Origin of the sequence: Floridaenema fluviatile BLCC-F154 (genome assembly GCF_041929135.1) — a bacterium.
GTDB classification, from domain to species: domain Bacteria; phylum Cyanobacteriota; class Cyanobacteriia; order Cyanobacteriales; family Aerosakkonemataceae; genus Floridanema; species Floridanema fluviatile.
Genome location: NZ_JBHFNS010000046.1, coordinates 1 through 108,893, shown reverse-complemented (window position 1 = coordinate 108,893; position 108,893 = coordinate 1). Strand labels below are relative to the sequence as shown.

The 108,893-nt window shown below is 40.2% G+C and carries 98 protein-coding genes and 1 pseudogene; 54 read left to right on the top strand and 45 right to left on the bottom strand.

Annotated features, from left to right (window positions below):
* Positions 1-307 precede the first annotated feature (307 nt).
* Complete coding sequence (locus tag ACE1B6_RS11645; RefSeq protein WP_413257392.1) at positions 308-1,393, bottom strand: hypothetical protein; 1,086 nt, start codon at positions 1,391-1,393, stop codon at positions 308-310.
* Positions 1,394-1,785: 392 nt separating this feature from the next.
* Here ACE1B6_RS11645 and ACE1B6_RS11640 point away from each other — a divergent pair, with 392 nt between their 5' ends.
* The 10 genes from ACE1B6_RS11640 to ACE1B6_RS11595 all read left to right on the top strand — a co-directional run bounded on the left by ACE1B6_RS11640 (position 1,786) and on the right by ACE1B6_RS11595 (position 11,437).
* Complete coding sequence (locus ACE1B6_RS11640) at positions 1,786-2,427, top strand: helix-turn-helix transcriptional regulator (RefSeq protein WP_413257391.1); 642 nt, start codon at positions 1,786-1,788, stop codon at positions 2,425-2,427.
* Between the two features lie 100 nt (positions 2,428-2,527).
* On the top strand, positions 2,528-3,514 hold the full coding sequence (cofG, locus tag ACE1B6_RS11635) for a 7,8-didemethyl-8-hydroxy-5-deazariboflavin synthase subunit CofG (protein WP_413257390.1): 987 nt from the start codon (positions 2,528-2,530) through the stop codon (positions 3,512-3,514).
* A 26-nt stretch (positions 3,515-3,540) separates the two neighbouring features.
* Positions 3,541-4,215, top strand: a complete 675-nt coding sequence (locus ACE1B6_RS11630) for a tetratricopeptide repeat protein (protein WP_413257389.1) — start codon at positions 3,541-3,543, stop codon at positions 4,213-4,215.
* Positions 4,216-4,374: 159 nt separating this feature from the next.
* Positions 4,375-4,815, top strand: coding sequence for a tetratricopeptide repeat protein (locus ACE1B6_RS11625; RefSeq protein WP_413257388.1), 441 nt, complete (start codon positions 4,375-4,377; stop codon positions 4,813-4,815).
* 54 nt (positions 4,816-4,869) lie between these two features.
* Complete coding sequence (hflX, locus tag ACE1B6_RS11620; RefSeq protein ID WP_459563016.1) at positions 4,870-6,597, top strand: GTPase HflX; 1,728 nt, start codon at positions 4,870-4,872, stop codon at positions 6,595-6,597.
* 764 nt (positions 6,598-7,361) lie between these two features.
* Entirely contained in the window at positions 7,362-8,210 is an 849-nt protein-coding gene (locus ACE1B6_RS11615) for a cistern family PEP-CTERM protein (protein WP_413257386.1), read from the top strand.
* Between the two features lie 208 nt (positions 8,211-8,418).
* Positions 8,419-8,676, top strand: coding sequence for a glutaredoxin 3 (grxC, locus tag ACE1B6_RS11610; protein WP_413257385.1), 258 nt, complete (start codon positions 8,419-8,421; stop codon positions 8,674-8,676).
* Positions 8,677-8,747: 71 nt separating this feature from the next.
* On the top strand, positions 8,748-9,716 hold the full coding sequence (gene gshB / locus ACE1B6_RS11605; RefSeq protein ID WP_413257396.1) for a glutathione synthase: 969 nt from the start codon (positions 8,748-8,750) through the stop codon (positions 9,714-9,716).
* A gap of 121 nt (positions 9,717-9,837) precedes the next feature.
* Positions 9,838-10,305: a DUF4870 domain-containing protein gene (locus ACE1B6_RS11600; RefSeq protein ID WP_413257384.1), complete on the top strand. Its 468-nt coding sequence runs from the start codon at positions 9,838-9,840 to the stop codon at positions 10,303-10,305.
* A gap of 4 nt (positions 10,306-10,309) precedes the next feature.
* Positions 10,310-11,437: a Gfo/Idh/MocA family protein gene (locus tag ACE1B6_RS11595; RefSeq protein ID WP_459563012.1), complete on the top strand. Its 1,128-nt coding sequence runs from the start codon at positions 10,310-10,312 to the stop codon at positions 11,435-11,437.
* 4 nt (positions 11,438-11,441) lie between these two features.
* Here the strand turns inward: ACE1B6_RS11595 and ACE1B6_RS11590 are convergent, their stop codons facing one another.
* The 3 genes from ACE1B6_RS11590 to serA form a co-directional block, all read right to left on the bottom strand.
* The gene (locus ACE1B6_RS11590) at positions 11,442-11,759 is read right to left on the bottom strand and encodes a hypothetical protein (protein ID WP_413257383.1); all 318 of its coding nucleotides are present in this window, start codon (positions 11,757-11,759) and stop codon (positions 11,442-11,444) included.
* Positions 11,760-12,180: 421 nt separating this feature from the next.
* Positions 12,181-13,077: a 50S ribosomal protein L11 methyltransferase gene (prmA, locus tag ACE1B6_RS11585; protein WP_413257382.1), complete on the bottom strand. Its 897-nt coding sequence runs from the start codon at positions 13,075-13,077 to the stop codon at positions 12,181-12,183.
* A 125-nt stretch (positions 13,078-13,202) separates the two neighbouring features.
* Complete coding sequence (gene serA, locus ACE1B6_RS11580) at positions 13,203-14,783, bottom strand: phosphoglycerate dehydrogenase (RefSeq protein ID WP_413257381.1); 1,581 nt, start codon at positions 14,781-14,783, stop codon at positions 13,203-13,205.
* Between the two features lie 382 nt (positions 14,784-15,165).
* Here serA and ACE1B6_RS11575 point away from each other — a divergent pair, with 382 nt between their 5' ends.
* Genes ACE1B6_RS11575 through ACE1B6_RS11565 form a run of 3 tightly spaced genes read left to right on the top strand, consistent with a single transcriptional unit; the run spans position 15,166 to position 17,020 of the window.
* On the top strand, positions 15,166-15,678 hold the full coding sequence (locus tag ACE1B6_RS11575; RefSeq protein ID WP_413257380.1) for a hypothetical protein: 513 nt from the start codon (positions 15,166-15,168) through the stop codon (positions 15,676-15,678).
* Positions 15,671-16,231, top strand: a complete 561-nt coding sequence (locus ACE1B6_RS11570; protein WP_413257379.1) for a GNAT family N-acetyltransferase — start codon at positions 15,671-15,673, stop codon at positions 16,229-16,231. The genes ACE1B6_RS11575 and ACE1B6_RS11570 overlap by 8 nt, the downstream gene beginning before the upstream one ends.
* 9 nt (positions 16,232-16,240) lie before the next feature.
* The gene (locus ACE1B6_RS11565; RefSeq protein WP_413257378.1) at positions 16,241-17,020 is read left to right on the top strand and encodes a photosystem II S4 domain protein; all 780 of its coding nucleotides are present in this window, start codon (positions 16,241-16,243) and stop codon (positions 17,018-17,020) included.
* 375 nt (positions 17,021-17,395) lie between these two features.
* Here the strand turns inward: ACE1B6_RS11565 and ACE1B6_RS11560 are convergent, their stop codons facing one another.
* Positions 17,396-18,982 (bottom strand): B12-binding domain-containing radical SAM protein, encoded by a 1,587-nt coding sequence (locus ACE1B6_RS11560; protein ID WP_413257377.1) that lies wholly within the window; start codon positions 18,980-18,982, stop codon positions 17,396-17,398.
* A 110-nt stretch (positions 18,983-19,092) separates the two neighbouring features.
* Positions 19,093-19,296 carry an eL43 family ribosomal protein gene (locus tag ACE1B6_RS11555; RefSeq protein ID WP_413257376.1) on the bottom strand — a complete coding sequence of 68 codons (204 nt, stop codon included), beginning with the start codon at positions 19,294-19,296 and terminating at the stop codon, positions 19,093-19,095.
* A 187-nt stretch (positions 19,297-19,483) separates the two neighbouring features.
* Here ACE1B6_RS11555 and ACE1B6_RS11550 point away from each other — a divergent pair, with 187 nt between their 5' ends.
* Positions 19,484-19,726 (top strand): hypothetical protein, encoded by a 243-nt coding sequence (locus ACE1B6_RS11550; RefSeq protein ID WP_413257375.1) that lies wholly within the window; start codon positions 19,484-19,486, stop codon positions 19,724-19,726.
* 90 nt (positions 19,727-19,816) lie between these two features.
* On the opposite strand, the gene cysC is transcribed toward ACE1B6_RS11550, so the two are convergent.
* Entirely contained in the window at positions 19,817-20,347 is a 531-nt protein-coding gene (cysC, locus tag ACE1B6_RS11545) for an adenylyl-sulfate kinase (protein WP_413257374.1), read from the bottom strand.
* A gap of 98 nt (positions 20,348-20,445) precedes the next feature.
* Between cysC and ACE1B6_RS11540 the strand changes: the two genes are divergently transcribed.
* Positions 20,446-21,789 carry a GumC domain-containing protein gene (locus ACE1B6_RS11540; protein WP_413257373.1) on the top strand — a complete coding sequence of 448 codons (1,344 nt, stop codon included), beginning with the start codon at positions 20,446-20,448 and terminating at the stop codon, positions 21,787-21,789.
* Positions 21,790-21,883: 94 nt separating this feature from the next.
* Here ACE1B6_RS11540 and ACE1B6_RS11535 read toward each other — a convergent pair whose 3' ends face one another.
* Together ACE1B6_RS11535 and trpS are read right to left on the bottom strand one after the other, a co-directional pair.
* Entirely contained in the window at positions 21,884-22,798 is a 915-nt protein-coding gene (locus ACE1B6_RS11535) for a methylenetetrahydrofolate reductase (protein ID WP_459563011.1), read from the bottom strand.
* A 205-nt stretch (positions 22,799-23,003) separates the two neighbouring features.
* Entirely contained in the window at positions 23,004-24,011 is a 1,008-nt protein-coding gene (gene trpS / locus ACE1B6_RS11530; protein ID WP_413257372.1) for a tryptophan--tRNA ligase, read from the bottom strand.
* Between the two features lie 390 nt (positions 24,012-24,401).
* On the opposite strand from trpS, the gene ACE1B6_RS11525 reads away from it, so the two are divergent.
* The 5 genes from ACE1B6_RS11525 to ACE1B6_RS11505 all read left to right on the top strand — a co-directional run bounded on the left by ACE1B6_RS11525 (position 24,402) and on the right by ACE1B6_RS11505 (position 27,864).
* Entirely contained in the window at positions 24,402-25,976 is a 1,575-nt protein-coding gene (locus ACE1B6_RS11525) for a B12-binding domain-containing radical SAM protein (RefSeq protein WP_413257371.1), read from the top strand.
* A gap of 433 nt (positions 25,977-26,409) precedes the next feature.
* The gene (locus ACE1B6_RS11520; RefSeq protein ID WP_413257370.1) at positions 26,410-26,793 is read left to right on the top strand and encodes an SH3 domain-containing protein; all 384 of its coding nucleotides are present in this window, start codon (positions 26,410-26,412) and stop codon (positions 26,791-26,793) included.
* Positions 26,794-27,056: 263 nt separating this feature from the next.
* A complete protein-coding gene (locus ACE1B6_RS11515; protein WP_413257369.1) occupies positions 27,057-27,443 on the top strand; it encodes an SH3 domain-containing protein in 387 nt (128 codons plus the stop codon).
* Positions 27,444-27,486: 43 nt separating this feature from the next.
* On the top strand, positions 27,487-27,693 hold the full coding sequence (locus ACE1B6_RS11510) for a DUF6883 domain-containing protein (protein ID WP_413257393.1): 207 nt from the start codon (positions 27,487-27,489) through the stop codon (positions 27,691-27,693).
* A gap of 12 nt (positions 27,694-27,705) precedes the next feature.
* Positions 27,706-27,864, top strand: a complete 159-nt coding sequence (locus ACE1B6_RS11505; protein ID WP_413257368.1) for a hypothetical protein — start codon at positions 27,706-27,708, stop codon at positions 27,862-27,864.
* Here the strand turns inward: ACE1B6_RS11505 and ACE1B6_RS11500 are convergent.
* From ACE1B6_RS11500 to ACE1B6_RS11490, 3 genes are all read right to left on the bottom strand, one after another.
* Positions 27,827-28,183 carry a hypothetical protein gene (locus ACE1B6_RS11500; RefSeq protein WP_413257367.1) on the bottom strand — a complete coding sequence of 119 codons (357 nt, stop codon included), beginning with the start codon at positions 28,181-28,183 and terminating at the stop codon, positions 27,827-27,829. The genes ACE1B6_RS11505 and ACE1B6_RS11500 overlap by 38 nt on opposite strands.
* A 344-nt stretch (positions 28,184-28,527) precedes the next feature.
* On the bottom strand, positions 28,528-28,734 hold the full coding sequence (locus ACE1B6_RS11495) for a hypothetical protein (protein ID WP_413257366.1): 207 nt from the start codon (positions 28,732-28,734) through the stop codon (positions 28,528-28,530).
* Positions 28,735-28,784: 50 nt separating this feature from the next.
* Positions 28,785-32,441, bottom strand: coding sequence for a HEAT repeat domain-containing protein (locus ACE1B6_RS11490; RefSeq protein ID WP_413257365.1), 3,657 nt, complete (start codon positions 32,439-32,441; stop codon positions 28,785-28,787).
* A gap of 290 nt (positions 32,442-32,731) precedes the next feature.
* Between ACE1B6_RS11490 and ACE1B6_RS11485 the strand changes: the two genes are divergently transcribed.
* Positions 32,732-33,022: a hypothetical protein gene (locus ACE1B6_RS11485; protein ID WP_413257364.1), complete on the top strand. Its 291-nt coding sequence runs from the start codon at positions 32,732-32,734 to the stop codon at positions 33,020-33,022.
* Positions 33,023-33,068: 46 nt separating this feature from the next.
* Here the strand turns inward: ACE1B6_RS11485 and ACE1B6_RS11480 are convergent, their stop codons facing one another.
* The 3 genes from ACE1B6_RS11480 to ACE1B6_RS11470 form a co-directional block, all read right to left on the bottom strand.
* A complete protein-coding gene (locus ACE1B6_RS11480) occupies positions 33,069-33,488 on the bottom strand; it encodes a hypothetical protein (RefSeq protein WP_413257363.1) in 420 nt (139 codons plus the stop codon).
* A 163-nt stretch (positions 33,489-33,651) separates the two neighbouring features.
* Positions 33,652-34,137: a BON domain-containing protein gene (locus tag ACE1B6_RS11475; protein WP_413257362.1), complete on the bottom strand. Its 486-nt coding sequence runs from the start codon at positions 34,135-34,137 to the stop codon at positions 33,652-33,654.
* Positions 34,138-34,265: 128 nt separating this feature from the next.
* Positions 34,266-34,964: a DUF1269 domain-containing protein gene (locus ACE1B6_RS11470; RefSeq protein ID WP_413257361.1), complete on the bottom strand. Its 699-nt coding sequence runs from the start codon at positions 34,962-34,964 to the stop codon at positions 34,266-34,268.
* A gap of 340 nt (positions 34,965-35,304) precedes the next feature.
* Between ACE1B6_RS11470 and ACE1B6_RS11465 the strand changes: the two genes are divergently transcribed.
* On the top strand, positions 35,305-36,843 hold the full coding sequence (locus ACE1B6_RS11465; RefSeq protein WP_413257360.1) for a sensor histidine kinase: 1,539 nt from the start codon (positions 35,305-35,307) through the stop codon (positions 36,841-36,843).
* 67 nt (positions 36,844-36,910) lie between these two features.
* Here ACE1B6_RS11465 and ACE1B6_RS11460 read toward each other — a convergent pair whose 3' ends face one another.
* The 7 genes from ACE1B6_RS11460 to ACE1B6_RS11430 all read right to left on the bottom strand — a co-directional run bounded on the left by ACE1B6_RS11460 (position 36,911) and on the right by ACE1B6_RS11430 (position 48,800).
* Positions 36,911-40,165 carry a hybrid sensor histidine kinase/response regulator gene (locus ACE1B6_RS11460; RefSeq protein ID WP_413257359.1) on the bottom strand — a complete coding sequence of 1,085 codons (3,255 nt, stop codon included), beginning with the start codon at positions 40,163-40,165 and terminating at the stop codon, positions 36,911-36,913.
* A 94-nt stretch (positions 40,166-40,259) separates the two neighbouring features.
* Entirely contained in the window at positions 40,260-43,793 is a 3,534-nt protein-coding gene (locus ACE1B6_RS11455; RefSeq protein ID WP_413257358.1) for a GAF domain-containing protein, read from the bottom strand.
* Between the two features lie 280 nt (positions 43,794-44,073).
* Positions 44,074-44,613 carry a chemotaxis protein CheW gene (locus tag ACE1B6_RS11450; protein ID WP_413257357.1) on the bottom strand — a complete coding sequence of 180 codons (540 nt, stop codon included), beginning with the start codon at positions 44,611-44,613 and terminating at the stop codon, positions 44,074-44,076.
* A gap of 57 nt (positions 44,614-44,670) precedes the next feature.
* A complete protein-coding gene (locus tag ACE1B6_RS11445) occupies positions 44,671-45,033 on the bottom strand; it encodes a response regulator transcription factor (protein WP_413257356.1) in 363 nt (120 codons plus the stop codon).
* A gap of 134 nt (positions 45,034-45,167) precedes the next feature.
* Positions 45,168-46,478: a response regulator gene (locus tag ACE1B6_RS11440; RefSeq protein ID WP_413257355.1), complete on the bottom strand. Its 1,311-nt coding sequence runs from the start codon at positions 46,476-46,478 to the stop codon at positions 45,168-45,170.
* Between the two features lie 512 nt (positions 46,479-46,990).
* On the bottom strand, positions 46,991-48,487 hold the full coding sequence (locus ACE1B6_RS11435; RefSeq protein WP_413257354.1) for a UDP-N-acetylmuramoyl-L-alanyl-D-glutamate--2,6-diaminopimelate ligase: 1,497 nt from the start codon (positions 48,485-48,487) through the stop codon (positions 46,991-46,993).
* 31 nt (positions 48,488-48,518) lie between these two features.
* The gene (locus tag ACE1B6_RS11430; protein WP_413257353.1) at positions 48,519-48,800 is read right to left on the bottom strand and encodes a glutaredoxin family protein; all 282 of its coding nucleotides are present in this window, start codon (positions 48,798-48,800) and stop codon (positions 48,519-48,521) included.
* A 220-nt stretch (positions 48,801-49,020) separates the two neighbouring features.
* On the opposite strand from ACE1B6_RS11430, the gene cysH reads away from it, so the two are divergent.
* Positions 49,021-49,755: a phosphoadenosine phosphosulfate reductase gene (gene cysH / locus ACE1B6_RS11425; protein WP_413257352.1), complete on the top strand. Its 735-nt coding sequence runs from the start codon at positions 49,021-49,023 to the stop codon at positions 49,753-49,755.
* A 126-nt stretch (positions 49,756-49,881) separates the two neighbouring features.
* Positions 49,882-51,156, top strand: coding sequence for an exonuclease subunit SbcD (gene sbcD, locus ACE1B6_RS11420; RefSeq protein WP_413257351.1), 1,275 nt, complete (start codon positions 49,882-49,884; stop codon positions 51,154-51,156).
* Positions 51,157-51,392: 236 nt separating this feature from the next.
* Here sbcD and ACE1B6_RS11415 read toward each other — a convergent pair whose 3' ends face one another.
* Together ACE1B6_RS11415 and ACE1B6_RS11410 are read right to left on the bottom strand one after the other, a co-directional pair.
* A complete protein-coding gene (locus ACE1B6_RS11415) occupies positions 51,393-52,556 on the bottom strand; it encodes a precorrin-8X methylmutase (RefSeq protein ID WP_459563015.1) in 1,164 nt (387 codons plus the stop codon).
* 164 nt (positions 52,557-52,720) lie between these two features.
* Entirely contained in the window at positions 52,721-53,446 is a 726-nt protein-coding gene (locus ACE1B6_RS11410; RefSeq protein WP_413257349.1) for a Uma2 family endonuclease, read from the bottom strand.
* 162 nt (positions 53,447-53,608) lie between these two features.
* Here ACE1B6_RS11410 and ACE1B6_RS11405 point away from each other — a divergent pair, with 162 nt between their 5' ends.
* Entirely contained in the window at positions 53,609-55,537 is a 1,929-nt protein-coding gene (locus tag ACE1B6_RS11405) for a heavy metal translocating P-type ATPase (RefSeq protein WP_413257348.1), read from the top strand.
* 218 nt (positions 55,538-55,755) lie between these two features.
* Entirely contained in the window at positions 55,756-56,628 is an 873-nt protein-coding gene (locus tag ACE1B6_RS11400; protein ID WP_413257347.1) for a DNA adenine methylase, read from the top strand.
* Positions 56,629-56,818: 190 nt separating this feature from the next.
* Here the strand turns inward: ACE1B6_RS11400 and ACE1B6_RS11395 are convergent, their stop codons facing one another.
* The 4 genes from ACE1B6_RS11395 to ACE1B6_RS11380 form a co-directional block, all read right to left on the bottom strand.
* On the bottom strand, positions 56,819-58,174 hold the full coding sequence (locus tag ACE1B6_RS11395) for an MATE family efflux transporter (RefSeq protein ID WP_413257346.1): 1,356 nt from the start codon (positions 58,172-58,174) through the stop codon (positions 56,819-56,821).
* A gap of 127 nt (positions 58,175-58,301) precedes the next feature.
* Complete coding sequence (locus tag ACE1B6_RS11390) at positions 58,302-59,132, bottom strand: class I SAM-dependent methyltransferase (protein ID WP_413257345.1); 831 nt, start codon at positions 59,130-59,132, stop codon at positions 58,302-58,304.
* 55 nt (positions 59,133-59,187) lie between these two features.
* Entirely contained in the window at positions 59,188-60,270 is a 1,083-nt protein-coding gene (locus ACE1B6_RS11385) for a peptidoglycan-binding domain-containing protein (RefSeq protein WP_413257344.1), read from the bottom strand.
* 14 nt (positions 60,271-60,284) lie between these two features.
* Positions 60,285-60,557, bottom strand: a complete 273-nt coding sequence (locus ACE1B6_RS11380) for a hypothetical protein (RefSeq protein WP_413257343.1) — start codon at positions 60,555-60,557, stop codon at positions 60,285-60,287.
* A 212-nt stretch (positions 60,558-60,769) separates the two neighbouring features.
* On the opposite strand from ACE1B6_RS11380, the gene thiM reads away from it, so the two are divergent.
* From thiM to ACE1B6_RS11355, 5 genes are all read left to right on the top strand, one after another.
* The gene (thiM, locus tag ACE1B6_RS11375) at positions 60,770-61,576 is read left to right on the top strand and encodes a hydroxyethylthiazole kinase (protein WP_413257342.1); all 807 of its coding nucleotides are present in this window, start codon (positions 60,770-60,772) and stop codon (positions 61,574-61,576) included.
* Between the two features lie 89 nt (positions 61,577-61,665).
* Positions 61,666-63,195, top strand: coding sequence for a gluconokinase (gene gntK / locus ACE1B6_RS11370; protein WP_413257341.1), 1,530 nt, complete (start codon positions 61,666-61,668; stop codon positions 63,193-63,195).
* Positions 63,196-63,359: 164 nt separating this feature from the next.
* Positions 63,360-68,075 (top strand): PAS domain S-box protein, encoded by a 4,716-nt coding sequence (locus ACE1B6_RS11365; protein ID WP_413257340.1) that lies wholly within the window; start codon positions 63,360-63,362, stop codon positions 68,073-68,075.
* Positions 68,076-68,140: 65 nt separating this feature from the next.
* Positions 68,141-68,605: a response regulator gene (locus ACE1B6_RS11360; protein WP_413257339.1), complete on the top strand. Its 465-nt coding sequence runs from the start codon at positions 68,141-68,143 to the stop codon at positions 68,603-68,605.
* A complete protein-coding gene (locus ACE1B6_RS11355; protein WP_413257338.1) occupies positions 68,595-70,352 on the top strand; it encodes a putative bifunctional diguanylate cyclase/phosphodiesterase in 1,758 nt (585 codons plus the stop codon). Before ACE1B6_RS11360 ends, ACE1B6_RS11355 begins: the two co-directional genes overlap by 11 nt.
* A 143-nt stretch (positions 70,353-70,495) precedes the next feature.
* Here ACE1B6_RS11355 and ACE1B6_RS11350 read toward each other — a convergent pair whose 3' ends face one another.
* The gene (locus ACE1B6_RS11350; protein WP_413257337.1) at positions 70,496-71,176 is read right to left on the bottom strand and encodes a hypothetical protein; all 681 of its coding nucleotides are present in this window, start codon (positions 71,174-71,176) and stop codon (positions 70,496-70,498) included.
* 63 nt (positions 71,177-71,239) lie between these two features.
* On the bottom strand, positions 71,240-71,869 hold the full coding sequence (locus ACE1B6_RS11345) for an HPF/RaiA family ribosome-associated protein (RefSeq protein WP_413257336.1): 630 nt from the start codon (positions 71,867-71,869) through the stop codon (positions 71,240-71,242).
* Between the two features lie 412 nt (positions 71,870-72,281).
* Between ACE1B6_RS11345 and ACE1B6_RS11340 the strand changes: the two genes are divergently transcribed.
* Positions 72,282-72,461, top strand: a complete 180-nt coding sequence (locus ACE1B6_RS11340; RefSeq protein ID WP_413257335.1) for a hypothetical protein — start codon at positions 72,282-72,284, stop codon at positions 72,459-72,461.
* A 119-nt stretch (positions 72,462-72,580) separates the two neighbouring features.
* Entirely contained in the window at positions 72,581-73,522 is a 942-nt protein-coding gene (locus ACE1B6_RS11335) for an alpha/beta fold hydrolase (protein WP_413257334.1), read from the top strand.
* Here ACE1B6_RS11335 and ACE1B6_RS11330 read toward each other — a convergent pair.
* Positions 73,435-76,485: a plasmid replication protein, CyRepA1 family gene (locus ACE1B6_RS11330; protein WP_413257333.1), complete on the bottom strand. Its 3,051-nt coding sequence runs from the start codon at positions 76,483-76,485 to the stop codon at positions 73,435-73,437. The genes ACE1B6_RS11335 and ACE1B6_RS11330 overlap by 88 nt on opposite strands.
* Positions 76,486-77,233: 748 nt before the next feature.
* Here ACE1B6_RS11330 and ACE1B6_RS11325 point away from each other — a divergent pair.
* Entirely contained in the window at positions 77,234-77,920 is a 687-nt protein-coding gene (locus ACE1B6_RS11325; RefSeq protein WP_413257332.1) for an SAM-dependent methyltransferase, read from the top strand.
* Positions 77,921-77,924: 4 nt separating this feature from the next.
* Here the strand turns inward: ACE1B6_RS11325 and ACE1B6_RS11320 are convergent, their stop codons facing one another.
* Positions 77,925-78,290: a DUF4864 domain-containing protein gene (locus ACE1B6_RS11320; RefSeq protein ID WP_413257331.1), complete on the bottom strand. Its 366-nt coding sequence runs from the start codon at positions 78,288-78,290 to the stop codon at positions 77,925-77,927.
* Positions 78,291-78,474: 184 nt separating this feature from the next.
* Between ACE1B6_RS11320 and ACE1B6_RS11315 the strand changes: the two genes are divergently transcribed.
* The 4 genes from ACE1B6_RS11315 (at position 78,475) to ACE1B6_RS11300 (ending at position 81,305) form a co-directional block, all read left to right on the top strand.
* On the top strand, positions 78,475-79,116 hold the full coding sequence (locus ACE1B6_RS11315; RefSeq protein WP_413257330.1) for an endonuclease NucS domain-containing protein: 642 nt from the start codon (positions 78,475-78,477) through the stop codon (positions 79,114-79,116).
* Positions 79,117-79,359: 243 nt separating this feature from the next.
* A complete protein-coding gene (locus tag ACE1B6_RS11310; protein WP_413257329.1) occupies positions 79,360-79,485 on the top strand; it encodes a hypothetical protein in 126 nt (41 codons plus the stop codon).
* A gap of 136 nt (positions 79,486-79,621) precedes the next feature.
* A complete protein-coding gene (locus ACE1B6_RS11305) occupies positions 79,622-80,260 on the top strand; it encodes a histidine phosphatase family protein (RefSeq protein ID WP_413257328.1) in 639 nt (212 codons plus the stop codon).
* A 4-nt stretch (positions 80,261-80,264) separates the two neighbouring features.
* Positions 80,265-81,305: a glucokinase gene (locus ACE1B6_RS11300; protein WP_413257327.1), complete on the top strand. Its 1,041-nt coding sequence runs from the start codon at positions 80,265-80,267 to the stop codon at positions 81,303-81,305.
* A gap of 79 nt (positions 81,306-81,384) precedes the next feature.
* On the opposite strand, the gene ACE1B6_RS11295 is transcribed toward ACE1B6_RS11300, so the two are convergent.
* Both ACE1B6_RS11295 and infC read right to left on the bottom strand, forming a co-directional pair.
* Positions 81,385-81,741 (bottom strand): hypothetical protein, encoded by a 357-nt coding sequence (locus ACE1B6_RS11295; protein WP_413257326.1) that lies wholly within the window; start codon positions 81,739-81,741, stop codon positions 81,385-81,387.
* A gap of 419 nt (positions 81,742-82,160) precedes the next feature.
* The gene (gene infC / locus ACE1B6_RS11290; RefSeq protein WP_459563010.1) at positions 82,161-82,799 is read right to left on the bottom strand and encodes a translation initiation factor IF-3; all 639 of its coding nucleotides are present in this window, start codon (positions 82,797-82,799) and stop codon (positions 82,161-82,163) included.
* A 500-nt stretch (positions 82,800-83,299) separates the two neighbouring features.
* Here infC and ACE1B6_RS11285 point away from each other — a divergent pair, with 500 nt between their 5' ends.
* The 4 genes from ACE1B6_RS11285 to ACE1B6_RS11270 all read left to right on the top strand — a co-directional run bounded on the left by ACE1B6_RS11285 (position 83,300) and on the right by ACE1B6_RS11270 (position 87,250).
* Positions 83,300-84,514 (top strand): ABC transporter substrate-binding protein, encoded by a 1,215-nt coding sequence (locus tag ACE1B6_RS11285; RefSeq protein WP_459563014.1) that lies wholly within the window; start codon positions 83,300-83,302, stop codon positions 84,512-84,514.
* 96 nt (positions 84,515-84,610) lie between these two features.
* Positions 84,611-85,450, top strand: coding sequence for a carbohydrate ABC transporter permease (locus ACE1B6_RS11280; RefSeq protein ID WP_413257324.1), 840 nt, complete (start codon positions 84,611-84,613; stop codon positions 85,448-85,450).
* A gap of 13 nt (positions 85,451-85,463) precedes the next feature.
* Positions 85,464-86,288: a carbohydrate ABC transporter permease gene (locus ACE1B6_RS11275; RefSeq protein ID WP_413257323.1), complete on the top strand. Its 825-nt coding sequence runs from the start codon at positions 85,464-85,466 to the stop codon at positions 86,286-86,288.
* Between the two features lie 191 nt (positions 86,289-86,479).
* Complete coding sequence (locus tag ACE1B6_RS11270; protein ID WP_413257322.1) at positions 86,480-87,250, top strand: YebC/PmpR family DNA-binding transcriptional regulator; 771 nt, start codon at positions 86,480-86,482, stop codon at positions 87,248-87,250.
* Positions 87,251-87,289: 39 nt separating this feature from the next.
* Here the strand turns inward: ACE1B6_RS11270 and ACE1B6_RS11265 are convergent, their stop codons facing one another.
* Together ACE1B6_RS11265 and ACE1B6_RS11260 are read right to left on the bottom strand one after the other, a co-directional pair.
* Positions 87,290-87,784: a hypothetical protein gene (locus ACE1B6_RS11265; RefSeq protein ID WP_413257321.1), complete on the bottom strand. Its 495-nt coding sequence runs from the start codon at positions 87,782-87,784 to the stop codon at positions 87,290-87,292.
* 374 nt (positions 87,785-88,158) lie between these two features.
* A complete protein-coding gene (locus ACE1B6_RS11260; RefSeq protein WP_413257320.1) occupies positions 88,159-88,296 on the bottom strand; it encodes a hypothetical protein in 138 nt (45 codons plus the stop codon).
* A gap of 33 nt (positions 88,297-88,329) precedes the next feature.
* Here ACE1B6_RS11260 and ACE1B6_RS11255 point away from each other — a divergent pair, with 33 nt between their 5' ends.
* The 5 genes from ACE1B6_RS11255 (at position 88,330) to ACE1B6_RS11235 (ending at position 92,360) form a co-directional block, all read left to right on the top strand.
* Positions 88,330-89,631, top strand: coding sequence for a S8 family peptidase (locus ACE1B6_RS11255; protein ID WP_413257319.1), 1,302 nt, complete (start codon positions 88,330-88,332; stop codon positions 89,629-89,631).
* 44 nt (positions 89,632-89,675) lie between these two features.
* Positions 89,676-89,915, top strand: coding sequence for a hypothetical protein (locus ACE1B6_RS11250; RefSeq protein ID WP_413257318.1), 240 nt, complete (start codon positions 89,676-89,678; stop codon positions 89,913-89,915).
* A gap of 177 nt (positions 89,916-90,092) precedes the next feature.
* Positions 90,093-90,845, top strand: a complete 753-nt coding sequence (locus tag ACE1B6_RS11245) for a class I SAM-dependent methyltransferase (protein WP_413257317.1) — start codon at positions 90,093-90,095, stop codon at positions 90,843-90,845.
* Entirely contained in the window at positions 90,826-91,059 is a 234-nt protein-coding gene (locus ACE1B6_RS11240) for a PIN domain-containing protein (RefSeq protein WP_413257316.1), read from the top strand. Before ACE1B6_RS11245 ends, ACE1B6_RS11240 begins: the two co-directional genes overlap by 20 nt.
* A gap of 74 nt (positions 91,060-91,133) precedes the next feature.
* On the top strand, positions 91,134-92,360 hold the full coding sequence (locus ACE1B6_RS11235; RefSeq protein WP_413257315.1) for an FAD-dependent hydroxylase: 1,227 nt from the start codon (positions 91,134-91,136) through the stop codon (positions 92,358-92,360).
* Between the two features lie 28 nt (positions 92,361-92,388).
* Here ACE1B6_RS11235 and ACE1B6_RS11230 read toward each other — a convergent pair whose 3' ends face one another.
* Both ACE1B6_RS11230 and ACE1B6_RS11225 read right to left on the bottom strand, forming a co-directional pair.
* Positions 92,389-93,156 (bottom strand): slipin family protein, encoded by a 768-nt coding sequence (locus ACE1B6_RS11230; RefSeq protein WP_459563013.1) that lies wholly within the window; start codon positions 93,154-93,156, stop codon positions 92,389-92,391.
* A 177-nt stretch (positions 93,157-93,333) separates the two neighbouring features.
* Positions 93,334-94,095, bottom strand: coding sequence for a hypothetical protein (locus tag ACE1B6_RS11225; protein ID WP_413257313.1), 762 nt, complete (start codon positions 94,093-94,095; stop codon positions 93,334-93,336).
* A gap of 142 nt (positions 94,096-94,237) precedes the next feature.
* Between ACE1B6_RS11225 and ACE1B6_RS11220 the strand changes: the two are divergent.
* Positions 94,238-95,064, top strand: a pseudogene (locus ACE1B6_RS11220) (RNA-guided endonuclease InsQ/TnpB family protein); the annotation flags it as partial.
* A 118-nt stretch (positions 95,065-95,182) separates the two neighbouring features.
* Here ACE1B6_RS11220 and psbV read toward each other — a convergent pair.
* From psbV to ACE1B6_RS11200, 4 genes are all read right to left on the bottom strand, one after another.
* Entirely contained in the window at positions 95,183-95,674 is a 492-nt protein-coding gene (psbV, locus tag ACE1B6_RS11215; RefSeq protein WP_413257311.1) for a photosystem II cytochrome c-550, read from the bottom strand.
* A 162-nt stretch (positions 95,675-95,836) separates the two neighbouring features.
* Positions 95,837-96,109 carry a hypothetical protein gene (locus ACE1B6_RS11210; RefSeq protein WP_413257310.1) on the bottom strand — a complete coding sequence of 91 codons (273 nt, stop codon included), beginning with the start codon at positions 96,107-96,109 and terminating at the stop codon, positions 95,837-95,839.
* A gap of 327 nt (positions 96,110-96,436) precedes the next feature.
* Positions 96,437-97,219 (bottom strand): hypothetical protein, encoded by a 783-nt coding sequence (locus tag ACE1B6_RS11205; protein WP_413257309.1) that lies wholly within the window; start codon positions 97,217-97,219, stop codon positions 96,437-96,439.
* A gap of 197 nt (positions 97,220-97,416) precedes the next feature.
* The gene (locus tag ACE1B6_RS11200) at positions 97,417-97,851 is read right to left on the bottom strand and encodes a CAAD domain-containing protein (protein WP_413257308.1); all 435 of its coding nucleotides are present in this window, start codon (positions 97,849-97,851) and stop codon (positions 97,417-97,419) included.
* A 247-nt stretch (positions 97,852-98,098) separates the two neighbouring features.
* Between ACE1B6_RS11200 and folK the strand changes: the two genes are divergently transcribed.
* The 3 genes from folK to ACE1B6_RS11185 all read left to right on the top strand — a co-directional run bounded on the left by folK (position 98,099) and on the right by ACE1B6_RS11185 (position 100,790).
* On the top strand, positions 98,099-98,620 hold the full coding sequence (folK, locus tag ACE1B6_RS11195; RefSeq protein ID WP_413257307.1) for a 2-amino-4-hydroxy-6-hydroxymethyldihydropteridine diphosphokinase: 522 nt from the start codon (positions 98,099-98,101) through the stop codon (positions 98,618-98,620).
* Positions 98,621-98,622: 2 nt separating this feature from the next.
* The gene (locus ACE1B6_RS11190) at positions 98,623-99,171 is read left to right on the top strand and encodes an NUDIX hydrolase (RefSeq protein WP_413257306.1); all 549 of its coding nucleotides are present in this window, start codon (positions 98,623-98,625) and stop codon (positions 99,169-99,171) included.
* Positions 99,172-99,359: 188 nt separating this feature from the next.
* Complete coding sequence (locus ACE1B6_RS11185) at positions 99,360-100,790, top strand: cryptochrome/photolyase family protein (protein ID WP_413257305.1); 1,431 nt, start codon at positions 99,360-99,362, stop codon at positions 100,788-100,790.
* 99 nt (positions 100,791-100,889) lie between these two features.
* On the opposite strand, the gene ACE1B6_RS11180 is transcribed toward ACE1B6_RS11185, so the two are convergent.
* A complete protein-coding gene (locus ACE1B6_RS11180; protein ID WP_413257304.1) occupies positions 100,890-101,486 on the bottom strand; it encodes a Uma2 family endonuclease in 597 nt (198 codons plus the stop codon).
* A 137-nt stretch (positions 101,487-101,623) separates the two neighbouring features.
* Here ACE1B6_RS11180 and ACE1B6_RS11175 point away from each other — a divergent pair, with 137 nt between their 5' ends.
* The 3 genes from ACE1B6_RS11175 (at position 101,624) to nblS (ending at position 106,023) form a co-directional block, all read left to right on the top strand.
* A complete protein-coding gene (locus ACE1B6_RS11175; RefSeq protein WP_413257303.1) occupies positions 101,624-102,481 on the top strand; it encodes an Rpn family recombination-promoting nuclease/putative transposase in 858 nt (285 codons plus the stop codon).
* Positions 102,482-102,618: 137 nt separating this feature from the next.
* Positions 102,619-103,923 (top strand): phosphoribosylamine--glycine ligase, encoded by a 1,305-nt coding sequence (gene purD, locus ACE1B6_RS11170; protein WP_413257302.1) that lies wholly within the window; start codon positions 102,619-102,621, stop codon positions 103,921-103,923.
* Positions 103,924-104,028: 105 nt separating this feature from the next.
* Positions 104,029-106,023, top strand: coding sequence for a two-component system sensor histidine kinase NblS (gene nblS / locus ACE1B6_RS11165; protein ID WP_413257301.1), 1,995 nt, complete (start codon positions 104,029-104,031; stop codon positions 106,021-106,023).
* On the opposite strand, the gene ACE1B6_RS11160 is transcribed toward nblS, so the two are convergent.
* Together ACE1B6_RS11160 and ACE1B6_RS11155 are read right to left on the bottom strand one after the other, a co-directional pair.
* Positions 106,020-106,364: a zinc ribbon domain-containing protein gene (locus tag ACE1B6_RS11160; protein ID WP_413257300.1), complete on the bottom strand. Its 345-nt coding sequence runs from the start codon at positions 106,362-106,364 to the stop codon at positions 106,020-106,022. The genes nblS and ACE1B6_RS11160 overlap by 4 nt on opposite strands.
* Before the next feature lie 120 nt (positions 106,365-106,484).
* Positions 106,485-108,893, bottom strand: a 2,409-nt coding sequence (locus ACE1B6_RS11155) for a calcium-binding protein (protein WP_413257299.1), incomplete at its 5' end; no start/stop codon positions are given.

Here is a 108,893-nt window from a genome sequence, read left to right as displayed (position 1 = left end):
AGGCGGTTTTCGGTGGAGGTGATCCAGTTGCAGAACCGTTCCCATACGTTGGCGCTTTCGCGACGTTGAATGGTTGTGGTCATGTTTGGATAATTGCGATGATTTATTTTTCAAGGTTCTGAGCGGTTTGTTTGCCCGCCTAAATATACATTAATAGATTTGTTTCGGTTTGTAAAGTATTTGTTGCGATTAATTTTAATTGTTAAATTTTATAGTAATCATCAAGCCAGCTTATATGAGGCAGAAAGTAAAGAAAGGGAAAGGGTAAAGGTTTCCTTTCCATCCTTGTCCCCTCATCCGGTTGAACTTACTTTTGTCGTGCTGCACTAGGAACAGTTTCCTTTTTCGTGCCTTTTAAGTTAGGCTGAAACTTGAGACTAGAGAGACTTTGGCGCACATTCACAGCCAAAAAGCGATCGACCGGAATATAAATCCGATAAATTGGGCGTTGAGCATCTTGGTAAGTTCTTTGAAATCCCAAAACTCGCCCTAATTCTCCAGAAATCGGATTAATTGCCACACTATATAAATCGCAGAGATTGGGAAAATCAGCTTGCACCTTTACCAAAGTTCTCTGTAAATCTTCCACAAAATTACAGATTGTCTCATACTCCATATAGGGATTATCGATCAGCCAAGCTCTGAGAAAAGCAGAACAGCAATCTTCATCTCCCGGAACAGCCATTTTAAAAGGTTCATTTTGCATATCGGAAGTAAAGAAGCGAGTTTTTCCGGGAGGAAGAAAGAAATTCGCCTCTGATTCCTTGATAGTTGGGTAAATAATTGAAATTCCTACGGGATGCAAATTATCACTCCTTCGCAACACCCGCATTCCGGTAGAATATTGCCTTGCCCAATCCCGTAATGTTTGGGTAATCTGGTGAGGTGTAGCTGTGGCATCTTTTGCCGTTTGTACGTAATAGCGATCGATCAAATTAGCCACCGGAACTGCATCAGTTCTCAAGTTAAAATCATCAATGATTAACTCTACTGATTCTGCTGGCTGTGGTGGATCGAGCAATTCCGACCAAGGGATAATTTGAATGCAAGTAGTGTGACCATCGAATTGTTTTTCAATTAAACCAAGTGCTGCTAATTGATCGATCATCATTCCCGCAGCCCGATCGCCACCCCGGTCTTTTTCACTATAAAATAGTTCCGCTGCCTCCCGGTGAGTACAAGCTACCCATCCTTGCGGCAATTCTAATTTTGTCAAAGGTTGTCCCAAGCGGCGACCTGATTCTTGTAACTGTTTCACCAATAAATAAGCCCACAAGCGAACAAAATACTCAGCCCTTCGCTTAGTAAGTCCACCCCCCCGCTTCACCAACATAGAAACATAACTACGCTGCTGTTCGATCGGAAACCACTTTTCTAGGTATTCTGGGGTCATAATAAGTAAAGTGAATCAGATAATTTTTTACAGAAGCACCCTAAAGGGTGAGGTTTTTCCCGACCACTGGGCCGAAAATTTTTACAGAAGCAACAAGATTGCCTATAAATACCAGGAAACTATATCCCGAAGCAGGGTTATAGTAGCTTCAGTTTTTGCTGTCTTTTTGGCTTTTCCTCAGACCAGTAAAAGCTGATGACTTCTATTTATTAGGTTTTCTGGCTGCCTTTGCCTACAGTTTAACAAAAAAACTTCACCCTACTTCAGCTTAATTCACCTGATTGGAGTTGCTGTGATGTGACTTCTCCAGACTAGTGATCTCCACAGCTTACTCATTGCGTCTTCACTCAACGCAAGGACAGAATGGGCTCAGAGTAAGAGAGAAAGCAATTATGAAAGCTCATTCACTGACTGTTAACCTAGAAACATCTACTGCTGTTCCAGACAAATCAGAAATTAACACTGTCAACAACACATTATTTAATTCTCCTTGGATGGCGTTAGCTGAGTCCTTAAGAGAAGGTATCATGGTAATTTCCCGCCATGTTAAACCTATCTACATGAATCAACAAGCTAAGGAAATTAGTCAAAAATTGTCCGTTGGCGATCGCCATTTAAGCATTTTACCCTTAGAAATTTCCGAAATTTGCTATCGATTAATTAGATATGGTATCGGTAATCAACAATCGATCGTTACCGAATGTGTAACTGCTGAACAACAAACAATTCGCATTCGCGCCAGTTGGGTAAACTTAGGTGCTACTGATGGTAATTTACCTGCTAGTGAAAATCAGCATATTGTGATTTTCTTAGAAGATCGCTGCCAAATTCTGCAAGAAGATTTACAATTTGAGCAACAAAAGTATCAGTTAACCGATCGCGAAATCGAAATCTGGTCGCTGCTACGTCAAGAATACAGCTATCAAGAAATTGCCGAAAAGCTACACATCAGTTTAAACACCGTCAAAACTCATGTCAAAAACATCTATGCCAAAAAACGTTGGCATCAATTAAAAGACAGAGATGAAGAATAAATAAGTGTTTGGCAGTTATGGGAAGGGAAAAATTTTGCCAGTTTCGGGAGTTTAGTTAAAATTAATTAGCTTCCTATAGATCAATTAACAAATCGAATTTATGTCTGCTTCTACTTCCCGCCAAATCACTTACAGTCCTGCTTATACGATCGTCCCTACTTATGAATGTTTTAACCGCTGTACTTATTGTAATTTTCGCACAAATCCGGGTGAAAGTCCTTGGTTAGCTCTCACGGAAGCAGAAAATTTATTAACATCCCTACAAAATACAGGTGTTTGTGAAATTCTCATTCTTAGCGGCGAAGTACATCCCAACTCACCTTTGCGAAAAGCTTGGTTCGATCGCATCTTTGACATCTGTCAACTAGCACTTTCTTTAGGCTTTTTACCTCATACTAACGTTGGGCCATTATCTTTCGCTGAAATGGCACTCTTAAAAAATGTCAATGTTTCAATGGGTTTAATGCTAGAACAATTAACCCCCAGTTTATTAAACACCGTTCACAAAAACGCACCCAGTAAATTACCAGAATTAAGATTAAAACAATTAGAATTTGCCGGAAAGTTTAAAATTCCTTTTACTACTGGTTTGTTGTTGGGTATTGGGGAAAGTTCAGCAGATTGGTGGGAGAGTTTAGAGGCGATCGCCAAACTCCACCAACGTTGGCGACACATTCAAGAAGTAATTCTCCAACCCCACAGTCCCGGTACTCAACAAACTGGACAATTTCCCGCTTTTGATAATCATTTATTACCCGAAATAATCAGTAAAGCTAAAGAAATTTTACCCGCAGAAATCACAATTCAAATTCCTCCCAACTTAGTCCAAGAACCAGAATTATTATTAGCTTGTTTAGATGCAGGTGCGAGAGACTTAGGCGGAATCGGGCCAAAAGATGAAGTAAATCCCGATTATCCTCATCCCCATTATCAGAAATTAACCGAAATATTGCAACCCGCAAATTGGGAATTAGTGCCACGTTTGCCAGTGTATCCGCAGTATGATAAGTGGTTATCTAAGGAATTACGAATTACTGTGAAGCAGTGGCGAAATAGTTTGAAGTTTGCCCGATCAGTTATAATTTGATTAAGGAAGCTAGTCATGGAAAGATTATGACAGAAGGTTTCATAAAGTCAGCCGATTTAGCAGAAGCGATCGCATCGTACAATGAAACTTTGAAAAATAACCCAGATGATGATGTAACCTGGTACGATCGAGCAATGGCGCTACGTGATTTAGGACGCTACGAAGAAGCGATCGCATCCTTCGAGAAAGTTGTGGAACTTCGACCAGAATATGATGCGGCTTGGAATAATTTAGGAGTTGCGTTAACAGATTTAGGAAGATTTACAGAGGCGATCGCATCCTACGATCAAGCTTTGAAAATTGAACCAAATAATGATGCCGTTTGGTACAATCGAGGTTTGGCTTTATTTAATTTAGAACGTTATGAAGAGGCGATTGATTCTTACGATCGAGCTTTAAAATTTAAACCAGACAAAGAAGCAGCTTGGTATAATCGAGGGTTAGCGTTATTTAATTTGGAACTTTATGAAGAAGCGATCGACTCTTACGATCGAGCTTTAATAATTAAACCCGATGATGCCTCATCTTACTACAACAAAGCTCGTTGTTACGCTTTACAAAGTGATGTAATTCGCTCAATAGAAAACCTACAAAAGACAATTGAGCTAAACCCTGAATGGCGAGAACAAGCAAAAACTGACTCGGAATTTGATCGAATTCGCCAGGAAAAGCAATTTCAGTTATTAATTAAAGAATCCTAGCTGAAATTGCCAAAATTACAAAGTTATATTAAGCAATGACGGTAAATAATGATTACAAATACTTAAAAAGGTCGATCGCACCTTGTAATCTCCAATCTTCTATTTGTATAATCAATCCAAGATAAATTCAATACACCAAAATTTTGCTCACAGGTATTTATGACCAGTGAAAACTTTTATAAAGAACAGTTGACAAAGTGCGATCGCTCCTTGCAAACCAACCTAGAAAATAGCCAGCTTTGGTATAACAGAGGAGATGCACTCGCGAACTTAGGTCGCTACCAAGAAGCATTAGCTAGTTTCGACAAAGCCACAGAATTACAACCCCTAAATTGTGCCGCTTGGGTATTTCGGGGAGTCGTGTTAATCCACCTGCATCGTTACGAAGAAGCTCTCAACAGTTGTAACCAAGCATTAGAAATTAAACCCCACGACAGCGAAGCTTGGACATTTCACGGAGCCGCACTATATAATTTAGGTCGCACACAAGAAGCTTACCTGAGTTACGAAAAGGCAATGGGGCGAAAAGAACCATCACCTTGGCGAATTAAGGTATGGCAATTCTTCGGTTTGTTTCAAAAACACAGTTTTCAGTCTTGATTGATTAGAATAGATAAGACCATTTCGCTGCCAGGTTACTGGTAAGGAAGTCCTATAGAAACGATTTACGGAAACCTTCAGGGTCTAAAATCTAGTCAACTTAAGCAGTTAGAACGACTGTATCATCAACGTCTTCCCGGCGATCGGATCACCACGCCTGAATTCGCCCAGCGTTTAGGTGCCATTAGTGCGGAAATTAGTCAACCTGTGTGCGCCTATATTAACCGTCGAGGACAAGTGATTCGCGTTGGCGTGGGAACACCCAGACAAACACAAATTCCGCCATTGGAACTACCCCGCTATGGCGCAGAACGACTCAGTGGTATTCGTTGCATCGCTACGCAACAAAAAACCGATCCACCTAGCGAAGCAGACTTGACAGCAATGGCGATTCAACGCTTAGACGCTTTAGTCAGTCTCACCTTTACCGAAGAAGGATTTGAACGTCGAGGCGGTGGCGCAACTGGGTATGTTCAAGAAACCTATTTAGCCCATCTTATCCCCAACAGTCGGGAAAATACCGATCTGGGCGGTCAATATTTAAATGGACAAGCGGCTTGGACAGTTTCTTCGCCAATGAGTTTAGACTTGTTAAGCAAACAAGACTTTTTGGAATTAGTCGAAAGCTTAGAAGCAGAATTTCAGAGAGAATTTGTTGCTCAACAGGTAGATCTGGATCACGATCGCGTGCTAATAGTAGGTTTGCAGACAGATAACCTCAAAGCACAGGAATTTCAAAACATCCTCGATGAATTGGCAAGGTTAGTCAACACTGCGGGTGGGGAAGTTCTCCAAACTATCAAGCAAAAGCGTTCCCGTTTGCATCCTCAAACTGTTGTCGGAGAAGGTAAAGTCCAAGAAATTGCTCTTACTGCTCAAACATTAGGTGCAAACTTAATTGTATTCGATCGCGACCTCTCCCCCGGACAAGTTCGCAACCTGGAAACTCAAATTGGCGTGCGCGTAGTCGATCGCACTGAAGTAATATTAGATATCTTCGCTCAAAGAGCCCAATCTGGAGCCGGGAAATTACAAGTAGAACTCGCCCAATTAGAATATATGTTGCCTCGACTCACAGGAAGAGGACAAGCAATGTCGCGCTTGGGTGGTGGTATTGGTACTCGTGGTCCAGGGGAAACAAAATTAGAAACCGAACGTCGGGCTATTCAACGGCGCATCGCCCGCTTACAACAAGAAGTTAACCAATTACAAGCACACAGATCTAGACTAAGGCAAAACCGTCAGCATCAAGAAGTTCCCTCAGTAGCTTTAGTTGGTTACACTAACGCTGGTAAATCTACCTTGTTGAATACGCTGACTAATGCCCAAGTTTACACCGCTGACCAACTTTTCGCCACTCTCGATCCTACTACTCGCCGCTTGATGATTCCCAATCCAGAAACAGGGGAACAAATGGCGATCGTCCTCACCGATACAGTAGGATTTATTCACGAACTACCCCCAGCTTTGATGGATGCTTTCCGCGCCACCTTGGAAGAAGTCACCGAAGCAGACGCTTTACTGCATTTAGTAGACCTGTCCCATCCCGCTTGGCAAAGTCAAATTCGTTCCGTAATGGCTATTTTATCAGAAATGCCCATTACTCCCGGCCCTGCCTTAATCGCTTTTAACAAAATTGACCAAGTAGACAGCGACACCCTCGCCTTAGCACAAGAAGAGTTCCCCCAAGCAGTGTTTATTTCTGCTAGCGAACGCTTGGGATTAGAAACATTGCGTCAGCGACTTGCCCAATTAGTTGATTATGCTGTTGTCCATCGTTAGACTTCTTCCATCAATTTAGGATCGAGGGGAAAGGTTAAGGATTGAGGATTTAATGTTCTTTTAACCTACTTTAACTAAAAAAACTTTTGGCTACCAACCTAAGCCGAGACAAATCTGTTTCCTCTTCCCTTTCCCTAGAAAAAGCTAAGTGATTTATCTATCGCATCTTTTAAGTAATAGTAATTAACACCCCGTTCTGATTGCGGGGTTTATTTATATAGCTAAAAATTTCTCTTTTACGCAAGTTTACTTAAAGAAGGTTATTTTCCTAAAAGTAAGCCTTTGGTAATTCTTTACGGACTACTACTAGAAAATTTCTGGTTTTTTGTTTCAGAATGGTCGATCGGACTTTTTGTACAGATAACCCTGCACAAGTCAACCGTAATAACACTGAATTACTTAAGCTTTTTTAATTCTTATGGAAGTAAGTTTGAATTGTGTATTAAGCAAAGTTTCTTAGATAATTGTCGCTATAGAATCAAAACATTGAACGACTGATAATTGATTTCTCAGCTTATATGAAGATATCAAGAAGATCGTTAATTATTGTGGACAAAGCATTTCTGAGTTGTCTAAATTAGATTTGAAAGCAGTAGACTTTATCGGTTAACTGTTAAACAACCAGTAAAAAACTTTTTCCTTAACTCTTAGCTTGGGGTCAATCCCCAAACTAATTACAAAAACTAAACTCGGTCATCAGGCGATCGCATCTATAGCAAAAATTAGTCTCGTAATCAAACTGTTCTAAATTCGGTTAAATGAAAATGTTGAAACACTTCCCAAAACTAGTTGTCACTATATCTGCACTAGCAGCATTTCAAATCCTCTCCCTCAATACCGCCCCCGCTTTAGGTTTTGATTTCATTGACGATGGAGTTGGTATTGATACTGAGGATATTGGTCAAGAGTTCAAAGTACTCTTTGAAGGTAACGTCAGCGAAACAGATGTTTCTGGACTCACATCCGAAGCCATCTTTAAATTTTTAGGGTTTAATGCTCTAGGGTCAAAAACTGAGGCAGCATTTGAAATTACACTGACTAATACCACCTCTGGCGACCTTTTAAGTAGAACTTCCGCATTAGGGTTCGATGTTTTCAACTTTAACGGTACAAGTTTAGGCTCTAAACTTTCCTTACTTGGAATTGGAAATGATACTGGTAACAGTAGCGGCAAGACTCGCACTACAGGGCTTTTTAGCAAGGACAGAAGCGGTTCTTTCCCTAACAAATTTGGTGATGTTGATGTTTGCTTCACCAATGGTAACACCTGTCAAGGTGGCAGTAACGGTGGCGTTGACAATAATCCCAGTACCAGCAATCCTCAAACTAGCAAGTTTACAGCGACCCTGGCAATGGACGGCGAAGTACAAAGAATGGCTTTGAACAACTTTGGAGTTCGTTATCAAAGCATTAATGGTACTTCTGCTGACGGGCAAAATTTCAATGGTGATAGCGGTACAGGTAGAGGAACTGCTGGGCCAAAAACAACTCAACCCCCCTCCGGTGGTGGTGGTCCGAGAAAAATTCCTGAACCTGCCACAACATTGGCTTTGGGTGTAGTTGCTATTAGTGCGCTCAAACTACGTAAGCACAGCAGCTTAGCTCAAGCATAATAAATTTTTAAGATGGTAGCCATCGTAAGAGTTTGACTAAAAGAGACTAATTAGTTTTTGGGTTTCTGGTTGAAGTGGGGCCAAAAATTAGGGTTGGAAGCGTGAGATTGCTTCTAGTCCTAATTTTTTCCTTTTTATATGCAGGGGACTAAATTTACTTGATACGATTAAACTATGATGTAATATTGCTTAACATTTTCAGGATACAATGGCTGCTAACGTAGAAATTTACACTTGGAGTAGTTGTCCCTTCTGCATTCGTGCCAAAAATTTGCTGGACAGAAAGGCAGTTCCGTTTACGGAATACTGTATTGATGGCGATGAAGCAGCACGAAAGGAAATGGCTCAACGTGCTCGCGGACGACGTTCTTTACCGCAAATTTTCATTAATGACCAGCATATTGGCGGTTGTGATGACCTTCATGCCCTAGATAGGCAAGGTAAACTTGACCCACTCCTGGTATAGTTATCAGTCATTGGTCTTGGTTATTAATACCAATGACCAATGACTGATAGCTAATGACTAATCTTAAAACGATGAAATTTGCTTTTATTATTGACCCAATTCAAAAGTTGGACCCTGGACATGATACCAGCGTTGCGTTAATGGAAGCCGCTCAACAGTTGGGTCATGAGGTTTGGATTACCCAAGCGGAAAGTTTAAGTGTGGTTAATGGTCAAGCTTGGGCGGTTTTGCAAAGGGTGCAACTGACTCCGGTACAATTAGTCGATGGACGTTGGTTAATTCCTCAGCCTTGGTTTGAGTTAGGAGAAAGTATTTTTCAAGCTTTGGAAAGTATGGATGCTGTTTTGATGCGAACAGATCCTCCGGTGACGATTCCTTATCTTTATGCTACTTATATTCTTGATTACATTAATCCTGAAAAAACGCTGGTAATTAATTCTCCTCAAGGGATTAGAGCCGCTAATGAAAAAATGTATGCGCTTCAGTTTACTGAGGTGATACCGGAAACAATTGTTACTCCTGATAAATTGGTAATTCGGCAGTTTGTGGAGAGAAAAGGGGCGGCAGTTGTGAAACCTTTGGGAGGTAAAGCGGGGGAAGGAATTTTGTTTTTGGAACCGGGCGATCGCAATTTTAATTCTTTAATCGAACTGAGCACTTTACAAGGTCGCATCCCGATAATGGTACAGGAATATTTACCCGCTGCTAAGGAAGGAGATAAACGAATTATCCTACTTAATGGTGAACCAATTGGGGCGGTAAATCGGGTTCCTACTGGTAAAGAATTTCGCGGTAATATGGCTGTGGGTGGTCAAGCTGTAGTTACGGAAATTACCGATCGGGAACGGGAAATTTGCGCCCAAGTTGCTCCTGTGTTACAAAAAGATGGTTTAATTTTTGTTGGTCTGGATGTGATTGGTGGCTACCTAACCGAAGTGAATGTTACTAGTCCTACAGGTATTCGAGAAATCGATCGCTTAAGCGGTACGCAACTAGGTTATCAAGTAATTCAATGGATAGAACAACACCCAAAAAAGTAATGCTAAAGTTGGCTTAACTAAACGAGTAAAGGCGAAGTATTCGGGCAAAAATTTGCGGTTTTAAATTATAAATTTTCGCCTGAATGCTTCGCCTCTACCCCTAACTCTGGAACTATTAGCCATGACACACAGTAACGAGACTGAAGAAATTCGTACCTGGGGAATGTGGGCTCATCTCTCTTCCCTAGTTTGGATACCTTTAATGTTTGTTGGCTTAAGTTTTCCTGTTCTTAACATTATTGGGCCTTTAATTGTTTGGTTGTACAAGCGAAAAGACCATGAGTTTATTGATGCACAGGGAAAAGAGTCGCTCAATTTTCAGCTTTCTTTCACTCTCTATAATTTTATCCTGGCACTAATTTTAATAGTGGTAGGGGTAATTATTGGATTAACTGTAATTACTGCACCTAATCAACCAACTGATAGTCAAGCTGGGGGTGCTGTGTTTGGTTTAGGTTTGGTAGGTTTCAGTTTTTTACTAGCTGTAATTCTAGCTATTGCTCAATTGATTTTAGTCATTATTGCGGCTCGCAAAGCCAAAAAAGGTGAATTCTACGTCTATCCTTTAACTATTCGTTTCTTAAGATAAGTTCATGTTTGTAGCATCTATGGGAAATTCAAAAGTTGGGGTTGCCGTTATCGGAACTGGATTTGGCGAAAAAGTCCATATTCCCGGATTGCAAGAAAACCCAAATACTGCGGTTGTTGCGGTTTATAATCGCGATTTGGCTAAGGCAAAAACTATCGCCTCTAAATATAATATTCCGCATGGTTGTACTTCGATCGAAGAGATTCTTGCTTTACCAGAAGTACAAGCTGTCAGTATTTCTACGCCACCATTTTTACATTATGAAATGGCGAGTCAGGTGTTGCAAGCGGGGAAACATTTATTATTAGAAAAGCCGACGACTCTGACGGCTATTGAGGCTAGGGAATTATATCACTTGGCGAACGATCGTGGGGCGATCGCCAATATGGATTTTGAATTTCGCTTCGTACCTGCTTGGATGATGCTATCAGAAATGTTGGCGGAAAATTATGTAGGAAACAAGCGATTAATTAAAATAGATTGGTTGGTTTCTAGTCGTGCTGACGCAACGCGCCCTTGGAACTGGTATGCGCGAAAAGATCGAGGTGGTGGCGCTTTAGGGGCGGTAGCTTCCCACGCTTTTGATTATATTAGTTGGTTATTTGGCCCGATTCGCCGTTTATCTGCAAAATTAATTACCACTATACCCGATCGTCCCGACCCCAACACAGGTGAAATGAAACCTGTGGATGCTGATGATACCTGTATGTTGATGCTAGAGTTGGCAGATGGGACACCTTGCCAAGTTTGTATTAGTTCCGTAACTCATCAAGGACGAGGGCATTGGGTGGAAATTTATGGCGATCGCGGTACCCTAGTTTTAGGTAGCGATAACCAAAAAGATTATGTTCACGGTTTTCGTCTCTTAGCCGCACCCGCAGGAAAAAACCTTTCAGAAGTGAAAATTCCTAACAGACTAGTTTTTCCCAAAAATTACACAGATGGCAGAATTGCACCTTTTATCCGAGTTGTTGATAGCTGGGTAAAAGGAATTAATCTCGGCGCAGCGCAGACACCTTCCTTAAAAGAAGGCGTTTATTCTCAATTATTAATGGATTTAACTCACAAATCCAATGATACTGGACTTTGGGTAGATATACCTGATTTACAGACATTTTTGGCTAGTAAATAGAAGATTAACGACGGTGCAAACTTTTGATTTTTAATTCTTCTTCTAGCTTATTGGCTAAGTTGATGAGAAACTTCACATTGTTAATTGTAACTTCCAATCCCTCCTCGCTGACTGGACAACCATAGCGAGGAAAATTTTCATGGGGATGTTGCCAACGTAACCAAAGTTTGCCATTAATCACTTTTGTACTGATTTTCCATCCTTTATAACGGACAGGAATTTGCTCTAGTTGGCTATCCAAAAATTGGGGAATAGGATTTGAAGTATCAATTGATGGTTTTATGGGTTTTGATTGTTTGGAGTCTGTAAAATAGGTAGGCATTTTTGCTGGTTTTGCTTAACTCAACAATTTTAACTATCCTGTAAATCTCCCGGAGGAGTAGTGATGCAGCCTGCCCTTTAAAAGTGATGCTATCAAATGAATTAAGTGAGCGAAAATTCATCTACTCGGTGACTCTCTCACTGACTTTGCTGTGATAAGTATCACAGTTAAATCGATTAAACCTAGTTGATTGCTTCTTAATTATAGACTGGTGATTAGGTACAAAATGTATCCTGATTGCTGATTAATTGTAAATAATAATGTCTTTAATGTATGTACTTTCTTTGAGTTAGTTAGTCTGATAGTAGGAATAAAAAATTACAAGTTAAAAATTTTTATTTGCCAAGATGCTATTGCAATCTTTCAAATATTCTTAAAATTTCTTTATTAATTATAGAGGTATAAAATAATTAATAATTTTTTAGTTGCGGCGAATGTTGAAGCAGCACCATTCTTGTCTGCGCCAGAGGGTAGCGACGATCCAACCTTGTTGTTCTAAAACATCGGCGACAGGTTTGGCTTGTTCTAGGAGAATGCCACTGAGAATGCCCCAGGTGGTAGGTTTAACGATCGCCCCCATTTGCGGCAACAAGTCAATAATTACTTCCGCGAGAATATTACAGACAATACCATCTACCGGACTATCGATTAATTGTTTTAAGCGATCGACACTTCCCTGTTCGACAATTAAACGTTCCGCAGCGACTTGATTAAGCGTGCGGTTGCTGCGAGTAGAACGTACTGCTAGAGGATCGACATCTACAGCGTAAACCTTTTGAGCACCTAGTAACACCGAGCCTACCGAGAGGATACCAGAACCACAGCCGATATCTGCCACAACTAAGCTATTCTCAGTTTCGGGATCGGTTAAGCGCATTTCCAAAGCTTCTAGGCAAAGCTGAGTAGTAGCGTGATTACCCGTACCGAAAGCCACACCGGGATCGAGGCGGAGGACGATGCGATCGGTATCGGTGGGAACTGGTAGCCAAGCGGGGTTAATTAAAAAGCGATCGCCAATTTCCTCCGGTTGCCAATGTGCCTTCCAGCTAGTTGACCAATCTTCCTCATCAATTAAATGCCATTGCATCGCCGGGATTGGGAAACCCAAAATCAGCGCATCTTGGCGTAACCATAAAGAAAGCGCCGCTAAATCCAATAATTCTGCTTGTTCTTGGGGTAAATAACCTCTAACCAAGCAATGATGTCCTTTAATTTCACTAGCACTTCCCCGACAGCCAAAATTTTCTAATCGCCAGAATATTGCTTCTTCTAAAACTGGATCGCAGAAAATTTGTAGTTCCCACCAACTGTTTGCCATGTTTCAAAAATTGCGCGACAGATTAACACCCAGACATGAGGAATAGTTTTGAGTTTTGAGTTTTGAGTTTTGAGTTTTAGTTAATTCAAAACTCAAAACTGCAAACTACAAACTATTCTAAAAATTTACAAAGTTACAGTGTAAGCATCGCGAATTCCGGGAACTTTGAGAATTTCCGCTAACACTCCTTCCGGTAGGGGATCGTCGAGACTCAGCACCATTACCGCATCACCACGGACAATTTTGCGACCTACCTGCATACTGGCAATATTAACATTGAAACTGCCTAGTAAAGAACCGATTTTGCCGATAATTCCCGGCATATCGCGGTGCAGAGTAAATAACATATGGTGAGTGGGCGGCACGTTGATCGGGAATTCATTAATATCGGTAATGTGAATTTCCCCATCACCTAACAAAGCACCTGTAACTGAGTGTTCGCCTAAAGATCCCTTGGCTTCTAAGTGTAAGGAACCAGCATAGTCACGCACTGCATTATCTCGCGTTTCAATAACTCGAATTCCCCGTTCTTTGGCTTCAATACTAGCGTTGACGTAATTGACTCTTTCGCGCAGTGCTTGGTAAAGTAAACCTTTCAAAGCGGCGATAACTATAGGTTTGCTGTCATTACTTGCCAATTCTCCCTGCAAATGAACGTTGAGACTTTCGACTCTTCCGCCTGCAAGTTGGCTGACTAAATTGCCTAAAGTTTCCGCTAGTCGCAGATAAGGCTTGAGTTTTTCCAAAACATCGGGGTACAAACCGGGGATGTTGACGGCGCTGCGGGCGGGTAATCCTAATAATACATCGCGGATTTGTTCGGCTACATCGATCGCCACATTCACCTGTGCTTCAGCGGTAGAAGCGCCCAAGTGCGGAGTCAAAATCACCTCTTTGCCCAGATCGCGTAATGGCGACTCGCCCAGAGGTTCGCTCTCGAATACATCTAAAGCGGCTCCCGCAATTTTACCTTCTTTAACTGCTTCTGCCAAAGCTGCTTCATCAATGATGCCACCTCTAGCGCAGTTGATAATGCGGGCGGTGGGTTTCATTTTGGCGAAAGCTTCAGCATTAATCAAATGGGCAGTTTCGGGAGTTTTGGGGATATGCAGGGTAATATAATCAGCTTCCCGCAATAGCATATCCATATCTACCAAACGACAGCCGATATGTTCAGCCCGTTCTGTAGAAATAAATGGATCGAATGCTAATAGTTTCATTCCCATTGCTTTGGCGACTGCGGCTACGTGAGAGCCTATTTTACCCAAGCCAACAATACCGAGAGTTTTTTTGTAAACTTCTGCGCCAACGAATTTTTTTCGTTCCCATTTGCCACTTTTAACAGAGGTGTTGGCATCGGGGATCAGACGAGAGAGTGATAGCATGAGAGCGATCGCGTGTTCGGCTGCGGCGATCGTATTTCCTTCCGGGGAATTAACTACGACAATACCTTGTCTGGTTGCCGCAGGTACATCTACATTATCAACACCAACCCCGGCGCGACCAATAATTTTTAATTGTTTACCAGCTGAGATCACTTCTTGGGTGACGCGAGTTTCGGAACGGATCATTAGTGCGTCATATTCGGGAATGATCCTCACCAACTCTTCTGCGGGTAGCCCAGTTTTTACATCAACTTGGGCTACTTGGGATAAGATGTCGATGCCAGCTTGGTCTATGGGATCGGATACGAGAACCTTGGACATGAGTAGTAAGTGAGTTTAAAGCGGAATTTCTCTGCCGCCAATCAATATTGATTACAGCAATATTTGCAGTTACCTGTGTAAGAAGGCTCCAAGGCAGAAGGCAGAAGGCAGAAGGAGAAAAGCTTTTTTCACCTTTTTCATCTGCGTAGTCATTGCCTTTTGGACTAGTTTGCCACCTTGAAAAATATCTACAGTAGGTCATTCTAGCGGCAAACGGCATTACCAACTGAGATTCGCTAGAAAGTTTTTAGATGAAGGGAGGTGGGGAGAGTTTTGAGTTTTAAATTCTCCTCTGCCCCTCTGCCCCTCTGCCCCCCTGCTCCCCTGCCCCTCTGCTCCCTTCACTGCTACTCTGTTAAAAGTAACCAGTTTTGTTGAGTCTATGATTTACCTTGTTGCCGTTTTGGGCGATCGTATTCAGGCGGAAGCAGCTTACTCTGCTTTAGAAAAAGAAGGTTTTGCGATGGATAAAGTCACCATCTTGGGCAGGGGGTACAAAAGTGCTGATGAATTTGGTTTAATTGACCCCAATGAAGAAGCTCTGAAACAAACCAAATTTATGGCAATTTGGTTAGTGCCATTTGGTTTTGTTGCTGGTGCTGCTTTTAGCTTAATCACTGGGTTAAATACTTTTGCTTGGGCTGGTGAAGTGGGGAATCATTTAGTTGGCGGGCTTTTAGGGGCTATTGGTGGCGGAATGGGTAGTATTTTGGCTGGTGGAGGTACTGGTTTAATTTTTGGTGGTGGTGATGCTTTACCCTATCGCAATCGTTTGAATGCTGGTAAATATTTAATAGTAGTGAAAGGGTCGGAAACTTTGACTCGCCGAGCTACTAATATTCTCCGTCAGTTTGAACCAGAAAACATACAAGGCTACGCCGATCAAAATGTCTAAAGATCATCCTACCAGGAGTTTGCAAATCGAAACGCCACGCTTAAAGTTAATTCCATGCCCTTTGGATGTGGCGGAAGTGAGTATTTTTAATCCCTCGCTAGTCGGTGAAATTTTGGGGGCGCGGGTACCGGAAGATTGGCAAAAAACGGAGGTGAAAGATTTTTTACCAATGTATGCTCAAATGCTGGTAGACGATCCGACAATGTTGGGTTGGGGTGTTTGGTTGATGATTCAAAGTCAAGAAAATTGTTTAATTGGTGATTTGGGTTTTGGTGGTAAGCCTGATGAGTCGGGAAGTTTAGAAATTGGTTATGAGGTGTTTGCTGCTTATCGAAATCAAGGTTATGGTTTCGAGGCGGTGCAAGCTGTGGTAAATTGGGCTTTTTCTCACCCGGAGTTAAGGAGAATTGTGGCTCATTGTCCGATCGATAATTTAGCTTCAACGCGAATTCTGGAAAAGTTAGGTATGGAGCGATTACACTTGGTAGAAGTTCCCGAACTTCCCAAGACTCAAGTATGGAAATGGCAATTAGTTAATCAAGCTAAAATCTAAAATTGTCAGATGTTACCTAGAGAAGAACTGTTAAAAGGAATAGAAAATCGAGACTGTGCAGCTAGGATAATTGATTTAGCTGAACAGGCGATTAAAACTTGGGAAATTGTTTTTTCTGATTTTCTTTCGCCGCCAGAGTTGGCGGAAAGTCAGCAAATGTTTAGTAAGTTGACGGAGGTGCATTTGTTGGCTTGGGGTGGGTATCCCCAGGCGGAAAGACAGCGGTTGGCGATCGCTCGTTCCGAACTCCCTTTAGACATCTCCCAAGTGGAAATTGCGGCTTTAGAAATTGCTGGTAATTTCTTATTCGATCCCGCAACTCACCGAGATTTTTTAGGTTCTATGTTGGGATGTGGAATTAATCGGGAAAAAACAGGTGATTTAATTGTTTTGGGTGAAAGAGGTGCTCAAGCAATTGTGGTTCCTGAAATGGTGGAATATTTGGAGACGCATTTGGAACAAGTGCGATCGGTTCCTGTGCGAACTCAACGCATTGAAATCAGCGAATTAAAGATTAGAGAACCGAAGAAGAAAGAGTTAACTACGGTAGAAGCTTCTTTGCGGTTAGATGCGATCGCATCTGCTGGTTTTGGAATGTCTCGCAGCAAAATGGTAGATTTAATTGATGGTGGTGATGTGCGAGTAAATTGGAAAGAAATCACCCAAGCAAGTTATCAATTAAAGTCAGGTGATTTAGTCGCAATTCGCGGCAAAGGACGTTTAGAAGTTGGGGAAATCGCCGTAACGAAAAAAGAACGTTACCGCGTACAAATGACTAGGTATATGTAATTTGTCATTTTACATTTGTATCCTCCAAAAATCCTTATCAACGCAACTTGCTAGTTATTAATTCTTTCCTGTTCCCTCCGTAATGTTAATAGTGAAGCTTCCTCTGGTTCCCCCCTTACTAAGGGGGGTTAGGGGGGATCTAACGCTGTGATTACTAGGTTTAGATCCCCCCAACCCCCCTTAATAAGGGGGGCTAAGAAAGAGCCAGATTTAATAAGGGGGGCTAAGAAAGAGCCAGATTTGTAACTAGCAACTTGAGTTAATTAACATCTGTGTTCATCTGTGGTAAAAAACAAATTTTTGCCAGATATCAAAATAATTGCGTTTGATCTGAAGAAAAGACAAAACCCAACCTAAGTAAATCCTGAATCAAAATCAAGACCTAACAAGCATTGGTTCTTTTTCAGGTTTTACAGTAACTTTTAGTGGATCGTAACCTAACTGTTCGCTAATCCTTTCTCTGGCTAAAACTCGGTATTCCCAAAAATGCTCTCCAGCCGCACATAAACCCAAATACATATTTAAAACTTGCGGCTTTATTAAGACAATTGTTAATAGTTGTTGCCAAAACTGTTGGCGAATTTCCGGTCTGCGTATGCCCTGATGCCAGATTACTTGAGAAACTAATCGCAAACCCTTACCCAAGGGAAATTGCATTGTTTGTTTTCGTTCTGCTGGTGAATTAATCTTGAGACATTGCTTAAAGCAGCGTTTCAGATAGTTTTTTGGTTCATACAAATTCCAGAAACCTTCGACATACTCTTTGGCAATTTCAGCGACGGGACGAGTGGGGGTAAAATTCATCAAAGTATTTTGATCTCCCACTTTAGTAATACCAACACCCTCTACTAAACGTTGTTCTTTTTCCAAGCGATGCCATAATTGAGTATTAGGTAAAGCTTGGAGAATGCCTAGCATAGGTTGAGGAATACTGCTTTTTTCTATAAATGCTTGAATTCGCTCACCTGCGCCGGAACGTTCGCCATCAAAACCGAGAATAAATCCTGCATAAATTAGCATACCTGCCTGATTAATTTTGCGACAAGCTTCGATGAGAGGATGACGAGTATTTTGTAGTTTGTGAGTTACTTTCAAACTATCTTGATCTGGGGTTTCAATGCCAAGAAATACGGCATAAAATCCGGCTTGATTCATTAAATCTAACAGTTCATCGTCTTCTGCCAAATTTACAGAAGCTTCAGTCATGAAAGTGAAAGGGTAATTGTGTTGTTTTACCCAAGGAATCAATTCTCTTAAAAAGCGTTTGACGTTACGCTGATTGCCAATAAAGTTGTCATCAACGATGAAGAGTGAACCTCGCCAGCCTAAATCATACAGCTTTTGCAATTCGGCTATTGCTTGACTCGGTTCTTTGGTGCGAGGTTTGCGACCGTAGAGGGTTATGATATCGCAAAACTCGCAGTTGAAGGGACAACCGCGAGAAAACTGAATTGCCATCATGAAGTAGGCATCGCGTTTCAGGAGATCGAAGCGAGGCATGGGACTTTGGGTGACATCCGGTTTTTCCTGGGCGCGAAAAATTCCTTGCTCTTGACCTTGATTAAGTGCTGCGATAAAGTGTGGAACTGTGATTTCTCCTTCATCGAGGATCAGGTAGTGTGCGCCTGAGTCAAGGGCTTCTTGGGGAAGAGATGTGGGATAGGGGCCACCAACTGCGACTTTTTTGCCTAATTTTACGGCTTTTTGAATTAGGGCGTGGAAATCTGGTTTCTGTACCAGCATGGCGGAGAGAATAACTAAGTCACACCATTGCCAATCTGCGTCTGTTTCTGGGTTAACGTTACGATCGCAAAATCTAATTTCCCATTCTTTGGGCAAGAGGGCGGCAACTGTAATGATTCCTAAAGGTGGAATAACTGCTTTAAATCCAGCTATTTCCATGAAGCGATCGTAAGACCAAAAGGATTGGGGAAACTGAGGATAGAGCAATAATGCTTTCATTCTTTAGATCCTTAGTACTGTTTCAGTTCACTCTCTCGATCGACAGATACCAGAAATCGATCGGCTTGAATTAGCTTATCCATCAGCCGAATCTGTCTGTGCAAAAGTTTTTAAATGGGCATTTCTTGATAACAGTGGCTACAACGCCAATAAATACCTCCTATGCGAATATGACGTAGTAAAATGTTTGAGCAACAAAGACAAGTATGGTGCTCGTGCATAGATTGATCGATTGTGGGGATAATACTTCGTAGCTGGCGACCATCGATCAGGTCGCGGGGCAATGCGATCGAAGTTGTTAATAAAGCTAACATCTTAAAAAACCAATATTATCGGGCTTTAAGTATAAGTCCCCTTGACAAGGAATACCTCTATCGATAGAAATAGGGAAATTTTGATTTATGTGTTATGGTAAACAGGAACGTAAATCGCGGGCTTGATAGCAAAAGTACTGCTCAATAGAACTAAGTAAGCCAAGTCCTTGATGAGGTTGAATCGAACTTGAAAATACAAGCGTTGGATATCAAAATGGGCGATCGCATCATTGCTTACTGCAATAACAAGATGCAGATCTGTACAGTGAAACGCATTCTAGATTCCGGTCACACGAATAATATTGCACTATCAGTATTCACCTCCGATCATTATCGCATCTCGGTTTCTCGCACACTCAGGTTTAAACGTGATGCTTTAGTTGATTTGGCTGGTTCACAATTTACTCAAAAAAATGAGCCGATCCCCTAGTTTTTAGCGTAGAAAATTTGTAGAAAAACATTGTTTAATAATGGTAGTAATTAGTGGGAAATCACAAGTAATTACTACAGAATTATCTATTTAATCAAGATATCCAGAAGTTTGTAGTTTTTGCCAAACTTTGGCTACACTTTCGGTTTCTGTTTCTAAATCAGTGCAACATTCTACATCTGGATCGCTTGGTATTTCGTAAGGATCGTCAATTCCAGTAAAGTGTTTGATTTCCCCAGATCTAGCTTTTTTATAAAGTCCTTTAACATCTCTTTGTTCGCAAACTTCCAAAGGTGCGTTAACAAAAACTTCAATAAAATCACCAATTTTTGATTTTACTTCTTGGCGAATTTCCTGATAAGGAGAAATTGCCGAAACTAAAACAATTACACCATTTCTGGTTAACAAATGTGCGACAAAACCAATGCGGCGAATATTTTCGTCTCTGTCTTCTTTGCTAAAACCTAAACCTTTGGTTAAGTTTTGACGCACAATATCACCGTCGAGAACTTCTACTAAGTATTTGCGTTCTCGCAATTCTTGTTCTACCGCCTTGCTGATTGTAGTTTTTCCCGCACCACTTAAACCAGTAAACCATACGGTAACGCCACGCCGCTTCATCTGTGTCTCTCCTCTAAATAAAAGTTCAGCAATTAATTTTACTTGAAATTTTGGCTGAGCTAGGTGGGAATACTAATTTTAGTGGTTAGGTGCTGATTATGTCTCGTTTAAATAATCGTACTTGGAAAATTTTGCATACTGAAGTGGAAAAGTGCGCTGGAAAAGATGCTTTGAGCAAAATAGAACAAAAAATGGTACTGGAAGACTTGGAAAAACTGCGATCGCAAGATGGTACACCCGCATCTGAAGAGGAATTAAGGAAAATAGTCATTATCACTTATCCTCAGTTTAGCCAGAAGTCTTTAAGTGAAGCTGCAAAAGCTAACCGTCCGGGTGGCGTTTGGCGCAAAATTACACTTTTTAGTATACTCACTGTCGGAACAATTGTAGCACTAGCAACAATAGGCACTTTTATCCAGACTCGAACTCCTGAACCAATAGCCCAAAAATCTGAGCAGCCAGGAAAAAATAAAAGGTGGAATTTGCCCAATCCCTTGATAAATTTTATGAGTCAAGAGGAACATTATCGACGGGCAATATCATTAGCAGAACAAGCAGAAAGATTAATTGAACAAGCCACTAGTTCTGCTGATTTAGTATTAGGTGAAGAGAAGTTGAATGAAGCCAATAAACATTTAGCTAAACTGCCTGTTTCCCATTACCGAGATTACCAACCTTATCGAAACTACAAAGGTGAATGGAGATATGAGCAAAGAAAAGTTTACGAAGATCAATTTGCTTCGTTGCGTTCTAAAGTTGAAAGATTAAAAGCACAAATTTTTCAAGAAACACAGGCTCAAGAACAATTAAATCAAACTGAACAAGCAATTAATCAGGCGAAACAACAGTATCAAGAGGGGCAGGCGAAAGATCGATCGACAGTTTTAGCATCTTGGTATTCAGCTTTAAATCAACTAAAACAAATTTCTTCTAATACCTTAGCCGGAAAATTAGCAGATACTAAACTGAGAAATTATGAGCAAGAATATCAACAGTTTTTTGGGATTGAAGCTGCCAAACAATTCGCTTTTGAGGCGGCTAAACTAGGACAGAATCCTCCGCACCCAGTTGAACAATGGCAAAAAGTAGAATCACAATGGGAAGAAGCAATTAATCGACTTGAGCAATTTACTGCTAGATATAGTTCTTCTTTAGAAGCGCAAAAATTATTAGCAACTTATAAATCTAATCTGGCTATTGTGCAAATGCGAAAACAAACAGAGGAAGCTTCTGTAACTGCTTTGCAACAAGCTAAACGAGAGATTGAATATCTACTAGCTAATACTTCTGGAGATAGCGATCGCAATCAAATGATTAGCAAAATTCAAAGTATTATCGATGATTTACAGAAGGTGAAAACTGGAACAACTGCTTACCAAGAAGCACAACAATTGCTTCTATCTGCTCAGAAAAAACTTCAGAAATGGAGTGGAAATTATTAGGGATTGGGAATTGGGGAATAGGAGAAATCAAACCAATTCAAAATCCAAAAAATAGTCTATCTTTCCCAGTCCCCAGTCCCTAATCCCCAGTCCCCTACACCACCGGAGAAATTCCTGCCATATCTAAAATTTCGGGAATTAAATCTTCTCTTTTAATTGCCATCAAATGAACACCATGACAAATGTCTTTTGCCATTTTTACTTGTTCGGCGGCGATTTTCATTCCTTCGCGCAAGGGATCTTTGGCAGCGGCTAGGCGATCGATAATCGATTGCGGAATTTCAATACCCGGTACACAGCGATTTAAAAATTGGGCATTTTTAGCTGATTTAATCAGAAAAATTCCGGCTAAAATCGGCTTATTCGTACTAACTGCGATTTGATTCATAAACTTTTCCAGGCGATCGAAATCCGCAATCAATTGACTTTGGAAAAACTGCGCCCCAGCTTGTACTTTTCGGTCAAAACGTCGTTGTAAACCTGACCAACTATGTGATTGCGGATCGACAGCTGCACCAACAAATAAATCAGTCGCCCCATCAGTTAACGGTTTATCATTCCAATCAAAACCATGATTCATTTTGTCAATTAATTGTAGCAAGCGCACAGATTCTAAATCAAAAACTGCTTTGCAATCGGGATGATCTCCGGCTTTTACAGGATCGCCAGTGAGGGCTAAAATATTGTGAATACCAAGGGCGTTAGCACCCATGAGATCGGCTTGTAATCCGATGCGGTTGCGATCGCGACAAGCAACCTGACATATTGGTTCAATCCCATGTTGCAGCAAAATCACCGAAGCGGCTAAAGGGCACATCCGCAACACCGCCCGACTACCATCCGTAATATTTACCGCATGAACTCGACCTTTCAGGAGTTGCGCCATTTTCAGCATCGAAGTTGCATCACCTCCCTTTGGTGGTGAAACTTCAGCGGTAATCAAAAATTCTCCGCTTTTAACAGCGTGACGAAAGTGATTCAAGGCTTTTGGGTATTGCGTGCTGTGCATAATCAATTCAGTTGTGCGCTAGTGTTTCAGATATAACATTTTCACATTGCTACCTAACAGCCACACTAATTCAAGATAAAAGTCAAGTAATTTGGGTTGTTCGGAGAAGGATCGCAGGTAGAACATCTTGTAGGACAGGCATCTTGCCTGTCACTGATGAAAATGACAGGCAAGATGCCTGTCCTACGAGTACGGGATATGGGAGTTAAAGAGGTTGGGAATAGCCCATTGCGGATTTTACTTCTGCTAGGGTTTGATTGGCGATCGCACCAGCCTTTTCCTTCCCTTCGCGCAACACAGATTCCAGATAACCCTTTTCATTCATCACCGCATAATACTTGTCTTGAATCGGTTTCAGAGCATTAATTGTCGTTTCTGTCAACAAAGGCTTAAACTGACCCCAACCCATATCCGCACATTCTGCAGCCACTTCTTCCTTAGTTTTACCAGAAAGTAGCATATACAAAGTTAACAAATTTCGGCTTTCCGGTCTTTCCGGGTCATCAAAAGACAAACCTCGCACCGGATCGGTTTTACACCGCTTAATTTTCTTTTGAATTTCTTCCGGCGAGTCTAACAAATTAATTCGACTTAATTCCGAAGGATCGGACTTAGACATTTTCTTCGTCCCATCCGTCAAACTCATTACTCTTGCACCTTCCGATCGAATTAAAGGATCGGGCAACTTTAACACCTTTTTCCCATTACCAAACAAATGATTAAACCGCACCGCAATATCACGAGTCAATTCTAAATGCTGCTTTTGGTCTTCACCAACAGGCACTTTATCAGCTTGGTAAAGCAAAATATCCGCTGCCATTAATACCGGATAATCCAACAAACCAGTATTAACATTTTCCCCCTGCTTCACTGCCTTTTCTTTAAACTGAATCATATCTTGCAACCAGTTTAAAGGCGTAATGCAATTTAGCAACCAAGTTAATTCACTGTGGGCGGGAAGATGTGACTGCACAAAAATACTCGAATAATTCAAATCTATGCCGCAAGCAAGATACAAAGCCGCAATTTTATATGTATTCTCTGCCAATGTAGCCGGATCGTGGGGAACCGTAATCGCGTGCAAATCAACTACACAAAAGAAGTTATCGTACTCGCTCTGTCCTTCTACCCAATTGCGAATCGCTCCCAGGTAGTTACCCAGGTGAAGATTGCCAGTTGGTTGAACCCCAGAGAGAACTCGCTGTTTCGCCATAAATTTTTGAGACTGTCTGAAACCTACTTAAAGGTTGCCTAAATAATTCACTTAACTAGTTTTACATTTTTTGATTCTGAAGTTTTCGCCAATTTTCTTAAAGCGTCTGCAAAGAAGTTCACAAAAATTTACTCAAATCCACTTTTCTTTTTGAAGAAATGGGAAGTAAGCTGGAAACCAAGCAATTTTTTGCCGTATTAGGGTGCTTGCACAGTTAAATCTCAAGCTCTCACAGTTTTACAGTCTTTTTTTTCAATTTACTAGTCTTTTATACGGAGCAGGGCAGGGGGACAAGGGGACAAGGGGACAAGGGCACAAGGAGAATCTTTAACTCAAAACTTTTCCCCTTCTGCCTTCTGCCTTTGACAGCAACTTCAAGAGGTTAAAGAGATGAAAGCTTTACTAATTTGGCCCCATTTTCCGAATTCTTTCTGGAGTTACCAAGAAACTTTGCATTTGGCGGGTTTGCGATCGACCAATCCGCCGTTAGGATTGATTACAGTAGCAGCGATGTTGCCGAAAGAGTGGGAAATTCGGTTTAGCGATCGCAACGTGCAACCCGAAACTGAAGCAGACTGGGCATGGTGCGACATTGTAATCATCTCAGCCATGATTGTGCAGAAAGCGGACTTTCGCAACTTAATTCAAAAAGGTATTGCTTTAGGGAAAAAAGTCGCCGTTGGTGGGCCTTTTCCCACTTCCGTACCGGAGTTTGCACTGGAAGCAGGAGCCCACTACCTGATTTTAGATGAAGGTGAATGCACAATTCCCATGTTTTTAGCAGCTTTGGAACGGGGAGACGAACAAGGAATTTTCCGTTCTGGGGAAAAACCAGATGTTACCCAAACTCCGATTCCGCGGTTTGATTTGTTAGATTTGGATGCTTATTTAGCAATCACTGTGCAGTTTTCGCGAGGTTGTCCGTTCCAATGTGAGTTTTGCGACATTATCAATCTGTACGGACGCAAACCGCGCACCAAAACGCCGGAACAAATGTTAGCAGAATTGGAAGTGCTGTATCAAATGGGTTGGTATCGTTATGTATTTATTGTGGATGATAATTTCATCGGCAATAGTCGCAATGCCAAACTATTTTTAAAAGCCTTGATTCCTTGGATGGAGGAAAGAAATTATCCATTTATTCTGTTAACCGAAGCATCTCTAAATTTAGCAGAAGATGATGAGATGATCGAGTTAATGGTGAAAGCTGGGTTTACAATCTTATTTATGGGAATTGAAACCCCGGATACAGAAAGTTTGCTGGGCATCCACAAAAATCAAAATACACGCCATCCTCTGGTTGAATCTTGCCAAAAAATTACTCAAGCCGGACTGCAAATAATGTCCGGTTTTATTATGGGTTTTGATGGCGAACGTCCGGGTGCTGGTAAACGGATTCAAGAGTTTATTACTGCTACGGGTATTCCTCAAGGTCAGTTTAGTTTGCTGCAAGCTTTACAAAATACTCAATTGTGGCAAAGATTGGAAAAAGAAGGTCGTTTGATGAACGGTTTGGGAACGTTTCACCAAGGGGCAATTATGAATTTTGTACCGACAAGACCTGTGGAAGAATTAGTTGAGGAATACATTGATGCGTTTTGGAATATTTACGAACCAATGCCATTTTTAAAACGCACTTTTCGTCATTTTATGATGATGAATGGTTGGCGCGGTAGATTGATGCCGAAGATTACTTCTAAGGAGTTAAGGTTGTTTTCTGCTGTTTGTTGGCGACAGGGTGTTTTGCGTTCGACTCGCTGGCTGTTTTGGGGGCAGTTTTTAGCGATCGCACTTCGCAAACCCCGTCTATTTTATGATTATATGACGGTGTTAGGAGTCGGCGAACACTTTTTTAAATATCGCCATGAAGTCCGAGATCAACTATTAACACAGTTGGCAACAGTGAAACAAGCCAAAGCCAAACACCAGGAGGAAGAGAATTATCAACTCGCATCTGTGCAATAGCTTGAATAAATTTTCAATTCACTATTCAACTAACCCAGTTTCTTTAGGAACTGGGTTTTTTCTGGGCAATTTTTGGTAAATTGATCGACTGGAGGAACAATTTCACCACTCACCCGTCTCTACAAATATATCAGGGTCTTTGACTTATAACATCAACAACTCGATCGCCAGATAATTTATTCTCTGGTGAAGTTTGAACATAGTTAAGAAAACCTAAAAAAGCGTGATTATATAATAGTAAATTACATTTGTCACCCCTTAATTATTGAGTCCATTTAAGTGGACTTGGGTTGTGTTTTGGAAAAAAGATGGTAGGATAAACAAGATCATTTTTCTAAAGCTTTCTAGGCAAAAAATCCGGTTGTTTAAACCTTACCTTTGAATGGGTAACAAGTAGCCTAAATTGCGTTTGTCACTAGAGGAGATTAGAAACATGAATGCTTGGAAAAAGTGTGTAGCTACACTAACTTTAGTTTCTCTTTCTACATTGAGTTCTTTTGGTTTTGGTGTGAAACCTAGCACCGCATCAACTCAATATTTCCCACCTTTGGAAACTACAGAAACATCATTTAATAATGGTGTAATCTATTACGAGGAAGTCGTTGCACGTCGCACAGCTTGTAGTCGAGTTGTTACTAATGGGGGCAGACTTCGCATTCGTCGATCGCCCGGTGGTCGGATCATTGGTCATGCTTACAATGGTGCTTACCTGCGTGTAATTCCTAATAGTTATCGCCGTGGTTGGGTAAGACTTGCTACAGGAGGTTATGTTACCACTAGATACCTCCGTCCTTGCCCCAGATCTGTGACTGGTTAATGCACTTTTGCTTGGCATAATCAGCAAAGATAACTCAGAAAAATGATTAGGAAATGAGGAAGAAGAACAAGTTTACATTTATTTGTTTTTCTTCACTCTTTCTGTTTGAATTTGTTACTTTACTTGTATAGTTATTGACAGATAAAAAAACTAGTTTTAAGGTATTGTGTAAGAAAAATTGACTCTTCTATATATAAATGAAGAATCAAGAAATTTATAGATTCGTTAATCAATAGAATGAGCTTACAAAAGGATTTGCCATTATGGAAATCAAGAAAGTAGGGAAAAAGTCTGCTACTGCGATCGCACTATTAACATTTGCTTTGCTGGGTAGTGCGATCGGATTAACCGCTGATGCTAGTACAAAAACTTCTCGCGTTAGCCAAAGTTCCCAGAAAGTAGCCAGAAAAACTACAAATCACAAACAAGCGACCGCTAAAAGAACTTGCGCCAAAGTAGTTGCCAAAAATACCTCTGGCGAAAATGTTGTTTATAAACTTAACGTGCGATCGCGAATTTACGGCCCTGTGATTGAACAATTAGACGATGATACAACAGTAACAGTTGTCAGGCGTTTTCCTAATGGCTGGGTGCAAATTTCTCAACCAGTTCAAGGTTATGTTTACGGTGAATTTTTGACAGGTTGCTAATGATTATTTGTGATATTTTAAAACAGACTTTATTAATTAGAGTCTGTTTTTTAGACCGGGACTGGAACGTGATTTAAAAAGCTTATTAATAAATGAAGCAACTTTAGATAGACAAACTTCTTTTGGTAATATCTATAAAATTGAAGGTGTATTAGTAGGCCCTAGTGCAGTTAGTATTCAAGTAGCGACTTTCTGGATTGTCGATTCTTTTTCTAATGAGACAAGGTTTGTAACGCTTCTGCCCAATTAAAAGAGGTTAATTATGAATTTTGAAATGTTTTCGGAAGTAATTTTAAAAGAAGATAAAAGTGACACTGAAGCAGAAGCATTGAGTAATCTGAGTGAAGCTTTTTCGCTACATTTTGAGCCACCATTAGCCAATATTATATTCGCTGAAGATACTGATACTTTTCATTTTTAATACAGTCCAGTAACTCTATAAGTTTTTGCAGGCGATATATCTTCTCATTTTTCATTAAAGATTCGCCTAATTGATTCAAAATTTCTTTGGTTTCATTAATAATAGAATCATTGAAAAATTCTATCAGCTTTTTTCGATTATTTTTACCTAGCTTGACTAGCGGCAAAGTCTCTTTTTCTCCATCGATCGCAATTTTCACAGGCTTTTCTTCACCAATTTTGGCAAATTCCGACCGTGCTAACCATTCTAAAAAATTTTCAGCAACTTCCACATGATAAGATGTTTCGCCGTTAGCGGTATAAAAGCTGATATCTAACATAAGTTATATCTCCCTAACTCAATGGTTTATTAAAATCTTCCCTAGAAACATTTTCTGCCCATGCTATACCTGCCTCATCCAATAATTTTTTAGCAGGTTTAGAAATTTTGTCTGTTGTAATAAGCTGTTACGCATTTAAATCACTTATTAACGAGTAGGGTGCGTCAGACGGTAAAGCCTATGTAGAAAGGAAAATATCTAAATCTGACGCACCCTACAAAATGACTTTTAAATGCGTAACAGCTTAACTCCAATGATAGCTTTTTTTGCAATGATTCTTTTGGCATCACCTGAGTCAACATAGCGGGCTTTTATTTCGATATAAAGGTTATCCATTAAAATAATTAGCTGTTGGCTTGTTTTTGAATATTGCGGATAATTTCTTTAACTTTAGCCGCATCGCTTGGGTTGACAATTAATATATCGCCATTAGGATCGGTAAAGTTTGTTTTTTGGCATTGAACGCCTGCTGCCAATAACTCTTGTATTACTAAATTTTTGATATCTCTATGGAGGGTAATTTTCTCTATTATTTTATCTTCGGCACTCATGGGGTCAACTGATTTTTTGGTAATTTTAGCGGTATACTAACATACTATCTCTACTCTTCCATCATTTTCTCTCTCATCCAACCGACAATATCTGCAATTAAATTTGGTTGACTCGGTGAAAATGTTTGCAACCCAATTTCTCCGGTTTCGCACACTACACAAATCGCGCCATCAAATTTGCTCAAAGCTGTCAGAAATGTATCGCTAATTCCTGTGGGTGTGGCTGTGAGTGCTGTGGAATCGTAGCAGATGAAAAACAGGGGAATTTCGCTTATGCGGCGCAGGTAATTCCAATAAAATTTGAGTTTTTGCATTGTTTCTGGATACCCATCCTGCCACTCTGGACAATTTTGATTTAGCATCAGGTCGTAAATTTCTGGGGCGGGGTTTTCGGGGTCGATGATTTGGTGTGTGTCGATGCAAATTAGCTTTACTTTGCTGCATAATTCCGGTTGATTGTTAATAGCTTCGGCAAGGTCTTGGGGTAAGTTTGCTATGTTGAGGTTTGCTGTTGCGGTGTTGGTAAGGGTGTCTTGGTGCCAAGCTTGATAGAAGTCGGGGTAGGGCAGATTTTGGGCGTAGTGCCAGATTAATTCGTAGTAGTCCTTATCAATTTGCTGAGAGTTGTTGAAGTTGGCTTTTAAGGTTGTGATGACGGCAAAGTGTTTGTCTGTATGGATTTTCTTTAAACTTTTTGCCACTTGCTGACGATCGTAAACATTAAGTTGGTCAGATTTGAGCAGTGGCACTAAAGCATCGATCGCTTGAGGATTACCTGGGTCAATGTTCCCTAAGCTTTCTGCCACTTGCCTACGGTTGGAATTATTAAGTTGCTCAGAACTAAGCAGTTGCACCAAAGCCGCGATCGCTTGAGGATTACCTGGGTCAATGTTCCCTAAGCTTTCTGCCACTTGCCTACGGGTGTAATCATTAAGATGGGGAGAACTCAGCAGTTGCACCAAAGCATCGATCGCTTGAGGATTGCCTGGGTCAATGTTCCCTAAGCTTTCTGCCACTTGCCTACGGGTGACATCATCAAGTTGGGGAGAACTAAGCAGTTGCACCAAAGCATCAATCGCTTGAGGATTGCCTGGGTCAATGTTCCCTAAGCTTTCTGCCACTTGCCTACGGTTGGAATTATTAAGTTGCTCAGAACTAAGCAGTTGCACCAAAGCCGCGATCGCTTGAGGATTACCTGGGCCAATATTCCCTAAGCTTTCTGCCACTCGCCTACGGGTGTAATCATTAAGATGGGGAGAACTCAGCAGTTGCACCAAAGCATCGATCGCTTGAGGATTGCCTGGGTCAATGTTCCCTAAGCTTTCTGCCACTTGCCTACGGGTGGAATTATTAAGATGGGGAGAACTCAGCAGTTGCACCAAAGCATCGATCGCTTGAGGATTGCCTTGACCAATTTTCCCTAAGCTTTCTACCAATCGCCTACGGGTGGAATCATCATCAAGAATCCTGATCCTGCTATTAACATTGGGCCAAATATCAAGAATGTCAGAAGTGAGCAGTTGCACCAAAGCGGCGATCGCTTTTGGATTCCCTTCGTCAATTTCCCCTAAACTTTCTGCCACCTGCCTACGGGTGGAATGATCAAGAATATCAGAAGTAAGCAGTTGCACCAAAGCCACGCTCGCTTTTGCGCGGTGCGTCTGCTGTAATACTTCCCTAGCTGCATTGCTAATTACATTGATGGGATATATCCACTGTTGCTTTCTAGTATGTAAATAACCAAATGTACACCTAACGATTTTCCTTATTAGTTTATCTATTTGGTAATAATCCTGAAACTCGGCAATTGCGGCAGCGGCTAAAAATAAGGTTCGCCATTCATAACAACTTAAACATCCATCTTTAAATTTAACCAAAGCATCAATAAATTCCTCTTTCTGCTTTCCTTCTATCTCCCCTCGCCCCAACCACAGCAAAATTACCTCTCGCCACTGCCTCTCAAAAATGCGGTAACTGCAATCAGAAACAGGGGGAATTTGGTGATTCAAGAAAAAGTGCCAATCCCCAATTGCACAAGCAGCAAAATATTCCTGAAACGTCGGATGGAAGAAAGCGTAAACAGGCTTTTTCGTGCGGGTATCCCTGTCAACTAAAACCAACCATCCCAATTCATCAGCTAAATTAAACCACTCCTCCTCCATCTGCTCAATGGCAAAATCTTGCTCAATCCGAAACCGATTAACGCTTTCCATTCCCGCTAAAGCCAACTTTGCCAAAGCTTGTTGAATCTGTTTTTTATCCCTCTGGTTTAATCCTCGCTGTTTCTTCTGGAATTCCTCTTGTTTCCACTCAAAAAAATAAGTGGTAAACTGCTCGTAAAGTGCCGCCTTCGTTTCCGGCAATTCCTGTTCGGGTACGCACCAAGACTGACACAACATCGACAACCGCAGGGGATTGCGTACCAGTTCTTTGATTCGCTCTTTTCCCGGTTCTTTTAACTGTCTTGTTAAGCGTTTTCCCTGTTCTCGCCAAAAAGTTTCATTGCCAGAATTGCGCCGTTTCTCATCCTGACTCGCCTCTTCAAACCACTGGCGAATAAACTCATCCACATCATCCGGTTCAAATTCCAAAGTTTTATAAGTATCAAAATCCGTCAGGGTATTGCTAATCGCCGCATCCCAAACATTCAAACGACAAGTTAGCACCACCCGCGCCTTACCCACCCAGTCTGTCAGTTGTTCCCGAATTCTCGCCAACGCCTCGATAGGGGAAGTCGCCGCCATTTCATCCACCCCATCCAACAGCAACCACACCTTACCCGCTGCGAAAAGTTGCTTGAATGATTTTCTGATTTCTGGGGTGACATTTTCGGCATCAAAATCGATAAATTGCAGTGCTTTTGAAAGCCAATTATTGAGTAAATAATCGGCAATTGTGCTAGAACGTAAATCTGCCAAGCGAATACAAATGGGAAAATCCGGGGAATTTTTCGCCAAACGTTCCGCCAATTCTCCTAACAGCGTAGTTTTCCCCGCACCCGGTTCGCCAATAATCGCAATATGCTTGCCTTTTTCGGTGTGATTTTCGCCAATAACTTTCTGGAAAAAAGCATCATCTTTATAAGTTTGGACGATTTGCAGTTCTGGTTCTTTCTGCTGTGGCGAGTCTTCCCCAGTGGAGTTTCTTCTGGGGTTTGGTGTTTTGGGACGTTCCATTAATCCCAAGGGAACGTAAATTTTTAATTCATATTGTTGTGCGGTTGCTTGGCGGCGGAGGTGTTGGGTTTCTAATACTTTGGTGCAGATTTCGCGCCAGTTTATTTGTGTTGGTGTAGTTGTTGGTGTGGGTGGGTTTAAGTCTTTTGGATCAACTATTTCGGTTATGTCTAAGTTTAAGGCTTCAGCAATTTTGGTGACAGAATATCTATCAACTCCTTTACCATCCACCAAAAACCGTCTAACTGTTTTTATACTTATTTCCGCTTTTTCAGCAATGCTTTCATAAGTCAGGGGTTTGCCGTTAGCATCTTTTAAATTATCTTTCGCTTCGTTGAGTTTTTGAATTCCGTTTGGAGTCGGCGGGATGCCACGAGGTTTGCGGCTTGAATTCATAAATAGAAAATTAATGATATAGGCAATATTAACATTTTTCAGTATCCTCTGATCCGCTTGGGAATTGATGATGTTATTGGTAAATGTCAGACGATGTAGGGGCGAAGCATTTGGGCGATAAGTTCTGCAACTCATAAAAGATTCTTGTATCCAAATGCTTCGCCCTCCCCCACGAATAACCTGTATCTACTATCTTGCGCCAAGGCAGGGCGAAGCATTCGGGATTTAAATATTTTGGTTGAGTATTATAAATTGTCGCCCGAATGCTTCGCCCCTACACAGATTAATTTGCAGCAGTTTTGGGAGACAGTTCAATGAAGGGACAGAAAGGGACAGAAAGGGGAATTTATTATCTGTCTGTTTCTTGTCTGGAAGTTACCTCAAAGATCAGGGTATTTGTAGGTTATTGATGTTCAAGAAAACTTATGTCTACCCAATTATTGAAAGCTATCCTTTCTCAAAATCCAAAAATTCAGCTTTTCATTTTGTTAGCATTGCTCAGTTATTCGCAGTATCAAAGCATCAAGGTTCAGCGAAAAGCCAAATTTACAAAGCGTAAGTTAATTCGGGTGAGTTCGCAGTTAGGTGAGTTTTCAATTGTTAATATTGTAAGTTGGTTCGATCCGGTTTCAGGAATTTGTGTTGGTTTTTGTTTCTTGCTTTGGCATTTTGTGGAAGTTTGGAGGGAAGAGAATACTAATAATCCCGGCGAATAGAATTCGCGGCTACACAAACGAAACCCGCCTGCGCGGGTTTTTAATTTCATTCCCACGCCATCCACCAACCGGAATCAATGATGGTTTCTCCTTGGTAGGTGAAGTAGAGAAAATCGTGTCCGCCTCGCCAATAATAAATCAAATATTCGTAATTTCCTTTTGGTTTATTTTGGCGGGTGTGTTCGATTAGGGCAAAAAAGTTATCGCCTTTGGTGGAAATGCGATCGCCTTTCCCCATCAACTGAATAATCTCCGATTTACTATATCTCCCCGTTCCCAAACAATCACCAAGTTGATTCATTACCTGCTGTTTTCGCCCATTCCATTTGTCTACATCTTCGTTCCACGTACCACCACCAAAATGTCCGGGGATTTTTCGCAAATTTCTATATTCTATCGCTAATGTTTCTACATTACAAGTGTTTTGAAGTGGAGAATCAGCAGCAAATACTAAGGAATTATTCAATAGAAATAATGTGAAAATTAGGAATATTTTACTATGATATTTTTTCATTTTTAAATGAGGCAGTTTCTTGTTATTAGTAGGGAAGCTGCGGCGCTGAAGCGCAACAATGTACCTATTTTAACATTCCCGACTTCTTCAAGAAGTCGGGAATCTGAGGTAATTTTTATTGGGCTTCTTGGTTGTTTGTTTCTGGTTGTGCGGGCGCAACTACTGCTTCGACTTTTACGCTTTTGACACCTTTAATTTCTTGGGCTAAAGGTGCAATTTTCGCTAAATCTTGTTCATTTGGAACTGTTCCGGCTACTGTTACAATGCCTTCTTTGGAATCAACTGTTAATTGTCCTTTGGTAATGTTAGCTTCTAGTTTGCTGCGAACTTCGCTTTCTATATCTGCTTCGGCTCTATCTGTATCTCCTCCAGTGATATTATTCCGCTGTTCGCGCGATCGAATATCCGAGTTTAATTGTGCTCTGCGAGTCTCACTGGTAGCATCACTTTGCGCGTCTTGAATGTTCTCTGCTTCGGGTGCTTGAGTTTGGACTTGATTAGTGCCATTAGGGGCATTTTGAGTTGTCTTTTCATTATCGGCGCAAGCAACGGCACCAAACATTAAAAGTCCTGTTAGTAAAAATGGAGTTAATTTTTTCATTGTTTTCCTTTTCCTAAAAAGGTAGATTTAAAAAAACCATTGGCTAATTGACAAAACCCCTGAAAAAAGTTACTTGATAACTGAGTTGTGAGGAGTTTTGTCTATTTATTTTTGGGTTGAGTGGAAAATTACAGTGCGCGATCGCCAGGATCGACTACATGATTGCGACGATCGATAATCGTTACTAAAGGATTAGAATCATCGATGTATTCCCGATTGACATCCCGATTTAGATCGTCAGAAGTAGAATCATGACGTACATTCCGATCTAAATCGTCAGAATTAGAGTCGTAAATTTCCCATTCTTGAATATTATGACGATGCAAAATTGATTCAGCACGGGTAATTTCATCGATGCTGCCATCAATTATTAACAAGTAATCACCGCGAACTACTCGATCGTGATAAACTCTCGCTCTTTCTTCGGGAATTCCTAACCCAATTAATGCACCCAATAAGCCCCCAGTAGCAGCGCCAATTGCAGTTCCCGAAAGGGTTGTAGCGATCGCAGTTGCCGTAGCACCCGCTAACATTACAGGGCCAATTCCCGGAATTGCTAGTGCGCCAAGGCCCACCAATAAGCCTGTAATGCCACCTAAAGCACCACCTGCGATCGCCCCTTTAGCCGCACCTTCATCAGCTTTGTTATCATTAACATCTTTGACATTAGCACCAGCAATTCGATCGCGATCGTCGTCAACATCTCTGGCAATTACTGACACTTTATCCATTGGAAAACCATGATTTCTCAGTTCTTGAAGTGCTAATTCAAGACTGCGACGATTGGGAAATACACCCATGCCACGTCGATTTTTACCTAAAGCCATTTTTCCCTCCCAAACACTAGCTTTTAGTAGGAACAAAAACTATGATGATTTGTCGTAATTCCTATAATCTTCGTTTTAGTTAAGTTAGTGTTCACTCTTTAGATGTAACTCGTTATCTACCAAGAGAATGGTAATAAGGCTTAGCGGAATTTGCCGGAAAAAAAGGTAATTTTATCGGTAAGAGTCGCTGGAATATATATATTAAAGGTTAAAGTTAACCAGAACAACGGTAATCCATAAACCAGGGTTCGGTTTTACCCCCCTTGATAGATAACATATACTGATAGGCTCATAAGAGAGTCCTGCGGGTTTAGTTGCAAGTCTTGGTGGGTGATTGTCAGTGCAAAAGTGGTTACTGCCAACTTTAAGTGAAATTTTAGCCGAAACGACCGAGAAATCGGCGCTAGATGTTGTATTGTCAAATGATGGGAGAGCGAAAGAGCAGTCCTCCACAAATCAGGCAACCTTGCAACATTTGAAAGCGGAACGAGAGTGGTTTGGGGCGATCGCCGCCTTAGAAAAATTACTGCGTACTCATTGGGTATTTGACGAAAATTCTGTTAATGAAGATCGAGCGTCATCCTTAACTCAAGGATTAATTTTAACTGGCCCTTTGCCAATTTTGAGCGATCCAACACTTTCTCATTATTTTCCTACTTGGATTTTTTCGGCGCAATTAGGAAAACCTTGGGGTTGGATGCCGTTTCAGTTACCTCCGGCAAAAGAAAACCAAACCCAAAATAGCGATCGCAGCAATTCTTTACCTTTATTACCAGGCGATCCTTTAGCTAGCGAACAATTTTGTCTGGTTTTCACTACTAATTTTAGTTTAGTAATGGTTTTGGGGGACGATCGCCAAGGAAATCCCGCTTTCTTATTTTCCTTCGAGCCAGAAGTGGTACAGCAAGCTTGGGATTCTCTCAGATTGCGAATGTTGCTAACTTGTCCTCATCAAATCGGTGAGTTAGATACTTTAGTGCATCGATTTGCACCGATCGCCCCAGATTACCGAACTGTCATGCAATTTAGTCGCTTGTTACTCAAATATTTGCCCGAATCAGAGGAACAGGAACAAAATGACAGCCCAAAAAGCAAAATTCAAAATGCTAAATCTCTTGATTCTTCACTAAATTCTAAAGCGAAAATTCAAAATTTAAATTCTAATGAAGTGGAATTATTGCAAGCATTTGCTCATGAAGTAAAAACTCCTTTAGCAACAATTCGGACTTTCACTAGGTTGTTACTAAGAAGAAAAGATTTAGCTCCAGATATTATTAAAAGATTAGAAGTAATTGACCATGAATGTACTGAACAAATAGAAAGAATGGAATTACTGTTTCAAGCAGCAGAAATGGAAACTGCCGATGCTGCGGAAACACCTGTTTATTTAACTACAACTTCCTTATCTCAAGTTTTCCAAGAAAGTATTCCTCGTTGGCAAAAACAAGCTGTGCGTCGCAGTCAAACTTTAGATGTTTTGTTACCACAGCAAATGCCTACTGTAGTTAGCGATCCGACAATGTTAGAGCGAATTCTTACTAGTTTAATCGATAACTTTACTCGCAGTTTACCCGCAGGTAGTCATATCCAAGTACAGGTAATGCCAGCAGGAAATCAGTTAAAGTTGCAATTATTAACTCATACTAATGGGTTAGATAATAATGGTGATGGTAAAAGTTCAGCTAATCATCATTCTAAGCGGAAATTGATTGGTCAATTGCTCACTTTTCAGCCGGAAACTGGCAGTTTGTGCCTCAGTCATAATGTAACAAAAAGCCTGTTTCAAGCTTTAGGTGGTAAACTCATTGTCCGCGAACGTCCCGAACAAGGTGAAGTATTTACTATCTTTTTACCTACTGGTGAGAGTCAAGTTAAATAATCACCTATCCGTTGTAACGACTTTAGTCGTAGATTGACGGACTGAAGTCCTTACAACGGACGAAAAATTAAGCTAAGGTGGGTACTTTTTCATCGAATAAATCAGCGATCGCTTTTAACATTTCGTTTTCGCGATATGGCTTAGTAAAGTAACCTACTGCACCTAATTCTTTGGCTAACAGGCGGTGTTTTTCTCCAGTACGAGAAGTTAACATAATCACAGGTACTTGAGGTAAAACTGTGTCTTGGCGATAACTGTTTAAAAATTCAAAACCATTCATTGCAGGCATTTCAATATCACAAATTACTAACTGAATGCCTCTATTTTGTTGGATTTGATAAATGGCATCTCGACCGTTTTGTGCTTGGACTACTTGATAGCCTGACCTTTGCAAAGTTAGGGCTAGAGTTTGGCGGACGCTAATCGAATCATCTACTACTAAAATCTTTTTCGGTGTAGTAGCAAGCATCGGTAAAGAGGTGGGAGAGTTGAGTTGTAAACTTAAGAGTTCTGGATCTAATTTGCTGTCGTTAGTTTCCCATTGCCAATCAGAGATTGGGTTTTTTCCTACTGCTTGGTCAAATAATTGACTAACTAAAATAGTCGGATCGATTACTAATGTTAAACGACCATCTGCCAAAGTACTGCCACCATAAACGTAACTGGGAGGTGCGATCGCTTTTCCTAAAGACCGAATTACTAATTCTTGTTCGCCCATAATTTGGTCAATTTCTAACGCCACTATTTTTGTTCCTTGCCATAAATCTACTTGGGAAGTTTGGCGTAGTAATAGTAAGGGAGTTGACGAGAATTTAAATGTTTCTGATTGATTACGATCGATTGCTTCTGGTAATTTGCTTCGATAACTTGGGGTATTTCCCGACATTAATTCCGCCATGTTGTAAATAGGAATTACCGTATTTCTTTGATTAGTTAAATGCAGAACTTTTTGCCCGTTACTATATTGTACTTGTTCAGATTTTGGCAAAATAATTTGCTCGATCGCATCAGAAAGCAAAGCATATACAGTACCCTTAGTTTCGCAAATCATTAATTTTGCCATAGTTAAACTTAAGGGGAACTGCAACAAAAATGTAGTTCCTTTTTGCGGTTCTGAGTTAACTATTACTGAACCAGATAAAACTTCCATTTGGGAACGAACTACATTTAAACCTATTCCTCGTCCTGAAAGGTCGCTAACTTGAGAAGCGGTTGAAAATCCTGGTTCAAATAGTAAGTTTAACAGGATAGCTTCGGAAGCTTTATCTGCTTGTTCAACAGATAAAAGTTGCATTTCTACAGCCCGTCTGCGGATGCGATCTAAATCTAAACCTTGACCATCATCTCTAACTTCAATGACTGTTTTATTCGCCCGATGATAAGCGCAAATTTCAATTTTTCCGGTTTCTGCTTTACCTTGGGATGCGCGAATTTCAGGTAATTCAATGCCATGATCGAAAGCGTTACGAACTAAATGTAATAAGGGGTCGTACAGCTTTTCGGCTAAGGCGCGATCGATTAATACTTCAGTACCGATTAATGTTAATTTAACTCGTTTTTTGTGAGCCGCAGACAACTGTTGCAAAAGCCGAGGAAACCGGCTAAAAATTTCGCCTAATGGCAACATTCGCGCCGTCCGTAAGTCATCTTGGGCATTATTTAAGAGGCGGCGTTGTTTGGCTAAAACTTGGCTGGATTGTTTGGCTAAGTAATCAGTAGATTCGATCGCTTCTTCCAACTGCACCAACTCTTCTAAAGTTGCTTGCAATAATTCATGCAATTCACTATGTTGATCTAACTCCAAAGAATCAAAACTAGAAGACCAATTTTCCACAACTCGCTGACGTTCTTGGACGACTAATAATTGGTCTGACCAATCACGTAATTCGCTAATTGTTTGTTGGTGTCTTCGCAAACGATACCATAATTGCCCGATCGATTCTTGCAATTGTTCGCTAATATTCAATTGTCTATTTTGTCCAATCAACATTTCCCCTGCTAAGTGGCTGAGGCGTTCTAATAATTCTAAATCTACCCGCACCGAGGTATGAGTAGCTTTCGTATTAGCCGCAGTTTGTGGCGATGGTGTAGCAGTTTGAAACTTAACTTTTGTTGGTGGTTGTTCAACTAATTGATCTGGGACAACTTGCGAAATCACCGCTTTTTCTTCGGTAATAATTTTACCATGATCTTCTACTGTTGCGGAAACAGTCAAACTTTCTTCCGAGGTAACTTCCGCCGTTGTTTCCGAAATGTCTATCTTTACTTCTTCTCCAAAAATTGGGCGGTCTTCGGTTTCTATAAAGTTACCAAACACATCATCTAAACTAGGTTCTGCAAGTACTTCTTCAATTTCAATGTCTGATTCTAGATTGGCTTCTACTTCTGTTTCCGTTTCCGGTAATTCAGCAACTATTAATTCAGGATACTGGGTAATTTCATCATTAACTAATTCTGGCGAACTAACGTCTAAATTATCAGCAGGAATCTCTAATAATTCATCTGTGATGATATTTTCTGCATCTAATGTTTCTGGATTTGAGTTGGCTAATTCTTGTAAAGCAGCAGAAGGTTTTCCGCCAGAAGTACGATCGCCTTCCATAACCGCAGACCAACCTTCGCTAAAATCTAATAAAGCTACTTGAGCGATATTTTTAACTTGTTCTGGATGCAATTCTAAAGCAGTTAAAGTAGTTTTGGCGATCGCGCCAAATCCAGGTAAGTTTAAAGATTCCCCTAACCCAATAAAAACTTCTACTTGTTCTCTTAAAACTGTCTCTAACTCTGAGGAATTATCAGAATCGATCGTAATTGCTAAACTTTCTAAACGTTGTTTTACGCCTACCTCAAAAATAGATTTAGTAATATCAAATCCTAACTCTACCGAACTAGGAATTTGCGCTTCTTTACCGAAATAATCGCCTAATTTTTCTTGTAATTTAGCAAAAACAGTTACCGATCTATCTAAAGCTTCTGATTCATTTACATAACCACCTGTAATTTCTGCCATTAAAGGTAAACGTAGACATTCGTATCCTTCATAAAGCAGCATTTCCAGGTCAGGATCGATTTCTATTTCTGGGTTATAAAGTGCCTTAAATACATCCTCTAAATGGTGAGAAATCGTTTTAATTGTCTCTAACCCGACATTCGCAGCCGCACCTTTTAAAGTGTGGGTCGATCGCATCAAACTATGCACTTTCACCAAGCTATAGTCTTCTCTTAGATTTAATAATTCCTGCTCAATATTTTGCAACAACTCTGGTGCTTCAGCGAGAAAATATTGATAGCCTTGTTCGCGAATATCGTTATCACTGTTCATGGCTTTATGGTGATTTGTCAGTTATCAATTATTATTCGTCATTTGGACTTTGTAAGGTGCGTTATTAACGCACCTTACAAACTAAACACTCACATTAATTGAGCTTGAATTTCCCGACATTTGACTGTAAATCTTCAGCCATCGTCAACAATTCTTGGAAAGAAGAAGAAATATGCAAAGAATTTTCCGAGGTTTGGTTAGCAATTCTCGCCACACTAGTCATCGCTTCAGTCACTAACTTCGACTGTTGCGTTTCCTGTTGTGTTGCTTGGGTAATTCCTTGCACCAAATCTTGAATTTGAGCGGTAGCACCGACAATTTTATTCAAGTTTTGTCTGGTTTCATTTACTAAATTAGTACCCTCAACTACCTGTTGAATTCCGGTTTCAATTGCTTGCACAACTTCGCCAGTTTCCTCTTGAATATCCTGTACTAATTGTTCAATTTCTGTGGTTGCAGCAGCGGACTGTCGCGCCAAACTCCGCACTTCATCGGCTACCACAGCAAAGCCTTTACCGTATTCTCCGGCTCTGGTGGCTTCAATTGCCGCATTGAGTGCTAACAAATTAGTTTGAGTTGCCAAATTACCAATTAAATTCACCGCCTTAGAAATCTTTTGCGAAGACTCACTCAAGCGTTTAATTTTCTTACCAGTTTTTGCCACCGTTTCCCGAATTGCCATAATTTCATCAACAGTACGGTTCATCGCCGTATCACCCTGCAAAACAGTTTGGTTAGCTTCTTGTACTGCCACTTCTACTAAAGCTGCATTTTTAGCTACAGCTTGCGTAGAATTGACCATTGCTTGTACTAATTTTAACGCTTCTGACAACTTTTGATACTGTAGTTGTGCTTGTTGAGAAAGTTCCGTAATTGATACTCCACTACTTTGGGAGGTTTGGGCGACTTTTGCGGTAGCTGTTTGTACTTGAGTCAGAATTTTTCGCAGAGCTTGCAAGGTATTATTGTAAGCATCAGCGAGGGTTCCTACTTCATCGGTTGTTACTGGAAGTCTGACAGTTAAATCACCTTTTAATGTTGGTTGAATTGCACCGAGTAACTGAATTGCTCGTTGTTGTAATTGTTCTTTTGCTTCCTTCTCTCTTTTAGCTGCTTGTGCTAATTGTTCTGATTGTTGTCTCACTTGTTCCAAATATTTTGCTTGGCGCAAAGCTACACCCATTTGGATACCAACTTGCGCTACCACATTTACTTCTGCTTCATCCCAGTGACGAACGTCAGAATGTTGATAAGAGGCTAACAAACCCCAAAGATTATCGCCAACAAAAATGGGTACGATAATATAAGCTTTGATTTGCATTTGCTCCAACATTTCAACGTGACATTGAGACAAACCTGCATTGTTAATGTCGTTAGCAATTGAGTGAACATTTTCTACTGCATATTTTTGATTTTGCCGATATCGACCTCCTTGAGTTTCTTGCAAATAACTGTCTTCCCAAACTGTTGTAATATCTGGTCCTACCCATTTAGGCCAACCACTAGCGACTGATTCAGCAACAAATACTCCACTCCAATCTGGACGGAATTGATATACGGAAACTCGTTCTGCTTTGAGTAATTGCCGCATTTCATGAGTAGTAGTTTTGAAGATAGTATTTACGTCTAAAGATAGACGCATTTTGTCAATAACTTTGGTGAGGGTTTTCTCTCTTTCTACTACATGAACCAGTTGTTCTGATTTTGCTTCTAGTTGTTTTAAGCTACTATTTTGGATTAAGGCTAGCCCTAATTGATTGGCAATTTGAGATAGCAAGTTTACTTCGGAATCTTCCCAATGGCGAGAGCTAGAGTTCTGATAGGTACAGAATAATCCCCAGAGTTTGTTCCCGGCAAAAATGGGAATAATTACATAAGCTTTGGCTTCAAATTGCTCCAAAAGTTCGATGTAACATTCAGGAAAATTAGCCTGATAAATGTCGTCTACAACGAAGTTAGATCGATCGTGCTGATGACCGCCTCTAGTAGAATGCAAATAACCTTCGGTAACGCGGAATTTGGCTCCACTCTTTTGTAGTGCGTTGCCATAATCAGTAATGTCGTCAACAAAGTGGTGATCGAATAGTTGTTTATTCAACATGGGAGTCCAATCACTACTAACAGATTCCGTGACAAAAGTACCGCTCCAATCTTCGTTGAAACGATAAACAGCTATGCGATCGGCTTTCAGTAATCGCCGGATTTGTTGAGATGTAGATGTGAAAATGGACTCCATATTTCGCATCTGTTGAACTTGTTCCGCAATTGATTTACCAACTTTTCCAATAATTTGGATAAAGTTCTTTTCCCGTTCAGCTACAATTGCTAATCTCTCGGTTTTTTCATGTAGTTGTTCTAGGTATTCTGCTTGATCTAAAGCGATACCAAATTGGGCGGCGACTCGCTTGACAAATTCAATTTCATAATTTTGCCATTTGTGGGGTTTAGTACATTGGTGAATGCAAAGTAATCCCCAAAGTTCTTCGCCTTTCATTAAAGGAACAATTAAGTTGGCGCGAATTTGGAAATTCAATAATTGTTCAATGTGACATTCTGATAATCCCGAAGTGTAAACATCAGAAACGGCTTGAATTCTACCTTGGCGATATAAAGGTGCGAAATCTTTACCAAAGCGGCTATCAGCAAAGATATTTCCTAATTCGGAAGAGATTCCTTGGCGCAAATCTTCAGCGATAAATTGCCCTTCGTTGAAGTCTTTTCCGGGGATGAATTGGAATACGGAAACGCGATCGGTATTTAGTAATTGTCGCACCTCTCGACAAGTAGCTTTAAATAAAGCATCTAAATTTTGAGATTGGCGAATTCGCAGGAGTACATTATTTAAAACTCGCTCTTGTTCTGGCTGAACTGTTAATTGCCAACGATATTCTGATTGTTGTAGGTGAACTAGAATTTCTGTCCCTACTTGATAAAGAGTTTGGCACTCAGTTTCTTGCCAATGACGATTCTCTTGATGCTGCAATGCTATTAGTAATCCCCAAACTTGTTGCCCAACAATTAAGGGTACTGTTAGGTAAGATTTAATTTGTAATTTTTCCCATTGTTGCTTTTGTTGCGGGGTAAATTCGTCGCTGGATGTGTCACCTGCTAGCAATACTGCTGTAGTAAAATATTCCGCCGATCGATCGGCACCAAAATAATGACTTTCTAATGGTTTTCCTAACAATGGAGTTAATTCTAATTCCATTGCTTCTGCCATAATTACGCCATAATTTTCGCTGTCAAAGCGATAGACGAGTAGGCGATCGCATCCTAAGTTTTCCCGCAGTTCCGTAACCGCAATTTTCAGCTTATTTTCAAAGTCTACACCCTGGCGAATTTGAGAAACAATCTCTAAAATTTTCTCTCTTTCCAGCTTGAATTTTGCTTGCACGCTAGCTTCCCAGCTGACTTTAAATTTCTGATCGACTGTGGCAACTAAACTTTCTAGCTTCTGCATTTTTTCCGTGACTTCTGGAGCATCCCAAAGGGAAGTTTTTTCTATATCGGATTTTAAACTGGTTACAGCTGAAGCTATTATTTTTATAGGTGAACCACCATTGGTTTTGTTGCCATTGGGCGCAGCGTTAATTTGTTGGCTTGGTTTGGGCTGATAATGTGTAGTCATTTTTGCAACTATGGGTAATTGTTAATTGTTAATTAGAAGTCTCTTTTTTGAGTTGGTTAATTCAAAATTGAAATTTCCTATTCTTACTGCATAAGCAGATGAGAAAATGACCCTGATGATTTTAATTACTGCCGAATCTTTATTTCTGATTCTATGGGGTTGACAGTTATTTCTGAAAAACATCAAATAATGATGTCTGAGGAAGGAAATTATTTTCTCTAATTTTATGATTCCCGAAATACAGACAGAAATCAACAAAATCAACAAAACTTTTTCTAACTTATCGATTTAACTGCCACAGCGGAGCTTGAGCGATCGCTTCACCATTAAGCACCATCAACACTTCTTTATCTGCTCCTATTAAGTAGCCCTCTAAATAAGGCAATATTTCTGGAGAAAATAAACCTAAAGAAGGCATATTTACCTGATTTAAGTCGTGCAACTCGATATCATTGATTTGTTGCACAATTAAACCTAAATACTGATCCTCAACTTGAATAGCGATCGCCATTAAATTTTCTAAACCCCCGGTGGCTAAATTGGGAAATCCCATAAATTTACCAATATCAACCATCCACAGCATTTCGCCACGCCAGTTGTAAATTCCTAAGACACAAGCTGGCATTTGGGGAACTGTTAAAATCTCTGCTACTGATACCTGCATCACTTGTTTGATCACATTTAAAGGTAGCAAACCTATACCTTCTTCCCCTAGTTGAAAACGCAAGAATTTTTCCCCTACTGGCGGAGAATTTTTGGTTATATTAGTAGGGGAATTTACGCGAGTCAGGGCGGAAACCTGTTTGGCATTATCTATCATCTTCTTTATTAATTGATTGTTAATTATGTGCTGTAACTTTCCCAAACAAACAAATAACTATTTAATGAACTGCCGAATTGTTCGTACTAGTTCATTAGCTTGTACTGGTTTAGGTAGATAAGCATCTGCACCCAGCATACTGCCCCAGAGCTTATCAACATCTGTGTCTTTGGTTGAGCAGATTACTACAGGAATCTGACTTGTATCTGGATTAGTTTTGATTTCTCGACATAGTTCAAAACCACTTTGACCTGGCAGAATTACATCAAGGATAATTAAATTAGGCTTTTGTAATTCTAGTTTGCTTTGCGCTTCTTCGCTACTTTTAGCAAGCACCACTGAAAAGCCTAATTGTTGCAAATAGCGGCTCATAATTTCCATGTCGGTTGTACTATCTTCAACTAGTAATACAGTACTCATAGATTCCTCTTTGGTGAGAGTAATAATTTGGTTTTAACTTTAGTTGTTGCAGCTGGTTTAATTACCGATCGGCGATCGCTTTTGTAACTAATCCCAACTGCACAAATTCTGCTGTCCTCTAATTGATTAGCAAATCAAGAAGGCTGATAGCCCAAGGATTGATTTGAGCCTTCATTTGGTGAAAAAGATGATGCTGAATTTAGATATTTCTGCAACACAGGTAATACTTTGTTTTCTCCCACTGGCTTAGATAAAAAGTCGGAAGCACCTGCTAGTTTGGCTCGTACCCGATCGACTATTCCATCATTTCCTGTAACAATAATCACTGGAATATTTTTAAAGTTGGAAATCCGCCGAATTTGAGTACAAATTTCGTACCCATTAGCTACTGGCATAACTAAATCTAAAAAGATTAAATCTGGTTTATGTTGCAGCAAAAGTGGTAAAGCTTGAATGGAATCTCTAATACTCACAAAACCATAACCTGCTTTGCTGACTAATCCTTGCATAATTTGACAGTCGATTTCGCTATCCTCTACGTAAGCTACTAATGGTTTATTTAATGATGGAGGTGGCGTTGGCGCAGGTGGCGCAGTTTTCGGTGGTGCAGTTTTCGGTGGTGATGTGGTTTGAATCGCGGTTTGTCCGGGTGGATTAGGTATTGTTACTGTTTCTACCCTCGCTGTTGGCGGTGGGGGTGCAGTTATGGAGAGGGTTGGCTTGGGTGCATCGGGGATTTCTGTTAGTCCAATGACTTTTTTGCGAATATAAGGAACTAGCGATCGCATGACCGTTAATGTATCTTGCTTAATAAAAACTGCCACATCCCTAATTGTGCGTTTACCATTGGCTACCTTGATCAAGGTTTCATAAACTTTCGGCGAAGCTAATTGTTTTAATTCCTCAGCTTGCTTAATTACCGGAGCTAAGTTAGGCGATATATTTGTTAACCCAGCTTTCGTCCAATCTTGCCATAGTTCCAGCGTTTCCCTAAGTGCTTTTTCGGGATTTATTAAAGTAAGAGAGGCATCTAAAACTTCTTGTTGATCGATACTAAAAGCTAAAGGTGCTTTCTCTTCTTGCTGAAGAATATCGAATAATACTTCTGATACAGCACTTTTGATTACCGCTACCGCTTGCTCTCCGGTAATTTTCTGCCGTTTTACCAACACAATTAATACTAAATATTCCCAATATGGAGTGATTTCTCCTTGCCGAAGTCGAATATCATCAGCAGATACTTGGCTTAGATATTGGCTCAAATGCCTGTACCAACGTCTATTGACATGACAGCCCCCGGAAGTCCAAACTAAGCGACCAAGACAAAAGTAAAGACTCCAAGTAGTGATTACTCCCTGGATATCTAGTCTGCCACTAAATTGATTTTGAATCAGATTTGTCAACTGGTCACTTAGTTTATTAGCCGCTACATTGTTGGTAGTCATCCTAGTTCCTTGAGAGCAATATTTAATATAGGTAATCAAAATCTAATTTCTTTTATATAACTTTTTGTGGATGAACTACTGCAAAAATTTATGATTCTTAATAAACAATTAAGCTTGTTAATATAAACTAATTAATATCAATAAATATACATAGAACCACGAGAATTAAGTAAGTATTTACTAACATAAACTACAACAAAGCTTTACAGAAACATTAAATTATTATATGATAAATAATGGTATAATTATTAGATGTAAATAATGTAAATTAACCAGTTAAAATTATTTGGGTAATAAATTAGACGAAAAGTTAGTAAGACTATCAAGCATTACCCAGGCAAATCTGTTGGCTGTTACCTTTTCTCAGTAAAATATCTCGCTTTAGACCGATAGCCGTTAGTAATTCATCAGATATTCAGAAAATAGGAACTATTTTGGGGAATGCGGTCAAAACGCTGTTAATAATGGGGAAAAATTCCCCCTGTCTTGACCACATTTTTCCTGTTGAGAGGTTAGTTATTCAAGCGTTCTGCTAAAGCGGAACGTGCTTGTTCGCGATCGTCAAAGTGAATTTTTTCCGTACCCAAAATTTGATAATCCTCATGACCTTTACCAGCAATTAGCACGCCATCACCAGGTTGAGCTTCTAAAATAGCAGTGCGAATTGCTAAGGCGCGATCGCATAAGACTGCGGGATTTACTGAAGTAGGAATTCCGGCTAAAATATCTTGCAAAATCTTTTCGGGATCTTCAGTCCGGGGATTATCGGAAGTTACGACAATTTTATCAGCTAATTGGGCGGCAATTCCACCCATTTTTGGGCGTTTAGTGCGATCGCGATCGCCCCCACAACCAAAAACGCAAATCATTTTCCCTGGAATAAAAGGTCGAGAAGCCTTCAATAAATTCTCCAAACTATCAGGAGTATGAGCATAATCCACAATCACACTGATATCCTGATTTGGTTGAATTTGTACCCGTTCCATTCTACCTGGAACACCGGAAAACAAAGGCAAAAGCTCAACAATTTTCGCCAGTGACAAACCCAAATGTAACGCCGCACCCACAGCCGCCAACATATTAGATAAATTGTACTGACCTACCAAAGGCAAAGAAAATTCCGTCTCACCAACCGGAGTATGTAAAATCCCCTGCACCCCATCAGGTTGATACTGCAAATTATCCGCCCACAAATCAGCAGTTCGATCTTGAGTGCTGTAACTCCAAACTTTTTCCGAACTCAACTGTGCAATCAGTCTTTTTCCAAAAGGATCGTCAGCATTAATAATTGCCCGACCTTTGAGATAATCAGGACTAAATAACAGCGCCTTTGCTGCAAAATAATCTTCCATATCCTTGTGAAAATCGAGGTGATCCTGAGTCAAATTAGTGAAAACCGCCACCTCAAAAGGACAATTCATCACCCTACCTTGGGCTAAAGCATGGGAACTAACTTCCATTACTGCCATTTTTGAACCAGCGGCTACTGCTGAAGCTAGCTGTTCCTGCAACTCAACAGCAAAAGGAGTAGTATGAATTGCCGTTTGTTCAAAACCTTGCCAACGGGCGTAAAGAGTTCCCATTAAAGCCGTAGAAATTTGGGCTTCTCTTAAGAGAAACTCGATTAAATGAGTCGTAGTAGTTTTGCCATTTGTACCCGTGACACCAACAAGTTGCAGCTTTTGGGCGGGATAATCATAAAAAGCGGCTGCAACTTGGGCGCAAGCTGTGTTCATATCAGTAGCGGGAATAATGCAAGGTTTTTCGCTTACTTCCGCCTTTTTTTGGGCTGCTGTAGGGGAAACCAAAGCGGCGACTGCGCCAGATGCGATCGCACTGGGCCAAAAATCCCCCCCATCAACCCTAGTTCCCGGCATTCCGATAAACAAATCTCCCGGTTTGCAAGCATGGGAATTAGTCGCCAACCCAGTCACCTCCGCATCCAAAGCCGGATGGTTAGGCGACTGCACAATGTTGGGAACGCTTGCCAAAATCTCTCTCAGCTTCATGTCAGGAACTCCTCACAAGGGATATTGGGCATTATTGTGAACCATTATTGCCCAAATACTTCTGTAGCATTTGCTCCAATTGTAAAACTGAGCAACGAGGCGAAGGGCGGGGAAGCGGTTCCTCAACCTCTAGGTTTTCATCTCGCACCCTAAATAAAACCGGGATTTCATATTGAAAAGCCGCAAACCAATCATCGCGAGTGGTAATATCCCGCACCTCTAACTCAAAATCAATTTCTTCCACCTGTTCCAGTTTGTCTTGCAAACCTTCGCACAAGTGACAACCCGGTTTGCTGTACATAATTAATCGCATTTGCCTTATTTTCGGGAATCAAACCACAGCTAAACCTAGCTAAACATAAATGGGAAATCTAAGGAATGGTACAATTCTGTCCCCGACTCGTGTTAGTTTTAAGCATTAATACTTAAAAATCCTTAACTTAAAAATCTCTAATCCCCGATAGGAATATGTGCCTTTATAGGGTAAACTTAACAGTATAAAAGATTAGCCCAAGGAATAGGCAACAGTTATCATGGTTCAAACTCCCGAAACACAGAAAGTCGCAGTTAGCCAACTTAACCTAGACGAACTAAATCAACGCTTTGAAAACGCCCATCCTAGCGAAATTCTCGCTTGGTGCGTCGAAAATATTCCCACTGGTTTCGTTCAAACTAGTGCTTTTAACGTAGATGACTTAGTAATTACCGATATTTTATATCGAGAACTCAAGCCAGCAAATCCAGTACCAGTAATATTTTTGGACACTTTATACCATTTCCCTCAAACATTAGAGCTAGTTAAAAAAGCTACCGAAATTTACCACTTAGATCTCCGTACTTATAAAATCCCCGACATCAACACCCGTGAAGAATTCGCCGCAGCACACGGGGAAGCACTTTGGGATACAGATATTCTAAAATTCCACGAATTGACCAAAATTGAACCTTTACAAAGAGGATTGGCGGAATTAGAAACAGTAGCTTGGATTACTGGTCGCCGTCGTGACCAAGCGCCCACTCGCGCCACTATGCCCATTTTTGAAGAGGATAAAGAAAATCGGATTAAAGTCAATCCTTTAGCGAACTGGACACGCAAGTTAAGCTGGGCTTATGCTGCTGAGCATAAAATGATCTACAATCCTTTGCACGATCAAGGATATCCCAGTATTGGCGACGAACCAATCACAACACCAGTTGCAGAAGGTGAAGACGAACGTGCAGGACGTTGGCGCGGAACTGGTAAAACTGAGTGTGGAATTCACATTTAGTTAGTCATTAAATCTCTGTAAAAAAGAATGTAGGGTGCGTCAGATATTTAAGTTTTTTCTATGATTTTAAGTTAGCTGTCTGACGCACCCTACAATATGACAATTGACCAATGACAAGTGACAAAAATGATTAAAGTTCTGCACTTATCTGACATTCATATTGGAAGCGGGTTTTCTCATGGGAAGATTAATCCAGAGACGGGTTTAAATACAAGGTTGGAAGATTTTGTTAGTACGTTGGAAAAGTGTATTGACAGAGCAATTTCCGAACCCGTCAATTTAGTATTATTTGGTGGGGATGCTTTTCCTGATGCTACGCCGCCACCTTATGTAAAAGAAGCGTTTGCTAGTCAGTTTCGCCGCTTAGTTGATGCTCAAATTCCGACAGTTTTGTTAGTAGGAAATCATGACCAACATTCCCAAGGTCAGGGAGGTGCAAGTTTAGGAATTTATCGGACTTTGGGAGTACCTGGGTTTATTGTTGGAGATACGATAAAGACTCATTGTATTGAAACTGCTAATGGTGCGGTTCAAATTGTTACTTTACCTTGGATTACTCGTTCTGCTTTATTAACTCGACCGGAAACGGAAGGGTTATGTTTAGCTGACGTTAATGAGTTATTGATAAAGAAATTAGAACCTGCTTTAGAGGGGGAAATTAGACGTTTAGAGCCTAATTTACCGACTATTATGTTAGCGCATTTAATGGTCGATCGCGCAAGTTTAGGCGCAGAGAAGTTATTAGCAGTTGGTAAAGGTTTTACAATTCCACTATCTTTTTTAACTCGTCCTTGTTTTGATTATGTTGCGTTAGGTCACGTTCATAAACACCAAAATTTAAACAAGTCTAACGATCCACCTGTGGTTTATCCGGGAAGTATTGAAAGGGTAGATTTTAGCGAGGAAAAGGAAGACAAAGGTTATGTGATGATTCATTTGGAAAAGGGGAATACTGAGTGGGAGTTTTGTCCTTTACCTGTGCGGTCTTTTTGTACGATCGAAGTTGATGTATCGAAAGCTGAAGATCCGCAAGAGGGTATTGTAAAGGCGATCGGCAAAAAGGAAATCAAAGATGCGGTAGTGAGGTTGATTTATAAGTTGCGATCGGAACAATTAGACTTAATTGATACTGCGTCTTTACATCAAGCTTTAACTGAAGCTCATAGTTATACAATTCAAGCAGAATTAGTCAGTCAATTAGCCAAACCTCGTTTACCAGAACTAACTTCTAGTGCTAGTATGACTCCTTTAGAAGCACTAAAAACTTATTTAGATAATCGAGAAGATTTACGAGATCTTGCTACAGAAATGATGGAAGCGGCGCAAAGTTTATTAGGGGAAAATGACGAAGATTGGGAGGTTTCGGGAATAGAAACTGATGGTCAGTTGCGATTGTTGTAGGATTTTACAGAAATTAGGACTTACGCACTCTCAGCCTGAAACCTCGATCCCCCCTAGCCCCCCTTACCAAAGGGGGGAATTTCTCAAGCCCCCTTGGTAAGGGGGTTGGGGGATCTGAGTGCGTAAGTTCTAGAAATATGATTTTTTAAACGCAGATGAAAGCAGATAAACGCAGATGAACGCAGATGTAAGCGTAGCCTTTCTGTAGGGTAATAATCTTCCCCAGTACCCAGTCCCTAGTCCCCAGTCCCCTTTTTTAAATAACAATGACAGTCAGGTTTTGAGAGTAGCGAAGCGACTAAACTATTAAGTGTTGTTGCGGCAAGTAAACCGCCGCCGATCGTACCTTTTATCGTAATATAAGGAATAGCAGATTTCATTAGTTGGCGTTTGGCAGCTGGGGCGTGACTAAATCCGATCGGCATTCCAATAATTAAAGCTGGATTTATTGCGCCTTTGTTCACTGCTTCACTAATTGCTATTAACATGGAAGGAGCATAACCAATTACAATAATGCAACCTTTGGGTAATTGGTTTACTTTTTCTTGTAAGGGATGATTGCGCCAAAATTCTTCTTCTACTTCGGTGGCGTTGTGAATGTGAGGATTATCAATTAGTGTTTCAACTCGACAACTTAAATGAGTTAATCTTGTTCGATCTAATGATGTTGCTACCATTGTTGTATCTGCAACGATCGCACAACCAGTTTTTAATGCTTGACGCGCCGCTGCGATCGCGTTTTGTTCGGGTGATTTACTTAAGCACACAAAGGGAACTAAGCTAACATCTCCACAAGCTAATACTAATTGGGAAAGTAAATCTATTTCTATTTCAGATCGATCGCTCAAATCAGGTAATAATCTTTGTAGTGATTCTTGAAATGCTTCGGGATGAGCGTGAACTTCTGCATCTAAATTATTCCACAGTAATTCTAATCCGCTTAACCCAACTTGCGCTTCTACTTCTAATTGTTTCAGTTGCGATAAAGCTTCTGATTGCACAATTTCACAATCTTGATCTCTTCCGATTAAACCTTCTAATGCTGTCGCTGTTTGTCGCAGTTGAGTAATTTGTTGCATTACTGTGCGATATTGTTGCTGTAACTGCGTCATTAAGGTTTCTTTTTCGGATTCTGGTTCTACTTCTAATAGTTTGTGAATGTGAGATAATTGAAAACCTTGGCGTTTTAATGCCACAATTCTTTTGAGTCTTTGGACATCTTGTTCTGAATATAAACGATAATTGCTGGGCGATCGTACAGGTTGCGGCATTAACCCTAATTGATGATAATGTCGCACCATTCGCGGTGTCACTTCATCGCCAACTAATTGGGTGAGTTCGTGAATTGTGAGATTATTGGGATTGGGAGAATTTTGACTTGTAGGGGCGGGTTTTTCCATTGAGTTAACAACCCCAACAGAATATATAGATAAACCCGCCCTTAGAGAATTTGTCGGGGCGGGTTTTGTTGTTGATTCTTCTGTTTTGCTGACAGGATTTTCTGCTAAACCCGCCCCTACAGAGTTTTCCTCCACCCTAGACTTCTGCTTTTCTGCTTTTCTAATCATAGTTCTGGTTCGATACCTGCTGCTCTTAATTGTGCTGCAAGACGTTCTACTCGTTGGCGTTCTTGTTCGGTGCGTTGGCGTTCTTGTTCTACTATTTCACTACCCCAAAGAAGTAAGTTACCTTGTTCATTCCACCAACGTAACCAAAAGCTATGGCGATTTTCTCGATTTCCTTGCCAAACTCCTAAAAATAGCTGCATTTCTGGTATCCAAAAACGATTTTGTTCATTGGGAGATTGCAACTTATATTTTTTTTCATCGTTCAAACGATAGAGTTCAAGAGTTCCTGCTTGGGGCTCGAAAATGGCATAATTGGGAATTTGCAAAATGCGTTCGTAAAAGAAGAATTTGCCAGGGGGATAGGTTTCTTTAATTGAATATTCTCCGCCTTCGGTGTCTGACAGAAACTCCATTACTATTGTCGGAATTTCTCCTTGAAGTTGGGGGGTGTAACTCCGATTGACTTGTTCGCGGGGAACGGTAATGCGAGAAATGTATGCCCAGTCTGGTGCTTTGACGACAATTTTACCATTGACGGTGGCACAAATTCCGTAGTTGGTAGCGGTAAGGGCGGTGTCTGGTAATCTTCCAGAAAGTTGTAAACTCTCTGTTAGCGCCGCTGCTAGGGAAGGTTGATTGATGTTGTCCACTGGATCGTTTGGCAATATGTAATCATCTGGTAGTTTTTCCCAGAGGATTTGGTAGTTTGTGGTGGTGAGCATGGTTTTTTGCTCGAAAAGTGCGATCGAATATTCACTACTTTATCTTATGAAACCAGAAACCTTGTAGAGACGTTGTATACAACGTCTCTACAATACAGGCAATAGCTTGACTTTAACATTAATGTCAAGGTTTAAGCTAAGGGAGTCGCTTTGTATGTTTTTATGCTTAACTCTCTTAATTTGCCGCAATCTCGTTTTTTGTCATGGAGTCGGGAAAATTCTGATGCAATGGCAGCTATTTTATGTGCAATTTTAGTTAGCTTTGGTTGGTTAGCACTACATCTTAATTGGGTGGGATTGGCGCTTTTGATTTTACCTGCTGCTTATGTGATTGGAGGTTACGAAAGTGCCCGTGAAGGTTTGACTACTTTGTTTGAAGAAAAGGAATTAGATGTAGACCTTTTAATGATTGTGGCAGCTTTGGGGGCAGCTGGTTTGGGATTGTGGCAAAGAGAATATCATTTAATAATTGATGGGGCAATTTTGATTCTGATTTTTGCGATTAGTGGGGCGCTGGAAAGTTACGCAATGCGACGAACGGAACGCAGTATTCGTAGTTTGATGAGTTTAACTTCTGATACTGCTAGGGTATTACAAAAAGGTGGGGAAGTGGAGGTGGCGATCGCTAATTTAGCAATAGGCGATCGAATATTAGTTAAACCTGGTGAATTAATCCCAGTTGATGCGGTAATTATCGAAGGTTACAGCACTATTAATCAAGCTGCAATTACTGGGGAATCTATTCCGGTAGACAAAACGATTGGCGATGAAGTTTTTGCGGGAACTTTAAACGGTAATGGGGCGTTAAAATTGCGCTTAGAACAACCACCTGAAAGTAGTTTAATTCAACGAGTAATTCGTTTGGTAGAACAGGCACAAAATGAAACGCCTCCTTCGCAACAATTTATCGAAAAATTTGAGCGAGGTTATGCTAAAATTGTAGTAATTGTAGGTATTTTGCTGGCAATTTTACCGCCATTTTTGGGAGATTGGAATTGGGAAACTACTATTTATCGAGCATTAATTTTTTTAGTTGTTGCTTCTCCCTGTGCGTTAATGGCGGCGATTATGCCAACTTTACTTTCGGGAATTTCTAATGGTGCAAGACAGGGAATTTTGTTTAAAAATGGAGCGCAGTTAGAGTTAATTGGACGGGTAAAGGCGATCGCTTTCGACAAAACCGGAACTCTCACCACTGGACAACCAGAAGTTTACACTATTATTGCTGCTTCCGGGAAATCAGAAACAGAAGTTTTACAAATAGCGGCGGCGTTAGAGTCATATTCTGAACATCCAATTGGACAAGCAATTTGCCGTTTCGCTGCTGAACAAATGACGATTCCAACTGTTAGCGAAGTTCAAGCACATCCCGGACAAGGAATCAAAGGTCAATTAAATTCTCAATCAATTGTAGTTGGTAATTTAAATTTTGTCCAGTTTTTAATTCCTGAATTACATCCAGAGTTAATTAAGCAAGCAAGAGAGTTTCAACAAACAGGAAAAACTGTAGTTTGGGTAATTTGTGACAATGAAGTTTTAGGATTAATTGTGATTGCAGATCAAGTGAGAGTAAATGCTGTTAGTGCGATCGCATCTCTGAAAAAACTCGGCATCGAACATTTAATTATGCTCACAGGTGACAATAAAGAAACGGCGGAAAGTGTCGCCCAAGCAGTCGGTATTTCCGAAGTCAAAGCTGAGTTATTACCAGAAGATAAACTATATTTAATCCGTCAACTACAAAAGCAATATGGTGCAGTAGCAATGGTAGGTGATGGTATTAACGATGCACCCGCTTTAGCACAAGCAACAGTAGGAATAGCGATGGGTGCAGCAGGTAGCGATGTGGCGCTAGAAACTGCTGATATTGTATTAATGACCGATCGCTTAGAAAAGATTGCCACTGCGGTAGAATTAGGAAGGCGATCGCAAACAGTAGTTAAACAAAACATCATCTTCGCCTTAACTTTCATTGTCCTCTTACTAATAGCTAACTTCGCCGGAAATATCACCTTACCCATAGGTGTAATTGGACATGAAGGATCGACAGTCTTAGTAACATTAAGTGGACTACGATTACTCAGAGGATAGCGCAAAATTTAGGTTTTTTTACCACAGATATCCACAGATAAACACAGATGAACACAGATGTTAGAGCAGTCTTTTGGTGTAAATTTCACCTTTTACCTAAGAGATTTAAAGGATATACTATAAATAAGGTATATCTGGCACAAATCAGTTATTCCATCTGTGTTCATCTGTGTTCATCTGTGTCTCATCTGTGGTTTAATTCCTCAAATTTCGCAACAATGAATCAATCTATAAATTCCCCATTCCGTTATGCAGGCGGCAAATTTTACGCCCGAAATCTCATCTTAAAACACATTCCCCTTCACTCCCATTATGTAGAACCTTTTGCTGGTGGAAGTTCGATATTTTTTGCCAAATCAAAGGTGAAAAACAATTGGCTTAACGATATTGACGAAGCACTAGTAAATACATATTTAATCATTCGCGATCGACCCGAACAATTAATCAATTATTTAGCAGGAGAACAAGCAACAAAAGAAAGACACGCTTATTATAAAAATGAGTTTATCCCGCAAAACAAATTAGAAGCAGCAGCCAGATGGTTTTATCTAAATCGTACCTCATACTCAGGGATAATGAAGCCACAAAACTGTTATTGGGGATATGGTGATAAGTATAGTATGCGCCCGGAAAATTGGCCCAGAAATATTCGCCGCACTTCGGAAAAACTGCAAAATGTTCAGTTAACTTGTTGGGATTTTTCCGAAGTTATTAAAACTGTTCCTGATGATGCTTTTTTGTTTATCGATCCTCCTTATTTTAATGCCGATCAAGATAAATTTTACACTCATTCTTTTTGCCGAAACGATCACTATAGATTATCTGAAATACTGAAGGAACACAAGGATAGAATTAAGTTTCTGATTACTTATGATAATAGCCCGGAAGTTAGAGAATTGTATGAATGGGCGATGGAAATGCACGATCGAGAGTGGAATTACACAATTAATAGAACTGACGATCAGAAAAAGGGTGAGAAAAAAGCCGAGAATTTTAAGGGGGAACGTTATAAGGGGAAGGAGGTGTTTATTTTGAATTATGATTCTACTCTAATTCCCCAAGAACCTATACAATTAAGTTTTATTTTTTGAGTAAGGAAGACCATAATTAGTAGGGTGCGTCAGAAGCTAAAACTCTAATGCTATCAACTAAATTTATGGTCTGACGCACCCTACAACTTCCGCTTTTTACTTGACTTTAATTAGTAGGGTGCGTCAGAAGCTAAAACTCTAATGCTATCAACTGAATTTATGGTCTGACTCACCCTACAACTTCCGCTTTTTACTTGACTTTAACTACACTGAAACGCCAAGTTAAAATAATTGATGCTACTGCTAAACCAAGTGCTAAACCCCACCAAAGTCCTACGCCGCCAAAACCGAGTTTTAAACCTAGTAAATAGCCGCTAGTTAACCCAATACACCAATAGGCGAAAATGCCAATTAACATGGGTATTCTGGTATCTTTTAATCCTCGCAAAGCGCCGACAGCAGTAACTTGAATTCCATCGGCTATTTGAAAGAATGCAGCTACTTTTAACAATGCTTTTGCTTGGTTGACAACCTCGGTATTTGCAGGATTATTAATATCAAGATAAAGGGAAACTATTGTTTCTGGCATTAGCCAAAATAAAATGCCCATAAATGCCATGAATATTCCTCCCAAGCTAATACCAACATACCCGGCTAAACGGGAACCTTTGACATTCTTTTGACCTACTTCTTGTCCGACACGAACAGTAGTAGCAAAGGAAATTCCCAAAGCAACTGTGAAGGTTGTAGCTGCGGTTTGTAAGGCGATTTGATGTGCTGCTAAGGTGGTTGTTCCTAACATTCCCATGATGAATGTTGTCACAGTAAATAATCCTGCTTCTACAGCAGTTAACATACCAATTGGTAATCCTATGTGCAATATTTCGCCAAATACTTGTTTGTTAAATTGGTGAAGTTTGGAAAATACGTTATATTTTTTCAAAGTTGCTTCGCTGTTGATGTAAACGATCAGAGCAATCAACATACTCCAAAAAGATAGCGTACTTCCCCAACCAATTCCCGCTAATCCTAATGCTGGTAATCCTAATTTACCAAACATCAAAACATAGTTTGCAGCGATGTTTAAGAAGGTGCCACAAATTACTATTACCATAATTGGGCGAGGTTGAGAAACGCCAGAAACAAAGTTTCTTAGTACTGCAAAAGCTATAGCTGGTACAACGCCCCAGGCGATCGCTTGCAAATACTTTTCTGTTATTGCTACAGTATTGGCATCTTGTCCAAATAATAGCAAAAGTGATTTTCCATAAAAAACGATTAAACTAATCGGAATTCCGAAAATAATTGCTAACCACAAACCTTGGCGAACTACACATTTCACCATTTGAATTTGATTCGCACCATAAGCTTCTGCTACTAACGGACTAACCGCAGAAACAATTGCGGAACTAACAAGTAGTAAGATGGTAAAAGTAACAGCACCTAAACCACCAGCAGCAATAGTTTGACTTCCTAATAAGCCCATCATTACTGTATCGACAAATGCTGTTAAACTTTGCGCTAACTGTGCTGCTGCTAGAGGAATTCCTAACCGTAGAGTTGCCCTAATTTCTGAAGTAATCGAGAATTTTTGGAGAGTATACATCGTGCATTTTAATTAACTACTACTGCACAAAAAATCAGGGCTTACGCCAAGCCTCTGTCGGGTGTTTAGCGATCGCAGAACGCACTATACCACCATATTTAGATTTGCTGCGTAAGTCCTGCCAATGTTAAGCCGCTAACAATTTTAGTCGCACCACCAATACAGGCGGAATTTCGCTAAAATTACCACCCCAACTCAGTAAATAGTTATTTGGGTAGTCAGCTGGAAATGCAGGTTCCTCTAATCCATCTAACACGAATCCTACTCGAAAAGCTTCACCCAAAAGTAGATTAATTGGTCGATGAAAATAGATATGTGGTTTTGGTTGATTGCGAAGTGCTAATCCGTAAGTAACGGTAGGTTGCAAATATTTTTCTACTTTGATAGAACAGCGAGTTTCAATTTCACCATTGCTTTCTGTTTCTTCTGCAACCATACTAATATGAGGGTTGTTAAAACAAGGGTGCATCACAGAAAAAACAAAGCAACCTTGTGGTTTTAGTAATTTAGTTAGCGCCCGAAATAAAGGTGCAATTTCTGCCATATCCATTAACGTCATTGCCGATATAGCAGCATCAAAACTGTTTTCACCTAATTCTAATAAAGCTGTTTCATTGGTAGCGTCTAGAACTTGATAAGCGATCGCATCTTGTGCTTGAGTTCGCCCAATCGCACAAGCAATTAATTGTTCAGAAAAATCAATTCCTACTACTTTTGCACCTAAACTCGCTAATCGTCGGCTAAATATGCCATTTCCACAACCGATGTCTAAAATGCGATCGCCAACTTTTACTCCCAGCAATCTTTCTGTAGCAGGACGAACTAACAGGCGATGAAAATCATTGCCATCATCCCCCATTTTAGCATCCCAATTTAAAGCATTGCTATTCCAAGAAGCCTGAGTTTCCTGATTCCAATTTTTAGGATAATCAGGATTTCTAGCTTGTTCGTTGTTCATTGTATTAGTCTGGAAATTCCAGAAAATAAGTCATCAATGCCAACTTTAATTCAATTTATTCTAGCCAAGAATCTGCATGGTAATTTTCTAATTCTAAGCCAGAATCAAGAGTAATTTCATCGGCAATATAAGCCATCCCGGAGATAGCGATATTAGTCGGTACTTCGTAAGAACGTCCGCTATGAGCACCGCCTAAATACTGTTCGCCGTCAAACTGAGCAAACCAATAATTTGACTCGCCTTGATGTTTGGAATGAATCACAATATCTTTCCATCCGTAACTCATTTGTTCAGTGACAACGATCGGCGCAGCACCATAACCAAGGTGTGAAATTAAGCGATAACCTTTGCCTTCTGGTTGGAAAATTAGGATGGGATATTCTTTACTATTACTAGTATCTGCTGTCACTAAATAAACAATGACTTCGTTTTTTCCATCATCGTTTAAGTCTACTCGATTGTAATAGTAACGAGTGAAGTTAGTTTCGGGAGAGAGCGATCGCGCGATCGCCATTTCCAAAGCTAAATCATGATGATTTTCCGAAAGCACGTACCAAATTTGACTTAAATCTATGCTTCTCACCACAGGCAAATGCTGATGCGTTACAGCTAGTAAAATTTTGCTCAAAGTATCCCAAGTTTCAAAACCGACAATTCCATCAACTGTAATTCCCATTCGCCGCTGAAAATGTCTTACCGCCCACTCAGTTACAGAACTGAAAATGCCATCAAGCGGACTATCATACAAATAATCACCAGTCTTTAATAACGCTTTTTGTAACGCTTTAACAATTTCTCCCTTGCTACCTCTTTTTAGCTTCGGCAAATGAATCGGCGATCCCGCATAAAGTGCTTGCCAAGTAAAAATATCTACCACACCATTTACAGGCAAAAACATCACTTCTTGGAATTCTTCTACCATCATTTTCATTGCGCGATCGAACTTGCCTTTATGCAATTTTGCATTGTGAAATTGACGTTCCGCCTGCCGAGAACCTAGCAGTGCTTTCCAGCGTAATAACAACTTTTGTAGTTCTACGACTTCAGCACCACTACTGCCTAATTTCAGAGTCGGTTTGTATTGGAAAATATTGCCCAAAACTAAAACATAACCCTGCTCAGAAAACTCAGAAAACATCGTTACTCTCCTTTTCACCCAACTGTATCTTCAGGACTTAATTGCCAGATTCTTTCCAATAGTTGAACTCTTTGTCGTCTCACGAAAGCGCGATATTGTTGGTAAGCAGTCACCCCTAAAACTAAAACGAGAGGTACAATTCCTACTGGAGGAATAGAAATTGTGTTTCCTTCAGCTAAATTTAGAGAATTTGCTTGCGAGAATCCCACAATTTGTTGGTTTTGAGAATTAACTGAATTATTAAACTGAGGGAAAGCTTCAGGATATTCCGAATAGGTAGATTGCATAACTTAGCTCCTCCATAATTTAATCTTGTGTTTAGCGCATCAGATAAATTTACTAAGTTAATTAACTGGTGAGCAAATAAATTTCTTTATGATGTTCACTGCTGCTGAAACAGAACACTTGTAAATTTATATATAAATCGGGAAAAACTAGGGAAGAAGTCTTAGCATAAACCAGTTGTGGCAAAGTAAGTATAAAACTACAGTGGTTGACTATGAATCATTTAGCACAAACTATCTGGCAAGATTTAATTTCCATTCGAGAAACAAAACCTCTCATTCATAACATCACTAATTACGTAGTGATGAATAATACCGCTAATGCTCTCTTAGCTTTAGGTGCTTCTCCGGTAATGGCGCACGCCTCAAATGAAGTCGAAGAAATGGTAAATTTAGCAGCAGCTTTAGTGATCAATATTGGCACTTTAAATGATGATTGGATTGCCGCAATGCACAAAGCGATGTTCACTGCGAAAAAACTTAACAAACCGATAATATTTGATCCGGTGGGTGCAGGTGCCACAATTTATCGCACCGAAACTACAAAGAAACTATTAAATATAGCGACACCAACTGTAATTCGTGGTAATGCTAGTGAAATTGCTGCTATTGCTAATCAAAACATCACCACTAAAGGAGTAGATAGCACTCAAGATTCCCAAACAGTTGTGAGTGTTGCTCAAACTCTAGCAAACCTTTATCAATGCACGATCGTTATTAGTGGTGCAATTGATTTTGTGGTTAGTCAAGAGCGAATTTTTCAAATTGAAAATGGGCATCCACTGATGTCAAAAGTTACTGGAATGGGTTGTACTGCTACTGCCTTAATTGCTGCTTTTCAAGCAGTGAATGCTGATGCTACTATTGCCGCTACTCATGCTATGGCAATCATGGGAATTGCCGGAGAAATAGCAGCAGAACGATCGGTTGGGCCTGGTAGTTTGCAACTCAATTTTCTTGATGCTTTATATAACTTAAAAGCAGAGGATATTACAAATCGGCTAAAATTAACTACAACCTAATTATCAAGTTTCCGGCAAATAAATAGTCAAACTTCTCCTTCTCTTTCCTCTGCGTCCTCTGCGTCCTCTGCGATTCAAAAAAAATCTCTATGAGTTATATAATTGCTGTTGATATTGGCACTACAAGCACTAAATCAGTTTTATTTACGGAAACTGGTAAAATGTTGCAGAGAGCCGCTGTTGATTATCCTTTATTAACACCTGTTCCCGGAGCCGCCGAACAAGAACCAGAAGCGATATTGTCAGCAGTAATTACTACAGTTCAACAGGTGTTTGAAAGTAGTAAAATTAAACCTTCTGAGATTTTCTGCTTGTCTTTTAGTGCAGCGATGCACAGTTTAATTGCTGTGGATAGTCAAGGAAAATTGTTGACTAAAAGTATTACTTGGGCAGATAATCGTAGTAATAAATGGGCGAAAATTGTTCAGGAAGAAAGGCAAGGAAAAGAAATTTATCTCCGCACGGGAACGCCGATTCATCCAATGTCGCCTTTGATTAAAATTATTTGGTTGCGGGAAGAACAACCGGAAATTTTTGCGAAGGCGGCTAAGTTTATTTCGATTAAGGAGTATGTTTTTCATCAATTATTCGGCGAGTATGTGGTTGATTATTCCATTGCTTCAACTACAGGGTTACTAAATTTAAAACAGTTAAATTGGGATCGAGAAGCATTGGAACTTGCCCAGATTACAGAAATGAATTTATCACGCTTAGTTCCGACAACTTATATTTTTCAATCTTTGCGGGAAGAATACGCTTTAGCAATGGGAATTCCGGCGCATATTCCCACAGTAATTGGTGCTGCTGATGGGGTGCTTTCTAATTTGGGAGTAGGGGCGATCGCACCCGGAATAGTTGCCGTTACAGTAGGTACAAGTGGCGCAATTCGAGTTGTTGTCGATCGACCAACTTGCGATCCCCAACAGCGATTGTTTTGCTATGCTTTAACCGAAAACTATTGGGTAATTGGTGGTGCAGTTAATAACGGTGGGATTATTTTAAGATGGATACGAGATCGTTTAGCTGATGCTGAAGTATTAACTGCAAAAACTCTCGGACAAGACCCTTACGATATGTTAACAGCGATCGCGCAAACAGCACCAGCCGGATCGGAAGGATTAATTTTTCATCCTTATTTAACCGGAGAGCGATCGCCAATTTGGGATGCTAATGCTAGAGGTAGTTTTGTAGGACTTTCTCTTCGTCATACCAAAGCACATTTAGTTCGTTCCATGTTAGAAGGAGTTGTCTATAACCTATATTTAGTTTTCCAAGCTTTAGAAGATTTCGCTGGCGAAATTAACAGCATTCGCGCCTCTGGAGGTTTTGCTAATTCCTGTTTATGGCGACAGATTTTAGCCGATGTTTTTCATCAACCTGTCAGCGTTCCCGAAATCTACGAAAGTTCTAGTTTTGGTGCGGCAATTTTAGGACTTTACGCCCTGAAAAAAATTACTAAATTAGAGGAGGTATGCCAACAAATTGGCTTAACTTACCATCATCAACCCATTGCTAAAAACGTGGCAGTTTATCAAAAAATTATTCCCGTTTATTCGCGAATTTTAGCAAAATTACAGGAGGAATACGCCGAAATTTCTCAATTACAAAAAGAGGTTTAAAAGAGTAATCTCCAGACAGAATTTGATAAATTCTTCTTCATTTAAGTTTGTAGTTACGACTTCAGTCGGAGAGTAGGACTAAAGTCCCTACAACGAACCTTTTTTTAACTTTGTTGTGACGACTTCAGTCGTTTTTTTCTTATTACTGATTCTGGTTTTGGCTTATGAATTTGCAGAAAGTTCGATCGCATCAGCGTAGCGTAGCTGTATCGCTCTCAAAATATTCTAGCTTAATCACTGCAATAATTGGCTGTATTGTAATTGTTGGTTGGCTATTTAAAATTGAATTGCTTACCAGCATATTTCCCGGAATAGTGCCGATGAGAGTAAATGCAGCTTTGGCGTTTATTTTGAGTGGTGCTTCTTTATGGTTTTGGCATGAATATAATCGGGAAAATGGCAGTTATCCACGTTGGAAGCGATCGCTTTCTCATCAACTTGCCATTCTAGTTGCTTGCATAGCTTCGCTGGCATTAATTCAGTTTTTATTTAATATTAACTTGGGAATTGATGAACTACTGATTAAAGATTTCACTCCTCAGATTGGCTATGAATATCCGGGGCGAATAGCGATGTCAGCAGCGTTAAAATTCCTCATGTTAAGTGCAGCTTTAATCTTATTAAATCGGCGCATTTACAGTTTAGCTCAAGGATTCGCTTTTTGTAGTTTCTTAATTTCCCTTCTGGGACTAATTGGTTATATTTATCAAGTTCAGCATTTTTACACTTTGTTTTCCGGTGAAAGTATTGCACTGGCAGCAGTTATTGCTTTTTGCATTTTATCTCTGGGGATTTTGTTTGCCGATCCTGAACAAGGTTGGTTAAAAGTAATCACTAGTCCTAATGCTGGGGGGATAGCTGCCCGTTGCTTGTTGCCATTTGTGATTGGGATTCCCTTAATTTTGGGAGGTTTTCAGATATTAACTTATCGTTCTAATTTTATGCCAATGGAAGTTGGTATTATCTGTCGGAGTATCGTTAATATTTTACTTTTAGGCGGTGTTACCTGGTGGAATGCAAGATTTCTAAATAAGCTGGATTTAAAACAACGAAGAACTGATTTAGCCCTACGCCAATCTTATGAAGAACTAGAAAACCGTGTGGCAGAACGAACAAAAGAATTGACAAAGGCAAATCATAGGTTACAGGAGAGTTATCAATTATTGTCCTCGGTCATTGAAGGAATTTCCGATTCATTATTTGTCAAAGATCGATCGGGACACTATGTTATTGTTAACTCGGCAATGTGTAGAGATCTCGGTAAGTCTAGGGAAGAAATTTTAGGATTGAATGATGACGATCTGTTTGCACCAGCAATAGCTCAAAAGTTGAAAGAAACTGATAATCAGATTATGGAATTGGGGGAAAGTCAGGAAATTGAAGAGGAAATATTAAAGAATAAAACTGAGAAAACTTATCTTTCGACAAAAAGCCCTTGGCGAGATAACGATGGAAATGTAATTGGTTTAATAGGAGTAATTAAGGATATTAGCGATCGCAAACAAACCGAAGCCGCCTTAAAATATCGAGAATGGCTGTTGCGATTCTTCGTAGAACATACTTCAATTCCAGCTGCGGTATTCGACACTGAAATGCGGTACATCATCGTTAGCCAAAGTTGGTTAAGAGATTATCGATTAGGAGAACAAAATATTATTGGGCGTTCTCACTATGAAGTGTTTCCCGAAATTCCGCAAGATTGGAAAGAAGTTCATCAAAGATGTTTAGCGGGTGCAGTAGAAAGTTGTGAAGAAGATGAATTTATTCGTGCTGATGGCAAAATTGATTGGTTGAAATGGGAAGTGCGTCCTTGGTACGAACAAACGGGGGCGATCGGTGGCATAATTCTGTTTACCGAAGTGATCACGGCTCGTAAAGAAGCCGAATTTGCCTTAAAGCAAAGCGAACAGCGAGTGATTAACATTTTGGAAAGCATGAGTGATGCTTATGTGGCACTCGATCGCAATTGGCAAATCACCTACGTTAACCAAATGACGGCTAGGATTAACCAGGTGTCAGCAGAGGAACTAATTGGTAAAGATCATTGGCAAGTATGGTCAGGAGCAGTTGGCACTATCTGTGAAGAGAAATATCGCCAAGCAATGACCGATCTAATTCCGGTTCATTTTGAATATTTCTACGAAACGCGACAGCGATGGTACGAAATTCACGCTTATCCCTCAACTGAAGGTTTAGGTGTTTACTATCGGGATATTGACGATCGCAAACGCGCCGAAGCAAACTTACAAACAAGTGAAGAACAACTGCGTTTGACATTAGAATTTGCCCAAATTGGGAATTGGGCTTGGCATTTGGCGGAAAATAAATTGCACTGGAACAGTAAACTTTTCCAGTTGCTTGGTTTAGATTCCCAGACTGCGGAAGCTAACTATGAAACTTGGCGCGATCGCATTTATCCAGAAGATTTAGAGCGAGTCGAAGCAGCGATTTATTACGCACTGGAAAACCATACAGATTATGACACAGAACATCGGGTAATTTATCCTGATGGCACAGTTCATTGGATAATTGCCAGAGGGCGAGGAATTTACGATCGATCTGGGCAAGCTGTGAGAATGTTGGGCGTAATTTTTGATATTACCGATCGCAAACAAGCAGAAATTTCTCTCCAAGAAAGTGAAGAACGTTTCCGACGCGCAATTATTGATTCTCCGCTGCCAATTATCTTGCACGCTGAAGACGGTGCAATCGTGCAAATTAATCATGCTTGGACAGAAATTACAGGTTATTCTTCTGAAGATATTCCTACGATCGCAGATTGGACGGAAAAGGCTTATGGTAGTCGCAAAGAGTCAGTTCGAGAAGGCATTGAACGTTTACATCATCTTAATTGCCGAGTTTACGAAGGAGAATTTACTATCCGCACTAGTAGCGGAGAAACGCGAATTTGGGACTTTTATTCTGCACCGTTGGGTAAACTGCTTGATGGTAGGAAATTGGTGATTAGTAAAGCAATTGATATTACGGAACGGAAACAAGCGGAAGCAGATTTACAACAATATAAAGACATTTTTCAATTTGCCGAACATGGATTAGCCGTGAGCAAAGGAGCTTTATTAGAAATAGTAAATCCTGCCTTTGCTCGAATGCACGGTTATTCAGTTCAGGAAATGATTGGCAAACCAATTTTAAGTTTATTTCCTGCTCACACTTGGGCAGAAACAATCTGTTTTATTCAAGAGCTTAACGAGGTGGGACACTTAACATACGAGACATATCATGTCCGTAAAGATAGAACTACTTTTCCGGTATTACTAGACATTACAATGGTAAGAGATCGGCAGGGAAATCCACTCTATCGAATTGTGACTATGGTGGATATTAGCGATCGCAAAAAAGCCGAAGCTGCACTGCAAGAAAGTGAAGAACGTTTGCGGTTAGCTTTGCAAGCGGCAAATCAGGGATTGTGGGATTTGAATATTCAAACTGGAGAGGCGATCGTCAGTGCCGAATATGCCCGAATGTTAGGTTATAAACCAGAGGAATTGCAGGAAACAAATGCTAAATGGAAAGAGCGTTTGCATCCTGAAGAAAGAGAAAGTGTTTATCAAGTTTATGCTGATTACATTGCTGGGAAACGCAATGATTACCAAGTAGAATGTAGACAACTAACTAAAACAGGTGAGTGGAAATGGGTTCTTTCTTCAGGTAAAGTTGTTGAATGGGATCGATCTGGCAAACCAGTGCGAATGTTGGGTACGCATACTGATATTAACGATCGCAAACAAGCTGAAGAAAACCTCAAAGAAAGCGAAAAACAACTGCGTTCGATTTTGGAAAATATGCCCGTAATGTTAGATGCTTTTGATAATGAAGGTAACATTATTGTTTGGAATCAAGAATGCGAAAGAGTTACAGGTTATTCATCAGAAGAAATTATCGGCAATCCTCAAGCTTGGAAAATGGTTTATCCCGATCCAATTTATCTGCAAACAATGATGAAAAAATGGGCAGAATTCGGCAATAATTATCGGAATTGGGAATGGGATTTAGTCAGCAAAAATGGCGAAATAAAAACTATTGCTTGGTCAAATATTTCCCAAGAATTCTCGGTTCCCGGTTGGTCAGGTTGGGGTGTGGGTATTGATATTACGGAACGGAAAAAAGCAGAATTAGGGATTATTCAATTGAACCAAAGTTTGGAACAACGAGTTAAAGAAAGGACGGCGGAACTGACAGCAGCAAATAAAGAATTGGAAGCTTTTTCTTATTCCGTTTCCCATGATTTACGCGCTCCTTTACGGGCAATTGATGGGTTTAGTAAAACTTTGCTAGAACGCTATCAAAACCAATTAGATGATCGAGGTCAACATTATCTCGATCGCATTCGCGCAGGTACACAACGCATGGGCGAATTAATCGAGGATATGCTGATGCTTTCACGGGTGACTCGTGCCGAAATGAAGCGAGTTTCCGTAAATTTAAGTCAGATGGCTGAAGAAATTCGCAAAAATTTAAGTGAATCTCAACCAGAACGTTTTGTACAATGGAATATAGCCCCGGAAATTACTGCTTTGGGAGATGCGGCATTGTTGCGAATTGTCTTGGAAAACTTATTAAGTAATGCTTGGAAATTTACCTCAAATTGTCCCGAAACACAAATTGAATTTGGCATTAATCTAGTGTCAGAAAATATACCAACTTATTTTGTGAAAGATAATGGTGTTGGTTTTGACATGAATTATGTTAATAAGTTGTTTATTGCTTTTCAAAGATTACATTCCGTTAATGACTTTCCGGGAACGGGTGTGGGATTAGCGATCGTTCAAAGAATTATTCATCGACATGGTGGAAACGTTTGGGCAGAGGGAATGATAAATCAAGGTGCAACTTTCTATTTTACTTTGAGTAGCAAATAAAAAGTTATCCCAATGGTGAAATATTATTAACTTCTGCTCAGGAATATAAAGCAATGCGAAATTCTATGAATCTGAATACCCCAGGATTATTACTTTTAGTGGAAGATAATGCTGACGATGAAGAATTGACGCTGATGGCATTTGAGCAAGGTGGGATCACTAATCCAGTAGTGGTAGCGCGAGATGGTGTAGAGGCGTTAGATTATTTGTTTGGTACAGGTGTTTACTGCGATCGATCCCCAGACGAATTACCTGCTTTAATTCTTTTAGATTTACAACTTCCTCGAATAAATGGGTTAGAAGTGCTACAAAGGATAAAGAGTAGTCGAAAAACTCAGCTGATTCCAGTTGTAATTTTGACTACATCTAACGAACAACAGGATTTAGTAGAAAGCTATAGCCTGGGTTGTAATAGTTACATTCAAAAACCTGTAGACTACGATCGGTTTCTCAATGTTATTCAACAATTAGGTATGTATTGGTTAGTTATCAATTCTTCTCCTCCTTTGTTAGCTGCGTATGATGAATAACGAAATTCGGGTGCTAATAGTTGAAGACAACCCAGATGATGCGGAATTGATTGTATTACAACTCGAACTCAGTGGTTATACCGTGATTTGGGAACGAGTAGAAAACAGAATCGAAATGAGTACAGCACTCGATCGGCAAAGTTGGGATATGATTCTAGCTGATTACTCTTTGCCGCAATTTAATGCTTTAGATGCTCTTTCTGTCATGCAGGAAAAAAAGCTAGACTTGCCGTTTATTATTGTTTCTGGTTCGATCGGAGAAGAAATTGCTGTAGCTGCAATGAGAGCAGGAGCCCACGATTATTTGCTGAAAAACAGTTTATCACGGTTAGTGCCAGCAGCGGAACGAGAATGGCGAGAAGCACAAGTACGAAAAGAACGAAAACAAGCTCTCCAAGATATTCAACTGCTGGCATTTTATGACGAATTAACCGGATTACCAAATCGGACACTTTTCCTGCAAGAGTTACAAATTTGCATTGATAAATGTAAGGAAGAGGTAAGTTTGTTTGGTGTGGTATTTGTCGATATCGATCGCTACCGAAGTGTGAAATATGGATTTGGGCATATTAAAGGCAATCAGTTTTTGATTAAAGTTGCTCAAAGATTAGCTGGTTGGATGCAACCGAGCGATCGATTAGCTCGTGTTGGTGAAGATGCTTTTGGTTTATTACTTAATAATATGCTCAATTCAAATGAACTGAGCCAAAAAGTAGAGCAAATTCATCAAATTCTCCGACTCCCTTTTCAAGTTGACAAATCATTAATTTACTCTTCGGTGAGCATTGGCGTTGTCGATAGTACAATGGCTTATAATCAAGCAGAGGAATTTTTGCGGGCAGCTGATACTGCTACTTACAATGCTAAAAAACAAGTGGGAAATACGGTTTTTTTTAACTCGCAAATGCAGACAGAGGAACTAGAGCGACTGCGACTAGAAGTTGATTTACAACAGGCAATTCAACAGCAACATTTACATTTAAATTATCAACCGATCGTTTGTTTAAACACTAACAAACTGATGGGTTTTGAAGCATTAGTCAGATGGCAACATCAGGAAAGGGGATGGGTTTCACCAGGGCAATTTATTCCTTTAGCTGAACAAACTGGGCTGATTATTCCTCTTGGTGAATGGGTGTTAACGGAAGTTTGTCGGCAAATGAAGTTGTGGGAACAAGAATTGGTAAATGTTTGGCCTTTGAGTGTTGCGGTTAACCTTTCAGGAGTGCAGCTGACTCAACCTAATTTAGTGAGTTTTATTGAAAACCTCTGTCACAATAATTGCTCTAATATGATTTATTTTAAGTTAGAAGTGACAGAAAGTGTATTAATGAAAAATGGTGAATTAGCGATCGAAACTCTAAGAAAATTGAGAAATAAGGGTATCCAAATTTGTATTGATGATTTTGGTACAGGTTATTCATCTTTAGCTTATTTGCATCTTTTACCAATTGATACTGTGAAGATCGATCGATCTTTCGTCAATCAAATGACTGTAGATGCCAGAAACTTAGATATTGTAGAAACTATTATTGCTTTGGCGCATCGCTTAGATTTAAATGTGGTTGCTGAAGGTGTGGAAAGCCAAGCACAACAAGATATTTTGCGAAATCTTCACTGCGAATACGGACAAGGATACTTCTTCGCCAGACCACTGCACCCACAAACAATTATCACTTGGATTGCTAACTGGGAATTGAGAAAGGAATTGGGAAATATAGAAAAGAAAGTTGACTGGCACAATTAGTCCCAATTAGTAGGATGCGTCAGAAATTCAAACCTTAATGCTGTTGAGCAAATTTATAGTCTGACGCACCCTACAACTACAAAACGTTATATAACGTCTCTACCAACTTTTCCAGGTAATCAACCTTTAATTCCTGGAGATGTCTACTGATTACCGCGACGAATATAACCTTCTACATTTTGTATTGCTCTGGAAGCAAAATCATCTCCGGGACGTGCTTCAAGTGCTCTTCTAAAGTTGATTAAAGCAGTTTGATAGTCTCCCTGTTGAGTTGCTACATATCCAACTCTCATATAACGATCGTACTCATCCGATCGCACATTACCAAGAGTTCCAGTCGCGCCATTCACACCTGTACCCGTAGTTCCGGTAGTTCCGGTAGTTCCGTTAGTTCCGGTAGTTCCGGTAGTTCCGGTAGTTCCGGTAGTTCCAGTAGTTCCGGTAGTTCCGTTAGTTCCAGTAGTTCCAGTAGTTCCGGTAGTTCCGTTAGTTCCGTTAGTTCCGGTAGTTCCAGTAGTTCCAGTAGTTCCGGTAGTTCCGGTAGTTCCGGTAGTTCCAGTAGTTCCGGTAGTTCCGGTAGTTCCGTTAGTTCCAGTAGTTCCGGTAGTTCCAGTAGTTCCGGTAGTTCCGTTAGTTCCGTTAGTTCCAGTAGTTCCAGTAGTTCCGGGAGCCTGGGTTAGTAATTGCCTATTTCCTGTCGTTGTCAGATGGGAATTAGAGTTATTTAATGCTAATGCTGGGAAACTCATTAAAACGCTAGCACTGATAATTCCTGTGAGGCTAATTAGCTTATTAACGGATTTTTTCTGGTGTGATTCGCTCATTGTTGTTTCCTTAGTTTTTTTGATTGATTTTTGTCAAACTAAACTGAATAAAAACCGGATATTTTATTCTTCCCAACCTAAAGGAGGTTCAATTAAAGTTTGATTTGATTCGTTGACTCGATGACCTGGTTTATCGACAATTTGGACTGTACTTGCTTGCAGACCTTTCTCACCTTCTTCGGCAAAAAAGCGAACACCTGTACCGACTTCTATGCGATCGAAATCATCATGTAAAACGCTGTTGCGATGGAAATAAATATCTTGTCCATCTAGGGTTTTAATAAAGCCATATCCTTGTTCGCGAAACACTTTAGTAACTAATCCGGTAGTGTCATCCGCTTGATTATTATCCTTTGATTTATCACTATCCCGTTGTTGTCTGGCTAGTTCTCTGAGTTGCCGTTGTGCCATCCCAAAAGCATCTCGAATCACTGTATCAACATCAACATATTGATTAGTTTCGCCCGGATTACTGTCAGCGACAATTTCTTGACCTGGCGGGACAGTGATATCAATTCTTACCCGATAAGGGGAACCGCTGCTGGGGCGATCGTGCGTTTTTTCCACCGCAACATGACAACTACTGATGTAATTACAAACTCTCTCCAGCTTGTCTATTTTTTCCTGAATTAATGAGTCAATGGCAACGGTTTTTTCTACGTTTCGGTAAGTAATCTCTGGTGCTATTTTCATAGGCTGAGTTTGGTATCTACTCTTAGCTAAAATTGTTATTTCACTTTGGCGTTATAGACTTAATAGTAAAAAGCAAAAAGCTACTTTTCCTCCGACTAACGGCGCGTGATCCCCTATTTAATGCTCTATCAAAAGTAGGAGTTATAATTAACTACAATAGCTAAATTTTTATGAGCCCCAAGATCCGCCCGCAAATCAATTCGCAACTGTAGGGTGCGTCAGATAGCAGAATTTTGGTGAAAATAGCTAACTTTATCGGTCTGACGCACCCTACAACTTCTCTCAGAAGTCGGGGATCTAAATTCAGTAATAACCCTACAAGTAAGGTCGGTTTTTCCTACTGTTGCTGACATTTTTGTTAAAAAATATTTAGACATAATAAGAATAGAAATTAAAAGGCAGAGGTTAATATATGTTTCCTTTTTGGGGTTATAACTGTTACGGTAACGAAGGTGTTTCTCGGAGAGGTCGTTTAGAACAAAAGCTAAAATTTCTCAAATGGATGCGCGATGATTTGGAAACAAGATTGGCTGGTATTAATGCGGCGATCGACAAAGTTGAACAGCAACTAGGACAAGAAGACGCAGCCTAATTTTTCAGCTAATTTAGCTTTTTAATCATGCAAAAAGCCTCAGCAGTTAATCATGCTAGAGGCTTTCTAAGTATAAGCAAATATTTGGTATAATTATTAAAAACCATACTAAAAAACCTATGAAAGACTGGTGGAAAGCCGTATTTCCTAAAGGTCGGGAAGTTGTTAAAATTACCGATGCTAACGGATATCCGGTTTCGATTTCATTCGGAGAAAAGGGAACGGGAAAACCTTTATTTTTAATTCATGGTATTGGTGGGTGGAGCTATAATTGGCGTTATAATATAGACACTCTTGCCAAACATTTCCGGGTAATTTGTTTTGATGCTAAGGGTTATGGTTTTTCTGATAAGCCTTTGTATCGGGAAAAAAACGATCATCAAATTATTGAATTTAAACGAATTATTAGTGCGCTGTGCGATCGACCTGCGATCGTAGTAGCCGAATCACTAGGAGGATTAATCAGCCTAGCAGTTGCACAGGATTATCCCGAATTAATCTCCGATTTGATAGTGATAAATGTGCCGATTTTTCCTGAAGGTTTACCTCATTGGGGAATGTCGTTATTATCGCAAATTCCTTTAGATTTATTGCAAGTAGTTGATTTAGGGAGAATCACTACTTTATTTGCACCTTTGGTAAAAGAAGTTTTAGCGATCGAAAGGCGATCGGTATTATTCGATCCCACAAACTTTACCGAGGAAGATGCTTATTGGATGAGTTATCCTTATATTGAGTTTCCCGGAACTTTAACCAAAGCAGCGGAAGATATTCAAATTGCCGTAAAAGAAATGCAGCGAAACCAAAATTATCAGCCAAATTTAATCAGTAAAATTCAAAAAAATTTGGCTATAATCAAATGTCCTACGTTAGTTTTATGGGGAGAACAAGATAGCTGGTTTTCTTATAAACAGGGCGAAAAGTTATCTAAACTTTTGCCCGGTTCGCAGTTAAAAATTATCCCTAATTGCAATCATGATGCGTCTTCGGGTTCTCCAGATGCAGTTAACACAGCAGTTTTAGAATTTTTAGGGGTGAAGAAACTTTCAAAGTTTAGCTGATTTTCCAAACTAGAAAATAAGGAAAAGTTGGTTAAACAAGGAATCAAAAATGAACTGTTAGCATGAGATGATTCTGCTTCGGTGAAATTATTTAACATTTCAATTTGGTTATTTCTTTTGAATTTCCGACGTTGGAGAATCATTTCGATGAGTCTCCAACGTTTTTTTTGCAGGCTAATTGTTGCTGCTTTATTGTGGCGATAACGAATGATTTCAGTAGGAATTGCTAATTGTTTAATGAGTTGATTGAAAATGTAAATGTTAGAGTGTTTAGAGGAGTTAGGATTTAAATTCAAACCTAAGATTAGGTTAACTTGTTTGTAGTGTTCCCAAACTAATTTAGCTAAAGGTTCTAAGTCTTCATTGGTTAAACTTTCACCGCTTAATAGGCGATCGATCCACTGTAAAACTCCCAAACGTTCGCGTACAGTACGTTCCTGTTCTTTGGTGTAGATATTAGGAATAAATAAACCGAGTTTCCATTTTGCTTGGAGTGCGATCGCTTTTTCATCTCTTTCCACAGCAAGTCGATCGCGCAAATCTTCGTAACGCAAAATCGCCCCAGATAACTGAGAATAAACTTTGACTAATTCCGGCGTTATTTCTGCTTCTTTGGCGATCGCCGCCCATTCCGCAACTTGAGTTTTTTCTAAGTTTAATCTTTCCTCAGCAGTGATAACTTCCTGAGATTGTAATTTTTCTTTTTCATTAGCAGGTAAAATCCGAGATTTAGCCACAGCTTGGTAATGTGCTACTTGAATTTTATCTCTTACTTTTCTAGTCAAACGTTGGAACTTGAGACTAGAATTAACAGCAATAATTTTGAGATGATTCCCTTCATATTTTAACCTAGCAATTACCGCTTCTCGCAAATTCCACATCGCCCCATTACTGTTAGCTTCTATTTGCGCCCACAGTTTTTTATGAACGCACTTTTCCCAATCGATCGGAGTATTTACCACCGCCAACATCTCCGGCGACAAACTCATTCTAATTAATCCCACTTCCAAATCCCAGCGACTTTTTAATTCCCGTAAAACCACAAATGGAGATTCAGATTTAGAAACCGCACAGAAGTTTTTTCCACATTTAGCTACCCAAATATAGCGGGGTACAGGATGTCTAACTCTGGCTAAAGATTGGGCGATATCCGCATCATTAACCACACCATAAAAAATGCCAATTACTGCATCAAACCATTCCGCTTCAATACTTACACCAGTGGACATACTAGGAGTAGCAATGACAATATCATAAAGCGGTAATTTTTGGTTAATTTGTCGGACATATTCTCGTTGTTCGCTGAGATTTACAGTTTCGGAGTTGATGACTAAGATGCGATCGCGACTAATTCCCGACTCCAACAAATTAACCAAAACATGAGAACTTTTCAACGAATCAGTAGCAATAAATAACCTTTTTCCACCCGTCGCCATTTCCACAGTATCAGCAATCATTCCACTATGATCCAAAGCATCATAAATAGTGCAACCATATCCCGGAGTTTGGTATTGATTTTCAATCAAAAAAACTTCATCTTCACCACGCAAACTTTTCACATAATCAACCACAAAATTATCCAAATCAGCATCAGCAATAATTACTCGCGCCGCTACCTTAATAATTTCCTCAAATCTAGCTAAAATTGCAGGTCTTCGCCCTTCCTTATTACAAGTACTGCTAGTAAGTAAAGCCCGAAAAACCTGGCAAACTTCATCAATTACCACTGTCGCCCCTAAAAATTGCCACGGACGAATTCCCAACAAAGACTCAACACATAAACCCAAGCGCCAAGTCGGATAACCATTTTCATCAATATAATAACCGTTACCTTTATCAGCGTCAGTTCGCCAAGTGTAACCCAATCTTTCCGCCAAAGAACGACCTAAAAATATGCGATGAGTCAAAGATAATAACCTTTCATTTTCCGCAGTAACTTGAGCAATTAACTTAGTTTTTCCCGTACCTTTACCAGAAGCGATCGCAATAATTCCCGTTTGAGGTAACTCTAAACCAATAGTAGATAAATCAGCCACATTCAGTTTGACAGTAGCAGGAATTGTCAAACTAGCTTGTTTTTTAATTAACCAATTCCATTGTCCTAAAGACAAAGCATTATAATAAGCTTGCTCAAATGCTATTTTACCTTCAGCAACAATCAAATCATCAACTCCTTTTTGGGGAGTATTCCAAGTAATCACTTTAACGAAACATTTGCCCTCATTAACTAAAAGCTGAGCAGTTTTTTTAATCGCCAAATTAACAGCGGTAACAGTTTGGGTTTTCGTATCTTGATCAAAACAAAAAGCGAATTCTCTCCCTTCTTGAACCAAAGGTTGCAAATCAGGAATTAAACTAGCAGTTTTATTAATTTTGTCTACTCTCCTACCGTTCCAAATTCCCGGTAAAGCGATCGCCACAAACCCAATACTTAAAAGTGCAGCCGCTTTCTTCGCACCTTCAGTAATAATAATTGGTAAGCGAGTCTGAGTAATTACCCAACTCCAAAAACCTAACGCTTCCCCTGTTTCTGTAACCTCTATATTTTCGGGAATTACTAAATTAAATCTTTCCGCAATTTTGAGCCAAATTTCCAAAGTTACAGGTAAGAAAAAAGCCCTAGTAGCAATTTTTGGCGGATGTTCATATTTAATTAACTTATTTTTTGCACCCAAGCGCGGTTGATTTGGTTTAAAACAACCCCATTCGATCGCTTCCCCAGTGTAAGGATCGACACCATTGCACCACCAACCACCACAGGTAGCGTGGGCGTAACGTTTGATAAAAGCAAGAGACAGTCTACCAGCACTGTTGCGCGGTAGTTCAGTTGAGTAGCAGAGGTAGTTGTAGACGCTTTCACCTTTGAGACTGGTGACGCAAAGGGAAATCAAGTCAGAGTCTACACCACTAGCCAGCCACTCATTCCAATGATTTTGTTCAATATAGTCAGGTTTACACTTCATGGTGGCTACTTCAAGACGCGAGTTATCGGTTCTGAAACAGTATTTCAGAACATGAGAAAGTTACCCTTCAACACTAATTGTAGAGTGCTGCGGGTGGGCTTTGTATGATAACACGCTATAGATAGAGTCTGTCTATTTGGGGCAAAAAGGCAGAAGGTAAGCAGGTAAGCAGGTAAGGAGGCAGAAGTAGTAATTGCTATAAGCTGTTACGCATTTAAATCACTTATTAACGAGTAGGGTGCGTCAGACGGTAAAACCTATGTAGAAAGGAAAATATCTAAATCTGACGCACCCTACAATGTATTAACGAGTAGGGTGCGTCAGACGGTAAAGCCTATGTAGAAAGGAGAATATCTAAATCTGACGCACCCTACAATGTATTAACGAGTAGGGTGTGTCAGACGCTAAAACCTATGTAGAAAGGAAAATATCTAAATCTGACGCACCCTACAATGTATTAACGAGTAGGGTGTGTCAGACACTAAAACCTATGTAGAAAGGAAAATATCTAAATCTGACGCACCCTACAATGTATTAACGAGTAGGGTGCGTCAGACGCTAAAACCTATGTAGAAAGGAAAATATCTAAATCTGACGCACCCTACAATGTGACTTTTAAATGCGTAACAGCTTATCCTGAAAATAGTACTTTATAAAGAGCTAGTGCTGTGTGGTAGAAATAAAATTAGTTAAAAAAAAGCCTTTTTCCCCTTCTGCCTTCTTATAGTAGTTTAGGAGTAAAAATTAAGTGGGTTTAAAATTAGAAAATGTCATTCCTTGGGGTCGCAGTTTTGCTGAATATGTGAAGATGTTTAATCTGACAACAGATGAGTTAAAGTTAAATATTTTAGATTGTGCTGGTGGCCCTGCTAGTTTTAATGCAGAAATGACTAAGCAAGGATACAATGTAATATCTTGCGATCCGGTTTACTATTTTAGTGCTAATGAAATTAGGCAGCGCATTCAAGATACTTATTCCGCAGTTGTTAATGGAGTAAAAGCAAATTTAGATTGTTATGTGTGGCAGGAAATTAACTCTCCTGAACACTTAGGAGAGGTACGCATGACAGCAATGGAAAAGTTTTTGACAGATTTTAATTCTGGACGAAAAGAAGGACGTTATTTGCCTCATGGTTTGCCAGTTTTACCGTTTAATAATTATCAGTTTGATTTAGCTTTATGCTCGCATTTTTTATTTACTTACACCGAGCAACTTTTGGAGGGATTTCATCTAGCTGCGATTCGGGAAATGTGTCGAGTTTCTAAAGAGGTAAGAATTTTTCCCTTGTTAAATATATCGGGAGAAGAATCGCCACTTTTGCAACTTGTGATCGATAAATTGGCGATGCAAGGTTATACTTTGGAAGTTAAACAGGTATTATATGAATTTCAAAAAGGCGGCAACCAAATGTTAAAGGTAAGTCCGCCTAAGTGAAATTTTAAATAGATGGTTGAACTTCGATCGGCACCAGAAAACAACCATTAATTCGCCAACTCCCATCGGGTTGTTTTTCCATTTGGTAAAGCGCCCTTCTGGGGTTTCCTTCGGGATCGAGCACTAATACTGGTTGCGCTAAAGCACCGTTGACAATTGCCAGGTTTTCAAATAAGACTGAACGAGGACGGTAGACAGCTTCGTAGGAAGATCTAACCATTTCCATGAAGTTTTCGGGGGTTTGGAAAGTAACTTGAATTGCTGGGGTAGCAAGTGAGAATGCGGTAAAGGCATCTTCTTGCTGAAATGCTTCCAGTTGGTGTTCGATAACAAACCGGATGGCGGCGCGATCGCTATCTGTAATTTGCATCTGTTTTGCCTTTGTTTCTATAACGCTACTAATAGGACAGTTTACTTAAATTATAGAAAGGCTAGCGGCTAGTTGCTAGGGAGAAAACTTAAGAAAGGTTAACAATTTAATTTTTTACCAATTAGTTAATCCTTTTCTATCTGGGGGAATACTAAATTTAGCAGATTTTTTTGGTATTACCAGAATGGTAGATTTAGTTAGTTTAAGAAAAACTGGCACGGGTTGGGAATTTGCCAGTGAAGCTGCTTTGGAAGATTTTGTCTGGTTGAATTTACCTCAGCTTTTTGGGTTAACTCCTCTGAAGCGTCAATATTCTGTTGATGGGCAATTTTGCGATATTTTAGCTTTGGGTGAAAGTCAAGAGTTGGTAGTTTTGGAATTGAAGAATGTTGAGGATCGATATGTTGTGCAGCAGTTAACTCGCTATTATCATGCTTTGTGTGAAGAGAAGGCTTTTAGTGAGCAAATTGATTATGAAAAACCTGTGCGTTTGATTGCTGTTGCACCAAGTTTTCACCGAGATAGTTTTACTGATAGGAAGTATCACCATTTGTCTATTGAATTTTGGCAATTTGCGGTTTTAGCAGACTCGGAAAAGTTCTATCTTCAGTTGAAAAATTTGGAGAATGAGAAAGTTACAAAATTAGAGATTCCGTTTCAAGAAAAGGAAACTAAGGATGATATACCTGAGCCTCCTAGAGCGTTTTTTAACCGCCTAGCTAAATGTAATAATGAGGAACAACAGCAAATATTAAAAATCCGACGGAAATTTCTGAGTTTTGATCAACGGATGCAGGAAACATTAAACTATACCTGGAGAGGATAGAAAGCCAAGATAAATCTACTGATTTGGAGTCAATAGTCAATGTCGCTTTAGTAAAGTGGCGAGAAAAGCTTTAGATATTTGAGGAAAGTTGCTGTAGAAGCTATAGCAGTCCTATTTGATTTGTGAAAAAGATTTTTTTGAACCACGAAGGCACGAAGGACACGAAGAAAGAGAAGAAGAAGAAATTTTCACAATTGATTTAGGACTGCTATATATTGAATGACGAAGAGAGAGGGGAAAAATATGAATTGGCAGGAATTAAAGCGGGAAGCTGATAAATTGTCGGTGAGCGATCGCCTAAAATTAGTAGAGGCAATTGTGCGATCGATCGCGATGTCAATCCCCGTCCACCAATACCAGAAGACATAGTAGAACGAATCACGGGACTAGCTGAAACAAAAACTTGACTAATGTATTTTGAAGATGCGGTACAATTAGTTTGTGCAATTGTAGAAAATATTTAGGTAATTGTTACCCGGAATACAATAGTAAATCTAATTATCTTATGACACAAACAGTTTGGATAGCCCGTCACGGAAACCGCTTAGATTTTGTTAACCCAGATTGGTTTTTAACCGCAGAACGCCGATACGATCCGCCGCTTTCTGATGATGGACTTATTCAAGCAAGTCAATTAGGAGAACGCTTAAAAAGAGAAAATATTACTCATATTTTCGCTTCTCCCTTCTTAAGAACTGTGCAAACTGCGAATCAAGTTGCCGAAATTTTAGACTTACCAATTAAGGTAGAATCTGGGTTAAGTGAATGGTTAAATTCTGATTGGATGACAGAACACCCAGAAAAACTTTCTTTTGCGGAATTGCAGTCAAAATTTCCTAGACTTGACCCAAATTATACCTCTAGAGTGATTGCTGAATACCCGGAAACTGTAGATAAAATGATGGCAAGGTCGGCAGAAACAGCGAAAATTCTTGTATCTGAATTTACAGAGGATATCCTATTAGTAGGACATGGCGCATCTGTCGTGGGAACGAGTCAAGGATTAGTTGGCGGAACACCAGAAATTAATGCTTCTTTGTGTTGTTTGGTGAAAATTGTCCGTCGCGATCGACAATGGGTGATGGAACTCAATGGCGATACTTCCCATTTGAGTCAAACTGAAAAAGTAATCCGCTTTCACTAGATTTATGACTTTACTACTAGCAGGCGATATCGGTGGAACTAAGACTATTTTGCGTTTGGTAGAACAGCCAGCAGCAGGTTCAATGTACAATTTGGATGAGGCGACTTATCCGAGTCAAGATTTCCCCGATTTAGTGCCAATAGTACAGAAATTTCTGACAGCAGCATCAGAACATTTGGGTTATACACCTAAGCCCGAAAAAGCTTGTTTTGCGATCGCAGGTCCCGTAGTTAACAATAGCGTAAAACTAACAAATTTAGTTTGGTTTCTCGATGCCGAACGTTTGCAAGAAGAATTAGGCATTGCTAAAGTTAGTTTAATTAATGATTTTGTCGCTGTAGGTTATGGTGTTTTGGGTTTAAGAGAATCCGACTTACATACTTTACAAGCTGGCAAATTTCAAGCAAATTCTCCTATTGCAGTAATTGGTGCAGGAACAGGTTTAGGACAGGCATTTTTAACTCCTTCAGGTGACAGTTATCAAGTGTTTGGTACCGAAGGCGGACATACTGATTTTGCTCCCCGCACCGAACTGGAATTTCAAATGATGAAATACCTGTTAGAAAAACATCGGGTCGATCGAATTTCTGTGGAAAGGGTAGTTTCGGGAATGGGAATTGTTTCAATTTATCAGTTCTTACGAGATAAAAAAATTGCCAGTGAATCACCGGAAATTGGAGAATTGATTAGAACTTGGGAACAAGAAGCTGGTAGCACGGAAAAAACCGTAGATCCAGGTGCAGTTATTGGCAAAGCAGCTTTAACAAAGACCGATCCATTAAGTGAAGAAACTTTGCAAATTTTTGTCGAACTTTATGGCGCAGAAGCAGGTAATATGGCTCTGAAACTATTACCTTATGGCGGTCTTTATGTGGCGGGTGGTATTGCGGGAAAAATTCTACCTTTGATTAAGGAAGGTGGTTTTATGCAAAGCTTTACTAACAAAGGTCGCATGAGAACCTTACTGGAAAAAGTTCCAGTTCATATAGTATTAAATCCCCAAGTCGGGTTAATTGGTGCGGCGATTTGTGCTAATAGATTATAAGGGGAAAATTGGCAAGTGCGATCGCTGATTTTCTCTTGGTTTTTTCTGAGGTGGAAATAGCGATCGCATTTGAATCAATTTACCCTTGATTAAAGTTTCTTAATGAATCTAATTGCCATTCAACCGCTTTGATGTAATCTCGATCGTTTAAAGCTCGCACTGGTAGTCTATCAGTTTGTACTGCACTATTAACCACATCTCTAGCCTCTACATCACCCAAAGCATAAGCATTAATTAAAGCTCCAGCACTCGGAACTCCTTGGTTTTTGAAAAAACCTTGATAAGCCATTGAAACTAAGTCAAACGGTGAAATTAAATACCGAGAATCTTCATTGTTGACTACTGGATATCGAGTGTTTGTTTGCGCTAAAACTGTAGGTGAAGCGATCGCAGACAACAACAACACAGATAACCCGCCAAAAATTAGGTTTTTCATAAAGTCCCCCCTAAATAACTTTTATTTGTTATTTATCTAGAATAATTTCTCTTTATTCGAGGTTCATCTAACAGCTGACGGATAACTAAAGATAGATTAACTTAGGAAGACGCTACTCGTTTATCCAAATCATTCCCATAAAAAACCCGCTTTTGTGAAGTAACAATTGGGAAAGTAACTACCATATATTGCTTGAAATTGCTGAGCAGATAAATATTTATCAGTTGCTAAATGACCCAAATTCATAATACTTTAACTATCAAAAAAATTTAGTAGGATGGATAGCCACCCTACTCTATATATTTCGAGATATATTAGTTTGCTCCAGCCTAGAATGTCAGACAAAAATTTCGTCTGACTAATGAAAAGTTTAATCAAAGAAATTTCAGAAGAATATAAACTCCTTTGCTAATTGGTGTTTAAACTTTTGCTTCTGAAGGCTGAGATTCAACTAGTTTGGGTTTACTAGTAGGAGTAGGAGTAGGAGTCGGAGTCGGAGTCGGAGTCGGAGTCGGAGAAGGTTTAACAACCGCACTCTTGGGAGAGAGCAGCATAATCATATTGCTACCTTCTTTTTTTGGAGCTTGCTGAATATCTGCCAATTCTTGTAAATCTTTTGCCATTCTATTGAGCAGATTTTCGGCTAAATGACTATGTTGGCTTTCCCTACCGCGAAACTTGATGGTAGCTTTTACTTTATCCCCAGACTTCAAAAATCTTTCCGCTTGATTTACACGCACTTGATAATCATGTTCTTCAATTGTGTAACGCATCTTCAGTTCTTTGACTGAAGTTTTGTCTTGATTTTTCTTATTTTTCCTTTCTTGTTTTTCTAAGTCATATTTGAACTTACCGTAGTCAATAATTCGGCAAACTGGTGGTTCTGATTTATCATTAATCATGACTAGATCTAGATCTTTTTCTTGAGCTAAACTCAAAGCAGATCTAGTATCCATAATTCCTAAGTGACTGCCATCATTATCAATCACGCGAATCTGGGGTACACGAATCGAATGATTAATGACATGACCGCGATTTTTTTTCTGATCCATAGGCATGAATTAAATTCCTCAAAGTTACAACACTATTATCGCTGAGACTTTAATTTTCACCATATTTCTCTAGTTATATTATGGATTATGGGAAAATTTTCCGTCTTTGTTAAATTACGCCAAAATTGAAGCAATACGATTTGCCCCTTGCCACAATGTTAAACGAATTATATCTGTCCGATCGCGATCGCTCAACAAAGATTGACATCCTACCACCCTAACCTGCAAAAATCACAATTTTTACCCATTTAAGTTTCATATTTTCCCAGTCTGCTAGTGACATAGAATGGCGCTAAAATGTTTACCATAAACAAAATATCCAAACCTCATCAATTTGCGTGAAAGTTTTGCATTTTGTAAAGTTCTTTTGCGATTCCGAAATTTAGCTGTAGGTGATTGTGCATCAATTTTTACTTAACTACAAAAGCATTCGATTTAACAGGTTGCCTGTAAAAAAGAAAACAATAATTTGGACATTGGTAAAATGGTTAATTTTCCTGTTGGTAATTATAACCTTAACTAGCTGTACTTTTGCAAGGGGTAACGACTCTAGAATTACAGTGACGCTTAGCGGTTGGCAAAGCAACCCCAATGAATCGCAGTTATTAAGGCGGGTACTCCGAGATTTTGAGGCGGAAAATCCAGATATTAAAGTTAAATACGAGGTGATTAATCAGCAATATATGGATGTGATTAAAACTCGTTTAATAGGTGAAACTGCACCCGATATATTTTATTTAGATGCTTTTGAAGCACCTTTATTGATGCAAAATAATGTCCTCGAACCCTTAAATGATTATATTACGGATCGGTTTGATTTGGCTGATTTTATTCCCACTTTATTAAATGCCTTTAAACATCAAGAAAAAATTTATGGTTTACCTAAAGATTTCTCTACTTTAGCTTTGTTTTATAATCAAAAAGCATTTCAAGTTGCTAAATTAACTAAACCTCCGGCGACTTGGACGCAATTAAGGCAATATTCCCAGAAGTTAACTAGGGATGGGAATGGCGATCGCAGAATCGACCAATACGGCTTAGGAATTATCCCCGAACTCTCCCGCCAATCTTTTTTAATTAAAACATTCGGCGGCACTTTAATCAACCAAAAAGGTTATGCTACCTTTGCCACTCCCGAAGGTTTGAAAGGTCTACAATTAATTGTCGATTTATATCGCAAATATCGCACCGCCGCTCAACCTAGCGATGTCGGTGCAAGCACAGGTAGCGAAATGTTTGGTCAAGGAAAAGCTGCTATGGTAATTGAAGGTAGTTGGGCAATTCCTTATTTAAAAGAAACTTTTCCTAAGTTAAAATTTGCTACTGCTGAACTGCCCACAATTGGCGGAAAAAAAGGTACAATGGCTTATACTGTTGCTTATGTGATGAATAAGCAAGCTAAACATAAAGATGCTGCTTGGAAATTGATTGCTTTTTTAACTAGTAAACAGGGAATGAAAGCTTGGGCAAATCAAGGTTTGGTTTTGCCTAGTCGTCAGTCTGTAATTGCTGATTTGGGTTACGATCGCAATCCTTTATACGCTCCTTTTGTGGCTGGTGCTGATTATGCTACAATTTGGCAAGCGGGAGAAACTTTACCGACAGTTTTAATGCACTTTAATAATCAGTTTATTAGTGCTTTGATTGGTGAACAATCTTTAAATGAGGCGATGGAAAGGGCGCAGGTTTCTGCTAATAGGGAAATTCGGGCGGCTAGGTAGTTTTTTTTTGAACCGCGAAGACGCGAAGGGCGCGAAGGAATGAAAAGAGTTTGGCAAAGGGGTAGGTTTAGAGAGGGGTTGGCTGGGTTTTCTTTTATGCTTCCTACTATGATTGTTATGGGGGTTTTTACTGTTTTGCCGATCGCCTACGCTATCTTTTTATCTTTCCATAAAGTCAGGATTTTGGGGGCGTTTGATTTACGGTTTATCGGTGGGCGCAATTTCTGGCGAATGTTGGCGGATGAACGGGTTTGGATTGCTTTACAGAATACTTTTGAATATGTGATAATTGTTGTCCCAACTCAAACTATTTTGGCTTTGGGGTTGGCTTTAATTCTTAACTCCAGTATTAGGGGGAAGCATTGGTTTAGAGTTATCTTTTTTCTGCCAACGGTTACAGCTTCGGCAGTTTTGACTTTGATTTTTATGTGGATTTATAACTCGAATGGGTTATTAAATAATATTTTGGCTGGTTTGGGTTTGCCGACTTATAATTGGATTGGCGATCCATCGGTGGCTCTAAAATCAATTATGATTATGAATATTTGGTCTACTGCACCACTTTATATGATCGTCTATTTGGCAGCTTTACAAGATATCCCAAAAAGTCTTTATGAAGCGGCAAAAATTGATGGCGCAAGCAAGTTAGACCAGTTTTTTAATATTACTCTGCCATTCTTGAAACCTGTTACCTTTTTTATCGTCGTTATTGGGATTATTGGCACTTTTCAACTATTCGATCAATCTTATATCTTTTCCGCTGGTTCCGGTGGGCCAAATAACTCAACTTTAACAGTGGTTTTGCTGATTTATCAGTATGCTTTTAAGAGTTTAGATATGGGTTATGCCGCTGCTTTGGCGTTAATGTTGGCGGCGGTGATTATGTTGGTAACGTTGTTGCAAAGGACGATTTTTAAGGAAGAGAAACTACACTAGGGAAGGGGGATTTATGCAAAAGTTGAATTGGGTGAAATTGCTGTTATACTTAATTTTAATTGGTTATGCGATCGCAACTTTCATCCCCTTCGCTTGGGCACTCTCCGCTTCCTTCAAAACTCTCCCCGAAATCTCCTCTGGAAACATCAACTTCATCCCGGAAAACTTCACCTTAGAAAATTACCAAAACATCTTTACCCAAGAACCTTTATTTGGTAGATGGTTGTTTAATAGCGTCTTAGTTGCTGTTGGCGTTACCGCCTTAAATCTTCTGTTTAATTCAATGGCAGGTTACGCTTTAGCCAGAATACGTTTTCCCGGAAATCAACTCTTCTTTTTCCTGATTTTGGCAGTATTAATGATTCCCGGACAAATTACCTTAATCCCTAGTTACTTAATCTTAAAAAATCTCGGTTGGCTCAACTCTTACCAAGGATTGATTATTCCCACCGCTGTAAATGCTACCTTTATATTTATGATGCGGCAATTCTTTGTTAACTTCCCCAAAGAATTAGAAGAAGCCGCCGCAATGGATGGTTTAAATCGTTGGGAAACCTTTCTGCAAATTGTTCTTCCTTTAGCAAAACCAGCTTTAGCCGCCCAAGCAATCTTTATCTTTATGGGTGCTTGGAATAACTTTCTCACACCTTTGTTGATTTTGTCTGACAAAGAAATGTTTACCCTACCTTTAGGATTGAACACTTTTAAAGGCGAATATATCAGTTATTGGAATTATATTATGGCAGCTTCAATGGTCTTAACTCTACCTGCACTTGCAATTTACGCCTTTTTCAATCGTTACTTTATCCAAAGTGTCACTTTCACAGGTGGGAAATAAACCAAAACAACAATTCCGAGATAATTCATTAGATGAAAAAGTAAGGGCGGGTTTTGTTGTGAAATTTTCTGTTATTATGCCAAAATTTTCTGCTAAACCCGCCCCTACAGAGTTTTCTTTACCTTCTGCCTTCTCAATTTGCTAGGATTTGTGTTTATCCTAATGTAAGGTTAATTAAGTTAGAAAGGGCTATGGCAGGACATAGTAAGTGGGCAAATATTAAACGTCAGAAAGAGAGAGTTGACGCAAAAAAGGGTAAAACCTTCACTCAGCTATCTCGTGCTATTATTGTGGCAGCACGCAACGGTATTCCAGACCCGGCAGGGAATTTTCAACTCCGTACTGCAATTGATAAAGCCAAAGCCGCAGGAATTCCCAACGATAATATTGAAAGAGCGATCGCCAAAGGTGCTGGTACACTAGATTCAGGCGACAGCCTCGAAACTATCCGTTACGAAGGTTATGGCGCTGGCGGAGTCGCCGTACTCGTGGAAGCCCTCACCGATAATCGTAACCGCACCGCAGCAGACTTGCGCCTCGCTTTCAGCAAATATGGCGGAAACTTGGGGGAAACAGGTTGTGTAGCTTGGATGTTTGAACAAAAAGGCGTTTGCATCATCAGCGGCGCAGTAGATGAAGACGAACTTTTAGAAGCTTCCTTAGAAGGTGGCGCAGAAACTTACGAGTTGACAGAAGACGAAGAAGCAGAAGAAGTAGGCGCAGAAGTATTTACCGAAGTGACAAATTTAGAAAATCTCAGCCAATTTTTGAAAGAAAAAGGTTTTAACGTCACCGAAGCAGAATGGCGCTGGATACCTAATAATAACGTAGAAGTTGTCGATCGAGACCAAGCGCGATCGCTCCTAAAAATGATGGACTTTTTAGAAGGATTAGACGACGTACAAAACGTCACTACTAACTTTGAGATGTCAGATGATTTAGTCGCCCTAAGTATCGCCTAAACTCGTAGGGTGCGTTACACGGCGTTAACGCACCATTTATCACTCTTCCACGCCGATAGCCATTATTATTGGCACTTCTCGATCTTGATCTTCAACATAAATTGTAAACCGAGCATTCTGAATATTCCAAACAGCTATTTTAAGCACATTGAAATCTTCAGGATACCTAGCAGTTTCTACATCGCTATTAAATTGAGCATTACCAAGAATAGAATTAATAGTATTAACAGCTTGTTCATATAGATTGAAAAAATATTTTATAATTTTTTCATATTTTTTGTAAGTTAAAAACTCTGGTTCCCAATAAACCGCTATAGGAACTTCAATGCGTTCTAAACATTCTCGACTATCAAAATACGCACTAAGCTCTTGGTTATTTGGAAATGAATAAGTAATCCTTCCTTTAACTCTTTCTTGTTCGGTCAAATTGAGAGAAATAGCTATTTCGTGCCAAAAATTTTTATCCCATCTCCAAGAGATAGGCGATAACATTTTTGTAATTTCACGCACAGTATTACTGATGTCAGAAACCATATTACAAACCTTTTGAGCAAGCTTCTTAGTTATCCTACAATTACTGCTGTCACAAAAACTCCATACCTTTGACAAAGCTACGTCATCTCACTGTTAGATAGTAAGAATATCAAAAGCGCCATCAAAGTAATACATCCCACAAGTTCAATGATGGCGCTACGATATCGGCATTTCTCCTTAATTTATGGACTTGCTGAGTAACTCCTGAAAAAGTTCTGTCTCCGAAAATTTATACTTCACCCCGCTGCCTCCAGGCGGCGTTTTTTATTCGCCCCTACAGAAATTTTGGATTCAGTAGAATTACGGTCTGGGCAAATGGCGCACCCTTCGCGTCAGTCTGGAGTAAGTGATATTACGCATTGGTTAGCAATGGTCTATTTAAGTTTTTCAGAGATTTCCCGGATTGTTTTTGCTCGACCTCGTAAATAGAGAAAAGTTGGGGTGGTATTTACGATCGTCAAATGTAGTTGCAAGACTACAGCTTGATTAATTCCATCAGCATTTAACAACACAAACAATTACCAAAATCTGAGGATATTTTTTTTATGAATAACTCGATAACACCAATGGAAACCACAGGTCGTTACCTAGTTTTGTTACCGGAAAATAGCGTTGACTCTGGCATTAGAGCTTTAACAAACAATACAGGAATTCAAAATATTGCTAGGGCAGTTGATTTTGAAGGGCATACATTTACAGCCGAACAGTTAGAAAGTGCAGATACAGCTGTCTTTGATAATTTAGGGGTTGCAGTTGTCTCTTTAGACCCAGATCAAGTTCAGTCAATGAGTGCTGCCACAGCTACAGATGGAGCAATTTTAGCAGTGGAACCGGAGCGAGTGGTTTATGCGATCGCAGATAGCCAAAACACAACTCTAACCACCGATTATCTTAAAGGATTCCGAGATGCCGTCAACCATTTAATTAATCAAGCAACTCCATCCGAAACCGAACTTGCTACTACATTATTAGCAGATGACTCAGCAGCTACTTGGGGACTCCAAGCCACTAAAGTTTTAGAAAGTTCCTACAGCGGTTTTGGCATTAAAGTAGCAGTCTTGGACACAGGTTTAGATCTGACTCATCCTGATTTTGCTGGTCGCAAAATTACCAGTCAATCATTCATCAGTGGCGAAGCTGTTCAAGACCTCAATGGACACGGTACCCACTGTATTGGAACTGCTTGTGGCTCTAAAACTCCCTCGATCGTACCCCGTTACGGAGTCGCCTATAACGCAGAAATCTTTGCTGGCAAAGTTTTGAGCAATAGAGGTTCTGGCGCTGATGGTGGCATTTTAGCAGGCATTGAATGGGCGATTACCAATGGTTGCCAAATAATTTCTATGTCTTTAGGCGCACCCACCCGTCCCGGAGATACTTACTCGCGAATTTACGAACAAGTTGGACTAAGAGCACTCCGTCAGGGGTCTTTGATTATTGCTGCTGCCGGAAATGATAGTAGAGATCTCAGAACTGGTAAGCGGTTATCTCCTCCCATGCCAGTCAGCCATCCTGCCAATGCGCCATCAATTATGGCTGTAGCTGCCTTGGACTCTCAGTTACAAATTGCTGCTTTCTCTAATGGTTCCATTAATCACAATGGCGGACAAGTGGATATTGCAGGGCCCGGAGTTGATGTCTACTCAACCTGGCCGATGCCTACTCGCTATCGAACCATTAGCGGTACCAGTATGGCAACTCCTCATGTAGCAGGCATCGCGGCTCTCTATGCTCAGGCTACTGGACTAACTGGACACGCTCTTTGGGCTCTTTTGATGCGGGATGCTCAGCGGTTGCTTCTGCCTTCTACTGATGTTGGTGCGGGTTTAGTCCAAGCACCTTTATAAACAGTATTCTGGCTGAGAATACATCTTTTCTTCAAGGAATTGATATGCCTAAAATCAAAGTATCTATCTCTGTTGATGATGCTCATGTCGATCGCATTTCTGAAGTCGCCAAGAAATTGCAGTCAGCAGGCTTAGTAGTTGAGCAAATTCTCACTACTGTTGGTGTGATCAGCGGTTCAATTAACTCAGATCAAGTTAATCATCTTTCCCAAATGGAAGGAGTTCAACATATAGAACCTGAACAAAGCTATCAAATAGCTCCCCCAGATTCCGACATCCAATAAAGACAATGACCGTATTCTTGAGCAAATTTATCCTTGACTCCGCTGCCCCCTGGCGGCGTTTTTTTATTTGGGATTGCAGGGAATTTTTGCGATCGCTATTCACCCCATTATTACCCAAATTGACATATCATATCTAATAATTAAACTAAAATTCTCCATAGCAGTCAAAAAGAAATCATGAATATTTTCTTGGAACTACATAACAATATGCCACGAGAAGGCCCCGGAGATATGGCATCAACCACAAAAGCCTTATCTCTAATTCCCAACTTGCCTAAAAATCCCCAAATTTTAGACATTGGTTGTGGCCCAGGAATGCAAACATTAGCACTCGCCCAAATTACCAAAGGACAGATTACTGCCATAGACAACCATCAACCATTTCTCGATGAATTGCAACAGCGAGCAGCACAGGAAAACTTATCCAGCCATATCATTACCCAAAATTGTTCCATGTTTTCTCTAGACTTTCAACCAGAAAGTTTCGATCTAATTTGGTCGGAAGGAGCAATTTATATTATGGGTTTTCAAGAAGGCTTACAATCTTGGCATCGCTTCTTAAAAACTGGCGGTTCTATTGCTGTTACAGAACTTTCATGGTTAGTTACTAATCCCCCAGAAGAACCTTTAAATTTCTGGAAAAATGCCTATCCAGCAATGAAAAATATCACAGAAAACATCACAATTATTCAAAATTTAGGATACAACTATATCAACAGTTTTACACTTCCTGAATCTTCATGGTGGGATGATTACTACACTCCTTTAGAAGGTAGAATAAGTAATTTCCGCCAGAAATATCAAGGCAATGAAGAAGCTAATGCTGTCTTAGATGAAGAACAAAGAGAAATACAACTTTATAGAAAGTATTCTGATTCTTATGGGTATGTTTTTTATCTAATGCAAAAATATGGCGCAGCTAGCTGTTGAAGAGGTACGCAGTTACTCAAGGTTGGTTGAAATTTCTGCAACATTAAAGGCAGTAGCAGCAGATCCTGATGATGATATGGTTGTGGAGTGTGCTGTAGTCGGCAGTGCTACTTATATTGTTACGGGTGACAAACATCTTTTGGTTTTAGGGAAGTATGGCGAGATTCAGATTGTTAAGGCAAATGAGTTTGTCGCATTGTTATCTCAGTCTTAACATTGAAAATATTTCCCTAAAGCTTAACAATAAAGATAGATAAAATCGATCGCACAAGACGAACTAACTTAACAATGTCGATAAACTCAACAGTTGAAAATCAAATAGACTACGACTTAGCAATAGTCGGTGGTGGTATTGTCGGCGCTACCCTCGCCGCTGCTTTAAAAGATTCTGGACTTAGAGTGGCGCTAATTGAAGCACAAGTCGAATCAGTCTCCGTCGCCAAAGGACGTGCTTACGCTATTTCCCTGCTTTCGGGACGCATTTTTCAGGGAATTGGCATCTGGGATAAAATTGAACCCCAAATTACTACTTATCAACAAGTACAATTATCTGATGCTGATTATCCCAAAATTGTGCAATTTAATCCGCCAGAATTAGGTACAAAGGGTTTAGGTTACACCGCAGAACACCGGGTTTTATTAACAGTTTTGCAGGAATTCTTAGCAACTTGTACTAATGTTTCTTATCTCTGTCCGGCAGAAGTAATCAAAGCAGATTATCAGCCAGATTTTGTGGAAATTCAATTGCGCTTAAATGGCGAATTGCAAACAATTAAAACTCGCTTGTTGGTAGGTGCTGATGGAGCAAAATCTCAGATTCGCCAAGCTGCGGGAATTAAAACTCACGGTTGGCCCTACTGGCAATCTTGCGTGGTAGCTACCCTTAAACCAGAAAAACCACACAATAATATTGCTTACGAGCGTTTTTGGCCCAGTGGTCCAATGGGAGTTTTGCCTTTACCGGAAAATCGGTTGCAAATTGTTTGGACTTGGCCCCATGCGGAAGCAAAAGCGATGCAAGAATTAGATGAAACCGAGTTTTTGCAGAAGTTGGAATATTACACTGGTGGGAAGTTTGGTAAGTTGGAATTGTTGGGCGATCGCTACGTTTTTCCGGTACAGTTAATGCAGAGCGATCGCTACACTCTCCACCGTCTTGCTTTAATTGGCGATGCTGCTCATGGTTGTCATCCCGTCACCGGACAAGGCATGAATTTAGGAATTCGTGACGCAGCTGCCCTCGCCCAAATTCTCCAAACTGCTCACCAAAAAGGCGAAGATATTGGTAACATCCACGTTTTGAAAAATTACGAAAATTGGCGCAAACAAGAAAATTGGGTAATCTTAGGACTTACTGATTTCTTAGACCGCTTATTTTCCAATCAGTTTTTCCCTTTAATTATCAGCCGTCGTTTCGGTTTATGGATGTTACGCAACATCACCCCTGTTAAAAAGTATGCCCTACAACTTATGACTGGTTTAAGAGGTCGTCCTCCGCAACTTTCTCAGTTGTAAAAACTACTTTTAGCTGCCAAGAATTTGCTTACTGTTGCTCTCCTTTAGGCAAAACATCTGACAAATTCTTCGCAGCTTGCACTACATCAGAAGGCAACATAATAATTGTAGTTGTGTTATTTTCTGTCCCAATTTCTGAGAGCATTTGCAATCTTCGTAATTCCAAAGCTGCGGGATTGGCGACAATATTTCGGGAAGCTTCTGCTAGTTTAATCGATGCTTCTTGTTCCGCTTCTGCTTTAATGATCCGGGAACGTTTCTCCCGAACTGCTTCTGCTTCCTTCGCCATTGCCCTTTGCATTGATGGGGGAATTTCTACATCTTTCATTTCCACCCGTTCCACCACAATTCCCCAAGGTTCGGTGATTTCATCAACTATTTCCTTTACTTTATTACTAATCTTATCCCGATTTTGTAAAACATCATCTAAGATATTTTGACCTACCACATTTCTTAAAGTCGTCAAAGCTGTTTGATAAACAGCTATTTGATAATTTTCGACTTTAATAATGGCTTTCATCGGGTCAATAATTTGGTAGTAAAGTACAGCATTAACGCGAATTGTGACGCTATCAGCTGTTACCGTTTCTTGAGGTTCAATATCTACGGTTTTCGTGCGAATATCCACCTGGGCTTTTTGGTCAACAATGGGAATCACCCAGTACACTCCTGGTCCCATTACTCCTTTACTTCTGCCCAAACGAAAGATTACACCACGTTGATATTCCCGGTCTAATTTTAAGCCGGAAAAAGCTAAAGTAGCCAGAATTATTAAAAGCGCAAAAGCATATCCCATCTTTGGTTTAGCCAAATTCGGATAATTTAATTATAACGCTAAAAAACTGTTTTATTACTTAAATAGTTCTTAAGAATTTACTAATTTTCTCATTCGTTATATTTAAATTAACAGTCATTAGCGATTTAGTAAATAACCCCAAGCTAATGACCGTTAAACTTAGAAAAATCGGAAAATTTATTGCACTTCTCCAGTGCTGGGAGGAGTTACTTCTGACTCATTAGCACTAGCAGGAATTGCTCCCGAAGCCGTTTGGACAATGCGTGTATCTAACTGACGAGCTACAGCATCTAGATTTACGGTTGGTCGATCGCCCTTGCGGTACATAACAGCAGTAAAAGCTCCTACATTATTCCGGCGAAAAGATGCTAAATCTAACTGTAAAATTTGTCCTTTTATATCAATTCCCACGGTCATTCCAGAAGCAGTTTCCCCAATATTATTATTTACAGCAGGAATCATCCCATAATCAACTATTTTAATACCTTGATTTGACTTGATAGATTCCCGGATTTGATTCATCATTTGTTGCTGATAGGCTGGTTGCTGCATTTGTTTGAGAATAACATCAAAATTTGCTCGATCTGGCTGATTTGGAATTAAACCAGTAAACCCAACAACCATTTGTAAAGTATCAGGATTAATAAAAGCAAAAAACTTTTCCGGCTTCATCCCAGCTTTCGTTAATTGACTGCTGAGAAGTTCAAATTGAGTCTGAACTTGTGCGGTTACTTCGGGTGGGAGTTCTTTAAATCCAGGTGGCAAATCTTGTACAGTTAAAACCGCATTACTGTATAATGGTTGAGTTAGATTGGTAGCTGCGGGAATTTCTTGGGTAGCTGGTGGGAAATTTGATTGCGCTAACGCCATCGGAATGCTGCTACCAGTCCAAAGTACACCCGTCAAGACACATAAGGACAAGCTAAATTTGTGAATCATCAAAAACCTCACGGGAGTTTAGAAACCCCTGTCTTTCAAGCAGGGGAGGAAAAACGACGCGACGGGATAAATCCCACCGGATCTCATGGTTGACTATATCGTACTCTCGCCGTAGACTAACGTTTATAGCGAGAGTTGTTTGATGTACCTAACACAAAAGAACCAAATCAGAGAATTGAATAAGTCTGAATTTGTGGCTCTGCGTGAGTTGTGCCGATTGAGTAAGAACCTCTACAACGTGAGTTTGTACAAGATAAGGCAATACTTCTTTCAGGAACAAAAGCACTTGCGCTATGAATCCGCCTACCATCTGTGCAAAACTAATGAGAATTATAAATTCCTCAATACAGATATCGCACAACAAACATTGAAAGTGGTAGACAGAACATTTAAAAGCTTCTACGGATTGATTAGTGCAGTTAAAAATGGAAGCTATCACCAAAAAGTGAGGCTCCCTAATTACCTGCCGAAAGATGGTTACTTCTTGCTGATAATTCCGCGAATTGTTGTTAAGAATGGGAAATTTAGAATCCCGATGTCCACTGCTTTTAGAAAACAGTATGGCGAAGTTTGGATTCCATTCCCCAAAAGACTTAAGACTGAGCAAATCAAAGAAGTAAGAATTCACCCAAAATACAATGCCAGATATTTTGAGGTTGAATTTATCAGCGAAGTTGAACCAGAGCCAATAGAAGTCAAAACTGATAGCGCCATTAGTATTGATTTGGGAGTAGATAATCTCGCCGCTTGTGTTGACACTTCGGGGGCATCCTTTCTGGTGGATGGTAAACCAATCAAATCTATTAACCAGTGGTTTAACAAGCGTAATGCCAAACTGCAATCCATCAAGGATAAACAGGCAAGGATAAACAGGGAATTAAAGGCATCACTAATCAACAAGTGAACCTGATGGCAAAACGCAATAATCAAGTCAGAGATTACCTGAATAAAACAGCGCGATTCATTATTGGCTTTAGCCCGGAGAGTGTCAACGTTGCTTCAGTAAAGGAGTTGCTTCTTAGGATAACTTTTGTTTCCTTTCAGGTGTTGCCAATTTTGGCAGTTCTCCTCTACTGTTGAAGTCCTGTTATCTATAGGTCTTTCCACTACCCCATTGCTTACCGAGAATTCTCGGTTGGATCAGGATGTGACCTGCAATATCCACTAGATCATCATCTGTGAGATTTCTCATTTCAGTGAAAATATCAGCACTTTTAGTGCTGGGGTGTAGTTCAGAAATTTCTATTTCCCCATCATAGGTGGTTGGATTGTTCATGTAATCTACTAACCCTTCAATGTTGTCACGCGGAGGGAAAGCTAGAGCCAAACTCTCTAAAGAGAGGTCAACGTTGGGATTGGTCTTGGTAGTCCCACCAACATGGCACTGAGCGCAAGCGTAATTGAATAACCTTTTGCCATTTTGGAGTTGTTTTAGGCTCAGAACAACTGTATCGCGGTTTACATTGAGGTCAACTGTCCGAATTTCTTCCGTTAGTTCCGCTGCATTGGCACTGCTGACAAATATTTGCCAAGCAAAAACTAAGGTAGCTACGGCCAACCAGAAAGATTTTTTAATCATGTTTCTTCTTATTTAGCCAGTGAATTACCATATTTTATCAATAAATGTTTTATTTAATTATCAATACTGTTCGGTGAAAAAAAACCAAGGTTGATTTTAGGTATGTTGTGGCGCTAACTGACTTGAAAATAGATTTTTATCTGTCCGGGTGTACACAGTTCATCAGCGACTATTTACTAAAGAGCGATCGCAATTATGGCAGTTCTCATAATGGTGAGGTATACATATTGTAGGGGCGGGTTTAGCTGAAATCCTTGCTGGGTGAAAGATATACCAATCAAAACCCGCCCCCAAATGTACCGCATCCAAACAAGAAACGCTATAGAATAAATTAGCAATTAGCGATCGCCATTTGCCAAAGCAGTATCCTTGCCAGCAATCGTTAGTTTTCTCCGTACAACAGCTTACCCCAGCCTGCTCGAAAACTTTCTTCAAAGTTTACCAGCCAGAGTTAACAAAATACATTAAAAGTAACCAACCTACACTTAAGGCTAAAAATTGTAGAGCTATAGTTTCTAGTAACCACTTTACTGTTAAAATTATTTTCATAAACTTATCTCCTCACCTGGATGGGGTTCCGCCACAAACAATTGTCTCCACTATGGAAAATCTGTGGAGATAACATTGTGATTTAATCACTTTCCAATTGTGATATTGCAGGCTATTTCCAGTGATATCGATCGCAAATAACCGATCCTCAACGTTAAAAGCCGAGGATTGATTAACTGTATTTATCCATTTTTCCTAGCAGTTGCGAAATTGCTATGATTTTGCGGATGACAGCTTAGATTCATAGAACTGACAAGCCGCTAATCCTAAAGAGTATAACATAGCACTATTTGTACTAGCACCGATGACTGGGCCAGCGAGGGGAATATTTCGCCAAGCACCTAAACCCAATCTCACGGCGCGACTACCACCCATTCCCAAACCGAAAATTGCTAACACTTCTCCCCGACGTGCAGGTTCTTGTAAATCTAAACCGTAAGCAGAGGCAATTTGCAGAATCATTTCGGATTGTAACCTAGTGGTGGCGACTAGATCGATCGCCAACAAAGGCAAAGCGATTCCTGGTACAATGCTGCTGACCAAACCAACACCACCAGCATAAGTAGATTTTTCCACAATAATTCGGTGCGCGATTTCTCTGGGTGATTCTGCTGGATATTCTGCTTGCAATTTTTTCACAGACTCTTCCGCTTTTTCCAAGTCAACTTTATCCACCCCAGCAAAGATCCAATCTAATTTAAACAAACCACTGGCATTTTTAATTAACCAGTTATCCGAGACAGCAGAAACAACTTCCCCAGCTGTTTGAGTGCTTTTTTCAATCAACTCATAGCCTTGTTTTCCAGCCGCTTCACCGACAGTATTCGCCGTTTCCCAAGCCGCTTTTCCAGTTTTACTAGCACCATAACCAAGATTAGTACCAACTTGCGCCGCTGTATCTGCCATTACTTGTCCAGCTTTCGTCGCCACTTTACCCATTTCTGTGATTACTTGGGTAAACTCTGGTAGTTTCCAGGTTGTTTCTGTTGAGTTCATCGCAATTTTTCCTCTTTTATTTTGGGCTCTACTTACTAAATGCGATCGAACTGGTGATAAATGTTTCCCTCTAAGGTCACATTTTCCCTTTCACCTATTAGCAAATTAATCGAGATTTTGACACAAAAGCGTCCGAGAGTTCCCGAACGCTTTTGTTTTAGACTGAAGGAAAACACCAAAAGTGGTTAACTTTTAATTTAGACTTTTGGGGTTTTGTTCCCACCGACTACTTGATTTTTCAAGCCATTGATTTCGTCAGCCAACTCCTTACGATTTGAGGCGCGGAGTAAATACCGATAGACAAACCAACCGGAGTAACCGATACCCACCAACTCAAAGAAAGGCGAGAGTAGGGGAATATCATCCAGCGCATCGAGTACGGCGAGGGTGACTTTGACAGTGACAAAAGCGCCGACAATCAAACCAACGGTAATCAGGGGTTTTTGGTAGGTGCTGAAGAAGTCGCCCATGTAATCTGGCAATTTAGCCAAATAGGAGACGAAAATATCCCAATATTCTTGCACCTGGTTGGCAGATGTGCTACCAGGTGTATTGGTGATGATCGGACCACCTTGATCGACGGTAACTTCTACAGTGGGCGTTTTTTGCTCTTGCGGTTCCTTAGTTTCCATGATTCTGATCTCAACTATTCCAACCTTGGTTATATTAGCTAGGAAGCGTTCCAGCTTGATAGGGAAGCTGGGAAACTTCGCAAAACTAGTTTTACTACTATGGGAACACTTTTAACCGACAAAGTACAGCTAATTATCCAGGGAATGTGGCATAGCACTCTAGTAATGGTCTGTAGCGCCGGAAATCCCCTTATTATTAATTAACGCTGCTTGCTTCGCTAAAAGGTTCATTCTAAAGAATTAATTTATGATAATCGGGTTAGGGAATCGGGGTTTTGTGAGAAAATCTGGACAAAGTGCGATCGCACTAGGCAGTAACCTGGGTGACTCTCGTACTATTCTGGAATCTAGCCTGAAAATCCTTGACCAAACCCCTGGAATTAGTGTGATAGCTCAGTCTAGTTGGTACCAAACTGAACCTGTAGGGCCACCACAACCAGATTACCTGAATGGGTGCGCTTTGCTCAAGGTGGAGATAAGTCCACTAGAGTTGCTAGAAAGGCTATTAGCCATTGAAGCTAAATTTGGTCGGGTGCGTCAAGAACGCTGGGGACCAAGAATTTTAGATTTAGATTTATTATTGTTCGACGATCTGATTTTAGAGACTGCGAACCTGAAAATACCTCATCCCTATTTCAGAGAAAGGGCATTTGTTCTAGTACCTTTGGCAGAAATTGCGCCTAATTGGATCGATCCTATTTCAGGAAAAGCGATCGGGCAACTCATGCAAGAGGTAGACTGTTCAGGTGTGACTAAAATCGAAAATTAACTATGCCATTAGGTAAAGAACCGCCAGAAATAATTAAACAACGTCTATTTTATCAAGGTCGTAAATTTAGTTTTGAAGTAACTAACTTGCGTCTTCCCAACAAAGTAGAAGGCGACTGGGAATGTATTCGCCATCCGGGAGGTGCTTTAGCAGTTCCCGTAACTTCCGAAGGTAAATTAATATTATTACGTCAATATCGTTTTGCTGCCCAAGGACGTTTATTAGAATTTCCCGCGGGCACAATAGAAGCTAATGAAGATCCATTTTCCACGATTCAGAGAGAGATAGAAGAAGAGACAGGTTATCACGCGAATAAATGGCAAAAGTTAGGCGAATTTTTCCTAGCGCCCGGTTATTCCGATGAAATAATTTATGCTTTTCTCGCCCAAGATTTGCAACCTTTAGAAAAGCCACCAGAACAAGACGACGACGAAGACATGGAAACAGTTTTCTTCACCCCTGAAGAATTAGAAAACGCAATTTTCTCAGGTGAACCAGTAGACGCAAAATCTGTAACTAGCTTCTTTATGGCACGTCCCTTTCTGAAATAAGTTTATCATTTCTCTAACCACAGATGGACAAAAACAAACAGAAATTTAACTATATTATCTGTGTTCATCTGTGTTTATCTGTGGACATCTGTGGTAAAAAGCCAAAAATTACGACACCCAACCCAAATCTATATAAACAACATCTGCGTTCATCTGCGTTCATCTGCGGTTTAAAAATACCATCTTCTATGACTAACCCAATTATCTTCTGGCATCGTCGAGACTTAAGAATTTCCGATAATATAGGATTAGCAGCAGCCAACCAACAAAGTGATAAAGTAGTCGGGGTTTTTTGCCTAGACCCAAACATATTAAATAGTGAAGATATCGCCCCAGCCAGAGTTACTTATATGATTGGTTGTTTGCAGGAATTACAAAAAAGTTACCTGGAAGCTGGGAGCCAATTAATCATCTTAAAAGGTGAACCAACCCAAGAGATTCCGAAGTTAGCAATTGCCTTAAATGCTCAAGGTGTATTTTGGAATTTAGATGTAGAACCTTATGCTGGAGAGCGCGATCGCCAAATCACCCAAACCCTAAAAGAACAAGGAATCCCCATTCAAACATTCTGGGATCAATTATTGCATTCTCCCAGCGAAATTGCAAGCGGTGCGAATCAACCTTACACAGTTTACACACCCTTCTGGAAAAACTGGATTAGCAAACCAAAAACCGAGCCAGTAGAGAGATTTAAAAACCGAGAAACCTTAACCGCAAAAGAACAAGAAGCAATCAATCAAGCAGGTGCAATTCCCTTACCAACCGCCAAAGACTTAGGCTTTATTTGGAATAACAAATTAATCTTAGCACCCGGAGAAACCGCAGCCCTAGAAAGGTTAGAAGAATTTTGTAATCAAGCGATTTTTAGCTATAAAGAAAAGCGTAACTTCCCGGCGATTGACGGCACATCTCGACTAAGCGCCGCCTTAAAATTTGGCGCAATTGGGATTCGGACAATTTGGGATGCTACGCTGAACGCAATGGCAGGAAGTAGCAGCGACGAAGCACAAGAAAGCGTGAAAACTTGGCAACAAGAATTAGCTTGGCGCGAGTTTTATCAACACGCAATGTATCATTTTCCCGAACTCGCAGAAGGCGCATATCGCCAGGTTTTTAAAAGCTTTCCTTACGACAATAACTTAGAACATTTTCAAGCTTGGTGCGAAGGAAGAACAGGTTATCCGATAGTTGATGCAGCGATGAGACAATTAAATTCTACTGGTTGGATGCACAACCGTTGTCGAATGATTGTTGCAAGTTTTTTGACGAAAGATTTAATAATTGACCCAAAAATGGGGGAGAGATATTTTACTCAAAACCTCTATGATTGGGATCTTTCTGCTAATAATGGCGGTTGGCAATGGAGTGCTTCTAGTGGGATGGACCCGAAACCTTTGCGAATTTTTAATCCCGCTTCTCAGGCAGAGAAATTCGATCCTCAAGGGGATTATATCAGAGAGTGGGTGGAGGAATTGCGATCGCTCCCCACCAAACAACTAATCACTGGCGAAATTCCAGATTCCCAACGGCAAAAATTGGGTTATCCTTTGCCAATTGTGGATCATAAAATCCAGCAAAGAGTTTTTAAGGAAAGATATAATCAGCAAAAGGTTGAATGATTTAGATTTGGGTGAGGCGTTGGGAGTTTTGTTTTTTTACCACAGATGTCCACAGATAAACACAGATAAACACAGATGGGTTTTGGTTGGGTAATTTAGTTATTGGTTACGGATAGATTGGATGAATTCGTTTATGGCATCATATTGATCTGGATGTGCTAAATAACGCAGCAATAAGCTTAAATCTAAGTCTGGGAAAAATTGACTTTTGCTAACTTCTTCATATTCGCCTGATTCGCTTAAACAAAAAACTTTGATTTGGTTAGATTTCCAAAACCAAACTTCCGGGACTTTTTTCGGTTTATACAACTCTTTACGGTTAATTGTCCCACTCGTGACGATAATTTCAATTACAATATCTGGAATTTCTTTATTACTGCCGATACAATAAGATTCATCGGGCGTACCAGAAGCATAACCCGGTTCTTCGATAGTAAATCCACCACGACCATAAAATCGCATTCCCTTTTCTCTCATGTATGCTTCGAGTAAGTAGCTAAGGGTTTTCTTGACAAGTTCATGTTCCTCTCCAATGGGAGACATAATTTCCATCACTCCTGATAAATAAGTTAATCTGACTCCCCGATTATTTTCCAACTGTGCTTCAATAGCTTTAAACTGTTCCCAAGTAATGCTATCTAAAGTTACCAGTTTTTCTTCTAAAGGCTGTTTCGCTGATTTCTCTAAAATTGGCATACTTTACCCCTTTAACATCTACCTGGAAATTTAACTTCAACACAAAACTTATGACTGGAATTCATTTAAACAATGGTATAATTGACAGCAGGAAAATTTTAGTTATTTAATCCGATCGAAAAAAGTGCATTTGCCTTGTGAGAACAGATACAATCTTTTATCAAATGTTTCAGACTTTCCCCAGTTTACTATTTGAATTGATCGATCGACCTCCATCTTTAGCAAATAATTATAACTTCTCATCCCAAGAAGTCAAAGAACTAGCCCGTCGCTTAGATGGATTATTTATACCTCATGAAAATCTGCCAGACCAACCAATTTACTTTGTCGAAGTTCAGTTTCAACCAAGAACGGATTTTTATTGGCGCTTCTTTACCGAAATCTTTGTCTACTTAGGTCAGTATCAACCTAGAAATAATTGGTGTGCAGTCGCCATATTTGCCAATCGGAGTTTAGACCCAGGAATTCCAATTCACTACCAAGGATTAGTTCAAAATCAACAAGTAATTGTTGTATATTTAGATGAATTAATCAATAGAACTGAATCATCATTACCAATTGGGATGGTGCAGCTAGTGGTAGAAAATTCCGAGTCAGCAGTTGAACGCACTAGGCGACTCTTAGAACTAGCACAGAGACAGCTAAACGATGAAGCAACAAGGCGGAAAGTTATAGAATTAATAGAGTCAGTATTGATTTACAAATTTACCAACCTCAGTCGCGAGGAGATAGAAGCTATGTTTAGTTTAAGTGACTTGAAACAAACCAGATTTTATCAAGAAGCAAAAGCTGAAGGTAGACAGGAAGGTAGACAGGAAGGTAAAAAAGAAGGGAAATTGGAAGGGAAATTGGAAGGGAAATTAGAAACCGTACCTTTATTGTTGGAATTAGGGTTAAGTATTGAACAAATTGCCGAAAGATTAAATTTGGATTTGGAATTGGTGAGGACGGTGGCGGGAAATTTTGCGGCTGATACCTTGCCGGAAAATAATTAAGAGTCCCTTAACTATACTCCAACCCCCCAGATTAATCTGGGGGGCAATTCGTTAATCCCAAATCCAAAATCGTCTATACTATTACGCGCAAAAGAAATAGAGAAACTAGCATCTATCATTAAAAGTGCGAGGAAAAAGTGAAAATATTAGTAATTGGTAACGGCGGAAGGGAACACGCCCTAGCTTGGAAACTCTTACAATCTCCACAAGTAGAACAAGTATTCGTAGCTCCTGGCAATGGCGGAACGGCGATAATGGAAAAATGCCAAAATGTCCCCTTAGCTGTGGATGACTTTGCCGGAATTGGCAAATTTGCCCAAGAAAATCAGATTTCTTTAGTTGTAGTTGGGCCGGAAGTTCCCCTAGCTTTGGGAATCACTGATGCTCTACAATCGCAAAATATCCCCGTTTTTGGCCCGAATAAAGCAGGTGCACAAATCGAAGCTTCTAAAGCTTGGGCAAAAGCTTTAATGGAAGAAGCTGGAATTCCTACCGCCAAGTCTGCAACTTTCACCGATGCCGAAGCAGCAAAAGCTTATGTGGCAGAACAAGGCGCACCAATTGTGGTAAAAGCAGATGGACTAGCAGCGGGAAAAGGTGTCATCGTCGCCGAAACAGTCGCAGAAGCACAAACTGCAATTACCACTATCTTTAAAGAAGAAATTGGCAAAAGTATCACCCAGTCCCCAGTCCCCAGTCCCCAGTCCCCAGTCACCGTAGTAATTGAAGAATGTTTAGTCGGTGAAGAAGCTTCCGTTTTAGCTTTAACAGATGGGGTGACAATTCGCCCTTTAATTCCTGCTCAAGATCATAAACGGATTGGCGAAGGAGATACAGGGCCGAATACTGGGGGAATGGGTGCCTATGCGCCTGCGCCTTTGGTGACACCTTCCCTTATGGATAGGATAGAACGAGAAGTGCTGCAAAGAGCGATCGCCACCCTAAAAAAACGCCACATCGACTATCGCGGCGTACTCTACGCCGGACTAATGATTTCTCCCCAAGGCGAACTGAAAGTCCTAGAATTTAACTGTCGTTTCGGCGACCCAGAAACCCAAGCTGTGTTACCCTTGCTGGAAACACCTTTAGAAGAATTAATGTTAGCCTGTACTCAACAGCGACTCGCCGAAATGCCACCAATTCGCTGGAAGTCAGGCGCTTGCGTTTCTGTAGTCATGTCTTCTGAGGGATATCCCGGAAGTTACCCCAAAGGTAAAGAAATTACAGGCATTTCTCAAGCCGAATCAACAGGCGCAGTAGTATTTCATGCAGGGACTAAATTCGACCAAACTTTAGTCACCGATGGCGGCAGAGTTTTAGGAGTTACAGCTATCGGCGAAAATATAAGTAGCGCCAAAGCCCTTGCTTACAACGCTGTCGATAAAATTCAATTTGCAGGCGCGTACTATCGGCGCGATATTAGTAACAAAGCTATCAGCTAACTTTTTTTGCGAATAGCCTTTAAAGTATGAAATAGCGAAGAAGTTTGTCTGATTGCCAAACTTCTTCATTCATCCTCCCTTTGTTGTCCTCCATCCTTTCTCAAGATGCTGGTCCTCCTGAAAACAATTCGCGAAGCTATCGCCCATTGGTGGTCAGAGTTTACCCTGCAAACAAGGTTAATGGCTGCTGCTACTTTAATAGTCTCTTTGCTGATGAGTGGACTAACCTTTTGGGCAGTTAATACCATTCAAGAGGATGCTCGTCTCAACGATACCCGCTTCGGTCGTGACTTGGGAATCCTCTTGGCAACTAATGTATCTCCCCTGATTGCCGAAAACAATCTTTCCGAAGTCGCACGTTTTTCCGAACGTTTCTTTGAAAATACTTCCAGCGTCCGCTATATGCTTTATGCGGATAAAGAGGGGAAAATCTTTTTTGGGCTTCCGTTTTGGCAGTCGGAAGTGCAAAACTCGTTAACTATTGAACGGCGGATACAACTTCCTCCAGATTACGCCAGTAATACCGAATTGCCGATGATTCGTCAGCATCGGACTCCCAATGGGGAAGTTACAGATGTGTTTGTGCCTTTAACTCAGAAAGGTAAAAATTTGGGAGTTTTGGCAATTGGAATTAATCCTAATCCGACCGTAGTTACATCTTCTCATTTAACTAGAGATGTGACGATCGCAGTTTTTGTTTCCATCTGGGTAATGGTAATTCTCGGCGGTGTGATTAATGCCTTGACAATTACACAGCCAATTAAAGAATTAGTAGTCGGGGTGAAAAATATCGCCGCCGGAAACTTTAAACAGCGCATTGATTTGCCATTAGGAGGAGAATTAGGCGAGTTAATCTCCAGTTTCAACGAAATGGCAGAAAGATTAGAAAGTTATGAAGAACAAAATATCGAAGAGTTGACCGCGGAAAAGGCGAAATTAGAAACTTTGGTTTCCACAATTGCCGATGGCGCAGTTTTACTGGATACTAATTTACAAGTAATTTTAGTTAATCCCACCGCTAAACGCATTTTTGGTTGGGAAAATTCTAACTCTAACGTTGTCGGTGACAATGTTTTGTATCACCTTCCCCAAGAAGTCACCTCAGAACTAACTCGCCCACTTTATCAAATGGCAAAAGACGAAGGTGATAAAGAAGGCGCACATTTTAGGGTGACATTAAATCAACCGACAAATCGGACAGTTCGGATTTTATTAACTACAGTTCTCGATCAATATCGGGAAAGTGTCAAGGGCATTGCCATGACCGTGCAAGATATTACTCGCGAAGTGGAACTCAACGAAGCGAAAAGTCATTTCATTAGTAATGTTTCCCACGAGTTGAGAACGCCGTTGTTTAATATTAAATCTTTTATTGAAACTTTGCATGAATACGGCGAAGATTTAAACGAAGAACAACGCAAAGAATTTTTAGAGACAGCAAACAACGAGACCGATCGCCTAACCCGTTTAGTCAATGATGTTTTAGAATTATCTCGGTTAGAATCCTCCTGCCGTATCTATCACTTTGAAGCCTTAGATATCGTCCAGCCAATTGAACAAACCCTGAGAACTTACCAACTCAACGCCAAAGACAAAGGTATCGAATTAATCCAAGAAGTTGAACCAGATTTACCACCAGTTTTAGGACACTACGATTTACTCTTACAAGTCTTTGCCAACCTCGTAGGTAACGCCCTCAAATTCACCTCTTCCGGTGGTAAAGTAGCCATTCGTGCCTATCTCTTAAACACCGAAGAAAACAGCCACACCCACAATCAAACACCACAAGTAAGAATTGAAGTTTCTGATACCGGAATCGGCATTGCCCAAGAAGATCAAGACGCAATTTTTGAGCGATTCTTCCGAGTAGAAAATCGAGTTCACACCTTAGAAGGAACCGGATTAGGACTTTCTATTGTTCGCAACATCATCGAGAAACATCATACCACAGTTCACTTAGTTAGTGAAGTTGGAGTCGGCACAACTTTCTGGTTTAACTTAGCAGTTTTTCAACATAAAGAAGAAGTAACTACCGAAAAAGTGCCAGTACTTCCAGAATCATCAGAATTAGAAAATTCCACAACTGCCAGTTTGCTTTAAACCCAGGTAATCAGAAAACTAATTAATAATAAAACTAGCAACACAACCCAAAGTAAATTGCGCTTAAACCATAACTGAAAAGATTGATTAGGAACAGTTTTAACTTCCATCTTTGGCGCAGAAATATCTTGGTAAAGAGTACATTCTTTAGCATGAGGTCGTTGGGGAAAATTACAAGTATCATCTTCGTGATAAACGCAAGTATCGCATAATGTCGTATCCCCGGTAGCACGGTGTACAGGAATACCTGGATGACCATGAGCTTTTAAAACCAAACGGCAATGGGGACAAGTAATAGCTTGCGGTTTTATTGGTTGGTGACAACGAGGACAATTAGGCATAGAAAATAACAGAGGTTTTAGCTTTTTTCATCCACCATACAAAGTTACTAAAAAAAACCGGATCTCGCCAGAAATCCGGTTAAATAATTGCATCAATCAGGAATGAGGAAGCAGCGAAACTTAAGGAATAGGAACGAACAGCGATTGCAGTTCCTCAGTAGTGAGACTAGTCAAGTCTGCACCACTCAAATTAGCCAAAATTTGAGTAGAATTAACTAAACCGATCGCAACACTATTACTTTCACTACCTTGAGTAAATGAGAGTTGGTCAAAGGTTAAACCTTCTGATAAGCCGAGTTTATCTTCACCGAGGACAAAATCAGCAATAGAATCAGTACCGGAGGAAGTAGCAAGAGCAAAAGTATCGTTACCCGCACCACCAATCAAAGTGTCCAATCCACTACCACCGTAAAGTACATCATCATCTGCACCACCGTTGAGAATATCATCACTATTTCCCCCCAGCAGGGTATCGTTACCATCACTACCGGAGATGTCATCATCGCCACTTTCACCCAGAAGGGAGTCATTGCCTACACCGCCATCGAGGGTATCTTGACCATCATTACCATTGAGAATATCGTTACCAGCGCCACCAACTAAACTGTCATTGCTGTTACCACCATCAAGGAAGTCATCGCCTTCGCCGCCGTCAAGGGTGTCTCGACCACCTTCACCGCCGAAGAGTTGGTCATTGCCAATACCGCCAAACAGTTGGTCATGACCAGCAGCACCATTTAGCGAGTCGTTACCATCTCCACCGTCAATGATGTCAGTGCTATCGTTAACTGTTGGTAGGGTGTCGTTCAGGGTGTCGCTACCCTGACTGGCAGTAATAGTTTCTAAAATGAAACCGCCGTCAATGATGTCGTCACCTGTACCACCGAAGATGGTATCTTTACCCAGACCGCCGAAGATAATGTCATTACCGTCGTTGCCATTAATGGAGTCGTGACCTTCGCCGCCGTCGATAAAGTCATTACCGTCGAGGATTGGTGGCAGAGTATCAGGAGTATCACCACCATTGAGACTGTCACTAACTACCCCGCCATCAATGGAGTCAGGATCTTGGGTAACAGGCAAGGTATCGTTACTAGTGGGAGTCATGACACCGCCATCGATGATGTCGTTATCTGCACCACCAAAGAGGGAGTCGTTATCGAGTCCACCATCAAGGGTGTCTTTGCCTTCATCGCCAAACAGTTGGTCATTGCCAGCGTCGCCAGAGAGTACGTCGTTACTGTCGCCGCCACTTAAGGAGTCGTTACCATCTCCACCAAAGAGGAAGTCTTTTTTCACGTCACCAAAGAGTGTGTCATCACCAGCTTCGCCGGAGAGGGTGTCGTTGCTATCTCCGCCATCAATGTAGTCATTGCCTGCGCCGCCATCGATCGAATCACTACCACCCAACCCATAGAAGTTATTATTTAAACTGTCACCGATCAAGGTATCGTTGGAATTAGTAGCTTCAAGATTTTCGATCGACTCAAACACATCACCTTCCGCTTCGCGAACTAAACCTAAATTTTGGCGATAATCGATCGCAATACTACTTTCAGCCAAAGCATAGGAAACTGTATCATTACCTTCCCCACCAACTAGCGTATCTGCACCAATACCACCTAGCAGGTAATCATCCCCAGCTTCACCAATCAGTAAATCATCCCCAGCTTCACCAAACAGGGAATCATTACCACCATTGCCATTCAAAACATCATTATCAACATCACCATCTAGCCAATCATTCCCTTCACCACCAGCAAGGGTGTCATTGCCAACGCCACCAAACAGGCTATCATCGCCAACACCACCATCTAAGTAATCATCATTGACGATCGGAGTTAAAGAATCATTCCCAACAATAGTATCATTCCCAACAATACTATCAACACCATTCATGGTATCTTGGGAAGCCTCCCCATAGAGAATATCATTACCCTCACCACCAAATAGCGTATCAGCCCCATCATTCCCACTCAGGTTGTCATCATCCAGACCACCATCGAGAATATCCGCATCGTCACCGCCACTCATTTTGTCAGCGCCAGCTTCACCTTGCAACAAATCAAAGCCAGTATTACCACTAAGAAGGTCATCCCCTTCACCGCCAACTAAGGTATCGTTGCCTGCATTACCCCGCAAGCTATCTCTATCCAACCCACCATTAAGTGAGTCATCACCAGCACCACCAAGTAGGCTATCAGCACCATCACCACCATCAAGCGTATCGTTATCTAATCCACCATCAAGTAAGTCAACGCCATCACCACCATTAAGCGTGTCGTTACCTCCATCCCCGCTTAAGGTATCGTTATCAGCGCCACCAACTACAGAGTCATTACCATCTCCACCAAATAGGGAGTCATTACCTTCGTTTCCTTGAATGATGTCTTCATTAGCGCCACCATCAATAACGTCATCACCTAAACCACCAATCAAGGTATCGTTAGCCGTACCACCACTAATAGTGTCGTTACCATCGCCACCATCTACCGTATCAAAGCCATCGCCACCATCCAAGGAATCATT

What these genes read in the sequence shown, in the direction of transcription:
- ACE1B6_RS11645 (WP_413257392.1), bottom strand. Translation starts at nt 1,393, where the DNA reads ATGACCCCAGAATACCTAGAAAAGTGGTTTCCGATCGAACAGCAGCGT.
- ACE1B6_RS11640 (WP_413257391.1), top strand. Translation starts at nt 1,786, where the DNA reads ATGAAAGCTCATTCACTGACTGTTAACCTAGAAACATCTACTGCTGTT.
- cofG (WP_413257390.1), top strand. Translation starts at nt 2,528, where the DNA reads ATGTCTGCTTCTACTTCCCGCCAAATCACTTACAGTCCTGCTTATACG.
- ACE1B6_RS11630 (WP_413257389.1), top strand. Translation starts at nt 3,541, where the DNA reads ATGACAGAAGGTTTCATAAAGTCAGCCGATTTAGCAGAAGCGATCGCA.
- ACE1B6_RS11625 (WP_413257388.1), top strand. Translation starts at nt 4,375, where the DNA reads ATGACCAGTGAAAACTTTTATAAAGAACAGTTGACAAAGTGCGATCGC.
- ACE1B6_RS11615 (WP_413257386.1), top strand. Translation starts at nt 7,362, where the DNA reads ATGTTGAAACACTTCCCAAAACTAGTTGTCACTATATCTGCACTAGCA.
- grxC (WP_413257385.1), top strand. Translation starts at nt 8,419, where the DNA reads ATGGCTGCTAACGTAGAAATTTACACTTGGAGTAGTTGTCCCTTCTGC.
- gshB (WP_413257396.1), top strand. Translation starts at nt 8,748, where the DNA reads ATGAAATTTGCTTTTATTATTGACCCAATTCAAAAGTTGGACCCTGGA.
- ACE1B6_RS11600 (WP_413257384.1), top strand. Translation starts at nt 9,838, where the DNA reads ATGACACACAGTAACGAGACTGAAGAAATTCGTACCTGGGGAATGTGG.
- ACE1B6_RS11595 (WP_459563012.1), top strand. Translation starts at nt 10,310, where the DNA reads ATGTTTGTAGCATCTATGGGAAATTCAAAAGTTGGGGTTGCCGTTATC.
- ACE1B6_RS11590 (WP_413257383.1), bottom strand. Translation starts at nt 11,759, where the DNA reads ATGCCTACCTATTTTACAGACTCCAAACAATCAAAACCCATAAAACCA.
- prmA (WP_413257382.1), bottom strand. Translation starts at nt 13,077, where the DNA reads ATGGCAAACAGTTGGTGGGAACTACAAATTTTCTGCGATCCAGTTTTA.
- serA (WP_413257381.1), bottom strand. Translation starts at nt 14,783, where the DNA reads ATGTCCAAGGTTCTCGTATCCGATCCCATAGACCAAGCTGGCATCGAC.
- ACE1B6_RS11575 (WP_413257380.1), top strand. Translation starts at nt 15,166, where the DNA reads ATGATTTACCTTGTTGCCGTTTTGGGCGATCGTATTCAGGCGGAAGCA.
- ACE1B6_RS11570 (WP_413257379.1), top strand. Translation starts at nt 15,671, where the DNA reads ATGTCTAAAGATCATCCTACCAGGAGTTTGCAAATCGAAACGCCACGC.
- ACE1B6_RS11565 (WP_413257378.1), top strand. Translation starts at nt 16,241, where the DNA reads ATGTTACCTAGAGAAGAACTGTTAAAAGGAATAGAAAATCGAGACTGT.
- ACE1B6_RS11560 (WP_413257377.1), bottom strand. Translation starts at nt 18,982, where the DNA reads ATGAAAGCATTATTGCTCTATCCTCAGTTTCCCCAATCCTTTTGGTCT.
- ACE1B6_RS11555 (WP_413257376.1), bottom strand. Translation starts at nt 19,296, where the DNA reads ATGTTAGCTTTATTAACAACTTCGATCGCATTGCCCCGCGACCTGATC.
- cysC (WP_413257374.1), bottom strand. Translation starts at nt 20,347, where the DNA reads ATGAAGCGGCGTGGCGTTACCGTATGGTTTACTGGTTTAAGTGGTGCG.
- ACE1B6_RS11540 (WP_413257373.1), top strand. Translation starts at nt 20,446, where the DNA reads ATGTCTCGTTTAAATAATCGTACTTGGAAAATTTTGCATACTGAAGTG.
- ACE1B6_RS11535 (WP_459563011.1), bottom strand. Translation starts at nt 22,798, where the DNA reads ATGCACAGCACGCAATACCCAAAAGCCTTGAATCACTTTCGTCACGCT.
- trpS (WP_413257372.1), bottom strand. Translation starts at nt 24,011, where the DNA reads ATGGCGAAACAGCGAGTTCTCTCTGGGGTTCAACCAACTGGCAATCTT.
- ACE1B6_RS11525 (WP_413257371.1), top strand. Translation starts at nt 24,402, where the DNA reads ATGAAAGCTTTACTAATTTGGCCCCATTTTCCGAATTCTTTCTGGAGT.
- ACE1B6_RS11520 (WP_413257370.1), top strand. Translation starts at nt 26,410, where the DNA reads ATGAATGCTTGGAAAAAGTGTGTAGCTACACTAACTTTAGTTTCTCTT.
- ACE1B6_RS11515 (WP_413257369.1), top strand. Translation starts at nt 27,057, where the DNA reads ATGGAAATCAAGAAAGTAGGGAAAAAGTCTGCTACTGCGATCGCACTA.
- ACE1B6_RS11505 (WP_413257368.1), top strand. Translation starts at nt 27,706, where the DNA reads ATGAATTTTGAAATGTTTTCGGAAGTAATTTTAAAAGAAGATAAAAGT.
- ACE1B6_RS11500 (WP_413257367.1), bottom strand. Translation starts at nt 28,183, where the DNA reads ATGTTAGATATCAGCTTTTATACCGCTAACGGCGAAACATCTTATCAT.
- ACE1B6_RS11495 (WP_413257366.1), bottom strand. Translation starts at nt 28,734, where the DNA reads ATGAGTGCCGAAGATAAAATAATAGAGAAAATTACCCTCCATAGAGAT.
- ACE1B6_RS11490 (WP_413257365.1), bottom strand. Translation starts at nt 32,441, where the DNA reads ATGAGTTGCAGAACTTATCGCCCAAATGCTTCGCCCCTACATCGTCTG.
- ACE1B6_RS11485 (WP_413257364.1), top strand. Translation starts at nt 32,732, where the DNA reads ATGTCTACCCAATTATTGAAAGCTATCCTTTCTCAAAATCCAAAAATT.
- ACE1B6_RS11475 (WP_413257362.1), bottom strand. Translation starts at nt 34,137, where the DNA reads ATGAAAAAATTAACTCCATTTTTACTAACAGGACTTTTAATGTTTGGT.
- ACE1B6_RS11470 (WP_413257361.1), bottom strand. Translation starts at nt 34,964, where the DNA reads ATGGCTTTAGGTAAAAATCGACGTGGCATGGGTGTATTTCCCAATCGT.
- ACE1B6_RS11460 (WP_413257359.1), bottom strand. Translation starts at nt 40,165, where the DNA reads ATGAACAGTGATAACGATATTCGCGAACAAGGCTATCAATATTTTCTC.
- ACE1B6_RS11455 (WP_413257358.1), bottom strand. Translation starts at nt 43,793, where the DNA reads ATGACTACACATTATCAGCCCAAACCAAGCCAACAAATTAACGCTGCG.
- ACE1B6_RS11450 (WP_413257357.1), bottom strand. Translation starts at nt 44,613, where the DNA reads ATGATAGATAATGCCAAACAGGTTTCCGCCCTGACTCGCGTAAATTCC.
- ACE1B6_RS11445 (WP_413257356.1), bottom strand. Translation starts at nt 45,033, where the DNA reads ATGAGTACTGTATTACTAGTTGAAGATAGTACAACCGACATGGAAATT.
- ACE1B6_RS11440 (WP_413257355.1), bottom strand. Translation starts at nt 46,478, where the DNA reads ATGACTACCAACAATGTAGCGGCTAATAAACTAAGTGACCAGTTGACA.
- ACE1B6_RS11435 (WP_413257354.1), bottom strand. Translation starts at nt 48,487, where the DNA reads ATGAAGCTGAGAGAGATTTTGGCAAGCGTTCCCAACATTGTGCAGTCG.
- ACE1B6_RS11430 (WP_413257353.1), bottom strand. Translation starts at nt 48,800, where the DNA reads ATGCGATTAATTATGTACAGCAAACCGGGTTGTCACTTGTGCGAAGGT.
- cysH (WP_413257352.1), top strand. Translation starts at nt 49,021, where the DNA reads ATGGTTCAAACTCCCGAAACACAGAAAGTCGCAGTTAGCCAACTTAAC.
- sbcD (WP_413257351.1), top strand. Translation starts at nt 49,882, where the DNA reads ATGATTAAAGTTCTGCACTTATCTGACATTCATATTGGAAGCGGGTTT.
- ACE1B6_RS11415 (WP_459563015.1), bottom strand. Translation starts at nt 52,556, where the DNA reads ATGGAAAAACCCGCCCCTACAAGTCAAAATTCTCCCAATCCCAATAAT.
- ACE1B6_RS11410 (WP_413257349.1), bottom strand. Translation starts at nt 53,446, where the DNA reads ATGCTCACCACCACAAACTACCAAATCCTCTGGGAAAAACTACCAGAT.
- ACE1B6_RS11405 (WP_413257348.1), top strand. Translation starts at nt 53,609, where the DNA reads ATGCTTAACTCTCTTAATTTGCCGCAATCTCGTTTTTTGTCATGGAGT.
- ACE1B6_RS11400 (WP_413257347.1), top strand. Translation starts at nt 55,756, where the DNA reads ATGAATCAATCTATAAATTCCCCATTCCGTTATGCAGGCGGCAAATTT.
- ACE1B6_RS11395 (WP_413257346.1), bottom strand. Translation starts at nt 58,174, where the DNA reads ATGTATACTCTCCAAAAATTCTCGATTACTTCAGAAATTAGGGCAACT.
- ACE1B6_RS11390 (WP_413257345.1), bottom strand. Translation starts at nt 59,132, where the DNA reads ATGAACAACGAACAAGCTAGAAATCCTGATTATCCTAAAAATTGGAAT.
- ACE1B6_RS11385 (WP_413257344.1), bottom strand. Translation starts at nt 60,270, where the DNA reads ATGTTTTCTGAGTTTTCTGAGCAGGGTTATGTTTTAGTTTTGGGCAAT.
- ACE1B6_RS11380 (WP_413257343.1), bottom strand. Translation starts at nt 60,557, where the DNA reads ATGCAATCTACCTATTCGGAATATCCTGAAGCTTTCCCTCAGTTTAAT.
- thiM (WP_413257342.1), top strand. Translation starts at nt 60,770, where the DNA reads ATGAATCATTTAGCACAAACTATCTGGCAAGATTTAATTTCCATTCGA.
- gntK (WP_413257341.1), top strand. Translation starts at nt 61,666, where the DNA reads ATGAGTTATATAATTGCTGTTGATATTGGCACTACAAGCACTAAATCA.
- ACE1B6_RS11365 (WP_413257340.1), top strand. Translation starts at nt 63,360, where the DNA reads ATGAATTTGCAGAAAGTTCGATCGCATCAGCGTAGCGTAGCTGTATCG.
- ACE1B6_RS11360 (WP_413257339.1), top strand. Translation starts at nt 68,141, where the DNA reads ATGAATCTGAATACCCCAGGATTATTACTTTTAGTGGAAGATAATGCT.
- ACE1B6_RS11355 (WP_413257338.1), top strand. Translation starts at nt 68,595, where the DNA reads ATGATGAATAACGAAATTCGGGTGCTAATAGTTGAAGACAACCCAGAT.
- ACE1B6_RS11350 (WP_413257337.1), bottom strand. Translation starts at nt 71,176, where the DNA reads ATGAGCGAATCACACCAGAAAAAATCCGTTAATAAGCTAATTAGCCTC.
- ACE1B6_RS11345 (WP_413257336.1), bottom strand. Translation starts at nt 71,869, where the DNA reads ATGAAAATAGCACCAGAGATTACTTACCGAAACGTAGAAAAAACCGTT.
- ACE1B6_RS11340 (WP_413257335.1), top strand. Translation starts at nt 72,282, where the DNA reads ATGTTTCCTTTTTGGGGTTATAACTGTTACGGTAACGAAGGTGTTTCT.
- ACE1B6_RS11335 (WP_413257334.1), top strand. Translation starts at nt 72,581, where the DNA reads ATGAAAGACTGGTGGAAAGCCGTATTTCCTAAAGGTCGGGAAGTTGTT.
- ACE1B6_RS11330 (WP_413257333.1), bottom strand. Translation starts at nt 76,485, where the DNA reads ATGAAGTGTAAACCTGACTATATTGAACAAAATCATTGGAATGAGTGG.
- ACE1B6_RS11320 (WP_413257331.1), bottom strand. Translation starts at nt 78,290, where the DNA reads ATGCAAATTACAGATAGCGATCGCGCCGCCATCCGGTTTGTTATCGAA.
- ACE1B6_RS11315 (WP_413257330.1), top strand. Translation starts at nt 78,475, where the DNA reads ATGGTAGATTTAGTTAGTTTAAGAAAAACTGGCACGGGTTGGGAATTT.
- ACE1B6_RS11310 (WP_413257329.1), top strand. Translation starts at nt 79,360, where the DNA reads ATGAATTGGCAGGAATTAAAGCGGGAAGCTGATAAATTGTCGGTGAGC.
- ACE1B6_RS11305 (WP_413257328.1), top strand. Translation starts at nt 79,622, where the DNA reads ATGACACAAACAGTTTGGATAGCCCGTCACGGAAACCGCTTAGATTTT.
- ACE1B6_RS11300 (WP_413257327.1), top strand. Translation starts at nt 80,265, where the DNA reads ATGACTTTACTACTAGCAGGCGATATCGGTGGAACTAAGACTATTTTG.
- ACE1B6_RS11295 (WP_413257326.1), bottom strand. Translation starts at nt 81,741, where the DNA reads ATGAAAAACCTAATTTTTGGCGGGTTATCTGTGTTGTTGTTGTCTGCG.
- infC (WP_459563010.1), bottom strand. Translation starts at nt 82,799, where the DNA reads ATGCCTATGGATCAGAAAAAAAATCGCGGTCATGTCATTAATCATTCG.
- ACE1B6_RS11280 (WP_413257324.1), top strand. Translation starts at nt 84,611, where the DNA reads ATGCTTCCTACTATGATTGTTATGGGGGTTTTTACTGTTTTGCCGATC.
- ACE1B6_RS11275 (WP_413257323.1), top strand. Translation starts at nt 85,464, where the DNA reads ATGCAAAAGTTGAATTGGGTGAAATTGCTGTTATACTTAATTTTAATT.
- ACE1B6_RS11270 (WP_413257322.1), top strand. Translation starts at nt 86,480, where the DNA reads ATGGCAGGACATAGTAAGTGGGCAAATATTAAACGTCAGAAAGAGAGA.
- ACE1B6_RS11265 (WP_413257321.1), bottom strand. Translation starts at nt 87,784, where the DNA reads ATGGTTTCTGACATCAGTAATACTGTGCGTGAAATTACAAAAATGTTA.
- ACE1B6_RS11255 (WP_413257319.1), top strand. Translation starts at nt 88,330, where the DNA reads ATGAATAACTCGATAACACCAATGGAAACCACAGGTCGTTACCTAGTT.
- ACE1B6_RS11250 (WP_413257318.1), top strand. Translation starts at nt 89,676, where the DNA reads ATGCCTAAAATCAAAGTATCTATCTCTGTTGATGATGCTCATGTCGAT.
- ACE1B6_RS11245 (WP_413257317.1), top strand. Translation starts at nt 90,093, where the DNA reads ATGAATATTTTCTTGGAACTACATAACAATATGCCACGAGAAGGCCCC.
- ACE1B6_RS11240 (WP_413257316.1), top strand. Translation starts at nt 90,826, where the DNA reads ATGGCGCAGCTAGCTGTTGAAGAGGTACGCAGTTACTCAAGGTTGGTT.
- ACE1B6_RS11235 (WP_413257315.1), top strand. Translation starts at nt 91,134, where the DNA reads ATGTCGATAAACTCAACAGTTGAAAATCAAATAGACTACGACTTAGCA.
- ACE1B6_RS11230 (WP_459563013.1), bottom strand. Translation starts at nt 93,156, where the DNA reads ATGGGATATGCTTTTGCGCTTTTAATAATTCTGGCTACTTTAGCTTTT.
- ACE1B6_RS11225 (WP_413257313.1), bottom strand. Translation starts at nt 94,095, where the DNA reads ATGATTCACAAATTTAGCTTGTCCTTATGTGTCTTGACGGGTGTACTT.
- psbV (WP_413257311.1), bottom strand. Translation starts at nt 95,674, where the DNA reads ATGATTAAAAAATCTTTCTGGTTGGCCGTAGCTACCTTAGTTTTTGCT.
- ACE1B6_RS11205 (WP_413257309.1), bottom strand. Translation starts at nt 97,219, where the DNA reads ATGAACTCAACAGAAACAACCTGGAAACTACCAGAGTTTACCCAAGTA.
- ACE1B6_RS11200 (WP_413257308.1), bottom strand. Translation starts at nt 97,851, where the DNA reads ATGGAAACTAAGGAACCGCAAGAGCAAAAAACGCCCACTGTAGAAGTT.
- folK (WP_413257307.1), top strand. Translation starts at nt 98,099, where the DNA reads ATGATAATCGGGTTAGGGAATCGGGGTTTTGTGAGAAAATCTGGACAA.
- ACE1B6_RS11190 (WP_413257306.1), top strand. Translation starts at nt 98,623, where the DNA reads ATGCCATTAGGTAAAGAACCGCCAGAAATAATTAAACAACGTCTATTT.
- ACE1B6_RS11185 (WP_413257305.1), top strand. Translation starts at nt 99,360, where the DNA reads ATGACTAACCCAATTATCTTCTGGCATCGTCGAGACTTAAGAATTTCC.
- ACE1B6_RS11180 (WP_413257304.1), bottom strand. Translation starts at nt 101,486, where the DNA reads ATGCCAATTTTAGAGAAATCAGCGAAACAGCCTTTAGAAGAAAAACTG.
- nblS (WP_413257301.1), top strand. Translation starts at nt 104,029, where the DNA reads ATGCTGGTCCTCCTGAAAACAATTCGCGAAGCTATCGCCCATTGGTGG.
- ACE1B6_RS11160 (WP_413257300.1), bottom strand. Translation starts at nt 106,364, where the DNA reads ATGCCTAATTGTCCTCGTTGTCACCAACCAATAAAACCGCAAGCTATT.